Genomic DNA, 115,343 nt, shown 5'->3' on the forward strand with positions numbered 1-115,343 from the left:
ATCGGGCCTGACCCGGAAGACGCGGACCAGAACTCGGCCAATGCAGACGCGGATGGTCCGGAAGAAGACGGGGTCAGTTTCCCGCCGTTGATTCCCGGGTCGGGCGCCACGATCACGGTGACCCTTACCGAAGACGTGGTGGGAGGGAACTATGTGCAGGGCTGGATCGACTGGAACCGGGATAATGATTTTGACGATGCCAGTGAACAGGTGGCCCTGAACGTGCGCGATAATGATGCCCAGGACGCCAACAGCAGTCCGGGGATCATCGAGCTGAACCTGTTTGTGCCGCCGGGTGCCTTCGTTGGTGATACCTATTCCCGGTTCCGGCTGTCCAGCACCGCGGATGTGCCCGCAGGCGGTCAGGTGGTCTTTGATGGTGAAGTCGAGGATTACAAGGTCACCATTTCCTCCGGCAACACCGGTGGCATCCTGTCCGGCTGGGTCTTCGAAGATAACGGCGTGGGGGCTACGGCCCATGATGGGCTGAAAGGCAGCGCCGAGCCTGGCCTGGCCGGGCAGCGGGTGGTGCTCTACCACGATGCCGACAACGACGGTATCTGTTCTGACGCGGACACGATTCTTTCAGAAACCCGCACAGATGGGGACGGGGGCTGGCAGTTGGTACCGGTACTGGCAGACGTGGGCAAGTCCGCCTGCCTGATGGCGCAGACCGCCAACGGCTTTCGCTCAGTGAGCGAAAACCCGGGGGACGGTGGCGCCGGTATCCTCACCAGTGCTGCTGACGATGACATCATGGTCCTCCAGGTTCAGCCCAGTGGTGTGGATTGGGGCAATATCCTGTTCGGGGACGCGGGCTTGCCGGTGCTGGAGCCTGATCGCCAGGGTGTGGTGGATGCCGGTAACAGCCTGCTGTACAGCCACCGTTTTGCGGCGCGTACAGCCGGTACAGTGGACTTCACGCTGGGGGCGGCACAGACCTCGCCGGCTACACCCGCCTGGACTGATACCCTGTATCGCGATGGCGACTGTGACGGCGAATTGTCCGCAGAGGACGAGGCCCTGCCGGTGTCAGGCGTCAGCATTCAGGCGGGGGACAGCCTCTGTCTGCTGATGAAGGTGTTCGCCCCGGCGGATGCGCCGCTGGAGGCGCTGCACAGCCGCCCACTGTTGGCGACTCAGACCTTTGCCGGCACGGCCCTGCAGTCCAGTGTGCAGGTGCTGGACACCACCCGGCTGACCGTGGGCAAGCTGGTCCTGGAGAAAACGGTACGCAACCTGGGGCCGGATGGTTTGCCGGATACCGCAGACGATGTGGACAGTGTGGGCGGGACCGCCAATCAGGCTTCACCCGGCGATGTGCTGCGCTACCGTCTGGCCTTTTCCAATCAGGGGGTGCGGGCGCTCACTGACGTGACGATCAACGACAGCACGCCGGCATTCACCCGTCTCAGCGAGGCGGCGGCCTGCCCGTCACCCTTGCCCGCGGATCTGGGCGGCTGCAACCTGACCACCCCGGATGGTAGCAATGGCAGCGGCTACGAGGGGGCGCTGCAGTGGTTGTTCAGTGGCCAGCTGCTCCCGGGAAACCGGGGAGCGGTGGTCTATCACGTGCGGGTGAGCCCCTGATCCGGCAGCCCGGCAGCAACCTACCTGATGCAGTAAGTCCGTGGTAGAATGCCGCAACCGGGGGCAACGCTCCCGGTTTTTTTGTGGCTGTTGTCTGGCAGGAATGATGGATTTTTCCTTGTTGATCAAGGCTCTGTGCCTGGTGTTGGTCATTGAAGGCATTCCTCTTTTTCTGGCTCCCGAGCGCGCCCGTGCGGCCGCGTTGCAGGTGGCGGGAATGCCCGGACGGACATTGAGAATTGTTGGGCTGGTGCTGATGTTGCTTGGCGCCGGCCTGTTGGCAGGTCTGTAGGATCTGGCCTCACGGCGAAGCGGAAAGACGGGCAACCGTCTTTTCAACACCCGAACATGGTGAACGAATGAATCAGGAAGCACAGTGGCTGCTGCCCGACGGGGTAGAAGAGGTTCTCCCCGGCCGGGCCCGCGCAATCGAACAGCTGCGCCGCCGTACACTGGATCTGTATCAGCAGTGGGGGTATGAACTGGTATTCCCGCCGCTGATCGAGTTTCTCGAGTCCCTGCTCAACGGCGCAGGTCGGGATCTGGAACGGGAAACCTTCAAGATCACCGATCAGCTCACCGGCCGTCTGATGGGAGTGCGTGCTGACATCACTCCCCAGGTGGCGCGTATGGATGCGCACAGCCTTCGCCAGAATGCGCCCACCCGTCTGTGCTATTGCTCCAGCGCGTTGCGTACCCGTCCCGCGGTGGCCGGCGGCACCCGTCTGCCTTATCAGATCGGCGTGGAGCTGTTTGGTCATGCCGGCGTGGACAGCGATCTGGAAGTGATCTCCCTGTTGCTCGAAACCCTCAAGCTTTCCGGTCTCGATCAGGATGTTGTGCTGGATCTGGGCCATGTGGGCCTGTTCCGTGGTCTGGTGGAAGCCTGTGAGTTCAGCGAAGCCGATCAGTACCGGCTGGAAGACATCTACGTACGCAAGGCGCGGGTAGAGTTGGAGACCTTTGTCGGCGAGCGCGATCTGCCCGCCAAGGCCGGCGAGGCCTTGCTGGCATTGCCCTGGCTGGCCGGTGGGGCTGCGGTGCTGGAGCAGGCGCGCACACTGCTGAGCAATTTCCCGGCGGCACTGGACGCGCTCACCGAGTTGAGTGAACTGGTCGACGTGCTCAGCGCAAAAGGCATCAATCTGCATCTGGATCTGGGTGAACTGCGTGGTTATCACTACCACACCGGCAGTGTGTTCGCCGCCTACCTGCCTGGTGAGAGTGAACCGTTGGCCAAGGGCGGGCGTTATGATCACATCGGTGAGGTGTTTGGCCGAGCCCGTCCCGCCACCGGTTTCAGTGCCGATCTGAAGATGCTGGCAGCACAGCTGGTAACCGATGTCGCTGGCGGTATTCTTGCCGAAGGCTCCTTGCGTGATGCCGGTTTTGCCGCCAGTGTGGCGGCTCTGCGTGAGCGTGGGGAGCGGGTGGTGCTGGCCCTGCCTGGCGCAGACAACGACCCGCAAGTACTCGGCTGCCAGCGCAAGCTGGTGCAAGCCGATAACGGCTGGATCATTCAGGACTTATAGAATTCGAAGGGCGGAAATGGGCGCCAGCCCATCTCCGCCGTTGTGATGGTGGCGGAGACGGGTTACGGCCAGTCCTCTGCCTACGGTAAAGCGTGTCGCGTGAAGCGTGATGCGTGCAGCGTTAATTCAACATGGCAGCAAGCAATCATGGGTAAGAACGTAGTTATTCTCGGCACCCAGTGGGGTGATGAAGGCAAGGGCAAGATCGTGGATCTGCTCACTGACCAGGCCTCATTGGTGGCACGCTTTCAGGGCGGCCATAATGCCGGGCATACCCTGGTGATCGACGGCAAGAAGACCGTTCTTCACCTGATTCCCTCCGGTATCCTCCGTGAAGACGTGCAATGTCTGATTGGTAACGGTGTGGTGCTGGCCCTGGATGCGCTGCTGAAAGAAATCGGTGGTCTGGAAGATAATGGCGTGCCGGTGCGTGATCGCCTGCGTCTTTCTGCCTCCTGTCCGCTGATCCTGCCGGTACACGTGGCGCTGGATCAGGCCCGGGAAGCGGCCCGTGGCAACAAGAAAATTGGCACCACCGGTCGCGGCATCGGTCCGGCCTACGAAGACAAGGTGGCCCGTCGCGGTCTGCGTCTGGGGGATATCTATCACCGTGAGCGTTTCGCTGCCAAGCTCGGCGAAGTGATGGATTACCACAACTTCGTGCTGCGCCAGTACTACAACGCCGAGCCGGTGGACTTCCAGAAGACCCTGGACGAGACCCTCAAGCTGGGTGAAGAAGTGCGTGGCATGGTCACGGACGTGACAGCCGTATTGCATCACGCCCGCGAGAACGGCGAGAACATCATGTTCGAAGGGGCCCAGGGCACCCTGCTGGATATCGACCACGGTACCTACCCCTACGTGACCAGCTCCAACACCACCGCCGGCGGTACAGCTACCGGTTCCGGTGTGGGCCCGCTGTACCTGGATTACGTGTTGGGTATCACCAAGGCCTACACCACTCGCGTGGGCAGCGGTCCGTTCCCCACTGAACTGTTCGACGAGAATGGCCGTTACCTGGCCGAGAAAGGGCACGAGTTCGGTTCCACCACTGGCCGTGCCCGTCGTTGTGGCTGGTTCGATGCAGTGGCGCTGAAGCGTTCCATCCAGATCAATTCCATCTCCGGTCTGTGTCTGACCAAGCTGGACGTACTGGACGGCCTGGAAGAAGTGAACATCTGCGTGGGCTACCAGGATGCGGAAGGCAATTCCCTGGCCTGTGCCTGGGATGCGGACAGCTATGAAGAAGTGAAGCCGGTGTATGAAACCCTGCCGGGCTGGAGTGAGTCCACCCTGGGAGTGAAGGCGGTGGACGATCTGCCGGCCAATGCCCAGGCCTACCTCAAGCGGATTGAAGAAGTGACGGGCGCGCCCATCGACATCATCTCCACCGGTCCTGACCGGGTAGAGACCATCATCAAGCGCCACCCGTTCGCTTGAGCTTGAAGCGCCAACAAAACGCCCCGCGATGCGGGGCGTTTTTTTGGCCGCTCTGCGGCCGCAACACGCTTCATGCATCACGCAACACGCAAAGATCAAAAGCGGATTTACCACAGAGGTCACAGAGTTCACTGAGCGCGAATTGCTTAGTGCTGCTGTTCTTGCTGTAGGAGCCCCACTGGAGGGGCGAACAAAACCCAGGATCAAAACCCCCTTCGTTGCCCCATGGCATCAATCTCACTCAGGGCGGAGTAAAACGCTGGAGCAGCAGATTCCCGCAAACCCGCGATGAACCTTTTTTCCGGGGTGGGGCAGCAAGATTGTCGCCTGCGGGCAGGTTCTCTGTTTCAGTGCTGCCCTCCCGGTGTTGCTTTTCGCGTGTTGCAGGTAGCGGATTATTCGCCTTCCGGGTTGTAGATCCACAGCATGTTGTTCACGTGCTTGCTGGAGTCTTCGCCAATGAGTACACGACCATCGTTGAGGACATAAACGTTGTCCGGACGGGAAATGTTGTCATCGGAACACTGGCTGCCCGTGGCAGAACCATCGAACGGGCCGCCGGCCAGCACCGGTTCCATGCGGCTCACGTCGAAGTCCGCTTCCAGCGGCAGGCGGTACATGATGCCGCAGGGATTGCTGGACACCTGGATGTCACCGGCATCGTCAGTCATGGCGCCGGTGATGTCGGTCAGGCCCACGTACATGTACGGGATGCTGCCGTCACCAGCCCCCTGGTAGTTGATGTTGATGCCTTCCATCTTGTTGAATTCGACGGTGGCGCCCAGTGCTTCAGATGCTTTCAGGGTTTCCAGGAAGGCCACCCGGTCATCGGAGAACGGGGAGGTGGCAATGCCGTTCATGCCATCCAGGTCCTGGCCCAGTTTGCTCTCGGCCCAGTCGTTGATCTGTTGGTCAGTGATGTAGCTGTTGGCGTCGGCAACGAAGTCGCTTTCATCGATATCGTCGTATTCATCGATGGCGGCTTCCAGAACCGAATTGGTGCTGGAACCCAGCTCGATCCATTCCAGATCAAAGCCGGCGATGCTGCTATCGGTTTCGTCGTCCTGGGTTGCCTTGGCTGCATACAGGGTGCCGGAAGACAGATCGCCGGCGGTGTCGGCAACGAATTTATAGAAGCCTTTGTTTCCGCCATCGTCGGTCAGGTACACGGTCTTTTCATCAGGCATGATGATCGGGTTTTCATGGGCTACACGGCCCAGTGTGAAGTGCTTTACCGGAACCGGGGAGGCGTCGGCAGGCTGGGTGATTTCAACAATGTAGCCATAGTCGTAGGGATTCGGGAAGGTGCCACCCAGGTAATCCTGGATCTTCTGCACATCGCTATAGCTGGGGTAGCCGCCTGAGTAGTTGCTGTCGTTCCAGTGGGCGGTGTTTTCTGCTTCATAGTTTTCTTCTGATGTGAGTGGCGTGCCCCAGGGAGAGACGCTACCGAAACAGTTGATCATGGTGCCGTTGACGTTGGAGAAGTCGATGTTCATGGCGTTGTTCACGAACCATTCGTCGCCCACCTTGCTCAACTCCATACGGCTCATGCCGCCGGGGCGATCTTCCCAGGCAGTGAACAGGTAGCCGCTGTTGCCGTTGTCACCGGTGGTGATGAAGGCGTTGAAATCCGGGTCATTGGATTGCTTGATGCCGGTGCTGCCGTCGGCGCTGACAATGTTGCCAAGACCGAAGGGCAGGCCGCCGGCGAAATCATCCCCTTCCCGGCCCAGTACCTGGAAGCGGCCGGTGGCAACACGGGTGGTCATGGCCTCTGCGGAGGCCGGGTCCGGCACGCTGACCGGCTCCAGATCAGTGGGCAGGTTCTGGATGTCGATCCCGATCCAGGCGCCCACCGCGGCTTTGTTTTCACCATTAGGCAGGGTGTCAGACGGATGCTGGACATTGAAGAATACTTCGCCATTGGGGCTGACTTCGATGCCGGTCAGTTCCGCGCCTTTCGGGATGGTGGCCAGGCGGGTCACCTTGGCACCGGTGGCGCTGTTGCCGTCGTTGTCGTTATCGTTGCCACCGCAGGCAGCCAGGGTGGCGGTGGCGATGGCCACCGCGAGAGCTTTTTTGTTCAGGATGATATTCATGGCTTCCCACCAGGATTGTGAATTTCGGAGACCTGATTGTGGGAAGCAAGTATGAAAATCAGAGGATAAAAAAATGGCGTTTTTAAGGCGGCAATTGAGATTGCTTCTCAGTCTTTCTTTTGCCAGTCCAGGCGAATATCCCAGCCAAAATACTGATGCTCACGGGGCAGCGGAGGCTCGCCCGCATCCACCTCTTCGAACACGTTGCGGGCGGGCAGCCAGGTGGCATCGCGGCCTTTGATATAGCTCTGGTGCCGTACGATATGGGTATAGGCCTTGTTCAGTTTCAATGCCCGCTCCCGGGAGGGGGAGATGAGCGTGTAGACATCCGCCGCCTGGACCTTGGCCGTATCGAGGCTGCCGTCATCGTGATACCAGCGTTGCAGCATTTCCGGATTTTCACGGAACTCACTGCCTCCGCCCGCACGCTTCAGGTAATTGAGAATTTCGCCCCGGGTTTCACTGATGCTCGGGGCATCCTGCATGCCGCGGGTATCGATATAGCCCCAGCCTTTGGCGCCGGTGATCTTGCGGGCGAAGGCAAAGGTCTGATCGATGGTGGTGCCCACCGCAGCATGACACCCCATGCAATGCATGTTTTCTTCAAACGTCTGTGGTCTCAGATTGCCGTCATAGTCTTCAATGAAACCGCTGACCATCCAGCCCAGTCCGTTCTCCATGCCTTCGTCAAAGTGGTTGATGAACGTGGGTAGCATGCCCAGTCGTTTGTCCTTTCGTTCACGGGCGTAGCGGCTGGCTACATCATAGGGATCCAGCTGGCGGATCTTGCGCATGTAACGCAACTCCTTCATGCGTGGCGGGACAACGATGTTGTCATCCTCATCAATGCCCACGTAGCGAACCGAATGCATGAACTCCGTGCCGGTGGGGTATTGCTGGCGGGCCAGAGCTACATCACTGGCGTCACCCAGATAGTGTTCACGTTTGTGCAGCTGGCGAACTTCTTTGGAGAGGGCGCCGTCACCGTTCAGGTCGGTATTGATTGCGGTCTCATCCATGGGCGCAATGGAGAGCGAGTCCAGTTGCTTGATGGCCATTTCCAGCAGGGAAAGGTTGAGCAGATAAATATCCTGATTGTCCTTGCCGCGCAGTTCCCGGAACGCTTTCGGGAGACGGATGATGACATCGTCGGTGGAGCCATTGGTGGGCCAGAAGGTGCCGGGGAACGGCTTGTAGTTGAAGGCGACCCAGCCGCTGCCGTCACGGGCAAAGCCGTTCTCATCAAAAGCCTGATGCGGTGTGGCGTAGTGGGCCAGGTCCGGGACAAACCCTGTCCACTCCTGTTCTTTCAAGCGAGCGGGCAGCGCCTGGTAATTGTCCTGATTGATCCAGGCAAGAATGGCCTCGTCGCTCACTGACTCAAGCCATTGCTGGCGATCAACGAACAGGTTGGACCAGTGGTTGCTCAGGCCCACATCGGAAAACGCATACCCCCCCTGCAGTGCGCCGTCATCAAGCCGGTTCATTCTTTCTTCGTCAGAAGGATAGCGCTGATGGCAGGTGTAACACGGATTGAAGCGGTCTTCGGTTTTGGTATAGCACTGCGGTGGTATGGGCGCTTCCAGATTGGTGATGGCGTTGTTGGTGACGCTGGTCCGCTCTGCTTCAGGAACCTGGGGAAGCAGGCTGTCGTCGTTGTCATTTGTGCAACCGCTCACGCTGGCAAGGGCAGCAAGCGCAAGGAAAAGGATTGCGGTATGGAGAGGGGTGGCACGCTTCATGATCGGTTCCTGGCGAGAAGGTTTCGCAGGCAGGCTAGAGAGCGGGGATGACACAGAAATGACAATTCATGCAGAGGGTGTGACTGACATAAAACTGTCGGAAAGTTGTGCTCAAATTGTCACTGAGCAGTCAGCCTTGCGGTGTGTTTTCGGCGCGCGGCATACGGGGCGTTTTTGGGGATCCCTAATGAAATCGGAATCAATGTTATGCCTGGTAGCGGCGGTTGCCATGATGGCGGGATGTGCCGAGCCCGGCAGCGATACACAGGCCCGCAGCATCATGACGCTGCCGGATGTGCAGTCAGCGTCTCCCTGGTTTGTGGATGGACAGCAGGCCGTGCAGGCCGGCGATGACCTGTTTGGCGATGCTGCCCGTGGCCGCGCCCGCAATGTCATTCTCTTTGTCGGTGACGGGATGGGGATTTCCACCGTTACCGCTGCCCGTATTCTTGCCGGGCAACGTGCCGGCAATCCGGGTGAAGAGCACCGGTTGAGTTTCGAGTACTTTCCGGTAACCGGCTTGATGAAAACCTACAACACCAATCAACAGACGCCGGATTCCGCGGGCACCATGACGGCCATGGCCACCGGGGTGAAAACCCGGGCGGGGGTGATCGCGGTTGATGAGCATGTCCGGCGCGGGGATTGTGATTCCAGCAAGGGCAAGGGATTGTTGTCCGTGCTGGAGCTGGCGGAAAGTCATGGCAAAGCCACCGGTATGGTGACCACGGCAAGAGTGACACATGCCACACCTGCGGCAACCTATGCCAAGAGCCCCGAGCGGGACTGGGAATCGGATGATGCGCTGCCCGAAACGGCCCGTGAAGCAGGTTGTCGAGACATCGCAGCGCAACTGGTGTCATTCGACAAGGGGGATGGCATTGAGGTGGTGATGGGGGGCGGTCGACGTCACTTCCTGCCCAGGGAGGAAGGCGGCAGACGCAATGATGGCCGGCATCTGATCCGTGAGTGGCAGCAGGCGTATCCGCAAGGACACTATGTGGACAGTGCGACCCAGCTGGAAGGCGTACCGGCACAGGGGCCGCTGTTGGGGTTGTTCGCTTCCAGCCACATGGCCTATGAGGCACAGCGTCAGGACAGTGAGCTGGACCAGCCTTCCCTGAGCGCGATGACGGCCTTGAGCCTGGAGCGGTTATCGGACAACAAGAACGGCTATTTCCTGATGGTAGAAGCCGGGCGTATTGATCATGGGCATCATGCCGGTAGTGCGTTCAATGCCCTGAATGAAACGGTGGAGTTTTCCGAGGCTGTGAGGGTAGCGATGGAAAACACCGATCCCAGGGATACCCTGATCATCGTCACCGCAGACCATAGCCATGTCTTTACCATTGCCGGCTACCCCACCCGGGGGAACCCGATCCTGGGCAAGGTGGTGGGCAACAATGAGCACGGCGAACCGGAAAGCGAGCCGGTGCATGCCGCCGATGACAGGCCGTATACCACTCTGGGATACATGAATGGGCCGGGCTTTGCCCAGCGCGGCGCAGTGGGCAATCCTGATGAGCGCAAACAGATGCCCGTCAATGCAGGTCGTCAGGATCTGTCCGGGGTGAATACCCGTAGCCCCGGCTATCATCAGGAATCGCTGGTGCCGATGACGTCTGAAACCCATGCCGGAGAAGATGTGGGGGTGTGGGCGAGAGGGCCGGGGGCTCTGTTGCTCTCCGGCACCCACGAGCAGAACGTGATTTTTCATGTCATGGCCAGGGCGGCGGGGCTGTTGCCGGACTAGCCGGGAAGGAGGAGAAATGATCAGGCAGATCGTCACCGGGGTGCAGGTGGTTACCCTGTTGTTGTGCATTGGCACTGTGCAAGGGGCTTGTCGTGGGGGGCCTGCGGACGACGGCGCGGTGCTTCACGCCCGCTATGACGTTTATGACCAGACCCGGCGCTACCGGGTGGATTTTTACCGTGGTGTGGATCAGGTGGCCTGGCGTCAGGGTGCGGTCATCAGTGTCTGGAGCGATCACGGCGGCGCCATTTCCCTGTTGCGTGCCTTTCCCCAGTTTCAGCGATCTCTCTGGTACCCGGCGGCAGACCTGGCGGCGCTGGATCAGGCGCGGGAGTGGTCAGCGGTAGCGGGTTGGCCGGCACCGGTCTCGCTGGGGTATTCCGTGTTGGAGCCGGAGGCGGGTATTGTGCAGGGGTGTCCGGTGACGGAATACGGTCGCGGTGACAGTCGGGTGTTGTGGGTGGACGCGGCTGGTGTGCCCGCACGCATTGTCGAGGCGGGCAGGGTCTGGCAGCTGGTGGGGCTTGAGCGGGTGCCGCAAGCGGACACCTTTGTTCGCTGGCAGCGTTGGCCCAGCACCGACTTCGCTGATGTGGGAGATAGTGAGGCGGATCCCTTTCTGCGCCGGATGATTGCCCAGGGGTTTATGGGGCAGGATGCCCGCTAGGCCTCACCGTTTGCGGCGGGTCACCACAATCAGGCCCACAGTGATAACGACAACGGCAGCGGGGAACACCAGCAGATAGCGCTTGCGCTGTGCTTCCTTTTCACGCTGGGCATCCGCTCTGGCAATGTCAGGGTGAATGTCGCTGGAAGCCGTTGAGTCGGTTGCCTCGGCGGCATAGGTTGGCACCGGCGCCAGGAACAGGCCAAGGGCAAAGATGCCGGCGGTAGCAACATTGCGAAGGGAGTTCATGATCATAGCAGCCTCTCTGTGTCGAACCCTGAGGGACGGTAGGCCTGAAACGAAAAAGGGCCCCCGTCTGGGAGCCCTTTCGAAATTGGTGCGAGGAGAGGACTCAAATATGGGGTGCAACTGGTTGATTTCCATGTGAAAACGCCAGTTCGGTTTTTGTTCATACCAACACATGTACCAACAAACAAATTTAAAAAAAATTCTGACGAACGGAGGTGTTGTCATTCACCTAAAAATCTTGTTCCGCTGTTCTCAACTCAGCTTAGGTCCAGCGAAGGGTGTGGATCATACCATTCTTGCCTCCTTGTGCCACCTGCTCGATCCGAGAGGTGAGGGGGAGAGCGTAGAATATGCGACTCAGGGGGTATGTTGGGAGTCAGGCTCTTTGAGGCGGCGGGGGAGCAGGAAGGTATCACCTAGCCGATCAGATGACTACATGTATGACCGTTCTAGCAATCACGTGATATCGGCTTTCCGTTTAGTCGCCCGCTGGCCTTCTTGTGAAGGGAGATGAGCAGACATTTTACTGTGGCTACACGTCCACGAACCCTTGGCAAAAAAAATAATTCTCACAAAAACCGCTGGTTCTGCATAAAACGTACATGGAATTCAGAAAAGTTTTTTTGGATTTGTTCTTGGGGCTTGACGTATTGGTTGGCAATGTATTAATTTTTCTTGGCTTGGCATCGCCACGGACAGCCAAGACCCCCTTCACCAAGTTCCTTCAGTGTAGGTAGAACACTACAGACATTTAATGTCACTTCAACAGCGCAGTCTGAATGGCCGTGGTATCCATCAGCAATAAGTCGCCCCCCCTAGTATCGGTTTCACGCGAGCCGTGAACGTCCGATCAAACACGAAACAATTTTGGTTTGGCGACCTTGTAGGTCGACCTGTGTTTTGTTGCTGCGCTGAGCGTAGACACAATCCCTATGGCATTACTTTGCCTGGGGAATGGTGTTTCTTTGCGTGGCACTGGAGGAGGGTATATGGATACTCGATTGATTGCTGCGCAGCCATCTGTTTGCGCAGGTGAAGCACCAAAGCCGCTAACTGGGCTAACTATGCTGTCAGCCAAAGAGTTGGCTGAGGAATTAGGGATCGGAGTGAGCACGCTGTGGGCGTGGGTTGATTGCAAGGGGAAGCACTTCATTCCCGAATTTCCTCGGCCGATAAGACTGGGCGGAAACTGCACCCGCTGGCGGGCGCAAGACGTGGCAGATTATTTGGCCGGTATTATGGGAGGTGATCATGCTGATTAATCATGCCTCCCCACCGTTTCAGAGACAGACAGCTCGTTCTGCAGAAAAGCTGCTTACCTCAGTAGACATGTGGGACAGCCCGGAGGAGAGCGCTGTTTGCCTAGATGGGCCGAGCGAAATTTTGCGCGCTTACCGTCTCATCAATGGGCTGACAGAGATGATTCATGACGGGCGTGAAATTAAAATCGCGGTAGAGCGTCAATCCGCGAATGGGGGTAAGCGCATCAGACGTGGCCGGGATTACGATTTTGTGATCAAGTGTTTAAAGATCAATCCCTTGATGGCAGAGCGGTATGACCTCCCGCCAGACATGGACGCATGGTTGGAACTTCTGCGGGATCCCAGAATTTCTGCACTGGTAGATACTCTTCAGGGCTGGCATGCCCTTAAAAAAGAAGTCGCCGACATCCTAATTGAATGCGTTGCCCGTTTCCGAAGGATTATCACCAGCAAGGCTCATCGCAAGCGATGCTATAACGAAGTGGGCAATGCCAGGCGGCGGCGGCACTCCATGATCAAGGCGATCAGGCTGTGTTATTGCCTGTACGATGAGGTCGAAATTGCCTTGATCGATCTGTCATGGAAGCCGGAGTGCAGGATGCGGAAGACATTAGCCGATACCGACGCTGCTTATAAAAAGTTTGCAAATGGGATTCGGCATCACTCTGCATCCCGCTGCTTTCTGGTGGCTATCTTTTCTATGGAGTTGAGCGACAACAAGGGATTCCATATCAGTGGGATGCTGTTGCTTAAACCTGGAACCAGGGAGCAGGCGGGTAACCTTGGCCGCTACTGGCGAGATAATGTGACGGATGGGGAAGGTGGCTTCCTGTGCGCAACCGACAAGCCATTTGCGACCATTTTATCGAAGTGGTCAGGGCTGAACCTAGCAGAGGTTGCTTCTCCTGTTGATGTTCAGGGCGATCATGCCCGGCAGCAGCTCCTGGAAGCCGCTGTTACGCGCTTCTCTGACTTCAGTCAGAAACTACGTGCAAACGGTAACGGGAAAAAGCATCGGCAGATCAGGATATTTAAAGGGGAGCAAATTCGGAGCTTGGCTAAGATTGTGCCATACGTTGTCGAGAGTGGGGGTGAGAAATGGTGATTCGGCCCATTCAGGTTCCGCCTATTAATATCGGCATTGATGCTTTGTCCGGTCGTGGGTTGGGATTTTTTCCAGGACTATGTGCCAACGGGCATGCCGAGATCACCGGATCATCTGGCATGGGGAAGTCGACCGTAGCCAAATTTATCGCATCATACCTGTTCTGTTCGAAGGTGCCGGTAGTGATTTTCGATTTTCATGATGACTTGGCTATATCAGGGATCAGGACGCTGCATCTTGGAGATGGAGCTTCCGGTGAATGTTCGATCAGATTTCTGGAGCCAACGCCCTTGGCATTGGAGGTCTTTGGTCTGAGAGGGTGCCTGGAAAACGCGGTCAGAGCCATTGAAGCGACGGGGAGGCGAAAGCTTGGAGATGGTCAAATCAACGTTCTGCGATCAGCGATCATGGAGTTGTGGCGGCGCCTGGGGATTACGGAAAGCGCTTCCGATTCCCCCGCTGCGGCTGCAAAGAGTATTCGGCCTTCTGATTTGAGAGATCTTCTTCTTGAGAAGAAAGACGAGGCCGAAAGCAGCAGGGAAAGGCAGATTTTTGATAGCTTGATCAGCCGCGTTGATGCATTGGCCACATGCGCTATTTTCGAGCATGAATCACGCTTGAGGCTTGATGATATTTTGCAGAATGGTGCGCGTCTGCATATGCAGGGAATCCCCGCTTCAATGAGGGGGGTGGTAGCTCGCACTATAGTAAATATGATGTTCGCTGAAATTGCGGCCATGGGGCCAGTAAAAGAATCTCCGTTTGATGTCGGAGCGTCATTCCGGGTGTATCTCGTCCTTGATGAGGCTGGATCGGTGATACGCCAGAAAGCGGATGACTGCATCATAAAGACCATTGCGAAGGAGAGCCGAAAGTTCGGTGTTGGCCTCCTGCTGGCCGCTCAAACGCTTGATGATCTGAGTGAGGAAGTGGTCGCTAACGCTGACACCCATTTTGCCCTGCCTACCAGAAGTGCCAAGGATGCCAGAAAGGTGGAGCAGAAGCTGGGCCTGAACAAGGGCGCACTAAATTGTGGAACTGGCCGTTGGTCCGGGTTCTATCAGTCTGGATTTAAGGTGTCTAAAGCAAACTTCTACCATCTGTAATAGGGGGGGGACCTTGCTGAAAAGCGGGTGGCGACCTCGGTTAATCCTCAGGAGCCATTGGGGAGGAGTGATCCAGTGGCCAATGTACATTCAGGGCTACGAAATCTCTAATGTTAATGAAAACCCTATAATACTGATGCTGTGTCAATATTATAGGGTTTGCCTGATCGATTTCTTTAAATTTTCTTATTCATTTGGCATGTAGGGCTTGCTTAATAACGTACATGTTTTTCCCATTATATGAGCAGCGATCATCAGTGATCTCGGGGTCCGGGAGTGGTTGACTGGTAAATTATAAAGGGGAACATGTTTATTCTCTGATGTTATTCTCTGATGTTACTAATGTTAAGGTTTTATCCTGCTTGGTTCGTTGCTCATTAAAACCCATCAAAAAAATAAAGCTAGTAACTGGAGAGGTGGCGATGAATCAGCACCACGGCATGATGCCGACAGTAGAGGCTCAAGTGGGACGGCTGGAGCAGTTCCATGAAATGCTGGATCACGGATTGGATGTCTTCAATCCGAGAGATAATCCCAATAACGTCTACATCACTGATCAGTCCGAGACTGCACGTGCGCTTGCGGACGTTACAACGCTTTTAGATGAAATCGTGCCCCAGCGGCGACTGGTCATAAGCCGACGGCAGGAGACTGGCCAGGGATTCATTCGCAGAACCCCCAATAAGAAGACACCAGCAATCGAATCCTGCATCAATCTCACCGAGGATGACTTCCTAGGGTACAAGGTGGACCCGGATGTTCAGGTTGTCCTGGATCTCAATAGAGAAGCGGATGTCCGCGTCTTAACGGGGCTTCCGTTGTATCAGCACGTTGGAGGTAAAACGGTACATGATCACTATCTCGAGTATCTTCACGAACTGAAACGGCGGCTGTCTGCACCTGAGATTCTTCAGTTTCGTAGACAGCAGGTGGTCAGAGAGCAGCGCAGAGTAGACAGCATCACCGGGGCAGTGAATGAAGCGTTGAGCCTTAGTCGAAAAGCTCGCTTGGTGCGTGTTGATGGCAGCTACAAACAGTCTGTGCGTAGGAATAAAACCCCAGAGTGCATATCAAACGACCTAGACCGCTTCATCAGAAACATGCGGCATAACAGGCGCCAATTTTCTTCTTTGGTGTTGGCGGTGTTCAAAATTGAATACGGGGCAAAAAAGGGCTACCACTGGCATGGATACTTTATATATGACGGTAGTAAGGTCCGCATGGATGTTTTGCTCGGCACCTACTTGAAGCGCTATTGGTGTGACGTGGTTACTAAAGGTGAAGGGGCAGGGTTTAATGTGAATGTAGGTGAGATTAAAAGGGTGTTGTCGAAACGATTGCAGGTCCCTGAGCGGCATTTGGCGATTGGAGAATTTCGTAAGGGGGATTCAACCCAGGAAGCAAATATGAAGGCTCTTATCCGTTACTTCGCAAAAAAAGAGCAGTCCCTTCGGCTAACAGGGGAAAAGAGCGTCAATCAATTACGCATTGTGCGAGGGCCTCGCTACAAGGCCCTCAAGCAACGGAGAGATCAAAAAGTCACCAGTGATGGTCTGTAGCCGGGATTAGTGCTTCCCGATTAAGTCTATCTACGATGGAATGCGGCATCTGGCTATCGGTAGTTCTGTCCAGTTGGTGGTGTATTCCGGTGAGCGGAACTGTTGCCTCATGTACCACGGGGCTGAGATCCCTTGGGAGGCGAGGAATACGCTGCCTTTCCCCTGAGAGCGGTTGATGCTGTCGATCACGGTCATGAGTCGGTCAGCCTTCTCTGTCTGGCCGGGGTGCAGCATGTCGAATTGGTGATGCTTGCGATCGCAGATGTTCACGAGGCCAACTCCGGCTTTCAGGAAGGCATGGCCTGGTTGGTACAGCCGAGCGGCTGTCGCCCTGGCCAATTTCACGATCTCTCGAGTATCGTCGGTGGGGTAGGGAAGCTGGACCAGGTCGCTGGCGGAGTGGAAATTCGGCTCAAATGGTGAGGTATGCATGAACACGTGCATGCTCAACGCCAGGTGATGCTGCTTCCTGAGCTTCTCAGCAGCTCGAGAAGCGTAGAGGGAGACCGCCTCCAGCACGGGGCCTGGTGTGGAGGCCTTGTTGCCGAAGGAGCGGGTACAGTAGATCTGCTTCTTTGCGGGAGGCACTTCCTCGAGGGCCAGGCAAGCCCTGCCGTTCAACTCCTCGATGGTCCGCTCTAGGTTGATACTGGTCATCCGTCGAATGACCTTGGGGTGGGCTCTGGCCAGATCGAGAGCGCTGTGAATCCCTTCGGTATTGAGTCTGGCCCCAAGTCGCCGGGCGATCCCCCAAATGGCGGTGACCGGGACACGTTTGAGCACCCATTCCCACTTCAGGGGGGCATCCAGCACGCAGACTCCCTGACATTGCGGGAGCTTCTTGGCCGTCCGGTTGGCCAGCTTGGCCAATGTCTTGGTTGGCGCAATGCCTACCCCCACTGGCATACGAATGTGATCCCACAGCTGAGTTTTGATCTCATGAGCGATGAGCTTCGGATCGCCAGGCATTCCTGCCATGTCGAGAAACATCTCATCGATGCTGTAGACCTCAATCCGGGGGCTGAAGGCCTGGAGCTTGGTCATCACCCGGTTGGAGATGTCGCCATACAGCGGGTAGTTGCTGGAGAAGATGGCTACGTCATGCTTTCTGAGCAGCCCCTCAATCTTGAAGAAGGCTTCGAGGTCAGGAATGCCGAGAGCCTTGGCTTCCTTGCTACGGGCGACCACAAAACCATCATTATTGGATAGCACTACTACCGGCTTGCCTCGTAAGTCAGGGCGGAAGATCTGCTCGCAACTGGCGTAGAACGAGTTGCAATCAACTAGTGCGATGGCGGAAGAAGTGGATGGCATTGATCACAACCCCCTCAATCTGAAAGTCGCTCCCGTCCAGGATGGGGATGGGAGGAAAGTCCTCATGGGCAGAGCAAAGCAGGCGGCGATGAGCATCCAGGATCTTGCAGGTCAGCTCACCATCCAGAAAGGCCAGCACCACATCCTGGTGCCGTGCCTGCTCTTCACGGTCAACAATCAGGAGATCCCGGTCATAGATGCCGACGCCCTCCATGGACTCCCCTTCGGTCCAGCAGTAGAAGGTTGAGGCGGGGTGTTTTATAAGGAACTCATTGAGGTCGAGTTTTTTGTCCATGTAGTCGTCAGCAGGGCTCGGAAACCCGGTCCTGACGCGGGAGAGATAGCAGGGGGCAGCAAACTGCTCCCGTATCTCCAGTGGAGAGAGAGTGGTAATCGGCATAGCTTAGGGTGCTGTTCAAATGTACAGTATTTGATTATGTGTACCAATTACGTGCTAATCAAGAGCGACGGCTCGGCTAAACTGGCGGAATCGTTGGGCGTGGACGCTAACCAACTGATCTACGGCGACTTTCGGCCAGGGGCAAAGATCAGCGTGGTGACGGGCGGTAGTGAGGCCCGATTACTGCGCCAGGCGACTTGGTGGCTCTATCTGCAGCAGACGCCCAAAGGGCTGCGACCCCATCGCGATTACTTCAGCGTGAACACGAATTACCGGAAGCTTCCCCAGAAGCAGGAATTCAAGCACTCACGCTGCATCATTCCCGCAACCGCCTTTGTCGAGAGCCAGGATGGCAAGCGCCCGCATCTGCTGGAGCCAGCCAATGGTGCTGCTATTGCCTTTGGGGCCTGTACAAGGGGTGGACGGACAAGGTGACAGGGGAGGTGGTTACGTCAGCCTCAATCATTACCCTGCCAGGCATCCCCGCCCTGGAGCAGATCCACCGCAAATCCACGCCCTTGTGGTTGCCAGAAGAGGCGTATGACCGTTGGTTGTCGCCGGAGGTGACCGATGTAATGGTGCTGGAAGAGTTGCTGTCCCCGGGGCTTCGCACGGATCTGATGGCAACCCCGATAAACAAGGTCAGCGTTAAGCAGCCGGTAGGGGAGCCTTTTCTCATTCAGAGTTAAATGCCGCATTCGCCTGACTCTAATGCCGCATAAGGGCGACGGGCCGGTCGGCATTCAAGCGGCAGAAGACCTGCTGCAGGTGGTGTGTCAAGCCGTCAGTGAATCTAGGGGAGGGATTCTCATATAGAAGCAGGATGTGTTCCGGAAGTTTGATACTTATGTGTAACCCATCTTTTTGATATGCATGAGAAAATGGCGATGATTGTAAGCTGTCCTGTATCCGGAATTATGTATCGTTTCTCTTAATTCTTTGTAAGAGATTAGCTATAGCATCACAACTGGTTGTTATGGCAGGCTTTTCAGCAGAAAAGTATGGATTTAGGTTCCCGAGATATCTGGAACCGAATTATGCGGAATCTCCTGATTAATACATGGTGAGCCTCTTAAATGAGAACTCAAGCGCACATCGTCGACTCCAGGTCCGTCAAGGCCGTCATAGCTCAGTTGCCGCACCATTGGGTCGTGCGAGAATTGACTGAGCGAGATTATGGCATCGACCTAATGGTGGAAATCTTTACGCAGGGCTCACAAGATGCAAAGGGCAAAGATACTTTCGAGGCAACTGGGTCCGTATTCCATATACAGGTCAAGGGCACTGAGAAGTCGCTTAACCCGGTTCATGAGGGCACTATCAACTACTGCATCAATAAGAAATCGCTTTCCTATGTTGAGAGGTTCAGTATCCCGTTTTTCCTGTTTCGTGTGAGTGTTGCAGATCCCCAGACGATTTACTTCCTTTGGATTCAACGTTACATCAAGGATGTCATGGATCGTGAGACTCCGATGTGGCGTGAGGATAAAGAGGATTCAATAACAATTCGAATTCCTCCTGAAAATATACTCTCGGACGGCATCAATAAAATTGAGAAGATTGCATTTAGCCCTAAGTACTTGGAAGAACTTGCTGAATTTTCCGAGATATACGGAGATATTGGGAGCAGGATTAACGCCATTCGAGCTGGTGAGCACGACGTTAACGAAGATATAGTGACAGACCTAATAAACCGTGCTCGTCGTGCTCGGAGACTCAATGTGCTCCTGAATAAAAATTACTGTTGTATTAATGTGCAGAGTGTGGATGCACTGATCGAATACATCAGTGGTCTCAACACATCAGAAGGTCGCAGTATAGAAATCCCTGAGGAATTTAATTTCGAGATGCTTGCGGAAAGCATGAATGGGATGGACTCAGTGGAAAATTTTTTTTTGGAAAATCATGGGCAGACAGCTTACTAATCAGTACGCAATAAAACTTTTGCAGCGTAAATTAGATTCCCCATACTTTTTCTTTTTCAAAAGCGCCCATCGCCTCAATCGTCAATTAACTCTAGCTTTAGGCCTTTAAATTGAGTCGGGTCTTGGTAGCCTAAGAAGAAATGATAATCTGGAGATGTAAATGATCAATCGCGGTTCTGAATGGCATAGATGGGAGCCGCATATACATGCGCCCGGCACTATCCTCAATAATCAATTCGGTGTATCTGATCCTTGGTCTTCATACCTCTCGACGCTTGAAACCTTGACGCCGAAGATCGAGGCTATCGCAGTCACTGACTACTACGTTACCGACACTTACGAGGAATTGCTTCGGCATAAAGGTGCAGGTCGATTGCCTGATGTGTCGCTAATCTTTCCAAACATTGAATTGCGCCTCGATGTGGCAGCGAAATCGGGCTTTGTGAATGTCCATCTGTTAGTCAGCCCTGAAGACCCTGAGCACCTTTCAGAGATAAAGCGCATCCTGAAGCGCCTTCAATTCCATGCTTTTGGCGATCGATTCGACTGCACACGTGAGGAACTGATAAAGCTGGGAAAACAGGCAGACACGGCCATCACTGACGAAAGCGCTGCGCTCCGATACGGTGCTACACAGTTCAAAGTTAACTTCGATCAATTGCGAAAAGTTATCGCCGAGAGCGAATGGGCAAAAAAGAACATTTTGATAGCGGTTGCTGGTGGTTCCAGTGACGGGACCTCCGGCGTCCGTCAGGCCGCGGACGCAACTGTGCGTCAGGAAATTGAGAAGTTCGCCCACATCATTTTTTCCAGTAGTCCCGCACAGCGTGAATTCTGGATTGGCCAGCGGAGCGTCAGCGTCGAAGAGTTGCGCTCGCGCTACGACGGGTGCAAGCCGTGTCTCCATGGCAGCGACTCCCATGACCCGGAGTCCGTTGGACAGCCAGTCGACAATCGTTTCTCGTGGGTCAAGGGTGCACTGACATTCGATGCCCTACGTCAGGCATGTATAGACCCGGAAGGTCGTGCTCATGTTGGCGAGAAACCGCCAAGGTCGGCCATGCCGTCGCAGGTCATCTCGCATGTTCACATTGAGAACGCAGATTGGGCTGCCACTCCCGAAATTTCGCTCAATCCCGGTCTGGTCGCCATCATTGGCGCGCGTGGATCGGGCAAGACAGCTCTCGCCGATGTGATCGCCGCCGGTTGCGATGCGATAACTCCAGCTGGTTGGGGTGCAGACGAGAATGTCAGCCCTTCGTTTTTGGCTCGTGCGCGCAAACTGATCGGGAACGCCTCCGCGACACTAACTTGGGGCGGCGGCGCGACGGAGATGCGCGCACTTGATGGCCGCGACGCGAACGGACATACGTCGTTCCCTCGCGCGAGATATCTTTCTCAGCAATTCGTTGAGGAGCTGTGCTCGGCCAAGGGCGTCTCCGATGGTCTCGTTGAAGAGATCGAGCGCGTTATCTTCGATTCTCACTCGCAGGATGATCGTGAGTGGGCGCTTGACTTTGCCGAGCTCCGTGAACAACGGACAGCTCGCTTTCAGCAAGCTCGTGAGCGTGAGGCAGAGGCTATTGCGGACATCTCTGAAGGTATCGCTGCCGAGCTCGAGAAAGAGAGCCTCGTGGCTAGCCTGAGCAAACAGGTTGAGCAAAAGAAGATGCTGATCGCTGGCTATACCGCTGATCAGGCCAAGCTGGTGGTTAAAGGCACCGAATCGCAAGTTGCAAGGCACACCCAGCTCAGCGAGGCGGCGCAGAAACTACGGACAAAGATACACGCCTATAACAATCAGCGTCGAACTTTTGTCGCTCTGCAGGACGAGGTTCGCAGTATGCGCGCCACTGGTGCGCCCGAAATGCTCCGTCAGATTCAGGCTCGCCACAATAACAGCGGCTTAAATCCCTCTCAGTGGGATGAGTTCCTGCTGATCTACAAGGGCGATGTCGACAAGAGTCTCATGGCCTATACCTCCTGGGTCGACGGCGAGGTTCTCAAGCTCAAAGGTGTTCCGCCCCCGCCAAGCGACCCCAATGTTGCCCTTATCGCTGATGACGCAGATCTTACAATGCTTCCACTAGCTCCGATCGAAGCAGAGATGGCGCGACTCGAGGCTCTATTTGGCGCGGACAAGCTAGTCCGTGAGCAATATGCAGCACTTACAAAACGGATTGCGCAGGAGAATTCTGCACTTCAGGCCTTGGATTCACGGCTCGCTGACGCCAAGGGAGCGGAATCGCGGAGGAAGGACCTTCAGGCTGAGCGAGATGGCTCCTATGGTCGCGTGTTTGAGGCCATCATAAACGAACAAAACGCCTTGGCCGGTCTGTATGAACCACTTATGGAGCGTCTTTCATCAACATCAGGAACACTCAAGAAACTGAGTTTTTCAGTTCGCAGGATTTCCGATGTCCAGACCTGGGGAGCATTTGCTGAAGAAGAGCTTCTCGACCGGCGCAAGGCGGGCCCTTTTTACGGGCGCGGCTCGTTGATCGCAGCCGCGACAGAAGTGCTCAAACCCGCATGGGAAACGGGCTCTGCTGTTGAAGTTCAGTCTGCCATGACGCAGTTTATGGGAATGTATCTGAAGGATCTCTTATCTCACGCGCCATTTTCATCAGCGCAGCAAACTGAATTCCGTGCATGGTCGAAGCGTTTAGCACACTGGCTTTTTGGAACCGAACACATCACGGTCCAATACGAGATTTCCTACGACGGTGTCGATATTCGTAAGTTGTCGCCAGGCACACGAGGGATTGTCTTGTTGCTGCTCTACCTGGCGCTCGACGATTCCGACGACCGGCCGCTAATTATTGATCAGCCAGAGGAAAATCTCGATCCAAAGTCGGTATTCGACGAGTTGGTGGACCTTTTCATCACGGCGAAAGCGAAACGCCAAGTAATTATGGTCACGCATAATGCCAATCTAGTCATCAATACCGACGCTGATCAAATTATCGTCGCTGAAGCTGGCCCGCATCTCTCCGGAGGCCTGCCTCCGATCAGCTATGTGGCGGGTGGTCTAGAGGACGCCGTGATTCGCAAGGTAGTTTGTAACATCCTTGAAGGTGGCGAAGAAGCGTTCAGGGAACGTGCAAGGCGGCTTCGCGTTCATCTTGATCGATAGGTTGGAATTTTATGGAACATCCGCTGAAAATGCCTCATTCGGAGGCTCATTGGAGATATGCTGGAACAGTCAGCTTATCGTGGTGGCCTGTTCATCGGCTAGACAGCTAATGATTATCTGCCGCTTCACGGCTACAAGCGTGAATGCTAGGGGATAGTGATTAAACGAGGGTTCTAATGGAGAGATGTACAAACAAAGATTGCGGTAAAAACTTCCATGTTGCGCGAGTAGGTGGGGGTGTCCCTGGGGGGAAAGAAATTGAGCCGGTCATATGTCCTTACTGCGATACCGTTGTTCGTACTGAAATGACCTCGGCAGCTTTTTATACGAGTAAAGTTGAAGGGGGGAGAGAATAATGGAAAATGAGCATAAGAAAATGATTGAGTTTCCTGATAGGAATGACTTGTTTAAAAGGAGCTAGGTGAGAAAAGCACAAAGTGAAACCTGCAAATACTGTGCTGTCCGTATTAGAACATAGACGGTGTAGATGATTTTATAAGGTTGGATATAAAAATGCGTCGTCAATTTTAAATGGCTGCACCAGTACGCCAAGCCCGAATGAACCCGACGTATTGGTGATTAGCTATTGTCTTATACCTTCAATGACGACTCCATATTTTGCCACTCTGAGTCTCACGAGCTAGATAACCGGCTCACCCAGATCCTCCTGAATATCCTTGAACTCCTCCGGGTAAGCCTCTTGCAATGAGGAATACTGGAGATAGTCCGCATCCTGCATGACGCTGAGCACGCGACGACCATCTGAAGTCGTCACATCGTAGATGTAGCCTTGCACAGACAGGTTCTTGTTCAGGAAGGCCTCTTGGATCTGTTGGTCCCCGAAGGACGTTGCATAGATGTAACCAGGCTGAAGAGGATCAGTGCTGAGGTCGGCGGTTTTAGTGCCGGCGAAGAGCTCCTCCCCTGTGCTGCGTTGGGTAATGCTGACGTTCAGAACGAATTGCTCAATGGTGAAGTTGGCATTGTTGTTCACCATCACCTTGACAGCTACGACGCCCATATAGTCGCCTCCCATCGGTTCGAGAGTGACAGGCAGCTCATTCATAGACTGCATGATGTTCGCCCGGCTATCCAGGAAAAGCTTGTGCAGCTCGGTGAGCGTTTTTAGATCCTTGTCCCGTTGTAGGGTCTCGAGATACTCCTCATGTTCTGCCACGCGATCGATCACCTGGCCATAGGACAGCCCGTGGAGCGACTCGATATCGTTTTGGGCGATGTCGATGCCTGGGTCATTCGGATCAATTGGCAGCTCATAGGGGGCGGTATAGAGCTGGTACTGTCGAACGAACTGCTCTTTGTCTTCGCCATCCAGGGTTTTGAGGATGCCGTTGTAGGAGGCCCGGATCAGATTGTCCGTCGAGGCGTCGAATTTCTCACCACAACCGGTTAACAAGGCGGTGAGGGCAATGAAGATTAGAAGGTGTCCTTTCATGATCATTTCCTTTGGGTGGTTGGGGCTCGCTATTGGCAGCCAAGCCCGGTTTCGGTTCGTTGGGTGATGTATTCAAAGAGAGCGCTGCTGTCGGAGTAGGCATCTCCTATGGCCTGCTTGAGACGGGCTTCCAGGTAGGGCGCGCGCTGGTGAGTGTCATCCTGGGGTTTGCGCAGCCCGAGTCCTCCCCCGATCAGCACGAAGGTGTTGTCATCGGCTACAGACCACTGGAAGAATTCATAGGCGGATGCCACGTTGAAGGTATTCAGGATCTCGTTGATCTTGGCCAGGTTCGCCTTGGCGGTTTCATCCGCATCGGCTTCCTTCGCCTCTAGGCCCTCTAGCAGTGTCGTGAGCCGTGCTGCTTCCTCCTCTGAAGCTCGAATGGAGCCTTCGAGGTTGGCGTTGTGGGCGCGGATACGGCTGTTCATTTCGTCTTCTTGGTAGCGGTAAGATTTCTCCAGTGAGGCGATAACCGCCGGTTTCACTTCGTCGAAGTCCTTGCGGGCGTAGTAGTTCTGCTGCTTGGCTGTTGAGGAGCTATCGCCACGGTTCTCGGCGATGGTTTCAATGTCTGAGGTGTACGAGCGCACATCGCCGCTCCACACGGGGAAATACAGCTTCTCGATCAAGGGCACCATTTGGTCGATGTTCTTGGCGCGAACCACATCCAAGGTAGTTTTGATCTTGGCCATCTTGGGTTCGTGCTCGGCGCGAGCCTTCTTCTCGTAGCTATCGTCACCCAGCGAGGCTTTCAGCTTTACGATTTTCTCCAGTTCCTTTTCTCTCTGAGCGATGTAGCGCCCCTTGTGTGAGTCTAGGAATGTAGTGCTCAAGGCGGCCTCGCACTGGTCGGCCTGCTTGGCGAGCTTTTCCGTGTAGTAGGCATGAATACCCTTGATCTCGCAGCGGTACTCCACCAGATCCCGTCCTCTGTCATCCTGGATGAGATCCCAAGATGTGGTTTCGCAAAGGGCGCGGTTATCGAAGGTTTCCCCGATCTTGAACTCGGGATAAGCGTCAAAGCGTCCTTCTTTGACGGTTTCAATGTCGTTGCCTTGCAGGCAGCCAGACAAGGAGGAGGCCATAAAAAGGCCAAAGAGTATGCGTTGGCAGTCGTTGCCCATGGTGTTCTCCTTCGTTCTTATGGTTTTGTGTTGAGGCCCCGCAGCTCGCCTTTGATTAGCTCGCAAAGGGCAAAGTCGGGCAGAGGGATTCAAAATGTATCCTATAGAGCGCGCTGTGCGCCTTATAGGGTGTTAAATGACATATGTCAACGATCCAGACTTCTTGCTTAATCAAGAACTGGTGAGCAGGCATTCATGGAGTTACCGGTAGCCTTTGGCAAAGCAGTAAAGATCCGGCGAATTGAACTGAGCATTAGCCAAGAGGACTTGGCTAACAGGGCAAAGCTATCTCGATCCTTTCTATCAGGTGTTGAGTTGGGAAATCGGCAAGCATCAGTTTCAACCGTGGGCCGTCTGGCTGAAGCGCTGCAGTGTCAACCGTCGGACCTTTGGTTAAAGGCAGAGGCTATGTTGAAGGGAGAAGAATAGCGCCTCCCTTTATGCTCCAAATTAACCCTCTCCTTGCGCAGGTGTGGCGGATTGCTTTTGGGCTAATCTCAGGCTGAGTCCTTGGGTAGATTGCGGCGCAGTATTGGAGGCTTTGGGTCGATTCTCCTGTCCGAACTCCTCCACTACCTGCAGCCCCTCATCTTCCGCATATTCGAATTGCGCATTCATCAGCCCCGCCTGAGCAACCTTATCCAGCTCGGCTTGGCTGATTCCCAGAGTCTCACGCCCCTTTGATTCTTCCCGGGCATGGGTGACAGCCTCCTTCATGTCTTGATCCGCTCTCAGGGTCAGATCCACGTAGTAGATCGGTGCCCGATGGCTCTGGGTGGTGCTCTTGCCCCGTAGCTTGAGCTCCAGCGGTAGCGTGGCCAGGTTGTCGCCACTGATGGCATGGAAGTAACGCAGGCGAGCGGCGAGGGTGCGGATGCTGTTGTAGCCAGTAGTCCGGAACACAAAGCAGCCCAGTTCATCATCGTCACCGATCTGGACGTACAGTCGACCATAGGGCTTACACAGCCCGTGGCTGCCGTAGTCGCACAGATCCGGTGACGGGCAGGGGAGCGATTCCAGTCCATTCTCGGTATGCCGCCGGCATGTCTCCCCGTTGCCTGCACACAGCGGCCTGCCACTCTTGCGGTCAAAGAAGGTGTATTCCGCCCGTAGATTCAGGTCCGGATCGTTGAACGGCAAGGTGACGGGAATGCTGCGGAGTTTGTTGCCCTTGGTGTCCTGGCGCAGGGCCTCATCCAGCGGGTGGGGCAGCCAGCCTTCCTTGGTCTGGATCTGGGTGGTGAGGGTGAACTGGTCGTCTTTCTCGGGCAGACGCTTGCCGTTCTTCTCCACCATGCGACCGATGCTGATGCGACCGATCACGGGTGGGGTAATCGCGAGTCCTTTAATCATGGGATTCTCCTGATGGCAACTGACATAGACGCAGCCGGGCATGGCCCGGCTGTTTTGCCGTGAGTCGTAGAGGGTTAGGCATTGGGGCGAACCAGGAAGCGACGACTCCCGGCCTTGTGCTTGGGGTACTGCTTGAGCAGATCAGGTTGATCCTGCAGCAGAGCTTTCGTATCCAGGCTGGTGGAGTCCTTGCTGCGCTTCCAGGTCACAGAGCCCTCTGTGAAGGTGGCCTTGCTGGCCAGCCCCATGGTCTGCTGGATGCGTTGCTTGAGGGTGGATTCCCGCTCGTTTAACCGGCCCAGGGTGTCACGCAGATCCAGCAGCTCATTGAAGTCGCCTTCCATGGCTGGGTTGTCCGTGAGATCCACGGTTTCCCCTTTGTCCTGGGGGTAGAGCGCTTGCAGGGCGTTCCCGGCAGAGTCGGAGCCATCGGGGTCCGGTGGCGTATCCGCTTCCACCAGCTGCCAGAACTCCCGCTCCAGCTCGTACAGGTGAGTGATCAACGCCTCATCACGTTCGATCCGGTGAATCTGCAACTCCTGCCCGCAGATCAACACGGCCACATCGGCTGCCTGTTTGCCGGTGACCGCCAGCTGGTGCTGCACCTGGCACTGGATGTACTCGGGAACCCCATCGGCCCAGAGCTTGGCGCCGTACTGGCCGGTGGTCTTGCACTCGAGGATCTGTACGTCATCGTTACCCGCCACGGCGTAATCCAGATTGGCGAGCATCCAGGGCTTGTCCTCATCCGGGTGCTGCAGCACGGCATTCACACGCCGGACCTTGTTGCCGGTGATCTTGGCGTAAGCCTCGGCCACCTTGGGCTCCAGCAGGGTGCCCCAGTACAAGGGTGACTGGATGTCATCCGGATCGGGAGCCGGGAGCAGACCATCGCGCCCGGTCTTGATCATCCACAGCTCCAGCGGTGACTGGTACGGGCTGATGCCCACAGCGGCAGCCGCATCACTGGCGCCAATGCCTTGCTTGCGGACCTTCAGCCAGTCTTCGCGGCTCATGCGTTTGGTGGACACCAGGCGCAGGGCAGGGCGCTGGGTGGGAATCGTGCTTTTCGGTTGTGCCATGAGTGTTCTCCTGACAAAGAAAAGCCCCGGCACAATGGCCGGGGCTAGACGTAAGGGAAGGGATGGAGAGTGAGTGATGCCTAAATGGCATCATGCGGCGCGACCTGACGACGAGGATGGCTCATCGCCTATCTCGAAGAAGTCATTCACCAACGCTTCGATATAGTGCTCAGCCTGCTTGTCGCTGGGGAGATGGCCGGTAGTGAGCAGTTGCTCACCCAGCCATTCGCCCAGCTCGCTGACCACTTCATACTCGAAGATGCCGGGGCGTCCACGGGGTTCGAACCAGACGTGGGAGACGGTCTGCCACAGTGGGTCCAGGTATTCACAGGAGGCGATGATCAGCTCGATGCAGCCACTGTCCCAGGTCTCCAGGATGCGGCGACTGCGTCCCGGATCGCCGGGATGACACATCAGGCCTTCATGCAGGAACGCGCCCCACACCGCTGCCAATTCAGCAGGCATAGGGCGGCAGTCCCATACCGCCAACAGGCGGTAGAGCCATTTCAGATTCATGGTGTTCTCCAGGTTTTCTTTGAAGCGGGAATAGAGATAGGGGAGAAAGATCAGACCGGTATCAGGCGACCAGTAGGGAGGTTTGTTCCAGAGCGCGTTGCTTGATCTGGGCACCCTTGCCGAACCAGGCTGAGTCCAGCCGGTTGTCGGTGCTGCGGGCTCGCCGCTCATGGTCCACGAACTCGGTGACCGCATTGAGCAGGCCGTAGGCTGTGTTCTTTGCGGATGTCAGATCCGATCCGCGTCCTGCGCCGTCATAGAGTGACATGGCTTTCTTCATGGCCTGTTCGTTGGCCTTCACCGGCATGCCCGGTGGCTGATAGGCGGTATCGGTGAAGATGGTCTGTATGACCTTCTCGGCCGTCTTGCGGGTGATGCGGCGCTCGCTGAGGGCCTTCAGGCGATACATGAAGTCATCCCAGGCAGAGACAGAAATACCCAGCTGTTTCTTCACCGATTGCGGGTCGAAGGTGGTGTTGTGGCGCACTTTCACCGCGTGGGTGTTGCCATTCAGTGCGACGGCGAGAGTGTTGTTACACACCACCCGGATACTGGTGAACTGCGCTGTGGTGGCCAGGGTACCGTCACAGGCGGTAGCTAGCAGCACATAGCCGTTGGTTTGGTCATTGCCTGCCAACGTGCCGGACTGCCCGGTACGCGCCAGAGCCCACAGCTTGCGGCCCCCTTTCAGGACGCCCGCGGTCTCCAGCTCGAAGCCGGATTGCTCGGTAAGATCCCGGTAGAACTCCAGCACCTCACGGGGCTGAACCACCTTAAAGCGGTTGCTCACTACCGACAGGGGCTCTTGATTGTCAGAACGGAACAGCACCTTCTGATCCGGGAACGATGAGATCTGGCCGAGCGCGCCGGCTTCGCTGCTGATAAAGCGCACCGGGGTCTCACGGATCTCCCAATCCATGCCCGCTTCGCGCATCCAGACTTCCAGCGGCTGTTGGCTGGCCAGCTGGTTGCCCAGCCCGTGCCAGGGGGTACGGCCTACATAGGCCATGTTTTCGACAAGATGTGCCATGGTGAATCTCCTGTTAAAGAGGGAATGCCCAAAGGGCAGGGCTAGAGCCAGCCGCGCTCGGCGAGGCTCACGTAGCTGGAACGGGACACCACAAAGTGGTCCAACACCCGCACATCGATCAGTGCGAGGGCGTCCTTGAGGCGTTTGGTGATTTGCCGGTCGGCAGTGGAGGGCTCACTGCAACCGGAAGGGTGGTTATGGGCGAAGATGATGGCTGCGGCATTGCAGTCCAGAGCGCGTTGCACTACCACGCGGGGGTAAACAGCGGAGCTATCAATGGTGCCGTTGAACAAGGTCTCGAAACTGAGCACCTTGTGCTTGTTGTTGAGGAAGATGGCCGAGAAGACTTCGTTTTTCTCCTGTGCCAGAGCCAGTTGCAGGAACTGGGCGACATCGGTAGGCGCGGTCAGGGCCTCCCGGTCGGTAAGCTCATCCAGCAGGATGGTGGCCGCCGTACTGACGATCTCCTCGGGTTTAACGCAGCCCTGTACGTGGTACAGGCCCTGCTCGTTCTTTACGAAAGTGGGAATATCCATTCAGGCCTCCAAAGGGGCATAAAGAAGCCCGCACAAGGCGGGCTTCGGAGTGGTGGGCAAAGGGAAGAGGGGGTTACTCAGAATCGAGGCGGAAGCTGTGTCCGCAGTCCAGGCATTCCAGGTTGTCGAGATAGGTCTCGTCGAGCTTGGCTCCCAGCGCGGCACCGGCTTCACCTCCGGCAACGCCACCAGCTAGACCGCCGAGCACGGCACCTGCGATACCGCCGATGGCGGACCCGGCAGGGCCAAACGCCAAGCCGACAGTAGCGCCAACCCGAGCACCACTGGTCGCCATGGCAAACCCACTGGCAGCGCCGGCAGCCGTGCCAACAGTCCCGCCAACCTTGCGGCCATTTTGCAGGGCGACGATTCGGATGGAGCGGCAGGACGGACATTGAATGATCATGAAACCTCCATGAGATGGGGTCAGGAAGGACATTCCTTCCCGGCTTCATGGAGGTGATATGTGTTTGAAAATAATTAGATTAGAGCTGTTTATGTGAAAGCCAAGGAGATAGAGGCGCTTTGATAGGTTGTCAGAGTTTTATGTCTCTTTGTGCTGCCTGTAGTCCGTAGACTTTTGTAAATCACATGTGTTGAATTGCGATCGTGAAAGACGAGAATATGAATAGCAAAATTCGCTATTCAGTTGGGGGTAATGTTCGCCCAAATGGAAGTGCGCTCTATGTCGCAAGAGAAGTTGTGATAAATGTTGTTTGGATAGATGCATGCACTATCGGCTGGATCATATAATCCAAGAAGAGTGCGAGGGCTCATGCTAAGCTATGTTAGTCTGCGGAGTTTTCAAGAGCCCGCCTAGAACCGCACGCGGAAGAAAAGTGAATAAAGCACAGGTATTGCCACCATGGTAAGCAGAGTGGCGAAGGCAAGCCCCCCCATGATAGTAATCGCCATGCTCGAAAAGAAGGCGTCCCACATCAGAGGTATCATGCCGAGAATGGTGGTGAAGGCCGCGAGGATCACGGGGCGCAGGCGGCTGACGCTGCCATCGACTAGTGCATCTCTCATTAGCTTACCGTCCTTGACCTGTGCGTCGACTTCGTCAATTAACACGATGGCATTTTTCATCAGCATTCCGGAAAGGCTGAGGAAGCCGAGCATTGCCATGAAAGTGAATGGCTGACCAGTTAGTAACAGGCCGATGCTCACGCCACAGATCGACATTGGTACGATCAGCCAGATTATCAGCGGCTGACGGACCTTTCCGAACAATAATACTGAAATTACCAGCATCACAAGGATCCCCAGCGGTACCTGTTTCGCCAGGGACGCTTGCGCTTCGCTGGCTTTCTCATATTCGCCGCCCCATTCCAGAGCATAACCTTTTGGCAGCGGTAGCGTTTCCACCGCGTTATGTAATTGTCGCAATGCTTGGTCGGCAGTCAGGTCGCCAATCGGTTCGGCCTGAACTTTGAGCGCGCGTATACGGTTGCGCCGATGAATAAGGGATTCTTCGGTGGCAATTTCTAGTCCGCTTAGCACCTGGCTAACAGGAACGTAGGTCTGTTCGGCGCTGCTCCACATAACACGGTTGCCGAGTTTGCTGACGCTGCCACGTTCCTCGCTGGGAGGACGTACCACAATTGGTATTTGCGAGTCATATTCGCGGTAGGTGCCGGCTTGGATACCGGTAGTGGCAAATAGTGATGACGTTTTCACTTCTGCACGGCCAACGCCGGCGATACGTGCTCGTTCTTCATCGAAATGCGGTACCACGACAACCTCCCGCGTACGCCAATCGATTCTGATATCTTGCACAACATTACTCTCTTGGAAAATTTGTTGTGCTTGCTCACCAAGTTGACGAAGCACAGCAGGATCGTTGCCCTTAAAGCGTGCCTCAATCTTGGCCCCGCCACCAGGGCCGAACATCATCGTTTGTGGGTACACCTCGAGGGACGGATATTGGTTTGCTAGAACTACTCTTAATTCATCAATCAGGCCGTTAATCAACTGACGATTAGTTACGCGCACGATCAGCTGACCATAGGATGGATTTGGTAGCTCCGGTTCATAAGTCAGCATGAAGCGGCTGGCGCCCTGGCCAACAAAGGTGGTGACTGCTTCTACTTCATCGTGAGCGAGAATCAGACTTTCTATTTCGCTTATCTGCCGCGCGGTTTCTTGTATATCGGCACCCTGACGTAGCCACACATTAAGGTAGAACATTGGCATGTTCGATGGCGGGAAGAAAGCATGTCGAACAAAACCGAAGCCGACTATCGAAATTACGGTAATCATAACTAGTGCGGTAACGGTGATGCCTCGGTTTTTTAGTGCAAGCAGAAGGATCATGCGGTACTTGCCGTAGCTTGCATGCGCGTAGGGATCTTCGCCTTCTTCATACTGGTGGCCATCAAACAAATAGTGGCCCATAAGTGGCGTAACAGTGATCGCCAGCAGCCAACTTAACAACAGTGAAATGGAAATAACTGCGAACAGCGAGAACAGGAATTCGCCGGTCACGTCTTGCGACAGGCCGATCCCGGAAAATGCCATGATGCCGATAACAGTGGCGCCAAGCAGCGGGATTTGGGTGCGACGACAGGCTTCGCTTGCGGCATTCTCGGCACTTTTGCCGCGCTGGATACCGATTAGCATACCTTCGGCAATGACGATGGCATTATCAACTAGCATCCCCATGGCGATAATCAAGGCGCCGAGAGAAATGCGCTCCATTTCGATGGCAAAAATTGCCATAAAAAACACTGTGCCAAGCACGGTAAGTAAAAGGGTGCTGCCGACGGCAACTCCGACGCGCCAGCCCATGGCCAGACAAAGGACACAGATTACAATAGCCACTGACAATGCAAGACTGGCAAGGAAGTCATCAATCGCTTTGTCAACCACAAGGTGCTGCTGGTAAATCGGCTTAATATGCACACCTAACGGAATATGGTAGCGAATTTTATCAAGGTGCTCGTTGACCGCGTGCCCTACCTCGACAATGTTGGCATTTTGCAGGCCGGCGATAGCGAGGGTGAACGCCCTTTCGCCATCATAATTGATAAGTTCCCTGGGGATATCGTCGGTAGCGCGGTATACGGACGCCACATCGCTCAGGCTGAATTGCTCCGTGGAACCGGGTCGACCGATGCGTAACGCCTCAATGGCTGCGACTGAATCAAAACCGGGTTCGCCGCTAATGCGAATGCGGCGTCCATCGATTTTAAAAGAACCGCCGGATTGCATGCGGTTTTCCGATTGTAGAGCGTTGAGCACTACTTCCAGCGGAATGCCGAGGCTGACCAGGCTTTCTTGGGAGATATCCACATAAATGACTTCTGACGGCTCGCCTGCGGTGGTGACTTTCGACACATTTGGCACATTCAATAACTCGCGGCGTAGGAAGCGCGAGAGCTCGCGTACCTCGGAATCAGTTAGGTCTGGTGCGACGACCGCAAAGAAAATTCCGAACACATCGCCATAGTCATCATGGACAGTGGAATTTAAAGCCCCAATTGGCAGGAAGCTTTGTGCGTCACCGACCTTGCGTCGCAGTTCATCCCAAACTTGCGGCATTGTGTCGCCGTCATACTGGTTCTTTATCTCGACCTTGATAATAGACTCACCGGGTCGAGATCGCGAGGTCAGTCGTTTCAGCTGTGGTAATTGCTGGATGGCGGATTCCAGCGGCTCGGTGATTTCCTTTTCTACTTCTACTGCGGTGGCGCCAGGGTAGGGCGTGACCACCAGTGCCATCTTGATGGTGAAGGCAGGGTCTTCGAGGCGGCCAATATTGTTCATTCCCCACAAGCCGCCGAGCAGGCATGCAAGTATAATCAGCCAGGTGTTGACAGGGCGCTTGATGGAGGTGCGTGCGATATCCATGAGGCGCCCTCTCAGAATCCGTTGAATGGGGTTACGTGCATGTTATCGTGCAATAGCCGCACGCCAGCACTAACAACCTGTTCGTTACCTGAGAGACCGGCGACCAGAGCGTGGCCCTGCTTGGTGAAGCCATGTACCTTGACCGTCTGTGCAGTCACCACAGATTTTTTCGGTTGGTAAACCCACACACGGAAATTGCCTTCGGCATCGCTGTCAAGTGCGGACTGAGGAATGTCAATCATGGCATCCGGGCGGTTGCTGGCTTCACTTACACGCACCGTAACGGTCATACCCGGTAAAATTGTCTTTTCGTGCTGGGGCGCCAAGCTGAAGGTGACGCGATAGGATTGTGCTACGGAATTCGGCTCGGTTTCATGTTCGTGATATTTGAGCGGCAACGGATGCTCCGAGTCGTTACCGAAAATTGCGTCGGCCATCAGTCGTTCCGGTGATTCAAGAGTCGCCATCAAGTTTTCCGGGACGTTGATGTGCACACGGAATTCCTCCACGTTTTGCACTCGCACGATTTTTGCGCCAGCGTGTACGTTGGTGAACGGATCGACCAGTCGTCGTGTTACCAGTGCATCGAACGGTGCGAGGATGCGTGTGTAGGCAAGGTTTCTTTGTGCTGTAACAAGAGCAACTTTGCGCAGTTTGTGTGCGGTTTCGGCCTGATCGAATTTTGCTTGCGGCAGTGTGCCGCGTTCGAACAAGGTACGGGTTCTCTCAAGATCGCGCGAGGCCTGTTCGAGTTGCAGTTCAGCTTCGCGCACCGCGAGTTGGTAATCAGATGAATCAAGCGCGGCGATTAGTGTCCCCTTAGCAACAAACTTGCCCTGATGGACCGGCATATCGATGATGCGGCCACTCACCTGAAAAGACAGGTCTACTGTGTTGACTGCCTCGACGCGACCGACGAAGTGGCGAGCTGCTTGAAAGTTTTTATTACTGCTGACTTGGTAGAGTCGGACCGTACGGGGCTCCATTGCAGCTTTATCATTGCCGCCGCAGGCTGACAGCAACAGGGTAGCGTAGACAAAGATAGCAAGAGTAATGCAGCCATTGCGTAGCGGTATTGGTGACACGCTTTTGGCGTGTGCATGCATGCCGGAAAAGGATGCTGGATTTTGTCTCATTTGAGCAGATCCTTGGCCAGTCGTTGCAGTTGTTGGTAAACCAGCCTGCGTTGGTCGCTGGGTACCGGTGAGATATCAAGTAATTCCTGGAACAGCAGGCCGTCGGCGGCTGCCCACAGCAACCATGCCGTGGGAGATTCCCGTTCTTCTTCGAGGATATGTTTGCGGGTTTGCTGAATGTATTGACGCAGCGGGTCGAGCAGGGCCGGCTGCTCAGCGGCGGAGGTCAGTATGGCCATGGTGACCCTGGGGTCGAGCACATCAGGATCCATCCGTGCTGCAAGCATGGCGCGCAGGACGCTCCAGGGCTGGCCCGACAACGTTTGCTCATGCGTCTCGCGAACTGTTCTGGTGCGGGCGATTAGGCGTTCGAGCATTGCCTGGAGTAGAGCTTCTTTAGTGGCAAAGTGGTAGAGAAGTCCGCCTTTGCTGAAGCCGCTTTCACGGGCAACTTTGTCAAGGGTAATGCGCCCGGATCCGTGCTCTACGGCTATGCGCTGAGCAGCATCCAAGATCATGTCACGAGTAGAGGCGGTGTTCATGGCGGTTCCTAGTACGAACTACATGGTCTACTTAATGTACCAACTAGACGGTAAAGTAGCCAGTTATTTGATCTTGGTGTGGATGGCTGTGTTGTAAGGGGTTGGATGATCGCCCGGGTTCGTTCATATGCTGTTGGTGGTTTGAATTATTCCTCTGGCATTGACATTTGGTTGTATGACCAAATAAGATATTCGAAAGTGCCGCTTTTTTTGCGGCTTGACCATCCTGAAGAGCCCTGTCTATTTGGAGGAGCCATGAAATCTATCCCTATTCAGCCGCGCAAAGTCGCCTTTGATGTCTCATCAGTGCCACGGCACTGGAATGGCGGTGACCCCGTGCTGACCCGCTTTTTTGATGCTCTCTCAGTGCATTTCCCGGAGGGAGAGCGCTTCTTTATCCAATCAGTGCGTAACTTCAAGGATCAGGTGACAGATGATCAGCTGAGTGAGGATATTCGCCACTTTATTCGGCAAGAAGGTCAGCATGGGATTGTCCATGATCGCTTTAACGATGTTATGGCAAGCCAGGGTGTAGACGTGGATAAGGTAACGGCGAATCTAAGGACGTTTATTCGCACCACACAAAAGTACCTGCCGAAGAAGTATCAGCTCGCCATGACGGCGGCGTTTGAGCACTTTACGGCAACCTTGGGCGAAACCATGGTCAGCGAGAAGAGCGAGATGTTTAGCGAGGCTGACCCCGTCATGAGAGCGCTATTTCTGTGGCACGGGGTCGAAGAAGTAGAGCACAAGGCCGTGGCCTATGATCTTTATCAGGGCGCAGCAGGTGGAGGCTACTTGACGCGCGCGTCTGCGTTGGTGGTTGCGACCCTGATGGTTCACCTTGTCGTGGCTCCAGTATTTTGGAATATGCTCAAGCTTGATGGCGTAACGCGCCAGCCTGGTGTGATTCTGCGGGGCCTGAACAAGCTTTATGGGCGAAAAGGTATTCTCACAGGCATGCTGCCTGATTTCCTCGCTTGGTTCCGCCCTGGGTTCCACCCTTGGGATACCGGTATGCCAGAGAAGGTTGCCGCGTGGTTGGCGGAGTATGAGACTCATGGAGATCCGATGCGGGCGTCGGAAACCATTTACGGTCCGGCTCCAGTGAGTGAGGCAGCCTGATGCATGGAGGCAAGCAGGATATCCCCAGTACCGTCGATGTTCCTCATACACATCGGCCTGGGCGTCACTGTGGCAGTTCAGCTATCAGAGACCTGCTGGAGTTTCATGGGCTTAATTTGACGGAAGCTTTCTGCTTCGGGCTGGGTGCCGGGCTTGGTATTACTTATGTAGAAATACCAGGCACGGACACCCCGTTTATTGTCCATGTCCGTTCAATGGGATTTGAGGAAACGGTGTTCTCTACACTGGGCGTGCCGTTTCGCTGGGAAACTTGGCAAGATAAATGTGCTGCCGCCGATGCGCTGGATGCCCATCTTGATGCGGGGCGGCCTGCGCTTCTCTTAACTGATATTTTTTACCTTCCTTATTTCAAGAGCAGTACACATTTCCCCGGTCACGCCATCGTCGCCTGGCAGCGAGCCGAGAAGGGCGAGACGATGCTTGTTAGCGATACCGAGCGCCCAGGGCTTTTAGAGGTGCCTCGTGACAAGCTGGTTGAAGCCAGATTCTCCTTGTCGCCACCCTTTATCCATCATGGTTCATTGTTCGCACCCGAAAGTGTTTCGGTTCAGGTGTCTGCCGAGAACGTGCGCAGTGCGATTGTGAGGAATGCAGATAATCTCCTGCAAGGAAGCAGGAATCACGGTATTCAAGCGCTAACAACTTGGATCCAGGAACTTCCTCGCTGGAAGGCAGTGGATAAATGGCAATGGTTGCTCCGTTTTGCCTATCAAGTGATCGAGAAGCGTGGAACGGGGGGCGGCGGTTTTAGAGTGATGTATTCAGAATTTCTCGATGAGGCGAGTGAAATTGTTCCTGAAATACATGAGGCAGGCTTGGTCGAGTTGATGCGCACGAGTGCTGCGGCATGGTCCGCTCTGGCCGACTGCCTGCGAAAGGGATCCGAAAGTGAAACATTCCCTGAAGAAGCAATAACGGACGCCATTGAATCTGTACGTGCTGCAGAAACCCGATATGCGGATGCCGCTTTAACATTGTTATATAAAAGTTCCTAACTATGACAGCTGAAAAATCACTCCCGAGAGAACTGCTTGCTGCAAAGGCTTTTTTTGGTTCTGGACATCCGTTGTTTAATGCTTTTGGTATTGCAATGGATGACATTACTAACGATGGCGCCGTAATGAGTATGCCCTGTGTGGCAGAGGTTTGTGATCAACAGGGTGCGGTTCATCAAGGCGCCATCGCTACCTTGCTTGATACGGCATGTGGTTTGGCGATTTTTGTGCGCCTCGGCGACATGCGCCCAATTGCGACAATTGACTTGCGCGTTGATTTCATCGCTAAACCCGAGGCTGGCGAAGGGGTGGCATGTAATGTCACCTGTTTTGCAGTTGAAGAGAATATTGCCTATGTCCGTGGAGAGGCATTTGGGCGTGATGGCGACAATTTGCTGGCGTCGGTATCAGGCAGTTTTGCGATAGGAACCGCAGGCCCGTCCTTTGATCAATCTGTGAATGCTAGCAATAAGAGAGCCGCCTCCAAGAAAAACACAATCGATGATGAAGGAATCATCAGCTTCGAAACAGAAAGGGTAACCGCTCTCTCTACTGTGGTTGTCGAAGCATCACCATACGAAAAATTTCTTGGTATGACGGCCTCGGACGATAACGGCGAAGCAACCTATAAAATGCCGTTTCGCGAGCAGCACATTGGCAACCCTCTGATCAAGACTTTTCATGGCGGTATTATCGCAAGCTTCGCGGAGCTTGTTGCGGGCGCGCACTTAACAGCAAATCAGACTGAACAAAATAAGCCAGTATGTTCCAGTATGACTCTGGATTATTTGCGTCCGGCCTTTGCGGGTACGTTGGTAGCGAAGCCGAGCATTATTCGTGAAGGAAAGCGCTTCCTTGTGGTTGTTGTGGATGTGTTTCTTGATGGCGCCCAGGTTTCCCGAGGTCGCTTCATTTATAAGAGAGTCCTCACTTCCAGCTAGTCCAATCTATAAACAACCCTCCCCCCTTCCTTTTCTGCCTCAATAGAGGAGTTCTGTTATGTATATTTCACAGACTTTGCGCCGTGCGGTTCAATTAAACGGCCAAGGTACGGCTACCGTTTTTGCTGGCCGGCGGCAAACTTGGCGAGAGTTTGAAGACCGTATCGCATGCCTTGCTAACGGGTTGCTAAGTCTGGGCGTCAATGCGGGTGACAGGGTTGCCATACTGGCGTTAAACAGCGATCGCTACCTGGAGTATTTCTATGCAGTGCCGTGGGCCGGTGCGGCAGTGAATCCCGTCAATATTCGGCTCGCACCACCTGAAATCGCCTATACCTTGAATGACTCAGGTTCTAAAGTGCTTTTCGTTGATGACACCTTTGCAGCATTGCTGCCATCCCTACAGCCACAGCTTGAGTCTATCAAGCATGTTGTCTTCATGGGCGAGGGTGAGTGTCCACAAGGGTGTATTGATTATGAATCCCTTGTCGCCAACGCCGATCGAATCCGTGACGCCAATGCTGGCGGTGACGATCTGGCGGGGCTGTTTTATACCGGTGGTACCACTGGGCGGTCAAAAGGCGTGATGCTGAGTCATGACAACCTGGTATTCAATGCCCTGAACGTGGTTGCCGAGATGGGCTATGACAGTGACACCATATATATGCATGCCGGGCCCATGTTCCACTTGGCTGATATGGCCAGCACGTTCGCCGTGACACTGGCTGCGGGGACACATGGCATTGTTCCTCGCTTTGATGTTGATGAAGTGCTGGCTTTCATTGAGCAGGAGAAAGTCACGAACACCCTGCTGGTGCCGACCATGGTCAATCTTCTAGCCTCATCTGGTCGCATCGCCAATTACGATGTCAGCAGCATAAAACGCATGCTGTATGGCGCCTCGCCAATGCCAGAGGCGGTATTGATTAGTGCTATGGAACAAATGCCGACAGTGTCATTTGCTCAGGGCTATGGTCAGACCGAAGCCTCCCCAATCATTACCTCACTCGGGCCAGAACATCACATTCCCGGCGGAGAAAAATTACGTAGCGCCGGTCGCGCAGCACTGGGTGTGGAGGTGTTGGTGCTTGATGAAAATGATCAGGTGGTATCTCAAGGTACGGTTGGCGAAATATGTGCGCGGGGACCAAACGTCATGTTGGGTTACTGGGGAATGGAATCAACAACCGCTGATACCTTGCGCAATGGTTGGCTACATACCGGCGACCTTGGCTACATGGACGAGGATGGATTTGTCTTCATCGTTGATCGAGCCAAGGACATGGTAATTAGCGGTGGAGAAAATATTTTCTCTGTTGAAGTTGAAGGTGCCATTTATAGCCATCCTGCGGTACAGGAGTGCGCGGTAATCGGTATTCCTGATGAGCGCTGGGGTGAAGCTGTGCATGCAATCGTGGTGCTGCGTGAAGGAGAGCACGCCAGTGAGGCAGAGATTATCGAACATTGCCGTGAACGAATTGCAGGTTACAAAGTGCCTCGTAGCGTTGAGTTTAAGGCCGAGTCGTTGCCGGTGAGTGGGGCAGGCAAGGTGCTGAAAAACGAACTGCGAGCCCCCTTTTGGGAGAACAACGGTAAACAGGTTAATTGAGTAATCGATAACCTTGTATTGCGAAATTTATTGGCTTGGAGGCTTCCATGAATCTGGATTTCAGTAATGAAGAAAAAGAATTTCGTAAGAGTATCCGGCAGTGGATGAAGGAAAATGTGCCTGATGATATTCGGCGCTGTACTGCCCGAGGAGCGATGCCAGACAAGAATATGCAGCAACGATGGGAGCGTTTGCTGGGCAGTCAAGGTTGGCTCACGTCTACTTGGCCAGAACAATTTGGTGGCCCGGGGTGGAGTGCAACCCAGCGGTATATTTTCGATCAGGAACGCGCCTCGGCAGGGGCTCCGCCAACAAGTCCTTTTGGTGTGGCCATGGTTGGGCCGGTGTTATATACCTTTGGTTCTGAAGCACAGAAGGAACGGTGGTTGCCCGGCATTCAGCGTGGCGAAACGCTATGGTGCCAAGGTTATTCTGAGCCCAATGCGGGCTCAGATCTGGCCTCGTTAAAAACGCGAGCCACGCGTAATGGCGACCATTATTTGGTTAATGGTCAAAAAATCTGGACGACACAGGCCCATTGGGCAGACATGATGTTTTGCTTGGTGCGAACGGATAGCACCGTGAAACAGCAGCAGGGTATTTCATTCCTGCTGATCGATATGAAAACCCCCGGGCTTGAAGTACGGCCGATTTATTCAATTGATGGGCATCATCACCTTAACGAAGTCTATTTTACCGACGTGAAAGTGCCTGTGGAAAATTTGGTGGGTCAAGAAGGAATGGGGTGGACCATTGCCAAGTTTCTTCTTACCCACGAACGCACCACCATTGCCGGTGTGGCGGATATTCACTACGAAATCAATCGCCTTAAAAGTGCTATCGATGCGCTACCAACGGAAACAGATAAGCAGTTGGCGGTGCGTCGGTTGGCTGGCTTGGAAGTCGATCTTATGGCACTGGAATACACCAACTTTCGCACCGTTGCTGCCACAGATGAAGGCAAGCCGTTCGGCCCAGAATCGTCAGGACTGAAAATCAAAGGCACGGAACTACAGCAAAGGGTTTCCCAGGCGATGGTGGAAATCGGAGGTTTGATGTCTTTGCCATGGGATAACGAGGAGCCCATTGGGGAGCAAATTTTTAATCAGGCCAGTCGCCGCTATAACTTCCTGCGTGCGTGCACCATCTATGGTGGATCTAACGAGATCCAGAAAAACGTGTTGGCGAAGATGTTGCTCGGATTGTGAGGTGAAAAATGGATTTCAAGTTACCCGAAAATACCACCATGATTGCGGATACCGCGCGCCGTTATCTTAAAGACAACTATTCATTTGACAGCTACATTGCACAGTTGAATGAGAGTAATCACCTTGAAGCGAATCGCTGGCAGGCCATGAATGATTTGGGTTGGTTTGGCCTTCCGTTTGCTGAATCTGTTGGAGGGTATGGCGGCTCATTGCTTGACGTGTGCGCCATTGTTCAGGAGTTAGGAGCCGCGCTTTGTCTTGACCCTTTTGTCGATTTAATTGTTTCCCCCGGCAAGTTATTGGAGTTCGCCAATACGCCAACATCCTTGGCGTTGCTTGATCGCATTATTTCTGGTGAGGCACGTGTGGCTTGCGGTCTTTATGACCGGCATGCCGGTTATCACGTGCTGAACCCTTCCTTGAGGCTAAACGGAGAACGACTTTCCGGGCAGAAGCACGTTGTGTCTGATGGTGGCGTTGCAGACGCCGTGCTCGTCTCCGCTATGTCTGGTGATGAGTTGGCCATTGTCGCGCTACCTTTCGACGCCTGTGACGTTGAAAGATATCGACTGCTCGATGGAAGCCGTGCTGCCAGTTTGACGCTTGATGATGTGCTCATCACAGACGAAATGGTTTTGTGTCGTGGTGATGCGGCAAAGCAAGCGGTTTCTGCCTGGTTCGATTATCTGTGCGCATTGGACTGCGCACGTATGTACGGCGCCTGCCGAGAGGTGTATCAGGCCACTCTGGAATACGCTCGAACGCGTAAACAGTTTGGTACAACGATTGGCAGTTTTCAGGTAATCCAGCACTACCTTGTTGATGCGTTTATTGATCTCCAGCAGCTGGAATCCATGCTCTTGATGGTGTCAGTAAAAGGAGAGAGCGCAAACGTCTGTGAGCGCGGGCGCGCGACAGCGGCGGCAAAGGCTTACTACGCAAACCGGGCCGTTGGTATCACTCAGCAAGGTATCCAGATCCATGGTGGCGTTGGTGTTACGGAAGAGCTGAACATTGGCCATTACTTCCGTCTGGTGACACATGCATCATTGAGTCATGGCGACCGAGAGCACCACATGTCACGGTTTATTCAGGCGGGGGAGAAGCAAAATGAAGTCGTTTGATTTTATCGTCGTAGGGGCGGGCTCTTCGGGCTGTGTTCTTGCCAACCGGTTAAGCGAGTGCGGCAAGTATTCCGTTTGTCTTATTGAGGCCGGCCCCCACGATAATAGCGGTTTTATTAATATTCCGTTTGGACTCATCGGTCTAATTAAACAAGGAAAGCGAAACTGGGGCTACGACACCGCGCCACAGAGTCACCTTAATAAAAGGCGCCTCTACTGGCCGCGAGGAAAAACACTGGGGGGCAGCAGCTCAATCAATGCCATGGTCTACATTCGAGGCCAACAACAAGACTATGATGACTGGGCAGCGCAAGGCGCAACAGGGTGGGCGTGGAAAGATGTGCAGCCGGTATTCAATGCACATGAAAACAATGAACAATACTCCGCTGACAATTGGCATGGTGTGGGTGGGCCACTGAATGTTACCCGAGTCAGGGATGTTAACCCGTTAACCCCGCTGTTTATTAAGTCCGGTGAAGAGCTGGGTTATACCCGAAACGATGATTTTAACGGGCCGGAACAGAAAGGCTTTGGCCGGTTTCAGGTAACACAAAAAGAAGGGCGCAGATGGAGTGCCGCGCGTGCTTTCCTGGATCCTGCACGTGGCCGCGATAACCTGCACATCATGACGGATGTGCAGGTAACCAAGGTGTTACTGGATTGCGGCAGGGCGATTGGCGTCGAAATTTGTGATAGTGATGGTGCTCAATCGGTCATTCGTACGAACAAAGAAGTCATCCTGTCCGGTGGGGCGATCAATAGCCCTCAGTTGCTGATGTTGTCGGGTATTGGAGAGCGAGAGCACCTATCGAAAATCGGCATCACCTGTTTGCAAGACTCGCCGGAAGTTGGGGAGAACCTTCAAGATCACCTTGATATGACCGTCATGATCAAGGACAAAAGCCGTCAATCAATCGGCATGTCACCGTTTTTTATACCTCGGCTGATTAGTGCCTTCTACCAGTATTTTCGTCATCGGCGCGGCTTTCTTGCCAGTAACGCGGCGGAAGCAGGGGCTTTTGTCAGCCTGCTCAGCGAGCCGGATCGTCCGGATGCTCAGCTACACTTTTTACCGGCTTATCTTCGAGATCATGGACGTCAGTTGACGCCTGGGTTTGGTTGTACGATTCATGTGTGCCAACTCAGGCCTAAGAGTCGAGGACAGATTCGATTGGCCAATAGCGATCCATTTGCTGCGCCTTTGATAGACCCAAACTATCTTTCTCATCCTGACGATATTCTTGTGCTCCGTGAAGGCGTGAAACTAGCCAGAAAAGTGTTTCACAGTCATTCTTTCAGCTCTGCTTTTGGCGGTGATGACGAACCGGCTTCCAGCGTGGAGAGTGATGACCAGATTGACGCGGATATTCGCCAGCGCGCTGAAACAATCTACCATCCCGTCGGCACTTGCCGAATGGGTAGTGATGAAAAAGCGGTGGTGGATGTCCGTCTGCGGGTAAACGGTGTGAAGGGGTTGCGTGTCGCCGATGCCTCGATCATGCCACTGTTGATCAGTGGTAATACGAACGCGCCATGTATGATGATTGGCGAGCGAGCGGCACAATTCATTCTAGAGGATGCGCAATAAAGATCGGCTAGAGAAAAGCTATGATAAAAGGTGTAATGCCGGAGTTGCATGGAAGCAATTCCGGCATTTTTTTGTGTGTCTTTTAGCAAACGGTGGTGACAGAGTCGTCAACTATTCAGAGGTTCCCTAAACCCCCTTGAGCATTATTATGCCGCCGGATTGCTATACAGCTCATGCAGTTGGCCACCTTCAGCGAACAACTTCTCACGCCACAGTTTTTCCAGCCCTTTGGTGTCATGTTGATCAGGGTGGAAATCCGGCTGAATGAACTCAGGAAGGCGCGAAAGGATTTGCGATACAAACCCGTTACGACCTAGCAAAATATTCAGACCTTTAACATTATCGCTGATGTTGCCGAGCTGGCCGTCTTTGACAAGCATCCAGCTCCAGGTGATGCCCAGCATCGGCAGCAAGACGACCATCGAGGCGAGGGCTGCAGCCACGCGCTCTGTACGGCTGTTACCAATAAGCTCATATACGTCGTAGGCAACAGATTTGTGTTCCAGCTCTTCGAGAGCATGCCACTGCCATATTTTGATCATCTCAGGGTCTGCCTGGCGTACAAAATTCTCGTCTTCAAGCAGCTGCTCGGCGAGAAGCGCAGTAAAATGCTCCATAAACGTGGTGGCGGCTAGCCGAGTGCTCGGCGGCAACTTCTCTAGTATGGCCAAGCCAATTTTGACAAACCGATCTGGCGACTGCATGTCATAGCCGTACTCGGCGAGAATCTGGTTCAGCCTGTCGTGCTCTCGTCCGTGAATGGCCTCCTGCCCCATGAAGCCCGATATGGCCGCCCGTAGAGATTCGTCCTTAACCTGACCACGAAAGTGTCTAACGGACTCCATGAAATAGCGTTCACCAGGTGGGAAAAAACCGGAGAGCATGGCAAAGAAAGTCGTTGCTGTGGCATTTCCAGCATAAAAATACTTTGGAATGGAATCCGGAAATTGAAAATTGATATGACGCGGTGGAATGCCCACCAGCGCGCCGCTGAGTTTCTTAATGCTTTTTACCGTATTAGACGAGCGCATATCGCCTCCAATCAATAATGTGATAGTTAAAGAGAAAAATGTCAGGCCATGCCCTGATGCGTTTTTTTATTTTTGCTGCTTTGCTGTTTTTTAAACATAATTTCAAGCAAGCGTTGGTAGCCTGTGGGTATCAGTCTCTGTGTGGTGTCCAGCATGACCGCGTCACCGCCTACCAAAACTCTTCGCCGGTTTTTCCGCACGCCTTTCAGGATGGTTCTAGCGGCAGCTTCGGGTGTGGTCATGGCAATTTTTTCGAACATGCTGGCAATCTCTTCTTTGTCGCCCATGTTCATGCTGCCCATGTCTCCCATGCGACTATTACGCGCGATGTTAGTCTTTACTCCACCTGGATGAACGCAAGTCGCGCTGACAAGGCCGCCCGCGATATCCAGCTCTTCACGTAATGATTCTGTAAATCCGCGAACAGCAAATTTTGCGGCGTTGTAGGCTGACTGGGTTGGAACACCGATAATGCCGAAAACGCTGGAGATATTGACGATATGGCCTTCACCTATTTTCTGGAGATGGGGAAGAAATGCCTTTGTACCGTATACGACACCCCAGAAATTGATATTCATCAGCCATTCAAAGTTTTCATAGCTCATGTTCTCGACGGTCTCACCCAGTCCCACACCGGCATTGTTCATGATGAGATTTACTTTTCCGTGTGTTGATACGGTATCTTCCGCGTATTGATAAACCGCATTTTTGTTGCTGACATCAACAACATGAGTGCTGATGTTGACGGCGTAGCCTGCCAGTAATTCGACCGTCTTCTCTAGGCTTTCTTCGCTGATATCAGAGATCGCTAAGTGGCAACCTTCTTTTGCTAGAGCAATCGCCGTGGCTTGCCCGATGCCCGACCCGGCGCCAGTGATCGCCGCGACTTTTCCTGAAAATGATTTCATCGTTGCGCCTCTATATTGATGTGTTGCTCAGAAGTTTTTGGACGAGATTGCGTTTCGTTTTATGTAGGTTTGTCGTTTCGAATTTAAGGTGGCCATCATTCATTTTTCCATAACGAAGCGCCGGCAGGTCGTGAAGATAATCGTTGAGGTTTTGCCAAGGATCTTTGTTGCCTTGGCGTGGCAGGCGGTCATCAGCACGTTGAATGTAGCCAGATCGAAGGTTGAGAAAGTTGACATCAGAGCCACACCCTTCCTCGTCGATAGGGGTCACCTTTTCTGCGCCTGTCTTGCGCATATGCTTGAGAAGCCGACAAACAAATTCGGAGGCAATATCTGCCTTGAGGGTCCAGGACGCGTTGGTATAGCCAAAGACCAGTGCCATATTAGGCACTTTTTCAAGCATTAAGCCTTTGTACATCATGGTGTTTGAGAGATTGACGTGCGTACCATCAACACGTAGCTCTGCGCCGCCCAACATTTGCAAATCCAGACCGGTAGCTGTGACGATAATATCGGCAGGTATCCAATCCCCAGATTCCAGTTTTATACCGGTTTTGGTGACATTTTTTATATGATCCGTCACCACGGAAGCCTTGCCTTCACGAAGCACCTTGAACAGATCCCCCTTGGGAACTGCGCACATTCGTTCCTCCCATGGGTTGTAGTGAGGTTGAAAATGCTTCATGTCGATATCCGGCCCCAGTTGTTTGCGAGCAGCGGCCAGCAGTAATCTGCGGATCGCTTTGGGCTTACGAATCGATAGGTTAAATACGGTTCTCTGCAGCAGGATATTGCGTGTGCGCGCCATGCGGTAAACAAGCATTTCTGGCAGTACTCGGCGCAGGTTTTTCGAGATGAGATCTTGCTCAGGGACGGAGGCAACATAAGTAGGGGAGCGCTGTAACATGGTGACATGCGCAGCGCGGTCGGTCATCGCGGGCACCAGTGTTACGGCGGTGGCGCCGCTGCCGATCACGACAACTCGCTTACCCGTATAGTCGTAGTTATCTGGCCAGTGCTGCGGGTGAATTACGTCGCCGCCAAAGCGATTGATTCCAGGAATTTTCGGTGTGTAGCCGGCGTCATAGTTATAATAACCGGTACAGTTGAGGACAAACCCAGCGGTGAAAACTTCTTCTTCACCGGTTTCCTCGTTCAACGCGGTAACCGTCCAGCGATTGAATTCGCTGCTCCAGTCCTCGGCAGTGACTTTCAGGCCAAAATGAATTTTCTTGTGGACCTGATGATGCTCAGCGGTTTCTTCGATGTAATTGCGAATAGAGGGGCCATCGGCAAGCATCTTGGTGTCTGTCCAAGGCCGAAAGTTATAGCCGAGTGTGAACATATCGGAGTCCGAACGGATGCCGGGATAGCGAAATAAATCCCAGGTGCCACCAACGCGCTTGCGTCGCTCAAGGATGCCATAGCGTAGATCTGGGCACTTGCGGCTTAGGTGACAAGCCGCACCGACGCCGGAAAGGCCCGCGCCAATGATCAGCACGTCGAGGTGTTTATGTTTCATGGTGTAAGTCTCCGATCGGTGGAGCGTATGTGATTTCCTTGCGGGTCAAGGTGCTGAAGAAAGTCCAGCACTGCTCCGGTAAAAATACTGTTGCGGTCACCCGCTACCATATGACCTGCTTGATGGATTACTCGGTACTTGGCATGTGGCACCAGGGCTAATAATTCCTGGGCTCCTGCTTCGCTGAGTACATCACTGTGATGGCCGCGGATGAGTAATATCGGTAATTTGAGTTTGCTTGCTGCAAGATTGAGTCGCGCTCGGCCGAACATGCCTTCATTTGCTTCAGGGATTACCGCATGATCAAGAAACGCAGGATCCCAGTGCCAATGGAGACGGCCATTAGCGTCCTGGCGGAGGTTCTTTCGCAAGCCCTGTGAGCTTGATGGTGCTTTTCGTGTTGGGTTATAGGCAGCCACGGCATCCTGAACCTGATCCAGAGAGTCGAAACCGTCAGGGTGGCGGCGCATGAACTCAATCACCCGGCGAACGCCTTTGGTCTCAAGCCGTGGGGCCACATCCACCAGTACCAGACCTCGACAGGGCAAGGGGGGCTCCTCCCCAAGGGTAAGCATGGCCGTCAGTCCGCCCATTGACGCTCCCACGATATAAGGTGATGTGGGAAGTGATTGGATGATGGCGCGGAGGTCTGATACCAGCGCGGTGCCGCTGTAATCCCCTTCAGGGCACCACTGGCTTTGACCATGACCGCGGGCATCAATGCAGGTAGCGCAGTACCCTGATCTGGCCAGAGCTGTTGCCGTGTGCGCCCAGGCATGACGGGTCTGTCCGCCGCCATGCAGCAAAAGCACCTGCGGTGACTTCGGGTCCCCGAACTGGGTTGCACTAAGAACCAACCCGCCGTTTCCCGGGAACTGTATATCCCTGCCAGATTCCGGTGAGTGCTTTGAATCGCTGTAGGCAAGGCTTGCGAGGCTGTCGTGAGGATGCATCATTATAGGCATTTATTTATTTGGCCAAACAACCAAATATTAGCGTTTCTTCTACACAAAGAAAAGTCCTATTTGACGATATTGATGATCATTCAGCGGTGTGGCATACGGTGAGGACAGAAAAAAGCCCCCATAAAGGGGGCATGAAAGTGCGTTAGCACAAGGGGAATATATTAAAAATCTTTTACCGGCAAAAAGGTAAAGGTCAGATCTACGCCGAGGGGGGGGACTTCCAGCTCAACACCCGCCAAGCCGATTCCCAAGAGATCAATGTTGGCCGGTATGATGAGAGGGTCGGGGTTACGGACTTTGAGAATCAGACGACCATCATCGACAAAGCGCAGGGGGCCTTCGAGGGTGACTCCGGTAATTACTTTGCTGCGGATGTCATGCCCGAGTTCTATAATTAGCCGTGGTTCTAACTCTGGTGCATCCACCATGAGATCAAACGTAGTACTGAACCAGGGGCCATCCGGGGTTTCGGTGATATAGCCCGTAATGGGTTGATTGTTTTCGTATCCCAATCGAAGTACCAGAGGACCGGTGTCCAGCGGTATGTCGAGTAAACCTGGTATAATTGCGCGAGCTTCCAGAAAGACACTGGTCGTTGAGAGAACGGTAGGGAAGACTTTGGCAATGACGGCGCCGGTGACTTCATTTGATGTCATTGGGTCGCTGTCGATGAGGCGTCGGTTGATGGTGACATCCGGCTCATACTGGCTTACCCCGGCTTGCAAGGCGCCTGACCCGACAAAGGCATATTTCTTTTCCGGGCAATCCTCGCCTATACCACAGCCAATGTTGGCACTGGTTACTACTCCCGATCTGCTTTTTAGCCTAAGCTTTAGGAAGTTGGCATCGGCAGTTGCTCCGCCGTTACCGTCGGGAACCGCACCTTGCTCGTTGTCATCGATACTAAGATTAGCGTTAACATCTGCAACCGGCAGAGAGCGTAACGATACACGGGTGATCTGGTCCTCTTCCCCTGTTACAACGAAGTGATTGGTTAGGTCTGGGCCTCCTTCTCTAAGTTCTGGGGCTGTGGAACTGGACTGAGAGATTTGACGTGTTTGTATCGGTGCACCATCGGTTGAACATATGGCATTGGTGCCACAAACAGGGTAGTACCTCTCGGAGTGCAGGGTGTAGCGATAAAGCTCGCCAATCTGCCAGGGGTTGTCCGGAAAAAACTCTACTCTCTGGGCAAGCACCTTGAGACGACCATTGATGGGCTCCCATTCGTTATTGTTGGTATCAAAGTGTTCAACAACAAAAGTCTGATCATTAACCGTGTCGGCGTCGATACTGCGGCTAAAGATGGCTCGAATACTTAAATCACTGAACAGATTCGGTACAGGATAGAGCGGGTCGCTATTTTTACCTCCTACACATCGGCCATTGCGCCAAGTCTCTCTTTCGCCAGTAAGACGGACACCGGTTAATGCACAGGGGTAACCGGGAAAAACAGCCGCGACAAGTGGTGCACGTAACTCATTGGTGCTGCCATTGGGAAGAACGAAGTCCGGCAGACGGATATTGAGTGTCTGGTCCTGGTTGAGCGGGTTCCCCTGCGTATCTCGGAGCAGGCTGGTGAGGGCGAGCTGGACGTCTTTTCCGTGTTGAAGGATATCTCCCCCGATGACAATCGTGGCGCCATCGTGTCGCATTGGGTACTTCGTTACTACACCATCAACAGAAACCTGTACAGCACCGTCAATGAAAACCGAAGCTGGGTCCAATGGTTTGTTGAAGTTCAGGATAACGGGGTCACCAGGTCTTGCATTGGGTTGGAACGTTTCCCCCGGTGCCCAAGACTGGAGCTGCAAGGGCCGTGTATCTGGGCTTGGGGTAGGCGCTTGGCGCTGGTTTTGATAGGCCTCCATGCGAAATGAGAGCAGGCCAGATGCCCTCTCTAAGCCCAGCACTTCAAGTTCAACCACACTGACCGCATCCAGTACCAGCACACCATCTTTTACAATGGCTAAACCCGCCACCTGCACATTTAGCAGATTCTGGCTGAGAGCCGCATTGGGTTCTGTACCCTCAGCTGTCATTGCTGCATCCATATTAAGAAGGGCATAGCGGGGGACCGATGGGGAATCACTGAAAGGATTCGGGATCAGATACCCATTAGCGTCGCTGAGTATCGTGATGGTGACTTCACCGGTTTCTAGCCCGGACGGTACTTCGCCCAGTATATTGACGTCGACGTCGGTGCCTCGCAGTACGGAACCAGCGGGGACTCGCAGAGGAACGGCATCAGGAAAGTTGGGAGCAAAAGCCAGATCTGCTGCTAGATTCCCGCTCAATACGGTAAATGAATCATCTCCCAATACAAAGGATTGTACTGGTACCTGATTGATCGGGTTGCCGGTTAAAATTGACGCTAGTTCAGGTTGCTCAGCTCCAAGGCTGCCAACTTTGAGAATGGATGTAGCACGGGGAAGTGTCGTTTTCGGTACAAAAGTACGATTGTACACCGGTAACTGTTCACCGGTAGTCTGGGCGCGCAGCCCAGCAATCGTCAGTGTGTGTTCAACAGGTTGTAGATCTTGCTCAGGATCTAGTGTCAGGTAACGGCCCCGCAAGAAGAGGGAGGCGGGAACCAGCTTGCCCAGGTTGTCACGAAGTTGAACCGATCCGGTTTCGCCATATGCTGTGCTGACTGGGTCAACCGTCTGGTTAAACGACATCCTGAGGGTGCTCATGTCGTTGGGACGCCTGGCATCATCAATTGACTCTAGCAATGACGGTTGGTCTAAAGGAGTGGCTGAAAGCAGAGTGAAAGAGCCGCTTCCCATGCTTTGCGATGCGCCGTCTTGACTGCCTGCAGTCCGAAAGCCAACGCGGTTCACGGAGTCGTCATCAATGGCTCCTAAGCCACCATCGTTGACAACCAGATGGTACCCTTCAGCCGGAGCCAGCTGCGATTGAGGATACAGGGCCAGGCCTCTGCCATTGTCTACCACTTGATAGTCAACCATGACGGTATTCCCATCAGTATCACTGGCCAGCTGTAGGCGTGAGTCAATGTCATCAATAACCTCTTGCTCAAGTGCAGAGGAAAATCGCAGGATCACTGGCGCGGTAACTGGCACTTCTGTCTGGCCGGGATAAGGGTATGAAAAAATTAGTGTCTCTGGTGTGCTCCAGGGATTGTTTACATCGCCCTTGTCGCCACCGCATCCGGTCAGAAGGGCTGCTATGGCGATCGCCAGAATAGTAAAAAACTGATGGATTGTGCTGGAATTATTATTCATTGCTCTTCTCCTGGTATTAATCGCATGTCTGTTCTTAAAACTTTAGCGACAGAGAGGCAGAAAATACGTTTATCTCACCATCAGCCCTTACCGTTTCATAAGAATCTGGATCGGTGGGAGAGTTGATGGAGGTCAATTCAAAATCAGCTTCATCCAGCATTTGATATTGGTAAGCGAAGGCGAGTTCTAATGGCATTTCAATTATTGGTGCGCTGGACAGACGGTAGCTGGCACCCAGACCGAAAACCTTTTTATCGGTGTCAAGATAGTTAACGTCCTGGGATCGGCTGGATTTTAAAGGTGAGTCCTCCAGGGCTGCGCCTGCAAAGAGTTTCATTGACTCTGACCACTGATAGCTAACGCCAATTCGGGGAATGGTGATGTCGTCAAACGCTAGATTAGCCTGATCGCGAATAGTATCGTCGGCAAACTCGCTTTCAAGCGCAGACCAATTGTGCTGCTCAATGCCTGCCGTCAATTCGAATTTGCCAACGGGAAGCAAAATGGCTGCGCCGAGAACTTCAGGTTGATAGGTATCAATTGTACTAAGCGCTAGGCTCAGGCCTGGTTCAGGGATAACTCCCGGCACAACCACATTGGCATCCACGGATACCTCATAGCTACTTTCCCCCCGCCAGAAAAGAGCCAGCTCCATCTTATCCATTCCAAAAGGCATGCACTCGCTTGTACCGCAGAACATTTCTCCAGAGCGGATATTGATACCTAGTGCCGGTGATAGGGATGGAGAGGCTTCCAGGGAAAGTTTTTCAGAGTCTGTGTTGCCGCCAAGGTCTGAAACTGCTTCCAGGTTGGCTTTGGCCTGGAGGGTAAGACGTGCTGATGCGCCGACGTCAACGCCCCTCAGGACGTTGCTGATAGCGCCACCAAAGGCGAGATAAAGTGGCTGAGACTCATAGCGTAGAAACTGCCCTTCCTCGCTGGTATTGGCCTGATAGGGCAATAGGTTGGACGAGTATTGGTCTACACCCACGTTCAGCCCAAAGTAAATGGGCTTGTCGATGCTGGAAATGCCGGCGATGCGGCTTTTCAAGCCAATTAATAGTAGTTCGGAACTGGTATCAGAGAGGATAACATTCTCTCGCTCCAAAGGGTCTGTTCCTCCCAGTGATTTGGCACGTAATTCCTGGTCGCCATACTGCAGAATGACTCCCAGTTCGCCCTCCGGGGAGCGGGCCATGGCGGCCGGGTTGTAGTACACCGACCAGCTGTTGGATGCAAAAGGACTGAATGCCAAGGCAGTGCCGGCATTCATCGGGCCTAGCCCATAAGTGCTCGCTCCGTCGCCAGCACCGCCAATGGCCAAGCCGGGTGAGAGCAATGCTGTAGTGCACGTGAAGAAAAGGAGAGGTAACCGTTTTGTTTTTTTTGCAGACATTTCAGGCTCCTAAAGGGGGCTGTTCTGGTTATAGATGGTGAGTTGTTCTGATTTTCTGTTTGTTTGGTTAAACAACCAATATTGGTCTCAGGCTTAGCTGTCTGTGTCCATGACTGTAATGACGTTGTGCTCTGGCGCTCCGGTAATGTCACACATTAATGCGTGACGCCCAGTCGTCGTCTATGACGAGATGCCGTGTTCTGTTGCTGACCAGGCATGGGTTATCGAGTGGTGTAACGCCTCCTGGGCAGCGCTAAAGCGCACGGTCAACTGGATCTGGAGAGCTCTGCTGGCGTGACATGTACAAGCAGGCTACACACTTTCTCTGGCACAGTCACTGAGAATTGTTATCTGTTTGTTTTGCCGGAATGCCCTTCTCTGGCAGCTGGGGATGTGGCTCACAGGCTTGTCTCCCGCCGTCGTGTCTGCTGGGAGTGTGCCCGGCCAGTACACTGAACCGGTAGTGATCCATCGGTAAATGCTTGGCTCGCCACAGCATTTCCAGAGAGGTAGAGGGCCGCAGCATTGGCGCGTCACCATGATGGTCGAAGTAATAACTGTTCGACAGCGCGCAGTTGTGGTTAAGGAACACGGTGTTTTGCTGGCGTTTCTGGATATTGCGGAAATACGCGTCATGGACGGACTGACGTATTTCCACTTGGCTGGCTCCACGTCGGTTGGCTTCGCGAATACAGCGAGAGAGGTGGATGGCATTCCCTTCGACCATCTTGAAGTAAGAGGTGCCGATAAGGGCATAGGGACCGAGCATGATGTAAAAGTTCGGGTAGCCCGGAATGGTCAACCCTTCATAGGCCTGGTAACGGTAGTCATGCCAGAAATCGCCCAAATTGATGTTGTTGCTGCCGATGACGTCGAACGAGGGAATATTTCCTTTCTCGAAGGTTTTGTAACCGGTGGCGAGGATCAAGGTATCTATGCGTCGTGAGCGGCCGTCTTCGGTGGTGATGCCACGGGAGGTGATGCGTTTGATCGGCGTCGTCACCAGCTCGACGTTGTCCCGGCCGAAGGTGCGGAAATAGTCGTTGGAGAAGGTTGGTCTTTTACAGCCGAAGCCGTATTTCGGTGTCAGTTTCTCCCACAGGTCTTTGCGGTTGGGCAGTTGTTCGCGCAAGTTGTTTATGCCCGCCTTTTCGCACATGCGGACCAGCCAGGGGGCCTGGCGATAATAAATTGCTGAAAGCACCATCAGGGTTTCACTGGCGGTATCGGTGGCGCCCCGAAGGGTGCGTTGCAGGCCCGGTACGGTTCGGAACAGAGTCTTGATCCAGCCGGGCAGGCTATGATCGGGTTTTTTCAGTACCCAGATGGGGGTGCGCTGGTAGACATCCAATTGGCGGGCCTTGCCGGCAATTTTCGGAATCAGTTGCACTGCAGTGGCGCCAGTGCCTATTACCGCTACTCGCTTGTCACTAAGATCAAGGTCATCTGGCCAGCGTGCAGTGTGAATGACATTGCCCTGGAACGTATCAAGCCCTTCAATATCTGGCATCTTGGGTGATATCAAACCGCCACAGGCCGAGACAATATGGCGTGCACTAAGTCGCCTGCCATCCGTAAGATCGATCAACCAGACATGGCTGTCGAGATCAAAACGGGCGCTAGCGACTTCGACACCAAAGCGAATCAGTGGGTAGATGCCATACTTGCTTGTTACCTGTCTTGTATACTGGTAAAGCTCGTTTCCCGGCGCAAAAACGCGAGACCAATTTGCGTTTTGTTCGAAGGAAAATGAATAGGTAAACGAGGTAATGTCGACAGCGATTCCCGGATAACGGTTGTCGCGCCAGGTTCCTCCCACATCCTTGCTTCGCTCAAGGATCAAGATATCTTTGATGCCATCGGCACGCAGCTGGATTGCCGCACCAATTCCAGAAATTCCCGCGCCGATGATAATGACTTCATGATCAGGAGTAACGCTGGGACGAGGGTTATGGATTGCAACAGCAGCCATATTCATGATGCAACCTCAACTATGGTGCTATCGCTAGCATTGACCGTTTGGGATGGGGCTTTGCCGACGTTATTGCTGGTCAGATACTTTTCCAGAATTCGGACGATGGTAGGGAAGTCCTGCTTTGCCTCTGGTAGCAAAAAGGTGAATACGGGCCACACGTGCGGCATATCATCGCGCTCCAGAACCTGCACGGGCACCCCCGCATCTCGCGCGCATTGTGCTGCTGCATGGGTATCGTCGCGCAGACACTCTTCGCTACTGACAGTGAAAAGTAGAGGGGGCAAGCCGGTGAAATCCGCGGTGATTGGTGAGGCATACGGGTGAGCGGGGTCCGCGCCGGCCAGATAGATATCCGTTGCCACCTCAATCATGCCATGGGAAAGCATGGTATCGCTGTCGCTATTCGCCTGTCTGGACATCAGGGTGCCTCGCGCATCCGATGCCGGCGAAATGGCGAGGGCGCAAGCCGGCATTTTCAGCAGCTGATCACGGGCACGCAGCAATGTGACTAACGTCAGGTTGCCTCCCGCAGAGTCTCCTGCAATGACCACAGGGCGAGGGTCTGCGATCAGTTCACGATACACATTAAAGGCGTCATCCGTTGCTGCCGGGAAGGGGTGCTCAGGGGCTAGTCGGTAATCCGGAAGAAAGACCCGCGCATTCAGGGCGTGAGCCAAACGGCCACAAAAGTGGTGATAGGTATCAAGCCGCCCGCCGATGAAGGCGCCACCATGCAGGTAGAGTATGGTGATTTGTGGGTCTGCGGTGCCTAGCCAGTGGCCAGCTATTCCTGCAACCTTGCCTCGCTTGAGTCGCACTCCGCGTGGCAGCAGAGAGGGGGCCAAAGGCGCGTTCATCACCCTGCGAAGATGTCTTACCAGTTTGTCCGGGTCGCGTATATCACGCTTCATGCCGGCGCGAAAAAGTAGCTTCAAAATTGTTGTAGGAATGGAGGCCATATTGAATTCCTTGCGTGTTCCGTTTCCTCAAATGCGGTTTAATCAGCCAGCATTCTGTAAGCTTCGCCAATCGCGCGGGCGTATAGTCGTGGCGTCAGGCGTTTCAACCGCCAGGCAAGCCGGCCGTCAATTTGTGGCAGCATGTAAAGCTCACCTCGATCAAGGGCACTGAGGGTCTGTCGGGCCACCTGGTCGGCGTTGGTGAGGGCATAGCGGGTCATCGCTGAACGGGCAAAGTCACGGCGACGTTCAGGCAGGCGCCCATTCTCGACGATATTGGTCGGGACCACGGTTGGGCACAGGGCCGTGATTTTTACGCCGGTTCCGGTCAGTTCAGAAGACAGCGTTTCGGACAGGGCCAGTACCCCTGCCTTGGTGACGTTGTAGGCGGCCATTTCCGGGGCGGACCCGAATGCGGCAGCAGAGGCCACATTGATGATGCCTCCATAGCCCAGATCGCGAAGCTGAGGGGCAAAATAATGGCAGCCGTGAATAACTCCCCATAGATTGACGTTCATGCACCAGTGCCAATCTTCAAGTGACACCTCGCCGATTGGGCCACCGAGGCCGACGCCGGCGTTGTTGATTACCAGGGTTACCGGCCTGCCGAGCAAAGGCTCGGCATTTTCCGCCAGGTATGCCATCTGTTTTTCATCGCCGACATCACACCCCAGGGCTACCGCGTGAGTACCGAGTGCTCGCAGGCTGATCGCCACCTGTTCGGCGCGCTCTTCATTGATATCGACACACAGTACCGAACCGCCTCGACGGGCAACTTCGTAAGCAAAGCTACGACCGATGCCGCTACCCGCCCCGGTGATGACAGCTGCCGCCTGAGTTGACGGGTGCAAGGGTTTCTTTTTCATGCCTGCCCCCATGCGGGTTCAGGTTGTGGCGTTTCGAATGTACCGTGTACATTGTTGGCTCGGTGGTCTCTGAGCGCTTGATAGGCCTTATGAGGGTCGCCAGTTCTTTCGTAGGCGCGTTTCCAGATCCGGATTACATCACGGTTATCGTCATCCCACGGGTGGAAAGTGGGGGAGAAATAGGGGGGCACGCCAGCGAGTACCTTGGAAAGAATGCCGGGACGCCAGAACAGGACTTTGGTCATTTTGGCGGCGGACCACAAATTCAGAATTTGACGATCCTTGTAGAGCAGATAGGTCTGGTTGCCGATCATAATGGGGAAGCCCAGGGCAATGGCCAGTAGCATGCCACTGATACGCAGTCGGTAACTGCGGTAGCCACCACCACTGGCATCGACGAAGACGTCATAACTGACGCTCTTGTGCTCGGTTTCTTCGACAAAGTGCCAGTAGAGCATGGCACGCAAATCCGGGTGGGTTTCGTCAAACAGCTCCGGGTGCTCAAGCAGTACCGAGGAAATAATGGCCGTGAAATGTTCAAACGCCGCTGCGATGGAGCTCTGCATATCGTCACTGAGGCGGTGTTGGAGTTGCTTACGGATCAGCTTGAACACGCCTTCAACCTTGTCGATGGGAACCCCGTGTTGCACGCCGATGGCGTTCATTTCATCGTGCTCACGAGCATGAATGCGCTCCTGGCGAATGAATTCTTTAGCTGCGTTCAGCACTTCTGGATCGTCAAGCTTGCCAAGCTGCCGTCTTGCAGAATTCATCACCCAGCGTTCACCGTCGGGGACGGCGGCGAGAATGGCATTCATCCAGTGAGTGGACCACGGGTCGTTGCGAAACCAGTGGCGAGCCACGTTTTCGATGTTCATGGGAAAGTGAATGTCACGGGTTACAACCTCGTCGTAACCAATCTTGCGGTTTGCCAGAGCCATTGGATCGCTCCCAAGTAAAGTGCATTCATTGGACTTTATTTGTATGACCAACCAAATTCAAGATTATAAGGTAGACAGCGTGTTTTTATCTGTATAGATCGAATAGTGCCATCGGCCAGGAAGGCTGGGCCGACTTTAAAAGGAATGCTAGAATCAAAGGCTTACAGCATGGGAGTGCCTTGTGGGAAGAAAGAAAAATCAGGTAACGCCGGTGGCGGAGGCGGATCGAGTGTTTGTGCTCGGTGCTGCAGCTCGTCTATTTCGTCAAAAGGGGTTCGATAAAACTACCGTTAAGGAAATCGCCGAAGCTTGTGACATGTTGCCCGGAAGCCTGCATTATCGTTACCCCTCCAAGGAAAGCATCCTGGTAGACCTGATGAGACTCGCGCTTGAGCAAGCCTCGATGGCGTTGTCCGAAGCTATTCGGGGAGAAGAGGAGCCCCTTGAGCAGTTGCGACAAGGGATCAATGCCCACCTTGAATTGTTGGTTGGTGGGTCGGATATGGTCTATGTTCTCCTGTTTGAATGGCGCTCATTACACGGTTCATCCCGTAAGGAAATGATTGATCTCCGAGATAGATACGAGCTTCTTTGGTCTGCGATGCTGCAATCATTGTCCTCTCAGGACTTGATTCGATCCAATGTCGATCGTGATCTTTTGCGCCTAATCGGACTGGGAGCGTTAAATTGGGTGGCAACATGGTTCAACGAGGGCGGACGATATACCGCTAAGGATATCGGGGACTTTGTTTGGACAGTAATTAAGGATGGTGTGCTCAAACGCTAGACAATTCTACTTTATTTGGTGTTTATATCCCCACGATTGTATTGAAATGTGGGCATAGGTTAAAAGTTCCCTCAAATATTCTGTCTGTACTGGTCAGGCGTTCGGCCGAACCAGCGCTTGAAAGCCCGCCTGAAGCTTGCTGAGTCGTGATAATTCAGCAATGAGGCAATGGCTTCAACAGACAGATTGCTGTCACGCAAATAGCTTGCGGCCTGCCTGGATAGCACCTCGTCGCGAATTTTCCTGAAACTGCTGTTTTCGCTTCTCAGTTTGCGAGCGAGTGTCCGCTTGCTTATGAATAGCGTGGCTGCTGCTTCTTCTTCACTAAGCGTCCCAGGAGGGCGAGACAACATCATTTTCTCAACCTGGGTCCGATAATCCTGCTCACGAGTCTGAAGCCGCGCAAGCATGGATTCGCATTGCTGTAACGCTAGACGGTAACTTTCATGATTGGCTGATGCGTTTGGTTTACGGCACAACGCCATTGCCAGCTTTAGTTTGAATTTGTCACAGTTAAAGTAAGCTCTGCCAGGCAAATAGTCCCTGTACATATCTTTGTAAGCTGGGGCTGGATGGGTGAAGTGAACCTCCGATTCATATAAGGGGCGGCCTACGATGAATTCACCAATTTCAAAAAAAGCTTTGATTACGGCATCGGCCAAGCAGCGTTCCACATCCTTATCCATCGAGACTTGGAATTTTACAACGCATTCCAGAAATTCCTCTTTTTGTTGTAAGTGAACATGAATAAAGCTTGCCCGAGTTGGCAGGAAAGTGTGGACAGCATGCAATGCTGTATAAAGATCTGGGCTGCTGTTTGCAACAAATCCCATTGCCCCGTGGGTTGCAGGGGTGAGGCGTCGGCCTAGCAGTAAGCCGAACTCCGGTTTGCAGGACAAATCTAAAGCATTGCGGAAAACCTGAATCTGCTGGGCCGCAGTGAACAGACTTTCGTCTTTGAGCAACTGCGCAACATCTACACCCGTGTTGCGCAAGAGCTTGGGGAGTTCTCGTGCACTCAGGCCAAGTTCGCGAGCGATAAGGCGTGAGTAATTCGACGGGATATCAGCATCCACTTTTTCAAACCCTGTTTGTGAGACGTTATCGCCATCAGCGATTCCTCGGAATGTGCCTACTGTCTTTTAATGTCCCTGTTATGTCAAGAAAAGTCCTCGTCGGTGTTCCAGCATATAGCCAGTCTTCAGGGTAGATATAACTGGCAGGAGACACACTGTGGGAAAAATTACTTTTATTGAACATGACAGCACCGAGCATGTTACGGAATTTGATGAGGGGGCTACTCTAATGCAAATCGCCGTTGATAATGCCGTTCCTGGTATTGATGGTGATTGTGGTGGGGAGTGCGCTTGTGGAACCTGTCACATGATTGTGTCAGATGAGTGGTTCGAAAAGACCGGTAAGGTTGGTAATGCAGAAGAACAGATGCTGTCAATGACTCCGGAGCGTGCGAGAACTTCACGCCTGGGGTGTCAGGTGCAAACGACTAAAGCAATGGACGGTATGACCGTCCAACTTCCCGAGTTCCAGATGTAAGCAAGGAGAAAGCTATGTCAACAAAAACAAGCTCAACCAATGCTATTCAGACTAAGATGATCAACGCTTCCTCCAAAGTGCTGCCGATGCATTTGCAAATCAAGGCATTGAAGATGTTGATGAAAGCCAAGAAAAAAACGGTTGGGTCTCGGCGACCACAAGTAAATTTCGTTGAAACGCCTGTTCCTGATGTCAATAGCTTGGCAATTGAAGATATTGACACCAGTAACCCCTTTTTGTACCGGCAAGACCAGTGGCGCGCGTATTTTAAGCGATTGCGTGATGAAGCCCCGGTGCACTACCAGAAGAAAAGTCCATTCGGTCCTTTCTGGTCCATAACGCGCTATGAGGACATATTGTTCGTGGATAAAAACCACGAACTTTTCTCTTCCGAGCCACAAATTATTCTTGGTGATCCACCTGAAGGCTTATCGGTTGAAATGTTCATTGCTATGGATCCGCCCAAGCATGATGTGCAACGCCGGGCGGTGCAGGGCGTAGTAGCGCCGAAAAATCTTAAGGAAATGGAGGGGCTGATCCGTTCTCGAGCTGCAGAAGTGCTCGATAGTCTGCCGCTAGATAAACCATTCAACTGGGTTCCTGCAGTATCAAAAGAGCTTACAGGTCGCATGTTGGCAACGCTACTTGATTTTCCTTATGAGGAGCGACACAAGCTTGTTGATTGGTCTGATCGTCTGTCTGGTGCAGCATCTGCCACGGGTGGAGAGTTCACGGATGAGGATGTCATGTTCGATGATGCAGCAGACATGGCTAGAGCTTTCTCAAGATTGTGGCGCGACAAAGAGGCTCGACGTGCGGCTGGTGAAGAGCCGAGTTTTGATTTGATCAGTATGCTACAGGGCAACGACGACACAAAAGACCTGATCAATAGGCCGATGGAGTTTATCGGTAATCTTGCTCTATTGATTGTTGGAGGTAATGACACCACGCGGAACTCCATGAGCGGTGGTGTGTTGGCCTTGAATCAATTCCCCGAGGAGTTCGCCAAGCTGAAGGCGAAACCGGATCTGATTCCGAACATGGTGTCGGAAATCATTCGTTGGCAAACCCCGCTGGCCAACATGCGTAGGGTTGCGACCCAGGACGTTGAGCTTCGTGGCCAGACCATCAAGAAAGGGGACCGGGTTTTAATGTGGTATGCCTCAGGAAATCGGGATGAACGCAAGTTTGAAAACCCCGATCAACTTATTATTGATCGCAAGGATGCACGCAACCATATTTCTTTTGGTTACGGTATTCACCGTTGTATGGGTAACCGCCTGGCCGAATTGCAATTGCGGATTTTGTGGGAAGAACTGCTCAAGCGCTTCGAAAATATCGAAGTGGTCGATGAGCCGGAGCGTGTACAGTCGAACTTCGTGCGCGGTTATTCGAAGTTGATGGTCAAATTGACGGCAAAAAATTAATGAAAGGTTTGACCAGTCTGGCGACTGAACAATTCGATTATATCGTTGTTGGCGCTGGCTCAGCAGGGTGCGCGGTAGCCAATCGTTTGTCTGAGAGTGGCCTCTATACGGTGTTGCTACTCGAAGCTGGGCCCAAGAGTCGCCGCAACCCTTTCGTCAATACGCCTCTTGGATTTTTGCAGTTGATGTTCAGTCGCCGTTTCAACTGGCAGTTCTATACTGAACCACAGCGCCACATGTACGGTCGCTCGTTGTTCCAGCCGCGGGGCAAGATGCTTGGCGGTTCGAGTGGGATTAACGCCCAAGTCTATATCCGTGGTCACGCCAGGGACTACGACGAGTGGGCACGGCAGGGGTGTAACGGTTGGTCATACGCCGAGGTGCTGCCGTATTTTCGTAAGTCAGAACATTACGAGCCTGAGATGGTGCCAGGTACCGCAGGCTTTCATGGTCAGGATGGGCCTCTCAATGTAGCGGAGCGGCGTTATACCAACCCGTTGAGTGCGGCGTTTGTCGAGGCAGCAGTACAGGCGGGGTATCGACGCAATCAGGACTTCAACGGCCCTGATCAGGAAGGCGTCGGCTATTACTACGCCTATCAGAAGGATGGTTCCCGTTGCAGTAATGCGCGTGCTTATCTTGAGCCTGCTGAGGGTCGATCTAACTTGACCATTCGCAGCGATGCACATGTTACCCGCGTGCTGTTTGATGGGGCTCGCGCTATTGGTGTCGAGTATCGCCACGCAAAAAGTTTGGTTAGAGCTCATGCCAAGCGGGAGGTTATCCTATGCGGCGGTGCATTCAACTCGCCACAACTGCTTATGCTGTCAGGTGTCGGCCCCCGCGAGGAGCTTTCTCGACATGGCATTGAGCTGCGTCATTCGCTGGATGGGGTGGGGCGTAATCTTCAAGATCATGTTGACGTTTTTGTACGGGTCAGATCGCGAAGCCGACAGGGAATTTCGATGCATCCGAGCTATTGGTTGAAGTGGGGGCGGGCCTTAATGCAATACCTGAGCGGTCGTCGAGGTGTGCTGTCTAGCAATGGCGCTGAGGCAGGCGGATTCATCTGCTCCCAAGCAGAGCAACCGATACCTGATCTGCAATTGCACTTTGGGCCAATGCTGTACGCTGATCACGGCCGTGACATGAAAATTGCAATGAGTGGCTATGGCTACATTGTAATGATCTATGGGCTCAGGCCCTTGTCCCGGGGCCGCATTGGTTTACACAGTGCTGATCCGCTCGCTGCACCATTGATTGACCCCAATTACATGGCTGACCCTGCCGATGTCGAACAACTCATTCGTGGTGTTCGGCTTGTTCGTAATATTTTGTCCCAGCGTGCACTTTATCTTCATCAGGATGTAGAAATTTCACCAGGGCTGGAAATACAGGATGACGCGAGTCTCACCGAGTGGGTACGCCGTAATGGTGAGTCCGCATACCACCCGGTCGGCACTTGTAAGATGGGGATTGATCATATGGCAGTGGTCGACCCTCGTCTCCGTGTGCGTGGCTTGCAGTCGTTGCGGGTAGTTGATGCTTCTATCATGCCAACCCTGGTTGGCGGGAATACCAATCAGCCGGCGACCATGATTGGAGAGAAAGGGGCAGATATGATACTTGAGGACGCCGCGGTGGCTGGAGTTTAGGCATCATGTGTTTAGCTCGGATGATTTTGCAAGTTATAGTTATTCATGAATTTTTTGTGGGTAACTCGGTTTCAGTACGCATAGAAAGAGACAGGTTATGATTAACAAAAATAAAGAGGTCACCGTCATTATTGGTGGTGGACACGCAGCAGGAACACTTTTGACCGCCTTGCTGCAAAAAAAATACCCTCACAAAGTGGTTATGGTTAGCGAAGAGCGACACCCTCCCTATCAGCGACCGCCCTTGTCCAAGAATTATCTGGCGGGGGAGGTTGATAAGGCGTCTTTATACCTTAAACCGCCTTCAATCTACGAGAAAGCGGGGCAGCAATTACAGCTCGGCGTGCGCGTAGAAAAGATTAACAGAGACGACAAAAGCCTCATTTTGTCAGATCAAAGCACTTTAAAGTACGACCAACTGGTCTTGGCCACTGGCTCACATGTCCGCCGTCTTAACGTGCGGGGTTCAGACTTGAAAGGTATTCATTATTTGCATGGTATCGAGGACACAGATGCCCTGCGTAGTGAGCTAGTACCCGGCAAACGCCTTGTTATCGTGGGGGGCGGGTATATCGGACTTGAAGTGGCTGCCAGTGCGACTAAGCAAGGTGTTAAAGTTACTGTCTTGGAAGCTGCCGAGCGCTTAATGCAGCGTGTTACTGGGCCAGAGATATCTGAATTTCTCTACGCCAAACACACGAGTGCAGGAGTCGATGTTCGTCTGGGGGCGGCCGTAATTGGTTTTGAATCAGATGATCAAGGGTGCGTGAATGGTGTGACCTTGGCCGATGGGGGTAAGGTGTCAGCGGACATCGTTCTTGTTTCGATTGGTGTCATACCAGAAACGGCCTTGGCTGAAAATGCTGGCCTGCTTTGCGATGATGGCGTTGTCGTCGATGAATTTACCCGCACCGATGACCCAGACATTCTGGCGATAGGAGATTGTACCCGCCATCATAATCTGTTCTTCGACAAGAGGCAGCGTCTTGAATCAGTCGCTAACGCTGTTGAGCAAGCTCGTACGGCGGCAGCTACACTTATGAGTGAAGAAAAGCCCTACGATAGCCCTCCCTGGTTCTGGTCGAACCAGTATGATGTTCGTTTGCAGATGGTAGGATTGTCCCAAAATCATGACCAGCGTGTACTGCGTGGCAGTATCCTTGACAAGGAATTCGCCGTTTTCTATCTATGTCTTGGTCATGTTATTGCTGTTGATGCAGTCAATTTTCCAGTTGCATTCATGGTGGGTAAACAGTTGGTTAAACTGCGCAAGAGTGTCAGCGCTGAAGTATTGTCTAATCCGAATATCGAACTGAAGTCTTTAATCTGAAGCACTGCAAGAATTGCTATCTCCAATAGTCTCGATGACGACTTGTGTCAACGGAAACCGTATCTGGTACCGAAGTGAGCAATCAAGTGGCGTGGACATGGTCGATATACAGCTTTATTCGTTGGGTGTTTACGACAACGTAGCTATGTGTAGAGATGTCGCAAGCCCAAGTGGGGCGGTCAAGCATCGCTCAGCGGTAGTTCCCACTTGGGCGGGTAAGGCGGTGGGTCGTTTACATCTGCACGGGCTCGCAGATGAAGGGCGAGCATGTTGCACCAGACTTTGAGATAGCGGTCAAAGAGCGTTTTGTCGGCAACGATGTGCAAATCCTGCGCCATGCCGCGCAACAGCCATTGCGTCAACATCATCATCGAGCGCACATCGGTGTCTTCACTAATGGCCTCCAGATAATGGTCTGCCGCGTTACCGACGATGAAGTAATTGGAAGTCCAGACACGTTGCAAAATGGATGCAAGCTCAGGGTCATGTTGGCTGGCTGTCAATAGTTGCATCAACGGGATAAATTCCGGCTGATCGAAAACATTCTTCCATGCACCAAAGATAAGAGCTTCTAGTCGATCTTCAGATCCATGGAGTTTGGCGATGGCTTTACCCAGCTGAATATAGTGCTGGCGAATTAAATGCTCAGCTGCCGCAGCGATCATGTCTGCTTTACTAGAGAAATGGTGTAGTGGGGCGCCCCTAGATACGCCAGCGATGTTGATAATGCGACTGACGGTGGTGCCAGCGAATCCATCCTTCTCTAGACAGGTGAGCACTGCCTGAATGATGCGTTCCCGCATGGCGTCGCTACGTTGTTCCTGGGTGCGTCGTTGAGCATTCATTGCGTTCTCTGTCTATTACTGAGCATGGTCACTGGGGTGCAGAGGTCTGATTCTAAATGATAAATGGATTGTAGCGTAGCTCGCCAATAAACAAGTTGAACGTACGTATTGTAAGTTATAAAGTCTTGCCATTGTTCCTGAATCAACGTTGGAAGCCTGTAATGAGTGATGTGCATGTACCGGCGGCTGTATCGCCGATGATCCCCCGTACTCTCTTCAATGAAGACCATGAGGCGTTCCGCGCCACAGCAAGGCGTTTCTTCGAGACTGAAATCTCCCCTTACCACGAGAAGTGGGAGGAGCAGCAACATATTGATCGTGAACTGTGGAACAAGGCGGGGGAGCTGGGGCTGCTGTGTCCAACGATGCCTGAAGAGTACGGCGGCTGCGGCGTTGACCGTCTCTATTCGATGATACTGATGGAGGAGCAGGCGAGGGTGGGGGATTCGGCCAGCGGCTTTGCCCTGCACTCGGACATTGTTGCCAACTACATCAACAACTTTGGTTCCCATGAACAGAAAAGCCAGTGGCTGCCCAAAATGGCCACCGGTGAAGCGGTCACTGCCGTGGCCATGACCGAGCCGGGTACCGGTTCCGATCTTCAACGTATCAAGACCACGGCCACCCTTGAGGGCGATCACTACGTGGTAAATGGCTCGAAAATCTTTATCACCAACGGTTACCTCTGTGACATGGCGGTGGTGGCGGTGCGTACCGGGCCGGCTGAGCTGGGTGCACAAAGTGTGTCCCTGATGATTATTGAGGCGGATCGCGAGGGCTTCTCCAAGGGCAAGCCGCTGAAGAAAGTCGGCATGCGCGGGCAGGACACCTGCGAGTTGTTCTTCGACAACGTCAAGGTGCCCAAGGAAAACCTGCTGGGTGCCGAGGGCATGGGTTTCATTGCCTTGATGAAGGAGCTGGCCTGGGAGCGGATGATGATCGCCATCATCTGTTCGTCGGCTGCCGAGCATGCGCTGGCAACCACCGTGGAATATGTGAAACAGCGCCAGGCGTTTGGCAAGCCGGTGGCGGCATTCCAGAACACCCGCTTTGAATTGGCCGAGATGCGTTCTGAAATCCAGATTGCACGGGTCTATGTTGATCGCTGTATGGAGCTGGTGGTGAAGAATTCCCTGTCGCCCGAGGCTGCCTGTGCGGCCAAGTACTGGGTATCCGATTTGCTCAGCAAGGTGGTTGACCGCTGTGTGCAACTGCATGGTGGCTATGGCTACATGCTCGAGTATCCGATCGCCCGAGCCTACATCGACACCCGTGCCAACCGCATCTACGGCGGCACCAACGAAATCATGAAAGAACTTATTTCACGCTCTATCTGAGGATTCTCGACCCTGCACGGCATGTGTGCCCTGTATTGAAAAGAGGAAAGTATCATGGCAGAACTTCGTTTTGATGATCGTGTAGCCATTGTCACCGGTGCCGGGGGCGGGCTGGGCCGGCAGCATGCCCTGACCCTGGCCGCGCGTGGCTGCAAGGTGGTGGTTAACGACCTGGGTGGCAGCGCCCACGGTGATGGCAAGTCGTCGTCTGCCGCAGACAAGGTGGTGGATGAGATCCGGGCCATGGGAGGGGAGGCGGTTGCCAACTATGACTCGGTGGAAAACGGCGAGTCGATAGTACAAACCGCGTTGGATAGCTTCGGCACTGTGGACATCGTGGTCAACAATGCCGGCATCCTGCGTGACGTCAGTTTTGCCAAGATGTCGAAGCAGGACTGGGACTTGGTGTTGAAAGTCCATCTGGAAGGTTCCATGAGCGTCACCCATGCGGCTTGGCCGATCATGCGTGAGAAGGGCTATGGCCGCATCATCATGACGACCTCGGCAGCCGGCCTCTACGGTAACTTTGGTCAGGCCAACTACTGTGCTGCCAAGTTGGGTCTGGCCGGGCTGGCCAACTGTCTGGCGGAGGAAGGTCGCAGCAAAAACATTCATGTGAATACCATTGCGCCGATTGCGGCCTCTCGGCTGACTGAAACCATCATGCCGCCGAATTTGCTGGAAAACCTCAAGCCAGAAGCGGTCAGTCCGCTGGTGGCCTGGTTGTGCCATGAAAAGTGCGAAGAAACCAAGGGTATCTTCGAAGTGGGTGCCGGCTTCATCAGCAAGTTGCGCTGGGAACGTAGCCAGGGCAATAGCTTCCCCCTTGGCAAGGCCTTCAGTGTTGATGATGTAGCGCGTCGTTGGGGCAAGATCACCGACTTTACCGATGCGGAGCATCCATCCAATGTCAACGAATCCTTCTCGCCGATTCTCGACAACATCAACAACCCGTCACTGGGCGGCAACGAATTCATCGATCTGGATGTGGCCAGCAAGGAAAGCCTCGAGCTGGAATCGTCCTATGATGAAAATGACCTGTCGTTGTATGCCCTAAGTGTCGGCGCCGCACGTGATCCGCTCGACAAGGATGAACTGAAGTTCGTCTACGAGCTGGGTGGCAATTTCCAGGCGTTGCCCACCTATGGCGTCATGCCACAGATCGGCGCGATGCTAAAGGCAGCAAAAGAAGGCGCGCTGGCTCTGCCAGGGATGAACTTTGGCTTCGACCGGTTGCTGCATGGCGAGCAATACACCGAAATCAAACGGCCGCTGCCGCCGCACGCCAAGCTGAAGCACACCTTCAAATTCAAGAAGGCATTGGACAAGGATCCGAATGCGGTAGTTACCTTTGCTATTACCTCCACCGACGAAAACGGTAACGAGGTGGCCTATAACGAGATGACCTCGTTCGTGAAAGACGCCGGCGGCTGGGGCGGTGAGCGGGGCGATTCCGGCGAGATCAATGTGCCGCCCGCACGTGAACCGGATGCGGTGATCGAAGAGAAAACCGACGCCAACCAGACGCTGCTGTATCGCCTGTGCGGTGACTGGAATCCGCTGCACGCCGACCCGGCGTTTGCCAGGGCGTTCGGTTATGACAAGCCGATCCTGCATGGGCTGTGTACCTTCGGTTATGCCGGACGCCATGTCATCAAGGCGTTCAGCAATAACGATGGCCGTTATTTCAAGAGCATCAAGGTGCGCTTTGCCAAGACGGTATTTCCGGGTGAAACCCTGGAAACGCGCATGTGGAAGGAATCCGATAACCGCATCATCTTCGAAACCTGGGTGAAAGAGCGTAACGAGGTGGTGCTGAAGAATGCCGCCATCGAGTTGTTCTCGGAGATTCCGGCAGAAGCGCCGGTGCCGGAACAGGTGTCCGCCGAGGAAGTGTCTGCGCCGCAGGTGGAGCAGGCGGTGACGCCTGACGATGTGTTCGCGGCGGTGGCGACCTACATCAAGCAGAAACCGGAACTGGTTGATCAGACCGGTACCAGCTTCCAGTTCGAGTTCAGCAATCCGGATCAGCAGTTCTTTATTGATCTGAAAAATGCACCAGGCGCGGCAGGGCCTGGCACGATCGACAAACCGGACGTGACTCTGGCGCTGGACAGCGAGCATCTGGCGACCGTGTTTGGTGGCGATCTTGCGGCGGTGCAGAAACTGTTCTTCGGTGGCGAGCTGAAAATTTCCGGCAACGTGATGGCATCCAACAAGTTGACCGTGTTGCAGGACATGGACCCGAAACTGGCCGAGCAGGCGCGTGACAAGCGCGTGGCTGACGGTGGTGGTTCACAAGCTGTCGCAGTACCGGTCGAATCGCAGGAGCCGACCATGGCGGATGTGTTCAGTGCCATCGGCCACTTCATCGCTGACAACCCGGATCTGATCGAGAAGGCCGCTACCAGCTTCCAGTTTGCGTTCAGCAACCCGGATCAGGATTTCTATATTGATCTGAAAAACGCACCGGGTACCGCCGGGGCGGGCCAGCTGGACAAGGCGGATGTGACGCTGGAGTTGGACAGCAAACATGCCCCGACCCTGTTTGGCGGTGATCTGGCTGCGGTACAGAAACTGTTTTTTGGTGGCGATCTGAAGATCGGAGGTAACGTGATGGCCTCCAACAAGCTCACCGTGTTGCAGGACATGGACCCTAAGCTGGTGGAGCAGGCACGCGACAAGCGATTGGCCTCCGGCCAGCCGGATACCGCTACCGCACAACCGAAAAAGCAGAAAGCACCGCAGGCGGAGAAAGTGCTGCCGGAGCTGGCGGAAAAACTGTCGGCCATTGGTGGACAGGGTGGTGTGTTGCAGATCAAGGTGCGGAGCCCAGACAGTGCCTGGTTTATCGATCTATCCGCCTCGTCGCCCGGCATCGTCAGCGGCGAGAAGGACGCGGCGGCGGTGATCACGCTGGACGACAGCAAGCTTGCCGACCTGATTGCCGGCAAGGTGGCCTTGAGCACCTTGTACCAGAAGGGCGACATGCGCGTCGACGGTGACCTGGCGCTGGTGCGCAAACTTGAACAAATCCTGTAACGCCATAATTCGGAGAACAGAGAATGAAACGTAGAGTGAATGTGATCGGTGTCGGGATGACCAAGTTTGCCAAGCCCGGTGCCAGCGATGATTACCATGTGATGGCAAAAGCGGCTGGCCTCGCCGCAATGAAGGATGCCGGCATCCAGTACAGCGATGTTGAGCAGGCGTTCTGTGGTTATGTCTACGGCGATTCCACCTGTGGTCAGCGTGCCGTGTATGAACTGGGCTTGACCGGCATTCCCGTGGTCAATGTGAACAACAATTGTTCCACCGGTTCGTCGGCCCTGTTCCTGGCGCGCCAGGCCATCGAAGGCGGTTTGGCTGAATGTGTCATCGCCCTGGGTTTTGAAAAAATGGAGCGCGGCGCGCTTGGTGCTAAGTTCAATGATCGCGAGAACCCCATGAGCCAGCATGCGCAGGTGATGATGGATACGCAGGGCTTCAATCAGGCGCCGCCGGCGGCACAGATGTTCGGTGGCGCAGGGCGTGAATACCGCTGGAAGTACGGCACCAAACGGGAAACCTTCGGCAAGATTGCCGAGAAGGCGCGTCAGCATGCCGCCAACAATCCTTACGCACTGTTCAATCAGGTGCTGTCGCTGGAAGAGATCATGGCGTCAGACGAGGTGTTTGATCCGCTCACCCGTTTCCAATGCTGCCCGCCCACCTGTGGTGCCGGCGCCGCGATTCTGTGTTCGGACGAGTTCGCCAAGAAGCATGGCATTGCTAACCCGGTGTATATCGCCGCCCAGGCGATGACCACGGATTTCGCCAGCAGCTTTGATGAAAAATCCATGATCAAGATGGTCGGTTACGACATGACCCGTTCCGCCGCCGACAGCGTGTACGAGCAGGCCGGTATCGGCCCGCAAGACATCAATGTGGTCGAGTTGCACGACTGCTTTACCGCCAATGAGCTGCTCACCTATGAAGGTCTGGGTCTGTGCCGGGAAGGCGGCGCGGAGAAATTTATCTGGGATGGCGACAACACTTATGGAGGCAAGTTCGTGACCAATCCGTCCGGTGGCTTGCTGTCCAAGGGGCACCCGCTGGGGGCTACAGGTCTGGCGCAATGTGCCGAACTGGTGTGGCAGTTGCGTGGCCAAGCAGAAAAGCGACAGGTCGAGGGAGCTCGGGTAGCCTTGCAGCACAACCTTGGTCTGGGGGGGGCCTGTGTAGTGACCCTGTACCGCAACGATTGAGCCGTTACATGCAAGGGATGGGCTGGCTGCGCTTCTGATCGGGATGTTGACCAAATAGGGCGGTATCTTAGACGGGCTAGGACGCTTTTGGATGCCTGGGGACTATGCTCAATGACTTGCTTTGCAGGCCTGCGTTATGCTGCCGCCCACGAAGGGTTAGGGTTCCATTTTTTTGCGATTTTTCGGCTGAAAGTCTGTGTTGTTACTTGCACCCGGTGATTTCGAGCTACGAGTGTTTGGTAAAGATCGGAGTGGCGACTAATCAGATGTGGGTTTTTCCTGGGATGCATAATTGCTAAATAAAGCTGTAAAGCTTTTCTTGCCATCCTTCTTTAGATTGCCATTCTCTTTTTCAGTCGATTCGCAGCTAAGGCTGTATTGAGTTTCTGGGGTTGTTCCCGCCCGTTCAAATTGTTTCCCATCTCGAAGGGCGTCTAGGTAGTTGGCCCACTCCTGCATCATTTTGGTGCGCTGACTCAGGAAGCTGGTTCTATTATAGGCGGTACCATTGGGGTCTTTGACGGCATGAGCCAGTTGGTGCTCGATCCACTCAATCCTATAGCCCAGTACTTCGTCCAAGATTGTCCGGGCTGTTGCTCGGAAGCCATGGGGGGTTACGTCATCGTTGCCGTAGCCCATATCCCGAAGGGCCACTCGGACGCCATTCTCGGATAGACAGCGGCTTGCCCCTCGTTGCGACGGAAAAACGTATTTGCCGCGTCCGGTAAACAGGTGGATATCCTGTAGTAACGCCATGGCTTGCTGCGGTAGTGGTACTATGTGGGGATGGCGCATTTTCATCTTGTCGGCAGGGATCTCCCAGCGCTGCTCTTCCCAGTTGATCTCGGACCATTCCATTTGCCGGATTTCGCCTGGGCGCTGGAATAAGATGGGGGTCAGAAGCAGGGCGGTTTTCACCACTGGGCCTGCTGTGGACGCTTGCATGTCCCGTAGCAGCTTTCCCAACCGGGAAGGGTCGGTGATGGCGGCGCGGTGTTTTACCTTGGGTGACTTGAGCGCTCCTCGCAAGCTTGCCGTGGGATCGATTTCGGCTTTTCCCTCAATGATTGCATGGCGGAAGACCTGGCCGCACTTTGTCTTCAGGCGTTGAGCTGTTTCCAGCTTGCCGGTTGACTCGACTCGGCGGAGGACATCCAGCAGTTCTCGGGGGGATATGTCGGCAATAGGCCTGTGTCCTATATAAGGAAAGGCGAAGGTTTCCATGAGCCAGCGATTTTTCTTGTCTGTTTCGGGGGCTACCTGCTGGCGCACCAGCCATTCCTGGGCAACAGCCTCGAAACTGTTGGCCTGGGCTTCGGTGCGAGCCAGTTTCTCCTGGCGGCGAGCTTCGCTAGGGTCAATGTTGTCGGCAAGTTTGAGCCGCGCGTCTTTGTGAGCTTTTCGGGCGGCCTTGAGGGAGATTTCGGGATACACCCCAAGTGCCAAGGATTTCTGCTTACCTAGGAAGCGGTACTGATAGCGCCAGTACATTCCTCCATCAGGAGAGATCTGTAAGTAGAGCCCGCCACCGTCAGCAAGCTTGTAGGTTTTGTCTTTCGGTTTGGCCTTTTTGATCTCAAGGGCCGACAGCTTTTCCATCGCATTCTTGCTCATTTCCTGTTCCTTGGGCGTTGTTGGTATCTGAAAGAGGCCAGCAGGGCAGTGCCAACATAAGTACCAACAGAAATGCTGGTATCTGGTTGGATTCCATCGGATGGGATTAGAGCGAGTATAAACGAAAAAAGCCCTGAACCAGACGGTTGCAGGGCTTTGTCGGACTCCGTAAGAGTCATGTTTGGTGCCGAGGAGAGGACTTGAACCTCCACGGGGTTGCCCCCACTAGCACCTGAAGCTAGCGTGTCTACCAATTTCACCACCTCGGCAATTTCGTGCTGAACTTTTTATCCGTGAGGTAAAGTTTTTACCGTTTCACGTAAGGTTCATCGCGAAAGCGCGTGCATTCTAGTATATGATGACCGGATGTCAAACCCCTTTTCGAAAAAATCTTCAATGCCCTCAAAAAAACGTTATCGCGACCCTCATGCCGACCGAGAGGCGGAAAAGTACGAAAATCCGGTACCCAGCCGTGAGCTGATTCTGGACGTACTCAACGATCAGGGTAAGCCCCTGTCCTTCGACGAGCTGGCCGCGCTACTGGAGGTGGGCGAGGACGGCGAAGTCGGTCTCGACCGCCGTGTGCGTGCCATGCTGCGTGATGCGCAGCTGGTTCAGAACCGTAATGGCAAGGTGGGTGTCGTCTCCCGCATGGATCTGATCCCCGGGAAAATCCAGGGTCACAAGGATGGCTTCGGCTTTCTGATTCCGGATGACAAGACCCAGAGCGACTTGTTTCTTGGCCCTCGCCAGATGGAAAAGGTCATGGATGGTGACCGGGTACTGGTTTCCGATGCCGGCGTGAACCGCTTTGGCAAGAAAGAGGCCCGGATCGTCGAGATCACCGAGCGTGCCACCACGGAAGTGGTGGGCCGCTACTACCGTGAAGCCGGCATCAGTTTTGTGGAGCCGGAAAACCGCCGCATTACCAAAGAGGTACTGGTCGAGGACAAGAATGGCATCAAGCCAAATCCCGGCGATCATGTGCGAGCCACCATTACCCAGTACCCCAGCCGCGACCACCATGTATTGGTGCGCCTGGAAGAAGTGATTGCGACCCCTGATCAGGCCGGTATGGAAATCGAAGTGGCCCTGCGCCGTTTCGAAATTCCCCACGTCTGGCCTGACGGCGTGGAAGAGCAGGCCAACAAGTTTGGTGATAGTGTGCCCCACAAGGCCAAGGCCAACCGGGTGGACCTGCGTGATCTGCCGCTGCTGACCATTGATGGCGAAGACGCCCGCGACTTTGATGATGCGGTATATGTGGAACGCCGTCCCCGCGGTGGCTGGCGCCTGATCGTGGCCATTGCCGATGTGAGCCACTATGTGTACCCCGGTTCGGCGCTGGACCGTGAGGCGGCCAAGCGTGGCAACTCGGTGTATTTCCCCAACCGGGTTATTCCCATGTTGCCCGAAGCCCTTTCCAACGGGCTGTGTTCCCTCAACCCCCATGTGGACAGGCTCTGTCTGTACTGCGACATGACCATTTCAGCCAATGGTCGTCTGTCCGGCTTTGTGTTCCGCGAAGGGGTCATGCGTTCCCGTCATCGCCTCACCTATACCAAGGTGGGCGCCATGATCGAGGAGCCGGAATCCGAGCTGGCCCGCCAGACCGTGGCCAGCCTGGATGACGAATCCCTGGACATGCTGTGGGCCTACCATGAGATGTTCCTGGCCCTGCGCAAGCGCCGGGTGGAGCGGGGCGCTATCGACTTCGACAGCGAAGAAACCCGCATCATCTATGACGAGAACCACAAGATTGAAGGCATGGTGCCGGTGGTTCGCAATGTGGCGCATATCATGATTGAGGAGGCCATGCTGGCTGCCAACATCTGTGCTGCCAAATTGCTGGAAAAAGCGAAAATTCCGGCGCTGTACCGCAACCACGAGCCGCCCAAGGAAGAGCGCCTGAGCAAGCTTCAGCAGTTCCTTGGGGGGCTGGGGCTGAGTATTGCCTGGTCCGAGGGGGCGCCGAAGCCGGCGGTGTTCCAGCAGCTGCGTGAGCAGATCCTGGACCGCCCGGATCGCAACGTGATCCAGACCATGATGCTGCGCTCCATGACACAGGCCAAGTACGAGGCGGAGAACAAGGGGCACTTCGGGCTGGCTTACAAGGCCTACACCCACTTCACCTCGCCGATCCGTCGTTACCCGGATCTGCTGGTGCATCGCGCCATCCGCTACCTGATCCGTAGTGAGGCCCTGCCTGCCCACGTGGATAATCCAGGCCAGCTCCCGGCGATTCCGCAGGAAAAGATCGTTCCTTATAACCAGGCGGATATGGTGGTGATCGGCGAGCAGTGCTCCATGACCGAGCGCCGGGCTGATGATGCCACGCGTGACGTGGTTTCCTGGCTCAAATGCCAGTTCATGGAATCACGGATTGGCGAAGTCTTCGAAGGGGTGATCAGCGGCGTGGCCAATTTCGGCCTGTTTGTCCAGCTCAACGACCTGCACATTGATGGTCTGGTGCATGTGGCCAATCTGGATAGCGACTACTATCACTTTGATGAGGTGAACCTGAGCCTCAAGGGTGAGAGCAGTGGCTGTACCTTCAGTCTCGGTGATTCCGTGACTGTGCGGGTGGCGGCAGTACACACCGAAGATCGGAAGATTGATCTGCAGCTGGAGTCTTCGACCCCGTCTCGCAAGGGGCGTCCCAAGTCGGGCAGCAAGCAGGGCGGCAAGGGGCGTGCTGGCCAGAAGAAGGGTGATGGGCAGTCTGCTGCGGCCAAAAAAGGTCCGTCCGAGCGGGAAAAGCTGGCCAAGGGCGATATCCCCAAGCCCAAGGCCAAGCGCAAGGGCCCGCCCCGCGGTAAAAAGGCGGCCCGGCGCACGAAGAAGAGCTAGGCTTTTCTTCATGCTGTAGGAGCTTGCCTGCAAGCGATTCGCACCGTTAGTGCGAATCGCTTTCAGGCAAGCTCCCACCTCTTTCTTTTCTCCACCGCGTGTTGCGTGGTGCATGTAGCGTGCAGGCGTCTCAATGAGTAAAGCCCAGAAACCCCTGATGTATTCCGGCTTCCATGCGGTGGAGGCGCTGTTGCGGCATCGTCCCGAGGCCGTGCTGGAATTGTTTGTGCAGGACACCCGTGCCGAGCGCGAAGAGCCGCGTCTTGAGGCAATGATCCGGGCAGCAAAGGATTTCGGTATTGCCGTGCAGCGCGCTCGCCGAGAGGTGCTGGAGAAGCATGCCGGCCCCCAGCATCAGGGCATCGTGGCCCGGGCCCGTCCCCGCCGTGCAGCCGACGAAAATGCGCTGCTGAAATGGCTGGATGGCAAGCCCGACAACCCGTTTCTGCTGATTCTGGAGAATGTCACTGACCCCCATAATCTGGGCGCCTGCCTGCGCAGCGCCGATGCGGCTGGTGTGCAGGCGGTGATCGTGCCCCGCCGCGGGGCCGCCGGCCTGACCCCGGTGGCTTGCCGGACCGCCGTGGGCGCGGCGGAAAGCCTGGCCTATTACGAGGTGGGCAATCTGGCGACCCTGCTCGACCAGATCAAGGAGCGGGGCGTGCAGGTAGTGGGCACCGCCCTGGAAGAGCGCAGCACATCCCTGTTCGGTTTTCAGGCGCCGCAAGCGCTGGCCGTGGTGATGGGCGCCGAAGGCGCCGGCCTCAAGCGGCTCACCAAAGACAAGTGCGACCAGCTGCTGGAGATCCCCATGGCCGGCGAGGTGCAGAGCCTCAATGTGTCTGTGGCGACCGGGGTGGTGTTGTTTGCTGTTCGGGCGCAGAAGAGCAGTTAACAGTTAACAGTGAATAGTGAACAGTTGCGCGAGCAACGCTTGCTGTTTTCCAAAGCAAAGAGGCCGCGCCCAACTCCCGGGCGCGGCCTCTTTGCTTTCAGGCATCGAAAACCAGGATCGCGACGCTGTTAACTATTCACTGTTAACTGTTCACTGCTCCCGAACCTGGCTCACGAAGCGCTGCGCTTCCGGTTTGGGCTGCTGGTTGTCGTCTTTGAACGGTGGCCGGATCGGTTCCAGTCGTTCCTTTGAGAGTTGCTGCTTGCCCAGAGGGGGCAGGGGGAAGCTCAGGTGGGTGGTGCGGTCGTAACGACGTGCTTCCTTGTAGTTGGGCTGTTGGTAGCCTTTGGCATTCTGCAGGGCGGTATCCAGGTCTTCCGGGCCGGTGACGTTGTGCCAGTTTGAGGGGGGCTCGGGTTCGGGGGGCAGGATGCGCTCGCCTTCCAGCAGTTTTTCTGTCAGCGCCTTGCGGCGGGCCTTCCAGGCCAGCAAATCGGTGACGAACTGGTCCTGCTGATCATAGTTGCGAATCTCCGGGCGCGGGCCCAGTGCCTGCTCCAGCATGTGCTGCTGCTCGTCGGACAGGTCCGGGCGGGCCAGGCTGGCCGCCGGTATCAGCAGTGCGCAAAGCAAGGTCAGGTGTACGATGACGTTGCCCCGGATCATGATGCTACATCTCCCCGTATGCGATCCCCTCGATGCGAACCATGTCGCCCTCCGGGTCATAGTAGAAGGTCAGATTGCCGGCAAAATAGATGCTGGTGATCAGTGGCACATTTTCTGCCTTGAATGCGGCGACGGCGGCCTCGGATTCACGGGCCCCCAGGGTGCCGTAGACCATGTCGGATTCCTGATGCTGGGCGTCGCCGCCGTCATTGAGTCCGTCCAGCTGCATGCCGACGATGGTCATGGGCAGCACCAGGGGCTCGTCACTCTTCGCATTGCCCAGCAGGGTGCGGATATGCTCGCCAGAAAGCCGTGGAGCGGCCAGTGGGCGGAGTTCAAAGCTGCGCGAGGTCGAGCGGTCGTACCAGGTGGGGTTGGCCTGGTAATCAATGGGTTGAATACGCGCGGATCTGGCCAGGGCGCTGTCCAGCGTTTCGGGTTCCAGGATCACGGTGGGATCGTTGCTGGCAACTGCGGGCGGTTGATAATCCGTCGGACAGGCGGCCTGGTGGGCACTCTGCTGCTGGCTGGCCTGCTTGTATTTCATGATCTGGAGAAGGAAATCGGAGTAATCCGGGTAGTCTTCCAGGTTGGGCTTGTCCGGTACGGAGACCGGACTGCCGCACGGTGGCAGACCTTCCGCTGCATGAAGCGGGGTCAGCAAGCAAAAACTGCACAGGCCGGTGGCCAGGGCTCTGAGGTGCATGGTCGTATCCCAGTTGTTGTTGTTTTCCCCTTTTTTATCAGGGGCTTAGGGTAGACGACGCTTTCTGTAAGCGTTTGTAGCGTTTTGTTTCGAGTCAGCATACGACGGCATGGCGCAATTGGCAATGGATATGCCTTGAGTCGGGCAGGGGGTATGGGATAGAATGGCGCGCTTCCTGCGTCTCCCCCGTGTTTTCACGGGGTGGGGCCGGGTCTCCTTGCTTCACCGGGATGTCGCCAGACGAACGGGAAGCTGATCTGACACCGTGAGGTGTCTCAACCGTAAGGAGCTACCATGCGTCATTACGAAGTTGTGTTCCTGGTCCACCCGGACCAGAGCGAGCAGGTGCCGGCCATGATCGAGCGTTACAGCGCGATCGTGACTGATGGCAAGGGCACCATCCACCGTCTTGAAGACTGGGGTCGTCGCCAGCTGGCCTACTCCATCAACAAGATCCACAAAGCCCACTATGTGATGTTGAACATCGAATGTGACGGCGAAACCCTGGCCGAGCTGGAAAACACTTTCCGCTTTAACGATGCCGTAATCCGTCACCTCGTGATTCGTCGCGACAACGCTGTTACCGAGCCGTCGCCCCTGGCGAAGAACGAAGAGAAGGAGGGGGCAGCCAGCTAATTTTGGAAAGCAATCGCTGCGAACTCACCGGTGTAATCGCCACCTTGGAAAAGGTCGCACTGACGCCGGCAGGGGTACCCCGCCAACGGCTGTGGCTCGAGCATCGCTCCCGCCAGCTGGAAGACGGCCACCCCCGTGAAGTCCAGGCCCGCATCGCCGTGATACTGGCAGGCGGGATGACCCGACAGGCCCAGGGCCTGCAAGAGGGTCAGCGAATCAGGGTAACTGGCTGCCTTAGCCGCGCCGGTTACAAGGGAGACGCCCGGGACCGTTTGCAACTGATTGCCCAGACGCTGGAACCCCTCAATCAGGATTAAACAGGAGATATCCAATGGCCCGTTTTTATCGCCGCCGCAAGTTCTGCCGCTTCACCGCGGAAGGTGTTGAGTACATCGATTACAAAGATCTCGACACCCTGAAAGCCTACATCACCGAAACTGGCAAGATCGTGCCCAGCCGTATCACCGGCACCAAGGCACGCTATCAGCGTCAGCTGGCTTCTGCTATCAAGCAGGCCCGCTACCTGGCGCTGCTGCCGTACACTGACAGCCACGACAGCTAAGCCGAGGGGACTACTATCATGCAAGTGATCCTGCTGGAAACTATCAAGAACCTGGGCGACCTGGGTGCTGTGGTTGACGTACGTTCCGGCTACGGCCGTAACTTCCTGATCCCTCAGGGCAAGGCGCTGCCGGCCACCAAGACCAACCTGGCCGAAGTAGAAGCCCGTCGTGCCGAGCTGGAAAAAGCCGCTGCCGAGCAGCTGGGCGCCGCTCAGGAACGTGCCGAGAAGCTGAACGAAGCCACCGTAACCATCGCCGCCAAGGCCGGTGACGAAGGCAAGCTGTTCGGTTCTGTGGGTACCCGCGACATCGCTGAAGCCATTTCTTCCTCCACTGGCGTGGAAGTAGAGAAAGCGGAAGTGAAGCTGCCCCACGGCGCTCTGCGCGTGACCGGTGAGTTCGAAATCGACGTGGTTCTGCACGCCGACGTGACCGTGACCATCAAGCTGGCTGTGGTTCCTGCCGAGTAATCGACAGTAACTGACAACCGGTTTGCCCCTCGCGGGGCACGGTGACAGAATCAGGGCATTGTCCGCGAGGGCAGTGCCCTTTTTCGTTGAAGAGCAGTTGAAAGTTGAAAGTTTAAAGTTCAAAAGAGCAGGTCAGCCTTGAGTTGGTCTGGAGGGCTGGGTGCCGTTTGTCGCGATCCTCCCGCTTTCACGTTTGCTGCGTGCCTTGGTCGCGTTTCAACTTTAAACTTTGAACTTTCAACTCATAGCCCCCTGAGTGCTGGTATCCCCAATGAACGAACCCGTATCACTGGATAAACATCTTCCCGAAAACCTGAAGATACCGCCCAATTCCGTGGAAGCGGAGCAGGCGATTCTGGGGGGGCTGTTGCTGAACAACAGTGCCTGGGATGATGTGGCCGAACGGGTGGGGGCGCGGGATTTTTACCGCAAGGCCCACCGTCAGATCTTCGAGGTGATTGCCCAGCTGGTGGAGGAAGAGAATCCCTGTGATCTGGTGACCGTATCCCAGGCGCTGGGTCAGCTGGGTCAGCTGGAAGACATCGGCGGCATGACCTACCTGTCTGAACTGGCCCGAAATACCCCCAGTGCGGCCAACATCACCGCCTACGCGGAGATTGTCCGCGAGCGCAGTATCCTGCGGCAGCTGATTAATGTGTCCCACGATGTGGCGGACAGCGCCTTCAACCCGGAAGGCCGCAAGTCGCTGGAGATTCTCGACAAGGCAGAATCCGCCATTTTCGAGATTGCCGAGCAGCAGAAGAAAGGCTCCGGGCCCCAGGATATCAAGACGGTGCTCAAGAAGACCGTGGACCGGATTGATGAGCTCTACAAGAACAAGAGCGCTATCACCGGTGTGACCACCGGCTTCGATGAACTGGACAAGATGACTGGTGGTCTGCAGCCCTCGGATATGGTGGTTATTGCCGGTCGTCCTTCCATGGGTAAGACCACCTTTGCCATGAACCTGTGTGAGAACGTGGCCATCAAGGCCGGCAAGCCGGTGCTGGTGTTTTCCATGGAAATGCCCGCGGACTCCATCGTCATGCGGATGCTCGCCTCCCTGGGGCGTATCAACCAGACCTCGGTGCGTTCCGGTAACCTGGAAAAGGATGACTGGCCGCGCATTACCTCCGCCATTCACATGCTTAGTGAGCAGAAGTTCTATATTGATGACACTCCGGCCCTGAGCCCGCTGGAAATGCGTGCCCGTGCCCGCCGGGTGGCCCGGGAGTGTGGTGGCGAAATTGGCTGCATCATGGTGGATTACCTGCAGCTGATGCAGGTGCCCGGGGTGGATAACCGGGTGAACGAAATCTCGGAAATTTCCCGCTCCCTGAAAGGGATTGCCAAGGAGCTGAACTGCCCGGTGCTGGCCCTGTCCCAGCTTAACCGCTCGCTGGAACAGCGCCCCAACAAGCGCCCGGTGATGTCGGATCTTCGTGAATCCGGGGCGATCGAACAGGACGCCGACTTGATCACCTTCCTGTACCGGGACGAGGTGTACAACAAGGACACCAACGAAAAAGGTGTGGCCGAGGTGATCATCGGCAAGCAGCGTAACGGCCCCATCGGTACCGTCCGCCTGGCCTTCCAGGGTCAGTTCTCGCGTTTCGATGATCTGGCGCCGGAATACTATGCCCAGCTGGCAGCAATGGATGAATAAGGCGCTGGACGCCGGATGCCTGACGCCTGACGCGAAAACAGTGAGCAGCGTCGGGCGTCAGGCATCTGGCTTCAGGCGGCATTAATTATGCGTGGCACTCGGGTCGAAATTCGAAATGCGGCTCTCGCTCACAATGCTGGGCGGGCGAAGCAGTTGGCGGGTGATACTGAGGTCTTTGCCATGGTCAAGGCCAACGGTTATGGCCATGGCCTGCTCAATGCGGCCAACGCCATGCAGGCGCAGGTGGATGGCCTCGGCGTGGCATTGCTGGAAGAGGCTCGTCAGTTACGTGAGGCGGGTATCGGTGCGCCAATTCTGGTCGCGGAAGGCTGCTTCGACCGGGAGGAGTTACTGGAGGCGCGCCAGCTATCCCTGGATCTGGTAGTGCACTCCCCCTGGCAAGTGGCCATGCTGCTGGACAATCCTGGTGCCGACCGCCTTTGGCTAAAACTGAATACCGGCATGAACCGGCTCGGACTGCGTCCTGCCATCGCTCTTCAGGCCGCCGAGCAGTTGGCGGCGGCGGGCATGAAGCCGGTGGGCGTGATGACGCACTTCGCCTGTGCCGATGACGAGCAGGATGCACGCACTTCACGCCAGCTGATGCTGGCCCGGGAGGTGGCGGATACGTTGGGTCTGCCGTTATCGGCGGCCAACTCTGCTGCTCTGATTCGCTACCCGGAATCACACGCTCAGCGGGTTCGCCCGGGCATCATGCTCTATGGCTCCTCGCCATTTACCTGGCAGCGTGCCGCCGAAATCGGTCTGCAAGCGAGTCATCGCTTCAGTGCACGTCTGATCGCCATCAACGATATCCAGCCCGGTGAGTCAGTGGGCTACGGTGCCACCTGGACCGCCGCTGAGGCGGGACGTGTGGGTGTGGTGGCGGTGGGCTATGGCGATGGCTATCCCCGGCATGCCCCCAGCGGTACCCCGGTGGCCATCAATGGCGAACCCACGGTACTGGTTGGGCGAGTCTCCATGGATATGCTCACCATCGACCTCAACGGCATTGAGGCCCATGTGGGCGATGAAGTGGAGTTGTGGGGCGATGTGGTGGATGTGGACGCGGTAGCGAAAGCCTGCGGCACCATCAGCTATGAATTGTTCTGCCAGATCACCAGCCGTCCGGAACGCGTTATTGTTTGATCCGAAGGTTGCTGTGGGCGATGTCGGTGGGGCGATCGGAAGTGGGTTGAGTTGAAAGTTCAAAGTTTAAAGTTGAAAGGCGCGAAGATCAGTTGGCTGCCACACGATGGATGCAAGCGCCGCGCCGCGATCTCCCGAGTAAAAAAACGGCGCTTTACTTTGAATCCTTTGTTCAACTCCAATCATGAATCGTGGGCATGGCCTGTCAGTTCGGCACGGCTTTTCCCACGTTTCAACTTTAAACTTTGAACTTTCAACTGGGTTCCCATGGCCAAGAAAAAAATCGCTTTTGTCTGCACCGATTGCGGTGCCGATACCCCGAAATGGCAGGGGCAGTGTCCCTCATGTGGTGCCTGGAATACCCTGCAGGAATTCGTCCATGATCCGGCGACGCCGTCGTCGAAAGGGGCGGGCAGTCGTGGCGGCTTTAGTGGCCAGCTTTCCGAAGTCCAGAATTTGAATGACATCGTTTTGGAGGAAACCCCGCGCATTGGCTCGGGCATGGGTGAGCTGGACCGGGTGTTGGGCGGCGGCCTGGTGCCAGGCTCTGCCATTCTGATTGGTGGTCATCCGGGGGCGGGAAAGTCGACCCTGCTTCTGCAGATGCTCTGCAAACTGGCAGGCAGCCAGAAATCCCTCTATATCACCGGTGAGGAATCTCTCTCCCAGGTGGCCATGCGTGCCGATCGTCTCAAGCTGCCCAAGGATAAGCTGCGACTGGCAGCAGAAACCGATGTGGAGCAGATTCTGGAGCTGGCCCGAAAGGAGCAGCCGCGTATTCTGGTGGTGGACTCCATCCAGGTCATGTTCCTGACGGCGTTGCAGTCCGCGCCGGGCAGTGTGGCCCAGGTGCGCGAATGTGCGGCGGCCCTCACCCGCTTTGCCAAGCAAACCGGTACCGTGCTGTTGCTGGTGGGCCACGTTACCAAGGATGGCACCCTGGCCGGCCCCAAGGTGCTGGAGCATATGATCGACTGCTCGCTGATGCTGGAAGGGTCCACCGATTCCCGTTTTCGTACCCTGCGCGGCTTGAAGAACCGTTTTGGGGCGGTGAATGAGCTGGGAGTCTTCGCCATGACCGGTGAGGGCCTCAAGGAAGTGAAGAATCCTTCAGCAATCTTCCTTAATCGTGCCGACGAAATTGCGTCCGGCTCACTGGTGACCGTGGTCTGGGAAGGCACCCGTCCCTTGCTGGTGGAGCTGCAGGCGCTGGTGGATGCCTCCCATTTCGGTAACCCTCGTCGGGTGTGTGTGGGCCTGGAGGGCAACCGGCTGGCCATGCTGCTGGCGGTGCTGCACCGTCATGGCGGTATTCAGGTAGGTGATCAGGATGTGTTCATGAATGTGGTGGGTGGCGTCAAAGTCACTGAAACCGCCGCCGACCTGGCCCAGGTGCTGGCGATAGTGTCCAGCTTTCGCGATCGCGCTCTGGAGCGTGAGCTGGTGGTGTTTGGTGAAGTGGGGTTGTCCGGAGAAATTCGTCCGGTACCCCAGGGCCAGGAACGACTCTACGAAGCGGTGAAGCACGGCTTCAAGAAAGCCATCGTGCCGAAAGCCAATCTGCCACGGAATCTGCCCGATGGGGTAGAGGTGATCGGCGTAAGCAATGTGGCGCAGGCGCTCGAGTACCTTTAACGGCAATTAATAGTTAACAGTTAATAGTGAATAGTTAACAGCGAAACCTGAAACGTTTGGCAATTGCATTACTATCGTAGCCGGGGTCTGTAGGAACTCAACTTGTTGAGCGAAGGGGCCGGAAAGCTTGCTCCTCAATTTTTTCGTTAGCGGTTTTTTTGAGGGCTTTGTGAAATGGGCGGAAATGGGCTTGCGCCCATTTCCGCCCTACGGTTTTATCATTGGCGTCCAGCGTCCAGCGTCCAGCGTCCAGCGTCCAGCGTCCAGCGTCCAGCGTCCAGCGTACTTACTGTTTGTTCAGTGCCCAGTCGTAGTCCAGGTGGCGGATGGTCATGTCGTCATCTTTCATCTGTTTGCGTTTGTTCTGAGGAACACCGAGTTCCTCGGCGTAGGGCAGCAGATACGCCGCCAAGCTGCCGGCAGCGTCTTCGAAATCGTCTTCGTACCAGTCAAAAATCTTTGAGATTTCCAGCGCCCCGCGTTCGCTGTTGTAGCGATTGCGTTGCTTGTCGCTGAGAAACTTTCGAGTGCTGTCTTCCAGCTGTGCATCCAGTTTATCCGCAGTGTAGGCTTCCGGGCGAAGCGCCGGGCAACCGATGGAGGCACAGTTCACCGCGAAGTGGATACGAGGATCCATCAGTTCCGGGTTGCCGCGAATCATCTCATGCTCGATCTCGTCCAGGGTGCGTGCCTTGCCGAGGAGGACGATGAATTCCTTGTCCCAGGGGCCGGAAAGAAAGTTGCCAATGTCGCGAATGGAATCCGGAATGTCCTCAAGCAGTATCAGTTTGATGGTGTAGGCATTGTAGGCATTGATCAGGAATGCCAGCTTTTCATCCCGGCTGAAATCCTTGAAACCCTGTATGGATACATCAGAAAGGCTCTCCAGATAGGCATCAAGGCGTTCCTGATCCCGGCCAATGGCAGCATAGTCTACGGCGGTGGCCACGCCACCGCGAAGGGGGGTGACATGCTCATCGAGAAGCGTATCCCAGCGACTGTGGTCGAAGGCATGAGCGACGCTGCAGATTAACAGCAGCGGGATCAACAAGTATTTCATGGAGCCTCCCGAGGGTGTGTTCTTTGATATCCAAATTCTCTGTTCTTGATCACGTGATGGTACGGGGTTGTCGCTGGCTCTGCCCTGTTCCAAACGCTGTCGTCAGTGGCGGATTATGTCAGCGTATCACGAAGGAGGTATCCGGGGGGCGATAGTGAGAGCAGACCGGATGAGCGCTGTTTTGTATCAGGAGTGAGGCTTGCGCCGTTGGTCTGCTTTGCGCTTTAACTGACGCTTGGTCCACCAAAGGTAGCTGCCAGTGATAAAGAACAGCATTGGAGCAAGGCCGCTTAACAGGACGATCAGTCTACCGCCAAGACCCAAAGCGTCCCCGTTGTGCAGGGGAAATTGCCAAGTCATGAACTGGCTGCCGGCGGGCAGCTGGCTGACTTGCCAGAGGGCAAGTTGATCGCCGCTGTATTGATCCAGCCACAGGTTGTTGGCGCCATACTCCTGCCAGGCATCCCCGGGCAGGGTGAAGGCAACACGATAACTGCCGGGGCGGTCTTGCGGCAGATAGAGCCGGCGCAGGGTGGCGTCGGGAAACTGCTTCAGGGTCAGCGCGATGGCGTCGTCGGCTGAAAGTGGCGCTCCTTCAACGGGGCGGGAAGAAGGGGAGGGCCGTTCCTGTATGGTCAGGGCGGTGCCGACGATGGCACTGACCTGTTTGCCAAACACCAGGCTGACCCCGGAGAACGCAATGACCAGCAGCACCGGAAAGAGGTAGATGCCGGTGACCTGGTGCAGGTCAAAATGCAGGCGATAGCGCCCAGCGCCGCGTTTCACGGTCAGATTGCGCTTCCACTTTCCCTTGCGCTTTCCTGCTGGCCACCACAGCACCACCCCGGTCACACAGAACCCGATCAGGCACAGCCCAAGAATGCCGACGACGATCTTACCGTTATTGCCGGCCAGCAGGGTGTAGTGCAGCCGGTACAGCCAGGTCATGGGGTAGTGCCCCCAGTCACGCACGGCGAGGACTTCGCCGGAATGGGGGGAGACGCTCACCTGCAACGGACCGGCGGCGTCAGGGTTTTTGGCAAAGCGCAGGGTGTGAGGGCTGCCGGGCTGGCGCGACAGATCGATACGCTGGGCCGTTTTACCGGTGGCGGCCTCGGCGTTGGCGATCACCACGCTGAGTGGCGCCAGGCTGTTGCCTTCGGTGATCAGGGCAGGGGTGAGTTGCTCATCCAGCGCATCGTGAAACACCAGCAGACTACCGGTAAGGCCGCTGATAACCAGCAGTATGCCCACGGTCAGGCCGGTGTATTTGTGCAGGGTGAACAGCAGTGAGCGCATGATAACTGTGTGACCTGGAAAGCCTGCAGGCAGCCGGTGGCCGCCTGCAGCGCAATGCTGGCTTAGAAATCCAGGTTGTATCCCAGGGTAAAGGTGCGGCCACGACCCTTGAAGTTACGATCATCACGGGTGGTGGCGGCCTGCGCGTAGTAGGTGAAATAGTTCTCGTTGAAAAGGTTTTCCACGCCTGCGGTCAGTTCCCCCTTGGGCAGGTCATAGCCAAGGCTCAGGTCAACCAGCTGATAGGCCGAGAAGTCATTGGTGTCACCCTCGAAATCCTTGTTGAAGTAATGGGTGCCCTGCAGCTGGCTGTCCAGTTTGCTGGTCCACTGGGCGATCCAGCGCAGCTGGAAGCTGTCCGGGGCAATGTTGTTGCCGTCGAGGCGGGTGTCGACCTTGCCGTCCTCGTCATCGTCGTACTTGCCAGAAGTATGGGCATAGGTGGCATTCACTGCGTGCGCCGCATTGATCTGCCAGCCGGCATCCGCTTCGATGCCCTGAATTTCGGTGCGTTCACGTTTGACTTCAAATACCCCGCCGTTGTTTTCCAGACGCTGGCCCAGATCCGAGTCGGAGCTGAAGTGGCTGATCTGGAAGTGGGTGCGTTCGCCATTCAGGCGAATACCAATCTCGGTGTTGTCGGTAAGGATAGGCTGCAGATCGAGGAAGTCTTCCACGTTCTGGTTGGGGATATTGATGCTACGAAGCACCCGGCCCACATCCGGCATACCAAAGCCTTCGGAATAGTTGGCGAACAGCTGGGTGTTATCGGTGGCCTGAAACACCAGCCCGTAGTTGAACAGGGTCTCATCAAAATCGGGATTGCCGCCTTCCACCTGATGGCTGCCATAGGAGGCCAGGGTGTTGAAATCGTCTACCTTCAGTTCCGCGTATTCATAGCGAACACCCGCTTGCAGAATCAGCTGGTCCATCGGGTTGACCTCGGCCTGCAGGAAGGGAGCCAGATTACGGAACTGGGTTTCCGGTACCCATTCACGGCCGGTTTGGGCCAGGATTTGGGTGGTCTCGTCCTGCAATACATCCAGGCCGGTGGTCAGCTTCAGGTGGTTGTCCAGCAGGCCATCGCGAGTCAGGGTCAGCTTGCCACCGATCTTGTCGGATTCGTTCTGGGACTGGTCGTAGAGGTCCGGGCCGTAGGCCGGATCCTGGAAGGTGCTGAAGGTGCCGCCGCCGTAGCGGCCCTTGAAAGTCTGACTGTAGAGCTGCGCAGTGAAGTGGTTTCCACCCAGGTTGCTGTGGGTGTAGGTGAGGCCCGCAGTTGTCACCTCGTTCATGGGGGCGTCGCCTTCAGGGGAGCCTTTTTCTGAGGTGGTGGGAATGCAGTTGGCCCAGTCTCCATCCACGGACACATAGTCGTGGTTGCCTTCCAGCTCGAAGCGATTCACGGACAGCTCGATATTCTGCTCGTCAGTGAGCCAGTAGCCCAGCTTGATGAATACGTCGCCGTTCTGCGAATCCATGATGTCACCCTGGGTGCCATCCACGCCAATGTAGTCACCTTCCGCATCGTAGAACATGCCGCGGTCCACATAGCTGACGCCCAGCAGGTAATCCAGGTTGCCGGCCATGCCATCAACGCGATAGTCCACCTTGTAGCTGAGGCTGTCGGATTTAATGTCGTTGGTGGGGGCGGTGGCTTGCACTCCAATGTGCTGGTTCACGGTGCCGGATTCAGGGCGGCGGGTGACGAAATTGATGATCCCGCCGGTGGCACCCAGGCCATGTTCGGCGCTGGCACCGTGGATCACCTCGATACGCTCCACCATGGACAGGTCGATGGTGTAGCCATCCCGTGAGCCATCTCGCAGTGGGTTGGATTGGGGAATGCCGTCAATCAGGAACAGCGGGGCCCGGCCACGGAAGGTTTCGCCGGAGTTGGTCAGTTTCTGCCGACTCGGGGTGTAGGAGGGGATCAGGTTGCTGAGTACCCGGGACTGGTCCGACGTCATGCGCAGCTGCTGCTCGATCTCTTGCTTGCTGATCACGGTGATCTTTTGCGGCGTTTTGCCTACTTCACTGTTGGAGCGAGTGGCGGAAACGGTCACCGCTTCCAGCTGATTGCTTTCAGCGAAAGTCAGCGGCGAGGCGGCAAGGGTCAGCAGGGATACAGGCAAGCCAAGATGGCGCAAACGGGGCACGGCAACTCTCCCGGGTTGTTCGTAAGGAATGTAAGATGCCGTGCACGGTAGTGCCAGTGATAATGATTGTCAATATGATCCAGGTTCGACTCTCCGTTGCTAGCGCCGCCAGGCATGAAGCTTTTCCACCCAGCGCAGCAACCCTTCCGGCTTGCGGGCTTTTTTCCACTCGCCGGCGGCGAACTTGTTGGCTTCTGCCATGGTGGGGTAGATGTGGATGGTGCCGAGGATCTTGTTGAGGCCAATGCCGTGTTTCATGGCGAGGACATACTCGGCAATCAGGTCGCCGGCATGCTGGCCGACGATGGTGACGCCGAGAATCCGGTCGCTGCCTTTGGCGGTGATCACTTTCACGTAGCCCTCGGCGGCGCTGTCGGCAATGGCCCGGTCCAGATCGTCGATACCGTAGCGGGTCACCTCGTGCTCGATGCCTTGCTCGATGGCTTCCTGTTCATTGATGCCCACGCGGGCGACTTCCGGGTCGGTGAAGGTGCACCAGGGGATTACCCGGTAGTCCACCTTGAATGTTTTGAGGAAACCAAACAGGGCGTTCACGGCGGCATACCAGGCCTGATGGGCAGCGGTGTGGGTGAACTGGTAGGGACCGGCCACATCGCCACAGGCGTAGATATTGGGGTAACGGCTTTGCAGCAGGTCGTTGGTCTGGATGGTGCCGTTGGGTGCGGTGGGCAGGTTGAGGGCGTCCAGGCCCAGCCCGTCAGTGTTCGCCTTGCGGCCCACGGCCACCAGCACCTGATCGAAGGGCAGGGCAATCTCCTTGCCGTCATGCTCGGCGTACAGCACCTTCTCATCATTCTCCTGGACGAAGCGTACCGCCTTGTGACCGGTGAGCACCTGCACGCCGCTGTCTTCCAGTGAACGGGTGACGATGGCGCTGGCTTCCTCATCTTCGCGGATCATGATGCGCGGCAGCATTTCCACCTGGGTGACCTGGCTACCCAGCCGGGCAAAGGTCTGGGCCAGCTCACAGCCGATGGGGCCGCCTCCCAGTACCAGCAATCGTTTGGGCTGTTCCTCTATTTGCCAGAGGTTGTCGGAGGTGAGGATGTCCATGTCTTCGATGCCGGGGATTGGCGGCACGAAGGGGCGAGCACCAGAGGCGATAATGATGCTACGGGTGGTCAGGGTTTCCACCTGGTCACCGTTGCGAATTTCCACTTCCCAGGGCGAGACGATACGCGCTTCGCCCTGACGGCATTCCACGCCCAGCCCGGTGTAGCGTTCCACCGAATCGTGGGGTTCGATATCCGCGATCACCTGCTGGACCCGGCTCATCAGTTTGCTGAAGCGAAAATCCGTCTTGATGCTGTCGAAACCGTACTTGTCCGCCTGCTTTTCCTGGTAGGCCAGGTGGGCACTCTTGATCAGGGCTTTGGACGGCACGCAGCCGGTATTGAGGCAGTCGCCGCCCATCCTGTGCTTTTCGATCAGGGTGACTTTGGCTTTCACCGTGGCGGCGATATAGGAACTGACCAGCCCTGCTGCACCGGCGCCGATCACGACCATGTTGCGGTCAAACTGTTTCGGTTTCTTCCAGCCCTGATAGACCTTGCGGGCCTGAAGTCTGGCCATGATGTCCTTGGCGATCCACGGGAAAATGCCCAGTAGCACGAAAGCGCCCAACAGTTGCGGGGAGAGCAGACCGCTGAGGCTGTCCAGCTGGCCCAGCTGGGTGCCAGCGTTCACATACACGGCGGTGCCGGCGAGCATGCCCACCTGGCTGACCCAGTAGAAGGTGCGGGTCTTGATGGGGGTGAGGCCCATGACCAGATTGATGACAAAGAAGGGAAAGGCGGGCACCAGACGCAGGGTGAAAAGATAGAAAGCGCCTTCCTTTTCAATGCCCTGATTGATTTTTTTCAGCCGTTCGCCGAAGCGTTCCTGCACCGTGTCGTGGAACAGAAAGCGGGATGCGAGAAAGGCCAGGGTGGCACCGATACTGGAGGCAAACGACACCAGCAGTAGTGCTATCCAGAAACCGAACAGGGCACCTGCGGCCAGGGTCATGATGGCGGCGCCGGGCAGGCTCAGGGCGGTAACCGCCACATACACGGCAAAGAAAGCACCCAGTACCAAGGCCGGTTTGTCGGCGTACAGCGCATCAAAGGCGCCCTGCTGCTCCTTCAGATAAGCGAGGCTGAAGAACTGACCCAGATCGAAAATAAAGTAGCTGGCGATCAGCGCGGCGATGATGATAAACAACAGCGCTTTTTTGATGTTCATTGGGCTTCCTTGGCTATCGATGTGGGTGAGTGAGTTGAAAGTTCAAAGTTTAAAGTTGAAACGCGGGCATGGGCGTACTGAGCTGACCGGTCATGCCCGCGATCAAGGCACTGAGTTGAGTAATGCCTTCAAAGTGCAATTGCGCAAGGTTTTTGCCTGTAAGGTTCCGGCGCGGCTCAGGCGCTTGTCAGATGGCACCTTTACGCCAGTCGCGCTTTTAAACTTTAAACTTTGAACTTTCAACTCATCCCTCCAGGCGTGGTTACCTACGTAGAGAATGTTTCAGCAGCAGCTGGCCGCGCCGCCTTCCTCGTTGTCTTTAAACGGCACATTCAAGCCGCAGCCTTCGAAGATCCCGTAGTGGGTTTTGAAGTTACCGATAAATTCAAAGTGCTCGGCGAAGCGGCTTTTTTCCAGCATCAGCCAGGTATTACCGCAGACCGGGAACACCTTGCCGGTTTCGATGATGTGGTGATCGTCGAGCAGGAAGGCATGGGGGCAGTTTTCCATAGTGCCCTTGTAGATCACCGCCTGACCATAATCCTCACAGGCGGGCTCCAACCCCTCGATGTTGAATAGCCGGTAGGTGGCAGAGTAAAAGCGGATGTTGCCGAGCTTTTTCTCGATGGCCGGGTTCTCGATAGTGAGCCGGCGGGATTCCACCAGGCGCGGATCGGCAAAGCCGCTGCGCTTGCCCAGATTGAGAAAATCATTCCAGTACAGGGCGCCGGACAGGCATTCACCATAAAGTACCGGATCGTTAACCAGGGCAGCGGGTACACGACGGTCCGCATAGACATCGGAGAAATAGAACTCGCCACCGGGTTTGAGCAGCCGTTTCACGTCTTGCAGCACCTTGGCCTTGTCGGTGCTCAGGTTGATCACGCAGTTGGAGATGATGATGTCGAAGTAGCCATCCTTCAGGTCCAGCTGATCCAGCTCTTCGATATAACCCTTGAGAAAACGGACATTGCTGGTGGCGTAGCCGAACTGCTCCCGGTGATAGTCCTGGTGACGGCGGGCTACCTCCAGCTGCTCGTCGGTCATGTCCACGCCAACCACTTCACCCGCTTCGCCTACCAGGGCGGAAAGCAGGTAGACATCACGGCCGGAGCCGCTGCCCAGATCGAGGATGCGCATGCCGTCGAGCTGCTCGGGGGCAACCAGGCCGCAGCCATAGTAGCGGGTGATCACTTCGTCGTGCAGTTGGGCCAACAGGGGCTTGAGATGTTCAGGGGGCTCCTGGTCGCAGCAGGCATTGGTCTGCAGGTCCTCACTGGATTGCAGGTGCTTGCCATAATAATCCTGTACATCGTTTCGCATAGGGTGTCTCCCGAAGGTCCGGCATTGTGGCGGTGGGTTGAGGGCATGCTCGTCGTGACCTTGGTGCCAAGGCTGTCATGGTAGAGGTTCAGGGCGGGGACGAGGATGATAAAAATTGCATTGCTTGCTGGTAATAGTGGTCAGCAGATGTGAAGAACGCGTGAGTCAGGGGTTGCTGTCCAGCTTGTCCATCACGCGCTCTACGGCTTCATCACTGGCCGCGTTGGGCGGCGACCGGTGCAAGGAAATCACCAGCGCCCGTAGCTGGCGCAGATACCGACGGCAGTGATGACACATGAGCAGATGCAGGCGCAGAGCGAAACGCTCACGCCAGCTCAGTGGCGCGCCATCTACCAGGGCATTGGCCTTCTCCACTGCCTCTTTGCATTTCAGCACTCGCCTGTCTCCTGAAAATGATCCACCAGCTCGAATAATCGGGCTCTGGCGCGATGAAGTAACACACGTACATTGGATGCGCTGATATCCAGCATGTTACAGATGGCATCGAAATCCAGCCCCTGCATATCGCGCAGTTCCAGTACCAGGCGCTGGTTCTCCGGCATGCTGTCCAGGCACTTGGTCATACAATGGCGCAATTCGTCCCGGGTGAGCAGGGAGTCCGGCCCGTCCAGGTCCCACTGCCGAGGACCCTGTTCCCAGTGGCCGCCTTCACGAAAGCGGTGGGCGAGGGGGTCATTGTCGTCACCGGGATCAAACTGGATTTCACGGCCCTGCTTGCGGAGCATCATGCGGGCCTGGTTGATGACAATGCGGGTTAACCAGGTGCGAAGTTGGCTGCGCCCTTCAAACTTGCCGATGGCGCGGTGTGCGGAGATCCATGCATCCTGAACGGCTTCTTCAGCATCGGCGGGGGAGAGCAGGGAGCGGGCGGTGGCAAGGAGGTAATGGTGATGTTGTTTGACCAGAAGGCTGAAAGCATTGCGGTCACCCTCTTTCAGCCGTGCGATGAATTCAGGTGCATCAGGGCTCAAAGGATCAGTGCTCCGGGCTTAGCAGGCTGGCAGGATTGTCATCGCCCTCATCCCCCTCGTTGAGCATCACCAGACGGCGTAGATGCTGCATGTCGTCGACAGAGGGTTTCTCGAACATGATTCCGATATCCCGGCCTTCCTGGCGTTTGACTCTGCCGGGGAGGGTGAGAGAAATATCGGAGTCTTCGAGGAGTATTGTCAGTGAAACGGGAGAGGCATCGGGCAGAGCCAGAGCGGACTCGCTGTGAATCCGGGCGCCCATGACCGATAAATCCTGCAATTCCACCGGGAAACGGTCCTGCTGGAAAAGCAGCGTCGCCTCACCATCAAAGTCGATGCGGTTGACCCTGCGCCGTTCTGTCATGAGCATTTCCTTCTGCTGCTGGCTCATGGCCTGCCCCGCAGCGCTGGCTGAGGGCAGGCCAACGGATCAGACGTCGATCCGTTTATACTTCATGCGCTTGGGCTGAAGGGCTTCGTCACCCAGCTGCTTACGCTTGAATTCCTCATACTCGGTGTAGGAGCCTTCAAACCACTCTACTTTAGCATCCCCTTCGAAAGAAAGAATGTGCGTCGCGACCCGGTCCAGGAACCAGCGATCGTGAGAAATGACGATGGCGCAGCCCGGGAAGGCCAGCAGGGCCTCTTCCAGAGCGCGGAGGGTTTCCACGTCCAGGTCGTTGGTGGGCTCATCGAGTAGCAGCACGTTGGCGCCCTGCTTGAGCAGCTTGGCCAGGTGCAGGCGGTTGCGCTCCCCACCGGACAGGTCGCCCACCCGCTTCTGCTGGTCGCCACCCTTGAAGTTGAAGCGGCCCAGATAGGCGCGGCTGGGCACCTCGTAGTTGCCGATCTTGAGAATGTCATTACCGTCAGATACTTCTTCCCACACGGTCTTGTTACCGTCCAGGTCTTCGCGGCTCTGGTCCACATAGGCCATCTGGACGGTTTCACCGGTGATGATCTCGCCGCTATCCGGCGTTTCCTGGCCTGCCAACATACGGAACAGGGTGGTTTTACCGGCACCGTTGGGGCCGATGATGCCGACAATGGCGCCTCGCGGCACCTGGAAACTCAGGTCTTCGTAAAGCAGCTTGTGGTCGAATTCCTTGGCAACGCCGTTCAGCTCGAACACCTGCTCACCAAGACGCTCGCCCGGCGGGATGTAGAGTTCCTGGGTTTCGTTGCGCTTCTGGAATTCCTGGCTGGCCAGTTCTTCGAATGCGGCCACCCGGGCCTTGTTCTTGGCGCGGCGGCCTTTCGGGTTCTGGCGTACCCACTCCAGTTCCTTTTCCACCGTTTTGCGGTGGGCGGATTCGCTTTTGGCTTCCTGCTCCAGACGCTGCTCTTTCTGTTCCAGCCAGGAAGAATAGTTGCCTTTCCAGGGGATGCCTTCACCGCGATCCAGTTCCAGAATCCACTCACAGGAGTTGTCGAGGAAGTAGCGGTCATGGGTGACCGCTACCACGGTGCCGGGGAATTCGTGCAGGAAGCGCTCCAGCCAGGCCACGGATTCCGCATCCAGATGGTTGGTGGGTTCGTCCAGCAACAGCATGTCCGGGGCGCTCATGATCAGCCGGCACAGGGCGACACGGCGGCGTTCACCCCCGGAGAGGTTCTTCACGCTGGCGTCCCAGGGCGGCAGGCGCAGGGCGTCGGCGGCAATTTCCAGCTTGCGCTCCAGGTTGTGGGCGTCACTGGTTTCAATGATGGCTTCCAGCCTGGCCTGCTCGGCGGCCAGCTTGTCGAAGTCCGCATCTTCCTCGGCGTAGGCCGCATACACCTCTTCCAGACGCTTCTGGGCGTCGAGGATTTCGGACAGGGCCTCTTCCACGATCTCGCGGACATTCTTTTCCGGGTCCAGCTCCGGCTCCTGTGGCAGGTAGCCGATATTGGTGCCTGGCTGCGGCCGCGCTTCACCCAGGAAATCCTTGTCCACCCCGGCCATGATCTTCAGCAGGGTGGATTTACCCGCGCCGTTCAGACCCAGTACGCCGATCTTGGCGCCGGGGAAGAAGGACAGGGAGATGTCTTTCAGGATGTGCTTCTTGGGCGGGACAACCTTGCCCACCTTGTCCATGGTGAAAATGTACTGGCTCATAAACTCCGACCGCAGTGTCGTTAAGTGTGCGGGGCGCTCGGACCCCGGCGGAATGGCGCCTAAGCTAACGGAAAGGGGGGAAAGATGAAAGACTCACAGGAAGCAAGCGGGTAGGTATACGTGTGCATGGTCATTGTTACCGGTTAGCTCAAAGTTTGATCGTCAGTGTAGGAGATATCATTCACTTGGTGTAGGACATTTGCCATACCTGCTTCTGCAGGCTAGGCGAGAACTGTTTCACATTTAATACTTGTGGATCATTCGATCGGGGCGTAGGCAAGGGGCCTGCGGTACTTTCCAAGGAGAAGGCATGTTTAAGAAAACAGCATTGAGTCTTGCCGTTCTGGCCCTGGCGGCCTGCGGAGGCGGGGGCAGCAGCAGTGGTGGTGGCAGTGGCGGAAATGGAGGTCCGGCAGCGCCGGCGGCCAAGGCTGGCGGTACGGCGGCAAAAGGCATTATCGCTGGGGCACTTGTGGAAGCCAAAAAAGCGGATGGTTCCGTGATCGGTACGGCTACCACCGCAGAAGACGGCTCGTACAGCATTGAACTGAATGGCTATTCGGGCACGGTCTTTCTGACCCTGAAAGCACCGGAAGCAGGCGATGCGCTGGTAACGTGCGATGTCGCCAGCTGTGGCGTGGCCGCAGATGGGGATATTGATGCTGATGAAAGCGGCACTATCGAGTTTGGTGAGCAGTATGCGCTGGATTACGAGCTGCGCTCGGTGATCCATGCTGACTCCAGCGCCTCCAACGTGAGTGCACATATCACCCCTCTCACCACGCTGGTGGCCGACAAGGCTGGCGCGGGGGCTGACCAGGTAGCGGTTGCGGCAGCGAACAGCTTTGTGAAAAACATGCTGGGGCTGGATGCCAACCCCAGTGAGGTGAAGCCGGTGGACCTGACGCAAGGTAGCGGAGGTTCGGTTCAGGAGCTGACCTTTGCGTTGCTGAATGCAGCAATTGAGGAGCAGGCCCAAAGCGGTGCAACGGATATTGCCTCTGTTCTGGGCGGATTGTCCGGAAACTTTGAGACGAACCAGGTCGACAAAAGCGCGCTTGAGGCGCTGGTGGCGGGTGTTGCCAGTGTTGAAGCGGCGGTAAAAGCGGGTAATGAAGAGATCGATGTAGTTGCGGCCTCCAGTGCAGCGCAGTCCGGGGCGCAAAATGCTTGCGACCTTGAAGGTGGCGAGCAGCAGCAACCTAAAGTCGCCCTTAGTGAAGACGCTCCGTCAGAATATTGCTCTCCAGAAATTGAGTTTGAAGGGGCGTTGGGGTCCAATCTGGATAAAGCCAAAGCCCTGGTGGCCACCGCACGTAAAGTGTCCATTGAGGCAATTGAAGCCATTGAAGCCGAACTTGACGAAGAGAGTGAGGCCTATAATTCCGAAAACCTGATCGTCAAGATTGGCAATGTAGCTGATGATGTGGATACCGATACCCGCAAGGTGGTTCAGACCTTTGGTGAGGTAGCTGGTGTATTGGTGGATCAGATTGTCCGCGGGGTTATCGATGGGGAAGATCTGACGACGGATCTTGGTGAAGCTGCATCGCTATACTACGACGCATCCTTCGAAAATGACTGCCAGTATTATTACCCGCAAGAAGCTGTTGATCAGTGTGAACTGGATTATGAGGCTGATAAAAGTGCCTTCGTGTCCCACTTCGTGGGAGGGACCATTGAAAACAGTGGTGATGAGTGGTCTGTAACATCAGCCACCTTCGATCTGGATGGAAATGAGGCGACCGCTGATGATCAGTTGATGGTTCACATGAACGTTGTGCTACCTACGGTTATTGGTGATGGTGAATCCGGCATCGGGCTCAATGCGGGCGTAAATACGCTTTCCATTCACGGTTCGGCAGCGCTTCCAGATGTTGCCAGCTTTACGGTAAGCGAAGGGTCGGGCCTGGTTGTTGAGCTGAATAATAATTTTGTCGACGATGGCGAAAGTGAGCCAGAAGATGCTATTAAAAGAATAGCACTGGATGTAAGTGCGGAGCTGTCCAACAACGAAATGACCTTTAATGGTGGGGTGGAAGTTGTTGTTCGTGAGTCCAGCAAGCACCAGTCACTGAATGCCCCCGTACCGGAAGTCCTGTTGCCAGTACCTGAAAAGCTCGCGTTGAATGGTGTGTTCGAAGAGGTAGGCACCGGAAACAGTCTGGATGCCAATGTGTTGCTGACGGTTTCCAATGTCAGCCAGTTCGGTTTCTACCAGGAAGGGTTTGAGCGGAACCTCGTTAGCTATAGTTTTGATCAAGAGACAGAGGTTCTTACGGTCACCATCAGTGAAGGTGAGAGTCAGGCGACGGTAGCATTTTCTCTTGAGGAAAATGACTACGGTGGTGGCTGGACAGAATTTGAGATTGTCTCTGAATGTGTTTCGACGTCCGGTGATGCCTATTGCCCACGTGCTACCCGTTATTGGGTGTCGGGTTATAATATTGTCGTGGAGGGGATTAATAGCCAGGAAGATTGTGCGGACCCAGAGCAGGCGGGTTCAATCTATACCCGATGGGAGGATGATAGTCTCGAGTGTATCGCCTGGATCAGTTCCGGAGATGAGGGCTTCGAGAGCGATATTCGTAACTTCTTCACCGCAGACGCGGATTGGTATCTGGATGGTATGCGTGCCTATGTGTCGGGTGAAGGCTGGTATCAGGTGGGCCCGGATGATTTCTACGATGACTATTCCGGAACATCCCTGTTCCCCGCTGATAGTGGCACAGCTGTCGCGCACCTCGATGAGTCAGATATGGACTTCGATGCCGAAGGCCGTTATCTGAAAGGCACTCTCCTGGTTGAAACTCGTGGGAAGCTGTCAGCCAATCTGCCCGAAATGGATGTCAAGCTGGTGGCTGCGCGTAGTGGCTACGCACTGGGTGAGGCGACACTGGATCTTTCCTGGGACGGTGATTCACTGAAAGTGATTTATCCTTATTCCGGTGACGGTAGCAATAGCGCGACGCTGGAAGACGGTGAAGGCACGATAATGACAGTGGTTTTCGATGATAGTGCTGAAACCGTTACAGGTGATATTCGCAAGGATGGCACCGTTTACGGGACCTTCCGTGAGGAAAATGGGCAGTACATCATCAGCTGGATCGATAATACCATCGAGTCCTTGTACTAAACGTCAATGCTAGAGTCTGGGGCCGCCTGCGGGCGGCCTTTTTTTGTTATGCGGTATCTCTTTTTTCTGTTGTTTTTTGTGGTCATGCCCCTTGGTGCGGAAGAGCTGGACTTTTCGGTATCAAGCCGTTCGGTGAGTGAACCAATGGCCATCAAGGGTTTTGCCGATCAGTGGAGCAATACGCTACATCGTGGCGATATTGCCTGGACGAGAAACCGTCTTGAGGCCGGGGTGCGAAAGGGCGCTTTCAGAGTCGGCTACATTCAGCGCTATGACTATGCGTTGACGTTCAATGATGAGACTGCGGATTTGTACTATCGCTCGGAAAATGATCTTCCTGAGCCAGAAGGGGATGTGCCTGTTCGGTTGAATGCCTGGCATATGCGAACACAGGGGGCGAAATTTTCCTGGCGTTGGACTGCAGGAGCGTTTCACGTAGAGCCGGCCTTGTCGCTGCTGTCTGGCTGGCAATTTCAGGACGGAAGCCTGGATGGATTTCTGAGAAATGAGAGCGGCGAACTGAGCGGTCAGGCCGAGCTGGACTACCGCTATTCTCAGGATTTGTTGCTCGATCATCAATTCGAGAGGCCTGCTGGTACGGGGCTGGCCTTGGACCTGACGTTGCGTTGGATAGGTGAAGGGCAGGGTGTCATCCTCGACATTCAGGATGCCTATGGCCGTATGTGGTGGCGAGATGCACCTTATACAAAAGGGACGTTCAATACGGTGGATCGCGATACTCCAGGAGAAGTGAAACTGGATCCGGCGTTTACTGGCAAGAGAAATACTGAGGATTATCAGCAAACATTGTCTTCCTATACCCGCGGAAGCTATTGGCTGGAGCAGTCAGGTTGGCGCTGGTCGGTAGAGGGCGAGTATTTTCTGGAGCGTCTATGGGTTCGCCCAGGAGTGAGCTGGACGCGCCTTTCTGGAAACCCCTATATGGGATATGAGCTGAGAGATGGGCAGTGGCTGCTGGGGCTGAGAAGTGATGATGATCGCTGGTCTTTCGAGCTGGGTTCCGACACGTTCAAGCTCGAGAATTCTCGTTCGCTAACGGTAAATGCGGGTTATTCATTGCTTTGGTAACGGTCCCTCAGAGGTTGGCTGATTGCAAGCATTACGGTTTTTGCCTGATGTCCTTCGTTGGTAGCTGGGGGCCGATGATGCCGACAATGGCGCCTCGCGGTACTTGGAAACTCAGGTCTTCGTAAAGCAGCTTGTGGTCGAATTCCTTGGCAACGCCGTTCAGCTCGAACACCTGCTCATCAAGACGCTCGCCCGGCGGGGTGTAGAGTTCCTGGGTTTCGTTGCGCTTCTGGAATTCCTGGCTGGCCAGTTCCTCGAATGCGGCCATCCGGGCCATGATCTTCAGCAGGGTGGATTTACCCGCGCCGTTCAGACCCAGTACGCCGATCTTGGCGCCGGGGAAGAAGGACAGGGAGACGTCTTTCAGGATGTGCTTCTTGGGCGGGACAACCTTGCCCTCCTTGTCCATGGTGAAAATGTACTGACTTATAAACTCCGACCGCAGTGTCGTTAAGTGTGCGGGGCTGGACAGAAGGCAAGTCCCGAGGCCCCGGCGGAATGGCGCCTAAGCTAACGGAATAGTGCTGAATTTGGAAGGTTTGCAGCGTTGGCGGGCTATCCCGCAGAGGGCGAAAAGTATGGGGAAATGCGCAATACAGAGTCAGGGTGGAAACCGGGGATGCCGGGTTCCACCCTGTGCCCGTTAGAAAGGCATGGCGTTGGCGGTGAAGGTCAGCGTCAGATCAAAGTCCTTGCTTTGACCCAGCGCTTCCACGTTGCCGGCCAGGCTGGCCGTAATCACGGTGCCGTCATCGCCGAGTCGGGTGCCGTTCAATGCCTTTATGCTCAGGGAACCAACCCTTGCGCTGCCGGCTTCGTCGGCTACCAGTGTCACGATCTGGTCCTTGAGTTGCTGGACGGTGATGGGCTGGCTCATCGGGTAAGGCTCGCTGCCCGTTGCCGCCTGCCCGTCAATGGTGCCGTCGTAGTCCAGTGTCCAGGTGACGAAATAGCCGGCAAACAGGCTGCCAAGGCTGTCTTCAACATCGTTGAGGCCGGTGCTGATACCGATATTGCCATTATGGGCCAGTTCATCCAGTCCGTCCTGGACGGCTGTGGGCAGGCTGTCTGACGGGATCAGGCTGTTGAAAAAATTGAACCCGTCCAGGGTGCCGGCAATCTCCGTCAGGTTCTCGGCAAAACTCTGGTTGCAGTAATTGTTCTGCGGGGCCAGCTCCCAGTTGTCCCAGTTGTCGAACAGGTCCGCACTGATGGCCGTCGTCTGATCCATGGTGTAGTGGGTCAGTGCATTGGCGTTGACCCGGTTGCCGGAGGCATAGACGGTGTTGCACAAGACAGAGTAATACTCGGTATTCTCGGCACCGTTGACGGTGGCGCGGATCAGCACCGGGGCCTTCAGGCCGAAGAAGGGATCGGTCGCATCGGTGTCCCCTTCCTCGAATTCGTCATTCCAGACGAAGCGGCCGGCACTGTCAGTGGTCAGCCGTTTGGCGTCGCCATGGGCGTCCTTGATGTCCACGGTCGCCCCCACAGCAGGGCTTCCGCTGCTTTCGGTGACCGTGCCTTGCAGCAGCGTGGCCGCGGTCATGTCATCGTCGTCACTGTCGCTGTCGGTCAGGTCCGTCAGTTTGCAGCCGCTCAGCGTGATTCCCGCCAGTGCGGCAACCATGGCCAAACGGTGATTCTTTAATTCCATCATGATGATTTCCCCCTTAAATCTTGAAGCCCAGTTGCAGCGCAACGCCGAGCGTGTCTCCGTCGCCGGTAGCGGCACTCAGATCCAGGTTGAAGCGGTCAAAGGGCGTGATGCCAATGCCCGCGGTCAACAGGTCGGACACATTGCTCTTGATGTCAGTGCGGTAACCGGCACGGAAGTGAAAGTGCCTCCCTGCCGAGAATTCGGCACCGGCACGCAGGAACTGGGTGTCTTCCAGCAATGCATAGCCATTGCGCTTGGTCAGATCCAGGTTGGCCTCCAGTTTCAGCCAGTCGTTATGCTGGAAGCCCACGGCGGTGGTGATCACCGGCGCCATCTTGTACTCGCTGTCGCTGGGTCCGGAAAAGGTTTTCGGAATCAGGTTCTCGACCGTGGCCGCCACGGTGTACTGCTGCTTGTCGCCCAGCCGGGTCAGCGCCCCCAGGTCCAGGTTGAGGTGGGTGTGGGATTCCGTGTTGTCGGAGTCGGTCATGTCGTCCGCTTCAAAGGCGGACGCGGTTTCCGAGTAGTGAATCAGTTCCACCGTTTGCAGTTTCAGCGTGGCGCCAGCGTCAATGGCCTGCCCCTGGATGTCGAACTGATGGCCGCCCATAAGGCCGTATTCATGCAGCCAGACCAGGGAGGCGTCCGCGGTGGAATCCAGATCGTCTTCTGTAGCCAGGCCGTCAGCAATGTCCTCCAGCACCTGGCGGTCAGTGTCCACATAGGTGATCCCCACCCCTGCTGACGCCTTGGCCCGGGCAACGAAGGCGGCCGGCAGCTTGTGATTAGGCAGGCCGACCATGATTGCGCCGCCTGCGTCCAGCTGAACCTGACTTTTGCTCAGTGCTTGCAGCTCCTGCTCCGCGCTGTCCACGGCCTGGTCTCGCTGCGGACCGGCGGGTGGCGCATTGTCTTCCAGGTCCTCGACCTGATCGCCAAAGTCGTCCAGGCCTTCGACCATGCTGTCCTTGTCCGAAGCCAGTACCCCCACATTCAGGCCAAGGCTGAAATCGTCGTTTTCATCGAATCGATTGATCAGTGCCGGGTTGTAGATGGCCTGGTTGTATTCTCCCATGGTCATGCCTGTGCCCCCGCGAGCCATAGCCCGGGCATCGTAGATGTCCGCGCCTGCCAGGGCTGGCATCAGGGAGGTGGTCGAAATGGCGACCGCCAACATCCTGAGTTTCATTCTTTTTGATCCCTTCAGTTTCATATTTATGTCAAGCGGGAATCAGTCTAAATGATGGGTATGGGGGGGGGCATACCTCATTTGGGGGATGAATGATGCTCTGTATAGGAGGAAGGGGCTGGCGTGTCCACAGAATCGGGGGTGAGCAGGGCTGCGGTTTGGCATGAGGCGTCTTCATGTGTCTTTAGCGTCGGTTTTGGTTAGAATACGCGCCCTCGAATCCACCAAACTTAGTGCAGGGTTAGCCCATGTTCCCGAAATCCATGTCCATTGCCGAGTTCGATCCGGAAATCCAGGCGGCCATCGAGGCCGAGGAAGTCCGTCAGGAAGAGCATATCGAACTGATCGCTTCTGAAAACTATGCCTCCCCGCGGGTCATGGAAGCCCAGGGCTCCGTACTGACCAACAAGTACGCGGAAGGCTACCCCGGCAAGCGCTACTACGGTGGCTGTGAAAACGTGGATGTGGTGGAACAGCTGGCCATCGACCGTGCCTGTGAGCTGTTTGGGGCCGACTGGGCCAACGTTCAGCCGCACTCCGGTTCCCAGGCCAACGCCGCCGTCTACATGGCGGTGCTGAAGGCCGGGGACACCGTGCTGGGCATGAGCCTGGACGCGGGCGGTCACCTGACCCACGGCGCCAAGCCGAACTTCTCCGGCAAGACCTACAACGCCATCCAGTACGGGCTGGACAACGAGACCGGCCTGATCGACTACGAGCAGGTAGAAACCCTGGCCCGTGAGCACAAGCCGAAGATGATCGTAGCGGGCTTCTCTGCCTACTCCCAGGTCGTGGACTGGCAGCGTTTCCGCGATATCGCCGACGAAGTGGGCGCCATTCTGCTGGTGGACATGGCCCACGTGGCTGGTCTGGTTGCGGCGGGCGTGTACCCGAGCCCGGTGGGCATTGCCGACATCACCACCACCACCACCCACAAGACCCTGGGCGGCCCCCGTGGTGGTCTGATCATGGGCAAGGCCAACGAAGAGATTCAGAAGAAGATCAACTCAGCCGTCTTCCCCGGTGGCCAGGGTGGTCCGCTGGAGCACGTGATTGCCGCCAAGGCGATCTGCTTCAAGGAAGCCATGCAGGCTGACTTCAAGGGCTACCAGGAATTGGTAGTGAAGAACGCCCAGGCCATGGCCAGCGTGTTCATCGAGCGCGGTTTCGACGTGGTCTCCAACGGCACCGAGAACCACCTGTTCCTGCTCAGCCTGATCAAGCAGGACATCACCGGTAAAGATGCTGACGCCGCCCTGGGCCGCGCCAACATCACCGTGAACAAGAACGCCGTGCCCAACGATCCGCGTTCCCCGTTCGTCACCTCCGGCCTGCGCATCGGCTCCCCGTCCATCACCCGCCGTGGCTTCAATGAAGAAGACGCCAAAGCACTGGCTGGCTGGATCTGCGACATTCTCGACAACATGGGCGATGAGTCTGTGATTGAGAGTGTGAAAGGGAAGGTGAAAGAGATTTGTGCGCGTTTGCCGGTGTATGAGCGCTGAATTAATAGTTAATAATGAATAATTAATAGCTGGAGGCCACGGATGGCTGAAGGTAATGCGGCGCGGGAGAAATCCCGCGCTTTTGCTTTGCGGGTGGTGAATAGCTATCGCTTTCTGCAAAGTGAAAGAAAAGAATATGTGCTTAGTAAGCAGTTGCTGCGTAGTGGTACAGCAATTGGCGCGATGGTTCGTGAAGCTGAATATGCGGAAAGTCGTGCTGATTTCGTGCACAAGCTGCATATCGCATTAAAGGAAGCCAGTGAGACGGATTACTGGATAGACTTGTTATGCGATTCTGGTTATTTCAACCCTGAAGCTGGTGCTTCATTACAGGCGGATGCCGAAGAACTGATCAAGCTGTTGACCGCCATTATCAAAACCACGAAGACTCGCAGTTAATGGTTTTTAGCTATTAACTATTAATTATTAACTATTAATTGAGGAACCCATGCACTGTCCTTTCTGCGCTGCCCAAGACACAAAGGTGATCGACTCCCGGCTGGTGGCTGATGGTGGGCAGGTGCGACGTCGGCGTGAGTGCCTCAGTTGTAATGAACGTTTCACCACTTTCGAAACTGCTGAGCTGGTGATGCCCCGGTTGGTGAAGTCCGATGGCACGCGTCAGCCATTTGATGAGGCCAAGCTGCGGGCCGGCATGCTGCGCGCGCTGGAGAAGCGGCCGGTGAGCATGGAAGATCTGGAAGCGGCGATCAGTCGGGTTTGCCACCGCCTTCGTGCCACCGGTGAGCGTGAATTACCTGCCCGGGAGCTGGGCGAGTTCGTGATGGAAGAGCTGCAGCAGCTTGATGATGTGGCTTATGTGCGCTTCGCCTCGGTGTATCGCAGTTTTCAGGATATCTCGGAGTTCTCTGCGGAAGTGGATCGTCTGCGCAGCAAGGGCGGCAGCAAGGATGACGATCTGGACAGGTAGCAAGTCGCGGGCTCTTGAGGGGCGATCGACGATGTCGCTCACCCCAGCGGTTCTTGTTATTTGTCTTCTCCTGTGACGGCAGCCCTGGTGGCTGCCGTCTCTCTTATGTCTCTCTTGTTTTGGCACGGTGACGGGGTCGTCACGGGGTAACTCCACTGCCCTGAAGCCACTGTGCCAGGAGCAGGTAAAGGGGGATGCCTGCCAGCACATTGAAGGGAAAAGAGATGCCCAGAGAGGCTGCCATGGAGAGGGTGGGGTTGGCCTGGGGCAGTGCCACCCGCATGGCGGCAGGGACGGCGATGTAGGAGGCGCTGGCGCCCAGCACCGCCAGCAACGTCACCCCGCCCACGGATAAACCCAGCCCATGGCCCAGCAGAGCGCCCAGAGCGCCGGACAGCAATGGCATAAAGATCCCGAAGGCCGCCAGGAAGGGGCCGTCCTGTTTCAGCGCACTGAGTTGCTCGGTGGTGATCAGCCCCATCTTGAGCAGGAACAGCGCCAGTACACCCTGAAACAGTTCCATAAAGAAGGGCGAGATCTTGCCCAGGCTGTCACCGGAAAAGGCACCGATAAGCAGGCCGCCCACCATCAGCACAATGCCGGGGCTGAGCAGTGTCTCATGGGCCAGTTCCCGGCTGGCCAGCCCCGCAGACAGCCCTCGCGCCAGTATCAGTCCGACAATGATGGCCGGGATCTCCAGCAGCACCACGAACAGGGGGAGGTAAGCCTCATAGGTGACTCCGGCGGCATCCAGAACCGCCACGGCAACCGCATAGGTGGCCACACTGACGCTGCCGTAGTGGGCGGCAATGGCGGCGGCATTGATTTTGTCCATGCCGCCAATCTGACGCAGCAGGGGGAAGGCCAGCAGCGGCAAAGCGGCACCAAAGCCAATCACCAGCAGCGACTGCCAGATGATGCGTGCGCTGGCATGTTCCGCCAGGGCGGCGCCCCCCTTCAGGCCGATGGCCAGCAACAGAAACAGTGTCAGGCTCTGATACAGCCCGGTGGGGAACGGCAATCGTACCTTCAGCACCCCGGCGACCAGACCCAGCACAAAGAACAACACCACCGCATCAAGCTGCATGGGCATCCCCTTCGCCAGCTGACGCGGCCGCTGTGTCGGGCCGGCGACCGGCCAACCAGGCCAGTGGCAACAACGCGCCGCCAATCACGCCCAAAGGGGCGCCGGCATGGCCGTTCAGGGACAGGGTGGCGGCTAAAGCCAGATTGAGCAGTGCTACCAGGCAGATAAACAAACGTTGACGGGTAATCAGTGACATAGGGCCTCCCTTATGAAAACGGGGGCATTATCCAGAGAAGCAATATTAGATAAAAATAGATACTATCTAGTATTTATATAGATAAAGATCTAATTATGAGTCGATTGCATGCCCGGGTGGGCACCTTGAGACAACTGGAGATCCTGCTCGCGGTTCACGATACCGGTACGGTCACGGCTGCCGCCGAGGCGCTGCACCTGACGCAGCCGACGGTGTCCATGCAGTTGCATAAGCTGGCGGATGCCATGGGGATTGCCCTGTATGCGCAGCATGGTCGGAAGCTGCGTTTTACCGACGCGGGCCTGGCGGCGGTTGCCTCGGCCCGCCGGGTAATGGAGGAGTTCGAACATCTGGATATGACCCTGGCGGATCTGCGTGGGCTGAAAGCCGGTACCTTGCGGTTGTCAGTGGTGACTACCGCCAAATACTTCGTGCCGCATCTTTTGGGGCCGTTCTGCGAGCGTTATCCCGGGATTGAGGTGTCATTCCATGTGGGCAACCGGGAGCAGATCATCGAGCGGCTGGAGGCGGGGCTGGATGACTTCTATGTGTTCAGTCATGTTCCGGGCGGGTTGTCGTTGGAGTCCAGTGCGTTCCTGGATAATCCGCTGGTGGCCATTGCTGCCGAGGGGCATGCGCTATCACGGCAGCCAGCGCTGAGCCTGGAGGATATTGCCAGAGAGCCATTTTTGATGCGCGAGTCGGGTTCCGGCACCCGGCATGCCATTGAGCAGTATCTTCAGCAGCAGGGGCAGACGCTGAACGTGAAAATGACCGTAGAAAGCAATGAGGCTATCCGCCATTCGGTGATGGCAGGGCTTGGCATTTCGATCCTTTCCGCCCATACCCTGAATCTGGGGGGCTGGGTCGGCCTGTCGCCGTTGCGCGTGGAAGGGTTGCCAATCGTGACCCAATGGCATCTGGTCAGACCCTCGCGCAAGCGTCTCTCGGTGGTGGCTGGCGCGTTCCAGCAGTTCATGGAAGAGCAGGGGAGGGCCGTGCTGGCAGATTTTGTTGAGGATGCGGGTCGCTTTGTTGCGGCATCCGGGGCCGGCATCAAGTAGAATGCGCCCATGTTCACCGACTTTGACCGCCAGATGATGGCGCGGGCTCTGCAGTTGGCCCGTCGCGCTCTTTATACCACCGACCCTAATCCACGGGTGGGGTGCGTACTGGTGCGTGATGGCGAGATTGTTGGTGAGGGTTTTCATGCCCGTGCGGGCGAGCCCCACGCCGAGCGCCATGCCCTGGCTGTGGCCGGTGACAAAGCCTGCGGTGCCACCGCCTACGTCACCCTGGAACCCTGTTCCCATACTGGCCGAACCGGTCCCTGTGCGGATGCGCTGCTAGAGGCCGGAGTGACCCGTGTCGTCGCTGCCATGCGAGATCCCAATCCGCAGGTCGCGGGGCAGGGGCTCAAACGGCTGGCGGATGCCGGTATCGATACGGCCTCCGGCCTGCTCGAAGACGAAGCCCGTGCACTCAATCCCGGCTTTATTTCCCGGATGACCCGCCAGCGCCCCTTTATCCGCATTAAGATTGCGGCCAGTGTCGACGGTCGTACCGCCATGGCCAGTGGCGAGTCCCAGTGGATTACCGGTCCTGCTGCCCGTGAAGACGTCCAGCGGCTGCGGGCACGCAGCTCTGCAGTGATCACCGGCGTGGGGACAGTGCTGGCGGACCGGCCCTCCTACACGGTGCGTCCGGATCAGTGGGCGCTCACTTCATACAGCAGTGAGTGGGTGCGCCAGCCGCTGCGGGTGATTCTGGATCGCACCCTGCGCACACCGCCGGATGTGCCGGTGGTGAGTGCGCCGGGCCACTGCCTGCTGGTGGCCGGGGAGCGCCATGATGGCCGCCAGAATGCGCTGGAATCGGCCGGGGCGGAGGTGATCCATCTGCCCGCCTCAGGATCCGGCATTGACCTGGTGCAATTACTCAAGGAATTGAACCGGCGCGAATGCAATGAAGTGCTGGTAGAATGTGGCGCCACGCTGGCCGGGGCCTTTGTCCGTGAGGGGCTGTTCGATGAACTGGTCGTCTATATGGCGCCGGCCCTGCTGGGATCGTCGGCGCGCCCGCTGCTGGGCCTGCCACAGCTGGCCAGCATGAGCGAGAAGGTCTCGCTGCAATGGCAGGATGTGCGGATGGTGGGGAATGACCTGCGCCTGACGCTCGTTCCAGCGTAATGAGTTTAAAGTTCAAAGTTGAAAGTTAAAACGCGGATGAGGGCGGTGCGAGGTTGAGTGGTTGGCGCCGCGATTAGCGGTAAACGCGGACACGGCATGGCCAACAGGCAGGTCCTGGTCTGCGCTTTTCAACTTTGAACTTTAAACTTTCAACTCAATCCCGGGCGCGTCTGGTCCGTAAGCCCGGCGCAGGAGAGTTTGCATGTTTACCGGCATTATTGAAGCCATGGGCACCGTGGCCGCGATGACTCCGAAAGGCGGGGATGTGACCCTGCTGGTGAAGAGTGATGATCTGGATTTTGGCGATGTGCAGCAGGGTGATTCCATTGCGGTCAATGGGGTCTGCCTGACGGCCACTGCCTTGCCGGGCGGCGGCTTTGAGGCGGATGTGTCCGGGGAGACCCTGTCGTTGACCTCGTTGAAACAGATCACCGTGGGCAGCCAGGTCAACCTGGAAAAGGCACTGACCCCGACCACCCGGCTGGGCGGTCACCTTGTCAGTGGCCATGTGGATGGCCTGGGCAAGATTGTCGAGATGAAGCAGGATGCGCGCTCGGTGCGTATCGATATCGAGGCGCCGTCCGAGCTGGCCAGATACATCGCCCACAAAGGGTCGATCACCGTGGATGGCATCAGCTTGACGGTGAACAGCGTGTCCGGTGCGGTGTTCTCCCTGAATATCATCCCGCACACCCAGGAAATCACCACCATCGGCCAGTGGAAGGTGGGGACGCCAGTGAACCTGGAAGTTGATATAATCGCCCGCTACCTGGAGCGCCTGCTGCTGGGAGAGAAGGCCGCCGAGCCCACTTCCCAGGGGATTTCTATGGCGTTTCTGGCGGAAAACGGGTTTTTGAAGTAACGCAACAGGCTTCACGCATCACGCAACAACGCGGGATGGGCTGTTGCCAGAGATTGATCGTTTTCGACGCGATTGTCGCGTAGTGAATGAAAGGTTTGCGCTGGTTTTCCTTGTAGCTTGAAGCTTGTCGCTTGCAGCTCAGTACCGGTGAAAAATGCAGAGGAGACGTTGTCAGTCTCCACGCTTGAAAGGTCGAGTACCATTATGCAGCTCAACAGTATTGAAGAACTGATCGAAGATATCCGTCAGGGCAAGATGGTGATCCTGATGGACGACGAGGATCGGGAAAACGAGGGCGATCTGGTGATGGCGGCGGAGCATGTGGATGCCGCTGCCATCAACTTCATGGCCAAGTACGGCCGTGGCCTGATCTGTATGCCTATGTCCCGCGAGCGCTGTGAGTTGCTGGAACTGCCGCTGATGGTACAGAGCAACGGCAGTGGTTTTGGTACCAAGTTCACCGTGTCCATCGAGGCCCGCGAAGGGGTGACCACCGGTATTTCTGCGGCAGATCGTGCCCGTACCGTACAGGCTGCGGTGGCCCGTAACGCCAAGGCCTACGATATTGTCCAGCCGGGTCATATTTTCCCGCTGATGGCTGAGCCCGGCGGTGTACTGCGTCGTGCCGGACACACCGAAGCCTCCTGCGACCTTGCCCAGCTGGCGGGTTGCGAGCCGGCGGGGGTAATCTGTGAAGTCATGAATGAAGATGGCTCCATGGCCCGCCGCGAAGATCTGGAAGTGTTTGCCAAGGAGCACGATCTCAAGATTGGCACGATTGCCGATCTGATCCAGTACCGGGCGCTCAATGAAAAGACCATCGAGCAAGTGTCCGATAATGTGCTGGATACCTGGTATGGCGATTTCCGTCTGGTGGCCTTTCGTGACACCGTGGATGGTCTCACCCATGTGGCGCTGGTGAAAGGCGAGATCAGCGAAGAGAAAGAAGTGACCGTGCGGGTGCACCAGGTGGATCCGCTGCGCGACCTGATGAGTGCCAAGATGAATGGCCGCACTGGCTGGAACATGCACCGGGTGCTGGAAGCCGTGTCCGGTGCCGATGCCGGCGTGGTGATCATCCTCGGTCAGGATTACGACTCCCAGGACATGGTAGAGCGTCTGGACAGTTTCTTTGGTGGCGAGCCCCGCAAACCGAAGGGGGAATCCCGTGCTTACCGTAACATCGGCACCGGCTCCCAGATTCTCAAGGCGCTGGGCGTGCGCAAGATGCGACTGCTCAGCTCACCGATCCGCTTCAACGCACTCAGTGGCTTCGATCTGGAGATCACCGAGTACGTGGACGCAGGAAGTTAATAGAGCGCTGGATGCCAGACGCCCGAGGCCTGATGCTAAAAACCAAAAGCGTCCGGCATCAGGCATCAGGCGTCTGGCGGCGAATCAAAACCACTGGAAGCACCTGGGTTGCCAGGCGTGACCAGCGATCAGGACAAGACACATGCACAACATCAACACTCTCGAAGGTTCCCTGAACAACGTTGGCGGCCGTTACGGTATCGTCGTGGCCCGTTTCAACAGCTTTGTTGTTGAAGCCTTGCTGGATGGCGCCGTGGATGCGCTGGTACGCCACGGTGTGAGCCGCGATGACATCGAAATCATTCGTGTGCCGGGCGCCTGGGAACTGCCGGTGGCGGTGAAGAAAGTGATCGAGAAGCGTGATTATGATGCAGTGATCACTCTGGGTGCCGTCATTCGTGGTGGCACGGCACACTTCGAATACGTGGCCGGCGAAGCCGCCAAGGGTCTGGCGGGCGTGCAGAATGCCACCGGTGTTCCCGTGATCTTCGGTGTACTCACCGTGGATACCATCGAGCAGGCCATCGAACGTTCCGGCACCAAGGCCGGCAACAAGGGCGCCGAAGCCGCCATGTGCGCGCTGGAAATGGTTTCCCTGTTTAAAGCGCTGTAATAAAGCCGGACGCCGGATGCACGATGTGGCCTCTTCCTGACAGGGAGAGGCCTTGCTAATTGCGGTAAACGCACCAAGAGATTGTTATGAGCCAAGCCACACCTGCTGCCCGTCGCAAGGCACGCCGTTTCACCCTTCAGGCGCTGTATCAGTGGCAGCTGGCCGGTGCCAGTGTCACCGATATTGAAGCCCAGTTCCTGGCGAATAATGATTTTGCCAAGACCGATCGGGAGTACTTTCACGATCTGCTCCACGGGGTGCCCGGCCAGGTGAAGGAACTGGACGAGCTGCTGACACCGTTTCTGGACCGTCGTGTGGAAGAGCTTTCCCAGGTGGAGAAAGCCATTCTGCGCATGGGCGCCTTCGAACTGAAGGAGCGTCTGGATGTGCCTTACCGGGTGGTGATCAATGAAGGGATCGAGTTGGCCAAGGTATTTGGTGCAGAGGAATCCTTCAAGTATGTGAATGGTGTGCTCGACAAGCTGGCGCGCAAGCTGCGTTATGAAGAGGCGTCGGAGCGTCCTTCCCGCGACGAGTGAGCGGTGCGGACGGCATAATGGTCAGACGTCTGACGTCCGAAGTCTGACGCTAAAAGCCTTGTGTGGTCCCCTGGCTTTTAGTCTCTTGCGTCCGACGTCCGACGTCCGACGTCCGACGTCCGACGTCCGACGTCCGACCTCAGACTCTCGACTCTGGCCATTGCCGGGCCGCCCACACTAGACTGATACCATGACCTCCTCCCCAGACAAACCGCTGGATGAGTTCTCCCTGATCCGGCGGTATTTTCATCATGATGCGCAGCTTGCCGGGCAAGACGATTCTGTCGTGATGGGCCCCGGTGACGATGCGGCCATTCTGACGCCTCCTGCTGGTCATCAACTGGTGATGACTCAGGATACCAGCCTGGAAGGGCGGCACTTTCCCGCCGACATGGCGGCGTCGGATGTGGGCTACCGCTGTCTGGCGGTCAACCTGTCCGACCTGGCGGCCATGGGGGCTGAACCGCTGTGGTTCCTGTTGTCCCTTACCCTGCCAGAGGTCAATGAAGACTGGCTGGCCGGTTTCTCCAGGGGCATGTTCGAACTCGCCGATGCTGCCGGCATTGCGCTGGTGGGGGGAGACATTACCCGCGGGCCGCTGGCCGTGTCGATCCAGGCGACCGGTGCAGTGCCTGCCGGGCTGGCGTTGCGCCGCAGTGGCGCGAAGAGCGGCGAGAGGATCTGTCTGGGTGGCGTGACTGGCGCCGGGTTGCATGGCTTGCACCTTTGGCAACAAGGGTGCCGTCATGGTCCGGCCATCGACCACTTCCGGCGCCCGCAGCCGCAACTCTCCCTGGGCTTGTCGCTTCGTGGTCTGGCCTCAGCCTGTATCGACATTTCCGATGGTGTGCTGGCGGATCTGAATCATGTACTGGAAGCCTCCGGTGGGCTTGGTGCCACGCTGGATGAGGCGGCTTTGCCGTTGGATGCTGCTATCCTGTGCGATTGTGATCATGAAGAGCAGCGGCGTTTGCAACTGCAGGGTGGCGACGATTATGTGCTGTTGTTCACCCTGCGAGACGGCGCGGCGGTGCCGGCGGGCTGTCATGTGATTGGCCGTGTCGATGCACAGCCGGGAGTCCGTTTGTACTCCCTGGCCGGAGAGTGTCGGCCGTTGTCCGCGACGGGCTGGCGGCACTTTGGTTAGAGCTGCTTGCACGCGACATGCAGCACCCAACAAGAGAAGCAACATGCAACACGCTTCATGCTTCACGCCAAAACCTAAAATCTAAACAAAAAACCAGACAGAGGACGCGCATGGAACTGAAACGGCCGCAGATGAAGAACCCGGTGCATTTTCTGGCCTTTGGTTTTGGTTCCGGGTTGGCGCCTGTGGCGCCGGGGACGTTCGGGACAGTGGCGGCCATGCCGATCTGGTGGCTGTGCGCCCAGCTGCCCATGTGGGGGTACCTGCTGGCGACGGCGCTGGTGATCCTGGTTGGTCCTTATCTGTGCGGCAAGACTTCCCACGACATGAATGTGCATGATCACCCTGGCATTGTCTGGGACGAAATTGCCGGCCTGCTGGTGACCATGATTGCGGTTCCCGTGACCCCCTGGGGGGCACTGGCCGGTTTTTTGGCATTCCGCTTCTTCGACATCATCAAGCCCTGGCCCATTGGTTGGCTGGACCGCCGGGTCGACGGCGGGCTGGGCATCATGGTGGATGATCTGCTGGCCGGGGTGTACGCAGCAGTAGTCATGCAGCTGTTGATTATTTACCTTCCTGCACAGTTTGCCGCTGCCTGAGGGCGTGTCAGGCTCCCGGGGCCTTTGCGCGGCCCGGTGCGAGTTCGTCTGCCGATGCAGACTCCGTCACTGTGAAAAACACTGCATTTTGTCATGATATCGTTCTGTCACTACCGTTCGGAGATCGGTATTGGCATGCCATTGAGGGACAAACTAGCCTGAACTGATGACGAATGTTCGGGCTGTGCAAGGGAATTGCCATGGCGGAGACTGATCCCCGCTCCAGGCGGGTTGTGGCACCGGGGGTGCGCTGGTTGCGTTTCCCGCGGCGCCTGGAGTCGGAATATCGTGAGTATCAGTGCCTGGAGGCCGTCGCCAGCTTCCGGGTGAACGCCTTTTATATTCTTGTTCTCTACATGATTCTGGTCAGCGGTATCTACGCGCTGGCGCCGGAAGCCGTCCGCGGCCTGTGGTTGGGCACCTATATCTGGGTGGGTATCATTGTCATGATAGCGGGGATCCTCGCCCAGTTCCGGTCCCTGGACCATTACTTTCCTGTCTATGCCGGTATCGGCAGTTTCCTTGCGGTCATGCTGTCCATGGCCATTCCCGGTTTCCTGGATGAGCCAGGTTCCGTGCAGTTGGCCAATGTCTCGGTGATTTACGCGCTGGTCATTGTCTATGCCATGGTGGGGCTGCGTTTCCCGGTAGCTACCCTGGCCTGCTGGGCCGGTGGGCTGCTGGGGTGGCTGATCGCGGAGCAGTTTGGCCGGGGGATCGACTGGCAAATCGCCCACCGCACCTATACCGGTATCAGTCTGTTGGGCATGTTTCTCTGTTATACCGAGGAAGTGCGTGGCCGTTTGCTGTTTTTCAACCAGCGGCAATTGCTGCGCCAGCAGCTGCGCACCCAGTCCCTGGCAGACCGTTTACACCGCCTGAGCCGGGAGGACAGCCTTACCGGGCTGGCCAACCGCCGCTATTTTGATGAGGCGCTGGACCGGGAGTGGCGCCGCTGCCAGCGTAGCCAGCAACCCCTCACCGTGATGCTGGTGGATGTGGACCGTTTCAAGGCCTACAACGATCACTATGGACATTTGCAGGGTGATGCCTGCTTGCGGTCACTGGCCGATGAACTGGGGCGCTACAGTCGCCGTGGTGGCGACCTGGTTGCCCGCTTTGGCGGTGAAGAATTCGTGCTGCTCTACCCCGGGGTGGATGAGACGGAGGCCGTTCGGCTGGCGTCACGTCTGTGCCGCTCCGTCCGGGCGCTGGGTATTCCCCATGCCCATAACCCGGCATCGGAAGAAGTGACTATCAGTGTGGGGGTGGCGGTGAAAGGACCCGGCGACAAGCTCAGTGCGCTCCAGCTGCTGGATGCGGCGGACCGGGCGCTCTATCAGGCCAAGCAGGGCGGCCGGGATAACTGGCGTCTGTATGAGCCGCCGCCGACGGTGCGGTTGGTCAGCGACAACGGACCGCGCAAGAAAGAGGATTAGGGAGCCCACTGCTGTCCCACAGTTTCATGAAGGCCCTGAGGAAGCGGAGGTGCTTCCTCTTGTGGGAGCTCTCTGTGCTCGTCAGGGTATGCTTGCAAGCGCATTGCCCTTGCCAGACCTACATTCTCCTGCAAGCAGTCTCCCACGAGACAGGCATCTGCGAGCGTCAAAATGCGGCGGTTAAATCCTGTTCACCTAAATAGAGAAACCCGCCGCCTTGCCAGCCTGGCGCCGTGAGGCGCCGCCGACGGATCATGATACGGGCAGAAAGGGTTGTCGCTTCAGTGTTCGCTGGCGTGGGCGAGCGGCTGTCGGCTGAGGCGCTCGCGGATGCGTCGCTCGATACTGTGTGCATCCAGCCCGGCTTCTGCCAGCAAGGTGTCACGCTTGCCGTGATGAATGAACTGATCCGGCAGGGCCAGGTTCATCACATCCATGACGATCCCTTCCTCGTTCAGTAGTTCGTTCACTGCGGAACCCGCGCCCCCCATCAATTGATGGTCTTCAAGTGTGGCGATCAGGCTGTGGCTGGCGGCGGCGTTGAGAATCGCGTCGCGGTCCAGCGGTTTCACCCAGCGCATGTCGATCACCGTGGCATTGAGAGCCTTGCCGGCCTCAAGAGCGGCGCCTGTGAGTGCGCCGAAGGCGAGAATGGCCACCTGTTTGCCTTCCAGCAGGGTGCGTGACTGGCCAATGGCCAGGGGTTC

99 protein-coding genes, 1 tRNA gene and 1 pseudogene (2 of these 101 running past the window's edge) are annotated in these 115,343 nt (G+C 55.7%); 53 read left to right on the forward strand and 48 right to left on the reverse strand.

Features of this window, described 5'->3' with window-relative positions:
- The 4 genes from HF945_RS01810 to HF945_RS01825 all read left to right on the forward strand — a co-directional run.
- On the forward strand, positions 1 to 1,590 hold the end of the coding sequence (locus tag HF945_RS01810; protein ID WP_290524085.1) for a CshA/CshB family fibrillar adhesin-related protein. Its footprint begins 3,213 nt before the window's first position; the window shows 1,590 of its 4,803 coding nt (coding positions 3,214–4,803); its start codon lies off the left edge, out of view; it ends in the stop codon at positions 1,588 to 1,590.
- A gap of 118 nt (positions 1,591 to 1,708) precedes the next feature.
- The gene (locus HF945_RS01815; RefSeq protein WP_290524086.1) at positions 1,709 to 1,882 is read left to right on the forward strand and encodes a DUF2065 domain-containing protein; all 174 of its coding nucleotides are present in this window, start codon (positions 1,709 to 1,711) and stop codon (positions 1,880 to 1,882) included.
- A gap of 67 nt (positions 1,883 to 1,949) precedes the next feature.
- Complete coding sequence (locus tag HF945_RS01820; protein ID WP_290524087.1) at positions 1,950 to 3,122, forward strand: ATP phosphoribosyltransferase regulatory subunit; 1,173 nt, start codon at positions 1,950 to 1,952, stop codon at positions 3,120 to 3,122.
- A 147-nt stretch (positions 3,123 to 3,269) separates the two neighbouring features.
- The gene (locus HF945_RS01825; protein ID WP_290524088.1) at positions 3,270 to 4,562 is read left to right on the forward strand and encodes an adenylosuccinate synthase; all 1,293 of its coding nucleotides are present in this window, start codon (positions 3,270 to 3,272) and stop codon (positions 4,560 to 4,562) included.
- A gap of 395 nt (positions 4,563 to 4,957) precedes the next feature.
- Here the strand turns inward: HF945_RS01825 and HF945_RS01830 are convergent, their stop codons facing one another.
- Positions 4,958 to 6,664, reverse strand: a complete 1,707-nt coding sequence (locus HF945_RS01830; RefSeq protein WP_290524089.1) for an alkaline phosphatase PhoX — start codon at positions 6,662 to 6,664, stop codon at positions 4,958 to 4,960.
- A gap of 107 nt (positions 6,665 to 6,771) precedes the next feature.
- Positions 6,772 to 8,406, reverse strand: a complete 1,635-nt coding sequence (locus tag HF945_RS01835; protein ID WP_290524090.1) for a hypothetical protein — start codon at positions 8,404 to 8,406, stop codon at positions 6,772 to 6,774.
- A 187-nt stretch (positions 8,407 to 8,593) separates the two neighbouring features.
- On the opposite strand from HF945_RS01835, the gene HF945_RS01840 reads away from it, so the two are divergent.
- Both HF945_RS01840 and HF945_RS01845 read left to right on the forward strand, forming a co-directional pair.
- On the forward strand, positions 8,594 to 10,159 hold the full coding sequence (locus tag HF945_RS01840) for an alkaline phosphatase (RefSeq protein ID WP_290524091.1): 1,566 nt from the start codon (positions 8,594 to 8,596) through the stop codon (positions 10,157 to 10,159).
- A 16-nt stretch (positions 10,160 to 10,175) separates the two neighbouring features.
- Positions 10,176 to 10,826, forward strand: a complete 651-nt coding sequence (locus HF945_RS01845; protein WP_290524092.1) for a hypothetical protein — start codon at positions 10,176 to 10,178, stop codon at positions 10,824 to 10,826.
- 3 nt (positions 10,827 to 10,829) lie between these two features.
- Here the strand turns inward: HF945_RS01845 and HF945_RS01850 are convergent, their stop codons facing one another.
- On the reverse strand, positions 10,830 to 11,081 hold the full coding sequence (locus HF945_RS01850; RefSeq protein WP_290524093.1) for a hypothetical protein: 252 nt from the start codon (positions 11,079 to 11,081) through the stop codon (positions 10,830 to 10,832).
- A 983-nt stretch (positions 11,082 to 12,064) separates the two neighbouring features.
- Here HF945_RS01850 and HF945_RS01855 point away from each other — a divergent pair.
- The 4 genes from HF945_RS01855 to HF945_RS01870 all read left to right on the forward strand — a co-directional run bounded on the left by HF945_RS01855 (position 12,065) and on the right by HF945_RS01870 (position 16,107).
- On the forward strand, positions 12,065 to 12,337 hold the full coding sequence (locus HF945_RS01855; RefSeq protein ID WP_194285753.1) for an AlpA family phage regulatory protein: 273 nt from the start codon (positions 12,065 to 12,067) through the stop codon (positions 12,335 to 12,337).
- A complete protein-coding gene (locus tag HF945_RS01860; RefSeq protein WP_153499799.1) occupies positions 12,327 to 13,442 on the forward strand; it encodes a hypothetical protein in 1,116 nt (371 codons plus the stop codon). The genes HF945_RS01855 and HF945_RS01860 overlap by 11 nt, the downstream gene beginning before the upstream one ends.
- The gene (locus HF945_RS01865) at positions 13,436 to 14,548 is read left to right on the forward strand and encodes a DUF87 domain-containing protein (RefSeq protein ID WP_290524094.1); all 1,113 of its coding nucleotides are present in this window, start codon (positions 13,436 to 13,438) and stop codon (positions 14,546 to 14,548) included. The genes HF945_RS01860 and HF945_RS01865 overlap by 7 nt, the downstream gene beginning before the upstream one ends.
- Positions 14,549 to 14,970: 422 nt before the next feature.
- The gene (locus tag HF945_RS01870; protein ID WP_290524095.1) at positions 14,971 to 16,107 is read left to right on the forward strand and encodes an inovirus-type Gp2 protein; all 1,137 of its coding nucleotides are present in this window, start codon (positions 14,971 to 14,973) and stop codon (positions 16,105 to 16,107) included.
- Between the two features lie 30 nt (positions 16,108 to 16,137).
- Here HF945_RS01870 and HF945_RS01875 read toward each other — a convergent pair whose 3' ends face one another.
- Positions 16,138 to 17,421, reverse strand: coding sequence for a Y-family DNA polymerase (locus HF945_RS01875; protein WP_290524096.1), 1,284 nt, complete (start codon positions 17,419 to 17,421; stop codon positions 16,138 to 16,140).
- Positions 17,387 to 17,821: a translesion error-prone DNA polymerase V autoproteolytic subunit gene (umuD, locus tag HF945_RS01880; protein WP_290524097.1), complete on the reverse strand. Its 435-nt coding sequence runs from the start codon at positions 17,819 to 17,821 to the stop codon at positions 17,387 to 17,389. Before umuD ends, HF945_RS01875 begins: the two co-directional genes overlap by 35 nt.
- Positions 17,822 to 17,857: 36 nt before the next feature.
- Between umuD and HF945_RS01885 the strand changes: the two genes are divergently transcribed.
- The 4 genes from HF945_RS01885 (at position 17,858) to HF945_RS01900 (ending at position 22,882) form a co-directional block, all read left to right on the forward strand.
- Positions 17,858 to 18,256 (forward strand): hypothetical protein, encoded by a 399-nt coding sequence (locus HF945_RS01885; protein ID WP_290524098.1) that lies wholly within the window; start codon positions 17,858 to 17,860, stop codon positions 18,254 to 18,256.
- A gap of 8 nt (positions 18,257 to 18,264) precedes the next feature.
- Entirely contained in the window at positions 18,265 to 18,510 is a 246-nt protein-coding gene (locus HF945_RS01890; RefSeq protein ID WP_290524099.1) for an SOS response-associated peptidase family protein, read from the forward strand.
- 387 nt (positions 18,511 to 18,897) lie between these two features.
- Entirely contained in the window at positions 18,898 to 19,746 is an 849-nt protein-coding gene (locus HF945_RS01895; protein ID WP_290524100.1) for a DUF4365 domain-containing protein, read from the forward strand.
- A gap of 160 nt (positions 19,747 to 19,906) precedes the next feature.
- Positions 19,907 to 22,882, forward strand: coding sequence for a TrlF family AAA-like ATPase (locus HF945_RS01900; RefSeq protein WP_290524101.1), 2,976 nt, complete (start codon positions 19,907 to 19,909; stop codon positions 22,880 to 22,882).
- Between the two features lie 640 nt (positions 22,883 to 23,522).
- Here HF945_RS01900 and HF945_RS01905 read toward each other — a convergent pair.
- Both HF945_RS01905 and HF945_RS01910 read right to left on the reverse strand, forming a co-directional pair.
- Entirely contained in the window at positions 23,523 to 24,335 is an 813-nt protein-coding gene (locus tag HF945_RS01905) for a DUF6694 family lipoprotein (RefSeq protein WP_290524102.1), read from the reverse strand.
- A 29-nt stretch (positions 24,336 to 24,364) separates the two neighbouring features.
- A complete protein-coding gene (locus HF945_RS01910; protein ID WP_290524103.1) occupies positions 24,365 to 25,462 on the reverse strand; it encodes a hypothetical protein in 1,098 nt (365 codons plus the stop codon).
- Between the two features lie 195 nt (positions 25,463 to 25,657).
- Between HF945_RS01910 and HF945_RS01915 the strand changes: the two genes are divergently transcribed.
- The gene (locus HF945_RS01915; protein WP_290524104.1) at positions 25,658 to 25,891 is read left to right on the forward strand and encodes a helix-turn-helix transcriptional regulator; all 234 of its coding nucleotides are present in this window, start codon (positions 25,658 to 25,660) and stop codon (positions 25,889 to 25,891) included.
- 21 nt (positions 25,892 to 25,912) lie between these two features.
- On the opposite strand, the gene HF945_RS01920 is transcribed toward HF945_RS01915, so the two are convergent.
- The 9 genes from HF945_RS01920 to HF945_RS01960 all read right to left on the reverse strand — a co-directional run bounded on the left by HF945_RS01920 (position 25,913) and on the right by HF945_RS01960 (position 35,509).
- On the reverse strand, positions 25,913 to 26,815 hold the full coding sequence (locus tag HF945_RS01920) for a hydrolase or metal-binding protein (RefSeq protein ID WP_290524105.1): 903 nt from the start codon (positions 26,813 to 26,815) through the stop codon (positions 25,913 to 25,915).
- Between the two features lie 74 nt (positions 26,816 to 26,889).
- Positions 26,890 to 27,897, reverse strand: a complete 1,008-nt coding sequence (locus tag HF945_RS01925) for a lambda-exonuclease family protein (protein WP_290524106.1) — start codon at positions 27,895 to 27,897, stop codon at positions 26,890 to 26,892.
- A gap of 90 nt (positions 27,898 to 27,987) precedes the next feature.
- Positions 27,988 to 28,413: a hypothetical protein gene (locus tag HF945_RS01930; RefSeq protein WP_290524107.1), complete on the reverse strand. Its 426-nt coding sequence runs from the start codon at positions 28,411 to 28,413 to the stop codon at positions 27,988 to 27,990.
- Positions 28,414 to 28,474: 61 nt separating this feature from the next.
- On the reverse strand, positions 28,475 to 29,443 hold the full coding sequence (locus HF945_RS01935) for a DUF932 domain-containing protein (RefSeq protein ID WP_290524108.1): 969 nt from the start codon (positions 29,441 to 29,443) through the stop codon (positions 28,475 to 28,477).
- A gap of 41 nt (positions 29,444 to 29,484) precedes the next feature.
- A complete protein-coding gene (radC, locus tag HF945_RS01940; RefSeq protein WP_035233489.1) occupies positions 29,485 to 29,979 on the reverse strand; it encodes a DNA repair protein RadC in 495 nt (164 codons plus the stop codon).
- Positions 29,980 to 30,052: 73 nt separating this feature from the next.
- Positions 30,053 to 30,385, reverse strand: coding sequence for a hypothetical protein (locus HF945_RS01945; RefSeq protein WP_035233488.1), 333 nt, complete (start codon positions 30,383 to 30,385; stop codon positions 30,053 to 30,055).
- Positions 30,386 to 30,795: 410 nt separating this feature from the next.
- Complete coding sequence (locus tag HF945_RS01950; protein WP_290524109.1) at positions 30,796 to 33,831, reverse strand: efflux RND transporter permease subunit; 3,036 nt, start codon at positions 33,829 to 33,831, stop codon at positions 30,796 to 30,798.
- Between the two features lie 11 nt (positions 33,832 to 33,842).
- Positions 33,843 to 34,967, reverse strand: coding sequence for an efflux RND transporter periplasmic adaptor subunit (locus tag HF945_RS01955; RefSeq protein ID WP_290524110.1), 1,125 nt, complete (start codon positions 34,965 to 34,967; stop codon positions 33,843 to 33,845).
- Positions 34,964 to 35,509, reverse strand: coding sequence for a TetR/AcrR family transcriptional regulator (locus HF945_RS01960; RefSeq protein WP_290524111.1), 546 nt, complete (start codon positions 35,507 to 35,509; stop codon positions 34,964 to 34,966). The genes HF945_RS01955 and HF945_RS01960 overlap by 4 nt, the downstream gene beginning before the upstream one ends.
- A 255-nt stretch (positions 35,510 to 35,764) precedes the next feature.
- Between HF945_RS01960 and HF945_RS01965 the strand changes: the two genes are divergently transcribed.
- From HF945_RS01965 to HF945_RS01995, 7 genes are read left to right on the forward strand one after another with little or no spacing between them, the layout of a single operon-like run.
- Positions 35,765 to 36,634, forward strand: a complete 870-nt coding sequence (locus HF945_RS01965) for a metal-dependent hydrolase (protein ID WP_153501857.1) — start codon at positions 35,765 to 35,767, stop codon at positions 36,632 to 36,634.
- Entirely contained in the window at positions 36,634 to 37,650 is a 1,017-nt protein-coding gene (locus HF945_RS01970; RefSeq protein WP_290524112.1) for a BtrH N-terminal domain-containing protein, read from the forward strand. The genes HF945_RS01965 and HF945_RS01970 overlap by 1 nt, the downstream gene beginning before the upstream one ends.
- Before the next feature lie 2 nt (positions 37,651 to 37,652).
- Complete coding sequence (locus tag HF945_RS01975) at positions 37,653 to 38,591, forward strand: PaaI family thioesterase (protein ID WP_290524113.1); 939 nt, start codon at positions 37,653 to 37,655, stop codon at positions 38,589 to 38,591.
- Positions 38,592 to 38,649: 58 nt separating this feature from the next.
- On the forward strand, positions 38,650 to 40,200 hold the full coding sequence (locus HF945_RS01980) for a long-chain-fatty-acid--CoA ligase (RefSeq protein ID WP_290524114.1): 1,551 nt from the start codon (positions 38,650 to 38,652) through the stop codon (positions 40,198 to 40,200).
- A gap of 47 nt (positions 40,201 to 40,247) precedes the next feature.
- The gene (locus HF945_RS01985) at positions 40,248 to 41,408 is read left to right on the forward strand and encodes an acyl-CoA dehydrogenase family protein (protein WP_290524115.1); all 1,161 of its coding nucleotides are present in this window, start codon (positions 40,248 to 40,250) and stop codon (positions 41,406 to 41,408) included.
- 8 nt (positions 41,409 to 41,416) lie between these two features.
- Complete coding sequence (locus HF945_RS01990) at positions 41,417 to 42,532, forward strand: acyl-CoA dehydrogenase family protein (protein WP_008930247.1); 1,116 nt, start codon at positions 41,417 to 41,419, stop codon at positions 42,530 to 42,532.
- The gene (locus tag HF945_RS01995) at positions 42,519 to 44,120 is read left to right on the forward strand and encodes a GMC family oxidoreductase N-terminal domain-containing protein (RefSeq protein WP_007150726.1); all 1,602 of its coding nucleotides are present in this window, start codon (positions 42,519 to 42,521) and stop codon (positions 44,118 to 44,120) included. Before HF945_RS01990 ends, HF945_RS01995 begins: the two co-directional genes overlap by 14 nt.
- A gap of 146 nt (positions 44,121 to 44,266) precedes the next feature.
- Here HF945_RS01995 and HF945_RS02000 read toward each other — a convergent pair whose 3' ends face one another.
- The 10 genes from HF945_RS02000 to HF945_RS02045 all read right to left on the reverse strand — a co-directional run bounded on the left by HF945_RS02000 (position 44,267) and on the right by HF945_RS02045 (position 57,931).
- A complete protein-coding gene (locus HF945_RS02000; protein ID WP_008930245.1) occupies positions 44,267 to 45,151 on the reverse strand; it encodes a metal-dependent hydrolase in 885 nt (294 codons plus the stop codon).
- 41 nt (positions 45,152 to 45,192) lie between these two features.
- Complete coding sequence (locus tag HF945_RS02005) at positions 45,193 to 46,059, reverse strand: SDR family oxidoreductase (protein ID WP_007150445.1); 867 nt, start codon at positions 46,057 to 46,059, stop codon at positions 45,193 to 45,195.
- A 10-nt stretch (positions 46,060 to 46,069) separates the two neighbouring features.
- The gene (locus tag HF945_RS02010) at positions 46,070 to 47,581 is read right to left on the reverse strand and encodes an NAD(P)/FAD-dependent oxidoreductase (RefSeq protein ID WP_008930244.1); all 1,512 of its coding nucleotides are present in this window, start codon (positions 47,579 to 47,581) and stop codon (positions 46,070 to 46,072) included.
- Positions 47,578 to 48,546: an alpha/beta hydrolase gene (locus HF945_RS02015; protein WP_363969278.1), complete on the reverse strand. Its 969-nt coding sequence runs from the start codon at positions 48,544 to 48,546 to the stop codon at positions 47,578 to 47,580. Before HF945_RS02015 ends, HF945_RS02010 begins: the two co-directional genes overlap by 4 nt.
- 161 nt (positions 48,547 to 48,707) lie before the next feature.
- Positions 48,708 to 51,794 carry an Ig-like domain-containing protein gene (locus HF945_RS02020; RefSeq protein ID WP_290524116.1) on the reverse strand — a complete coding sequence of 1,029 codons (3,087 nt, stop codon included), beginning with the start codon at positions 51,792 to 51,794 and terminating at the stop codon, positions 48,708 to 48,710.
- Positions 51,795 to 51,828: 34 nt separating this feature from the next.
- Positions 51,829 to 53,190 (reverse strand): outer membrane protein transport protein, encoded by a 1,362-nt coding sequence (locus HF945_RS02025; RefSeq protein ID WP_290524117.1) that lies wholly within the window; start codon positions 53,188 to 53,190, stop codon positions 51,829 to 51,831.
- 334 nt (positions 53,191 to 53,524) lie between these two features.
- Entirely contained in the window at positions 53,525 to 55,168 is a 1,644-nt protein-coding gene (locus HF945_RS02030; protein ID WP_290524118.1) for an NAD(P)/FAD-dependent oxidoreductase, read from the reverse strand.
- Positions 55,165 to 56,124 (reverse strand): alpha/beta hydrolase, encoded by a 960-nt coding sequence (locus HF945_RS02035; protein ID WP_290524119.1) that lies wholly within the window; start codon positions 56,122 to 56,124, stop codon positions 55,165 to 55,167. Before HF945_RS02035 ends, HF945_RS02030 begins: the two co-directional genes overlap by 4 nt.
- Positions 56,125 to 56,162: 38 nt before the next feature.
- Entirely contained in the window at positions 56,163 to 57,002 is an 840-nt protein-coding gene (locus HF945_RS02040) for an SDR family NAD(P)-dependent oxidoreductase (protein WP_022983810.1), read from the reverse strand.
- Positions 56,987 to 57,931 carry a metal-dependent hydrolase gene (locus HF945_RS02045; protein ID WP_008930237.1) on the reverse strand — a complete coding sequence of 315 codons (945 nt, stop codon included), beginning with the start codon at positions 57,929 to 57,931 and terminating at the stop codon, positions 56,987 to 56,989. The genes HF945_RS02040 and HF945_RS02045 overlap by 16 nt, the downstream gene beginning before the upstream one ends.
- Positions 57,932 to 58,112: 181 nt before the next feature.
- Between HF945_RS02045 and HF945_RS02050 the strand changes: the two genes are divergently transcribed.
- Entirely contained in the window at positions 58,113 to 58,718 is a 606-nt protein-coding gene (locus tag HF945_RS02050; protein ID WP_290524120.1) for a TetR/AcrR family transcriptional regulator, read from the forward strand.
- A gap of 71 nt (positions 58,719 to 58,789) precedes the next feature.
- Here the strand turns inward: HF945_RS02050 and HF945_RS02055 are convergent, their stop codons facing one another.
- Entirely contained in the window at positions 58,790 to 59,794 is a 1,005-nt protein-coding gene (locus HF945_RS02055) for an AraC family transcriptional regulator (protein ID WP_290524121.1), read from the reverse strand.
- A 157-nt stretch (positions 59,795 to 59,951) separates the two neighbouring features.
- Between HF945_RS02055 and HF945_RS02060 the strand changes: the two genes are divergently transcribed.
- The 4 genes from HF945_RS02060 to HF945_RS02075 all read left to right on the forward strand — a co-directional run bounded on the left by HF945_RS02060 (position 59,952) and on the right by HF945_RS02075 (position 64,684).
- Positions 59,952 to 60,272 (forward strand): 2Fe-2S iron-sulfur cluster-binding protein, encoded by a 321-nt coding sequence (locus HF945_RS02060; protein WP_289132783.1) that lies wholly within the window; start codon positions 59,952 to 59,954, stop codon positions 60,270 to 60,272.
- A 14-nt stretch (positions 60,273 to 60,286) separates the two neighbouring features.
- Positions 60,287 to 61,699 carry a cytochrome P450 gene (locus HF945_RS02065; RefSeq protein WP_290524122.1) on the forward strand — a complete coding sequence of 471 codons (1,413 nt, stop codon included), beginning with the start codon at positions 60,287 to 60,289 and terminating at the stop codon, positions 61,697 to 61,699.
- Positions 61,699 to 63,354 (forward strand): choline dehydrogenase, encoded by a 1,656-nt coding sequence (locus tag HF945_RS02070; protein ID WP_290524123.1) that lies wholly within the window; start codon positions 61,699 to 61,701, stop codon positions 63,352 to 63,354. Before HF945_RS02065 ends, HF945_RS02070 begins: the two co-directional genes overlap by 1 nt.
- A 97-nt stretch (positions 63,355 to 63,451) precedes the next feature.
- Complete coding sequence (locus HF945_RS02075; protein ID WP_290524124.1) at positions 63,452 to 64,684, forward strand: FAD-dependent oxidoreductase; 1,233 nt, start codon at positions 63,452 to 63,454, stop codon at positions 64,682 to 64,684.
- Positions 64,685 to 64,863: 179 nt separating this feature from the next.
- Here the strand turns inward: HF945_RS02075 and HF945_RS02080 are convergent, their stop codons facing one another.
- Entirely contained in the window at positions 64,864 to 65,529 is a 666-nt protein-coding gene (locus HF945_RS02080; protein ID WP_290524125.1) for a TetR/AcrR family transcriptional regulator, read from the reverse strand.
- A gap of 197 nt (positions 65,530 to 65,726) precedes the next feature.
- Between HF945_RS02080 and HF945_RS02085 the strand changes: the two genes are divergently transcribed.
- From HF945_RS02085 to HF945_RS02095, 3 genes are read left to right on the forward strand one after another with little or no spacing between them, the layout of a single operon-like run.
- Positions 65,727 to 66,866: an acyl-CoA dehydrogenase family protein gene (locus HF945_RS02085; RefSeq protein WP_197055146.1), complete on the forward strand. Its 1,140-nt coding sequence runs from the start codon at positions 65,727 to 65,729 to the stop codon at positions 66,864 to 66,866.
- 54 nt (positions 66,867 to 66,920) lie between these two features.
- Positions 66,921 to 69,908, forward strand: a complete 2,988-nt coding sequence (locus HF945_RS02090; protein WP_022983801.1) for a peroxisomal multifunctional enzyme type 2 — start codon at positions 66,921 to 66,923, stop codon at positions 69,906 to 69,908.
- A 23-nt stretch (positions 69,909 to 69,931) separates the two neighbouring features.
- Positions 69,932 to 71,113, forward strand: coding sequence for a lipid-transfer protein (locus HF945_RS02095; protein WP_031225738.1), 1,182 nt, complete (start codon positions 69,932 to 69,934; stop codon positions 71,111 to 71,113).
- Between the two features lie 258 nt (positions 71,114 to 71,371).
- On the opposite strand, the gene HF945_RS02100 is transcribed toward HF945_RS02095, so the two are convergent.
- Both HF945_RS02100 and HF945_RS02105 read right to left on the reverse strand, forming a co-directional pair.
- Entirely contained in the window at positions 71,372 to 72,727 is a 1,356-nt protein-coding gene (locus HF945_RS02100; RefSeq protein WP_022983799.1) for an integrase arm-type DNA-binding domain-containing protein, read from the reverse strand.
- Positions 72,728 to 72,909: 182 nt separating this feature from the next.
- Positions 72,910 to 72,996: transfer RNA gene (locus HF945_RS02105), tRNA-Leu, on the reverse strand.
- 127 nt (positions 72,997 to 73,123) lie between these two features.
- Between HF945_RS02105 and rnr the strand changes: the two genes are divergently transcribed.
- Positions 73,124 to 75,577: a ribonuclease R gene (gene rnr / locus HF945_RS02110; RefSeq protein ID WP_290524126.1), complete on the forward strand. Its 2,454-nt coding sequence runs from the start codon at positions 73,124 to 73,126 to the stop codon at positions 75,575 to 75,577.
- Between the two features lie 133 nt (positions 75,578 to 75,710).
- Positions 75,711 to 76,472 carry a 23S rRNA (guanosine(2251)-2'-O)-methyltransferase RlmB gene (gene rlmB, locus HF945_RS02115; RefSeq protein WP_290524127.1) on the forward strand — a complete coding sequence of 254 codons (762 nt, stop codon included), beginning with the start codon at positions 75,711 to 75,713 and terminating at the stop codon, positions 76,470 to 76,472.
- A gap of 150 nt (positions 76,473 to 76,622) precedes the next feature.
- Here rlmB and HF945_RS02120 read toward each other — a convergent pair whose 3' ends face one another.
- Together HF945_RS02120 and HF945_RS02125 are read right to left on the reverse strand one after the other, a co-directional pair.
- Positions 76,623 to 77,138 (reverse strand): hypothetical protein, encoded by a 516-nt coding sequence (locus HF945_RS02120; protein WP_290524128.1) that lies wholly within the window; start codon positions 77,136 to 77,138, stop codon positions 76,623 to 76,625.
- Between the two features lie 4 nt (positions 77,139 to 77,142).
- Positions 77,143 to 77,844 carry a hypothetical protein gene (locus tag HF945_RS02125; protein ID WP_290524129.1) on the reverse strand — a complete coding sequence of 234 codons (702 nt, stop codon included), beginning with the start codon at positions 77,842 to 77,844 and terminating at the stop codon, positions 77,143 to 77,145.
- A gap of 294 nt (positions 77,845 to 78,138) precedes the next feature.
- On the opposite strand from HF945_RS02125, the gene rpsF reads away from it, so the two are divergent.
- The 7 genes from rpsF to radA all read left to right on the forward strand — a co-directional run bounded on the left by rpsF (position 78,139) and on the right by radA (position 83,963).
- Positions 78,139 to 78,480, forward strand: a complete 342-nt coding sequence (gene rpsF, locus HF945_RS02130; RefSeq protein WP_035233465.1) for a 30S ribosomal protein S6 — start codon at positions 78,139 to 78,141, stop codon at positions 78,478 to 78,480.
- A gap of 2 nt (positions 78,481 to 78,482) precedes the next feature.
- Positions 78,483 to 78,797: a primosomal replication protein N gene (gene priB, locus HF945_RS02135; protein ID WP_290524130.1), complete on the forward strand. Its 315-nt coding sequence runs from the start codon at positions 78,483 to 78,485 to the stop codon at positions 78,795 to 78,797.
- Positions 78,798 to 78,811: 14 nt separating this feature from the next.
- Entirely contained in the window at positions 78,812 to 79,042 is a 231-nt protein-coding gene (gene rpsR, locus HF945_RS02140) for a 30S ribosomal protein S18 (protein ID WP_022983792.1), read from the forward strand.
- 18 nt (positions 79,043 to 79,060) lie between these two features.
- Positions 79,061 to 79,513: a 50S ribosomal protein L9 gene (gene rplI, locus HF945_RS02145; protein ID WP_246970110.1), complete on the forward strand. Its 453-nt coding sequence runs from the start codon at positions 79,061 to 79,063 to the stop codon at positions 79,511 to 79,513.
- A gap of 271 nt (positions 79,514 to 79,784) precedes the next feature.
- Positions 79,785 to 81,179, forward strand: coding sequence for a replicative DNA helicase (gene dnaB, locus HF945_RS02150; RefSeq protein WP_246970107.1), 1,395 nt, complete (start codon positions 79,785 to 79,787; stop codon positions 81,177 to 81,179).
- An 87-nt stretch (positions 81,180 to 81,266) separates the two neighbouring features.
- Entirely contained in the window at positions 81,267 to 82,328 is a 1,062-nt protein-coding gene (gene alr, locus HF945_RS02155) for an alanine racemase (RefSeq protein WP_290524131.1), read from the forward strand.
- A gap of 267 nt (positions 82,329 to 82,595) precedes the next feature.
- The gene (gene radA, locus HF945_RS02160) at positions 82,596 to 83,963 is read left to right on the forward strand and encodes a DNA repair protein RadA (RefSeq protein ID WP_290524132.1); all 1,368 of its coding nucleotides are present in this window, start codon (positions 82,596 to 82,598) and stop codon (positions 83,961 to 83,963) included.
- A 286-nt stretch (positions 83,964 to 84,249) separates the two neighbouring features.
- On the opposite strand, the gene HF945_RS02165 is transcribed toward radA, so the two are convergent.
- From HF945_RS02165 to ettA, 9 genes are all read right to left on the reverse strand, one after another.
- Positions 84,250 to 85,023 (reverse strand): DUF547 domain-containing protein, encoded by a 774-nt coding sequence (locus HF945_RS02165; protein ID WP_290524133.1) that lies wholly within the window; start codon positions 85,021 to 85,023, stop codon positions 84,250 to 84,252.
- 186 nt (positions 85,024 to 85,209) lie between these two features.
- A complete protein-coding gene (locus HF945_RS02170) occupies positions 85,210 to 86,322 on the reverse strand; it encodes a PepSY-associated TM helix domain-containing protein (protein WP_290524134.1) in 1,113 nt (370 codons plus the stop codon).
- 62 nt (positions 86,323 to 86,384) lie between these two features.
- Positions 86,385 to 88,481: a TonB-dependent receptor gene (locus HF945_RS02175; protein WP_290524135.1), complete on the reverse strand. Its 2,097-nt coding sequence runs from the start codon at positions 88,479 to 88,481 to the stop codon at positions 86,385 to 86,387.
- 99 nt (positions 88,482 to 88,580) lie between these two features.
- The gene (locus tag HF945_RS02180) at positions 88,581 to 90,725 is read right to left on the reverse strand and encodes a bifunctional TVP38/TMEM64 family protein/FAD-dependent oxidoreductase (protein ID WP_290524136.1); all 2,145 of its coding nucleotides are present in this window, start codon (positions 90,723 to 90,725) and stop codon (positions 88,581 to 88,583) included.
- Between the two features lie 282 nt (positions 90,726 to 91,007).
- Positions 91,008 to 92,048 (reverse strand): methyltransferase domain-containing protein, encoded by a 1,041-nt coding sequence (locus HF945_RS02185; protein WP_290524137.1) that lies wholly within the window; start codon positions 92,046 to 92,048, stop codon positions 91,008 to 91,010.
- Between the two features lie 165 nt (positions 92,049 to 92,213).
- Entirely contained in the window at positions 92,214 to 92,444 is a 231-nt protein-coding gene (locus tag HF945_RS02190; RefSeq protein ID WP_290524138.1) for a zf-HC2 domain-containing protein, read from the reverse strand.
- Positions 92,438 to 93,040: a sigma-70 family RNA polymerase sigma factor gene (locus HF945_RS02195; RefSeq protein ID WP_290524139.1), complete on the reverse strand. Its 603-nt coding sequence runs from the start codon at positions 93,038 to 93,040 to the stop codon at positions 92,438 to 92,440. The genes HF945_RS02190 and HF945_RS02195 overlap by 7 nt, the downstream gene beginning before the upstream one ends.
- A gap of 4 nt (positions 93,041 to 93,044) precedes the next feature.
- Positions 93,045 to 93,404: a PilZ domain-containing protein gene (locus HF945_RS02200; RefSeq protein ID WP_290524140.1), complete on the reverse strand. Its 360-nt coding sequence runs from the start codon at positions 93,402 to 93,404 to the stop codon at positions 93,045 to 93,047.
- Positions 93,405 to 93,470: 66 nt separating this feature from the next.
- The gene (gene ettA, locus HF945_RS02205) at positions 93,471 to 95,138 is read right to left on the reverse strand and encodes an energy-dependent translational throttle protein EttA (RefSeq protein ID WP_290524141.1); all 1,668 of its coding nucleotides are present in this window, start codon (positions 95,136 to 95,138) and stop codon (positions 93,471 to 93,473) included.
- Between the two features lie 310 nt (positions 95,139 to 95,448).
- Here ettA and HF945_RS02210 point away from each other — a divergent pair, with 310 nt between their 5' ends.
- Positions 95,449 to 98,274: a hypothetical protein gene (locus tag HF945_RS02210; RefSeq protein WP_290524142.1), complete on the forward strand. Its 2,826-nt coding sequence runs from the start codon at positions 95,449 to 95,451 to the stop codon at positions 98,272 to 98,274.
- Between the two features lie 48 nt (positions 98,275 to 98,322).
- Complete coding sequence (locus tag HF945_RS02215) at positions 98,323 to 99,363, forward strand: hypothetical protein (RefSeq protein WP_290524143.1); 1,041 nt, start codon at positions 98,323 to 98,325, stop codon at positions 99,361 to 99,363.
- A 271-nt stretch (positions 99,364 to 99,634) separates the two neighbouring features.
- Here the strand turns inward: HF945_RS02215 and HF945_RS02220 are convergent.
- From HF945_RS02220 to traF, 3 genes and pseudogenes are all read right to left on the reverse strand, one after another.
- A pseudogene (locus HF945_RS02220) lies at positions 99,635 to 99,793 on the reverse strand (ATP-binding cassette domain-containing protein); the annotation flags it as partial.
- A 213-nt stretch (positions 99,794 to 100,006) separates the two neighbouring features.
- On the reverse strand, positions 100,007 to 101,023 hold the full coding sequence (locus HF945_RS02225) for a carboxypeptidase-like regulatory domain-containing protein (protein ID WP_290524144.1): 1,017 nt from the start codon (positions 101,021 to 101,023) through the stop codon (positions 100,007 to 100,009).
- A 13-nt stretch (positions 101,024 to 101,036) separates the two neighbouring features.
- Positions 101,037 to 102,212: a conjugal transfer protein TraF gene (traF, locus tag HF945_RS02230; protein ID WP_290524145.1), complete on the reverse strand. Its 1,176-nt coding sequence runs from the start codon at positions 102,210 to 102,212 to the stop codon at positions 101,037 to 101,039.
- A gap of 248 nt (positions 102,213 to 102,460) precedes the next feature.
- Between traF and glyA the strand changes: the two genes are divergently transcribed.
- The 3 genes from glyA to nrdR are packed head-to-tail and all read left to right on the forward strand — an operon-like array spanning position 102,461 to position 104,648.
- Positions 102,461 to 103,717, forward strand: coding sequence for a serine hydroxymethyltransferase (glyA, locus tag HF945_RS02235; RefSeq protein WP_290524146.1), 1,257 nt, complete (start codon positions 102,461 to 102,463; stop codon positions 103,715 to 103,717).
- A gap of 42 nt (positions 103,718 to 103,759) precedes the next feature.
- Complete coding sequence (locus HF945_RS02240; RefSeq protein ID WP_290524147.1) at positions 103,760 to 104,116, forward strand: four helix bundle protein; 357 nt, start codon at positions 103,760 to 103,762, stop codon at positions 104,114 to 104,116.
- A 49-nt stretch (positions 104,117 to 104,165) separates the two neighbouring features.
- Positions 104,166 to 104,648 carry a transcriptional regulator NrdR gene (gene nrdR / locus HF945_RS02245; RefSeq protein ID WP_290524148.1) on the forward strand — a complete coding sequence of 161 codons (483 nt, stop codon included), beginning with the start codon at positions 104,166 to 104,168 and terminating at the stop codon, positions 104,646 to 104,648.
- 139 nt (positions 104,649 to 104,787) lie between these two features.
- Here the strand turns inward: nrdR and HF945_RS02250 are convergent, their stop codons facing one another.
- Together HF945_RS02250 and HF945_RS02255 are read right to left on the reverse strand one after the other, a co-directional pair.
- Positions 104,788 to 105,735 carry a sodium-dependent bicarbonate transport family permease gene (locus HF945_RS02250; RefSeq protein WP_290524149.1) on the reverse strand — a complete coding sequence of 316 codons (948 nt, stop codon included), beginning with the start codon at positions 105,733 to 105,735 and terminating at the stop codon, positions 104,788 to 104,790.
- On the reverse strand, positions 105,725 to 105,931 hold the full coding sequence (locus HF945_RS02255; RefSeq protein ID WP_290524150.1) for a hypothetical protein: 207 nt from the start codon (positions 105,929 to 105,931) through the stop codon (positions 105,725 to 105,727). The genes HF945_RS02250 and HF945_RS02255 overlap by 11 nt, the downstream gene beginning before the upstream one ends.
- Before the next feature lie 95 nt (positions 105,932 to 106,026).
- On the opposite strand from HF945_RS02255, the gene HF945_RS02260 reads away from it, so the two are divergent.
- From HF945_RS02260 to HF945_RS02270, 3 genes are all read left to right on the forward strand, one after another.
- Positions 106,027 to 106,995, forward strand: a complete 969-nt coding sequence (locus tag HF945_RS02260; protein WP_290524151.1) for a LysR family transcriptional regulator — start codon at positions 106,027 to 106,029, stop codon at positions 106,993 to 106,995.
- A 9-nt stretch (positions 106,996 to 107,004) separates the two neighbouring features.
- Positions 107,005 to 108,120: a bifunctional diaminohydroxyphosphoribosylaminopyrimidine deaminase/5-amino-6-(5-phosphoribosylamino)uracil reductase RibD gene (ribD, locus tag HF945_RS02265; protein WP_290524152.1), complete on the forward strand. Its 1,116-nt coding sequence runs from the start codon at positions 107,005 to 107,007 to the stop codon at positions 108,118 to 108,120.
- 202 nt (positions 108,121 to 108,322) lie between these two features.
- Positions 108,323 to 108,982 carry a riboflavin synthase gene (locus HF945_RS02270; protein ID WP_290524153.1) on the forward strand — a complete coding sequence of 220 codons (660 nt, stop codon included), beginning with the start codon at positions 108,323 to 108,325 and terminating at the stop codon, positions 108,980 to 108,982.
- An 11-nt stretch (positions 108,983 to 108,993) separates the two neighbouring features.
- Here the strand turns inward: HF945_RS02270 and HF945_RS02275 are convergent, their stop codons facing one another.
- A complete protein-coding gene (locus HF945_RS02275) occupies positions 108,994 to 109,185 on the reverse strand; it encodes a hypothetical protein (RefSeq protein WP_290524154.1) in 192 nt (63 codons plus the stop codon).
- Between the two features lies 1 nt (position 109,186).
- Here HF945_RS02275 and ribBA point away from each other — a divergent pair, with 1 nt between their 5' ends.
- The 6 genes from ribBA to HF945_RS02305 all read left to right on the forward strand — a co-directional run bounded on the left by ribBA (position 109,187) and on the right by HF945_RS02305 (position 114,636).
- Positions 109,187 to 110,296 (forward strand): bifunctional 3,4-dihydroxy-2-butanone-4-phosphate synthase/GTP cyclohydrolase II, encoded by a 1,110-nt coding sequence (gene ribBA, locus HF945_RS02280; RefSeq protein ID WP_290524155.1) that lies wholly within the window; start codon positions 109,187 to 109,189, stop codon positions 110,294 to 110,296.
- A 142-nt stretch (positions 110,297 to 110,438) separates the two neighbouring features.
- Positions 110,439 to 110,909: a 6,7-dimethyl-8-ribityllumazine synthase gene (gene ribE / locus HF945_RS02285; RefSeq protein ID WP_290524156.1), complete on the forward strand. Its 471-nt coding sequence runs from the start codon at positions 110,439 to 110,441 to the stop codon at positions 110,907 to 110,909.
- Positions 110,910 to 110,995: 86 nt separating this feature from the next.
- Positions 110,996 to 111,448, forward strand: coding sequence for a transcription antitermination factor NusB (gene nusB, locus HF945_RS02290; protein WP_290524157.1), 453 nt, complete (start codon positions 110,996 to 110,998; stop codon positions 111,446 to 111,448).
- Between the two features lie 190 nt (positions 111,449 to 111,638).
- A complete protein-coding gene (gene thiL / locus HF945_RS02295) occupies positions 111,639 to 112,595 on the forward strand; it encodes a thiamine-phosphate kinase (RefSeq protein WP_290524158.1) in 957 nt (318 codons plus the stop codon).
- 110 nt (positions 112,596 to 112,705) lie between these two features.
- A complete protein-coding gene (locus tag HF945_RS02300) occupies positions 112,706 to 113,197 on the forward strand; it encodes a phosphatidylglycerophosphatase A (RefSeq protein ID WP_290524159.1) in 492 nt (163 codons plus the stop codon).
- Between the two features lie 200 nt (positions 113,198 to 113,397).
- Positions 113,398 to 114,636 (forward strand): diguanylate cyclase, encoded by a 1,239-nt coding sequence (locus tag HF945_RS02305; protein ID WP_290524160.1) that lies wholly within the window; start codon positions 113,398 to 113,400, stop codon positions 114,634 to 114,636.
- 281 nt (positions 114,637 to 114,917) lie between these two features.
- On the opposite strand, the gene dxs is transcribed toward HF945_RS02305, so the two are convergent.
- Positions 114,918 to 115,343 carry the 3' portion of a 1-deoxy-D-xylulose-5-phosphate synthase gene (gene dxs, locus HF945_RS02310; protein ID WP_290524161.1) on the reverse strand. The gene runs 1,494 nt beyond the window's last position, so the window shows 426 of its 1,920 coding nt (coding positions 1,495–1,920); the start codon falls outside the window, past its right edge; its stop codon occupies positions 114,918 to 114,920.

This window comes from Alcanivorax sp., assembly GCF_017794965.1.
GTDB lineage: Bacteria > Pseudomonadota > Gammaproteobacteria > Pseudomonadales > Alcanivoracaceae > Alcanivorax.

Excerpts from the sequence above, each read along its gene's own strand:
- HF945_RS01820 (WP_290524087.1), top strand. The coding sequence starts at position 1,950 with ATGAATCAGGAAGCACAGTGGCTGCTGCCCGACGGGGTAGAAGAGGTT.
- HF945_RS01825 (WP_290524088.1), top strand. The coding sequence starts at position 3,270 with ATGGGTAAGAACGTAGTTATTCTCGGCACCCAGTGGGGTGATGAAGGC.
- HF945_RS01830 (WP_290524089.1), bottom strand. The coding sequence starts at position 6,664 with ATGAATATCATCCTGAACAAAAAAGCTCTCGCGGTGGCCATCGCCACC.
- HF945_RS01835 (WP_290524090.1), bottom strand. The coding sequence starts at position 8,406 with ATGAAGCGTGCCACCCCTCTCCATACCGCAATCCTTTTCCTTGCGCTT.
- HF945_RS01840 (WP_290524091.1), top strand. The coding sequence starts at position 8,594 with ATGAAATCGGAATCAATGTTATGCCTGGTAGCGGCGGTTGCCATGATG.
- HF945_RS01845 (WP_290524092.1), top strand. The coding sequence starts at position 10,176 with ATGATCAGGCAGATCGTCACCGGGGTGCAGGTGGTTACCCTGTTGTTG.
- HF945_RS01850 (WP_290524093.1), bottom strand. The coding sequence starts at position 11,081 with ATGATCATGAACTCCCTTCGCAATGTTGCTACCGCCGGCATCTTTGCC.
- HF945_RS01855 (WP_194285753.1), top strand. The coding sequence starts at position 12,065 with ATGGATACTCGATTGATTGCTGCGCAGCCATCTGTTTGCGCAGGTGAA.
- HF945_RS01860 (WP_153499799.1), top strand. The coding sequence starts at position 12,327 with ATGCTGATTAATCATGCCTCCCCACCGTTTCAGAGACAGACAGCTCGT.
- HF945_RS01865 (WP_290524094.1), top strand. The coding sequence starts at position 13,436 with ATGGTGATTCGGCCCATTCAGGTTCCGCCTATTAATATCGGCATTGAT.
- HF945_RS01870 (WP_290524095.1), top strand. The coding sequence starts at position 14,971 with ATGAATCAGCACCACGGCATGATGCCGACAGTAGAGGCTCAAGTGGGA.
- HF945_RS01875 (WP_290524096.1), bottom strand. The coding sequence starts at position 17,421 with ATGCCATCCACTTCTTCCGCCATCGCACTAGTTGATTGCAACTCGTTC.
- umuD (WP_290524097.1), bottom strand. The coding sequence starts at position 17,821 with ATGCCGATTACCACTCTCTCTCCACTGGAGATACGGGAGCAGTTTGCT.
- HF945_RS01885 (WP_290524098.1), top strand. The coding sequence starts at position 17,858 with ATGTGTACCAATTACGTGCTAATCAAGAGCGACGGCTCGGCTAAACTG.
- HF945_RS01895 (WP_290524100.1), top strand. The coding sequence starts at position 18,898 with ATGAGAACTCAAGCGCACATCGTCGACTCCAGGTCCGTCAAGGCCGTC.
- HF945_RS01900 (WP_290524101.1), top strand. The coding sequence starts at position 19,907 with ATGATCAATCGCGGTTCTGAATGGCATAGATGGGAGCCGCATATACAT.
- HF945_RS01905 (WP_290524102.1), bottom strand. The coding sequence starts at position 24,335 with ATGAAAGGACACCTTCTAATCTTCATTGCCCTCACCGCCTTGTTAACC.
- HF945_RS01910 (WP_290524103.1), bottom strand. The coding sequence starts at position 25,462 with ATGGGCAACGACTGCCAACGCATACTCTTTGGCCTTTTTATGGCCTCC.
- HF945_RS01915 (WP_290524104.1), top strand. The coding sequence starts at position 25,658 with ATGGAGTTACCGGTAGCCTTTGGCAAAGCAGTAAAGATCCGGCGAATT.
- HF945_RS01920 (WP_290524105.1), bottom strand. The coding sequence starts at position 26,815 with ATGATTAAAGGACTCGCGATTACCCCACCCGTGATCGGTCGCATCAGC.
- HF945_RS01925 (WP_290524106.1), bottom strand. The coding sequence starts at position 27,897 with ATGGCACAACCGAAAAGCACGATTCCCACCCAGCGCCCTGCCCTGCGC.
- HF945_RS01930 (WP_290524107.1), bottom strand. The coding sequence starts at position 28,413 with ATGAATCTGAAATGGCTCTACCGCCTGTTGGCGGTATGGGACTGCCGC.
- HF945_RS01935 (WP_290524108.1), bottom strand. The coding sequence starts at position 29,443 with ATGGCACATCTTGTCGAAAACATGGCCTATGTAGGCCGTACCCCCTGG.
- radC (WP_035233489.1), bottom strand. The coding sequence starts at position 29,979 with ATGGATATTCCCACTTTCGTAAAGAACGAGCAGGGCCTGTACCACGTA.
- HF945_RS01945 (WP_035233488.1), bottom strand. The coding sequence starts at position 30,385 with ATGATCATTCAATGTCCGTCCTGCCGCTCCATCCGAATCGTCGCCCTG.
- HF945_RS01950 (WP_290524109.1), bottom strand. The coding sequence starts at position 33,831 with ATGGATATCGCACGCACCTCCATCAAGCGCCCTGTCAACACCTGGCTG.
- HF945_RS01955 (WP_290524110.1), bottom strand. The coding sequence starts at position 34,967 with ATGAGACAAAATCCAGCATCCTTTTCCGGCATGCATGCACACGCCAAA.
- HF945_RS01960 (WP_290524111.1), bottom strand. The coding sequence starts at position 35,509 with ATGAACACCGCCTCTACTCGTGACATGATCTTGGATGCTGCTCAGCGC.
- HF945_RS01965 (WP_153501857.1), top strand. The coding sequence starts at position 35,765 with ATGAAATCTATCCCTATTCAGCCGCGCAAAGTCGCCTTTGATGTCTCA.
- HF945_RS01970 (WP_290524112.1), top strand. The coding sequence starts at position 36,634 with ATGCATGGAGGCAAGCAGGATATCCCCAGTACCGTCGATGTTCCTCAT.
- HF945_RS01975 (WP_290524113.1), top strand. The coding sequence starts at position 37,653 with ATGACAGCTGAAAAATCACTCCCGAGAGAACTGCTTGCTGCAAAGGCT.
- HF945_RS01980 (WP_290524114.1), top strand. The coding sequence starts at position 38,650 with ATGTATATTTCACAGACTTTGCGCCGTGCGGTTCAATTAAACGGCCAA.
- HF945_RS01985 (WP_290524115.1), top strand. The coding sequence starts at position 40,248 with ATGAATCTGGATTTCAGTAATGAAGAAAAAGAATTTCGTAAGAGTATC.
- HF945_RS01990 (WP_008930247.1), top strand. The coding sequence starts at position 41,417 with ATGGATTTCAAGTTACCCGAAAATACCACCATGATTGCGGATACCGCG.
- HF945_RS01995 (WP_007150726.1), top strand. The coding sequence starts at position 42,519 with ATGAAGTCGTTTGATTTTATCGTCGTAGGGGCGGGCTCTTCGGGCTGT.
- HF945_RS02000 (WP_008930245.1), bottom strand. The coding sequence starts at position 45,151 with ATGCGCTCGTCTAATACGGTAAAAAGCATTAAGAAACTCAGCGGCGCG.
- HF945_RS02005 (WP_007150445.1), bottom strand. The coding sequence starts at position 46,059 with ATGAAATCATTTTCAGGAAAAGTCGCGGCGATCACTGGCGCCGGGTCG.
- HF945_RS02010 (WP_008930244.1), bottom strand. The coding sequence starts at position 47,581 with ATGAAACATAAACACCTCGACGTGCTGATCATTGGCGCGGGCCTTTCC.
- HF945_RS02015 (WP_363969278.1), bottom strand. The coding sequence starts at position 48,546 with ATGCCTATAATGATGCATCCTCACGACAGCCTCGCAAGCCTTGCCTAC.
- HF945_RS02020 (WP_290524116.1), bottom strand. The coding sequence starts at position 51,794 with ATGAATAATAATTCCAGCACAATCCATCAGTTTTTTACTATTCTGGCG.
- HF945_RS02025 (WP_290524117.1), bottom strand. The coding sequence starts at position 53,190 with ATGTCTGCAAAAAAAACAAAACGGTTACCTCTCCTTTTCTTCACGTGC.
- HF945_RS02030 (WP_290524118.1), bottom strand. The coding sequence starts at position 55,168 with ATGAATATGGCTGCTGTTGCAATCCATAACCCTCGTCCCAGCGTTACT.
- HF945_RS02035 (WP_290524119.1), bottom strand. The coding sequence starts at position 56,124 with ATGGCCTCCATTCCTACAACAATTTTGAAGCTACTTTTTCGCGCCGGC.
- HF945_RS02040 (WP_022983810.1), bottom strand. The coding sequence starts at position 57,002 with ATGGGGGCAGGCATGAAAAAGAAACCCTTGCACCCGTCAACTCAGGCG.
- HF945_RS02045 (WP_008930237.1), bottom strand. The coding sequence starts at position 57,931 with ATGGCTCTGGCAAACCGCAAGATTGGTTACGACGAGGTTGTAACCCGT.
- HF945_RS02065 (WP_290524122.1), top strand. The coding sequence starts at position 60,287 with ATGTCAACAAAAACAAGCTCAACCAATGCTATTCAGACTAAGATGATC.
- HF945_RS02070 (WP_290524123.1), top strand. The coding sequence starts at position 61,699 with ATGAAAGGTTTGACCAGTCTGGCGACTGAACAATTCGATTATATCGTT.
- HF945_RS02075 (WP_290524124.1), top strand. The coding sequence starts at position 63,452 with ATGATTAACAAAAATAAAGAGGTCACCGTCATTATTGGTGGTGGACAC.
- HF945_RS02080 (WP_290524125.1), bottom strand. The coding sequence starts at position 65,529 with ATGAATGCTCAACGACGCACCCAGGAACAACGTAGCGACGCCATGCGG.
- HF945_RS02085 (WP_197055146.1), top strand. The coding sequence starts at position 65,727 with ATGATCCCCCGTACTCTCTTCAATGAAGACCATGAGGCGTTCCGCGCC.
- HF945_RS02090 (WP_022983801.1), top strand. The coding sequence starts at position 66,921 with ATGGCAGAACTTCGTTTTGATGATCGTGTAGCCATTGTCACCGGTGCC.
- HF945_RS02095 (WP_031225738.1), top strand. The coding sequence starts at position 69,932 with ATGAAACGTAGAGTGAATGTGATCGGTGTCGGGATGACCAAGTTTGCC.
- HF945_RS02100 (WP_022983799.1), bottom strand. The coding sequence starts at position 72,727 with ATGAGCAAGAATGCGATGGAAAAGCTGTCGGCCCTTGAGATCAAAAAG.
- rnr (WP_290524126.1), top strand. The coding sequence starts at position 73,124 with ATGCCCTCAAAAAAACGTTATCGCGACCCTCATGCCGACCGAGAGGCG.
- rlmB (WP_290524127.1), top strand. The coding sequence starts at position 75,711 with ATGAGTAAAGCCCAGAAACCCCTGATGTATTCCGGCTTCCATGCGGTG.
- HF945_RS02120 (WP_290524128.1), bottom strand. The coding sequence starts at position 77,138 with ATGATCCGGGGCAACGTCATCGTACACCTGACCTTGCTTTGCGCACTG.
- HF945_RS02125 (WP_290524129.1), bottom strand. The coding sequence starts at position 77,844 with ATGCACCTCAGAGCCCTGGCCACCGGCCTGTGCAGTTTTTGCTTGCTG.
- rpsF (WP_035233465.1), top strand. The coding sequence starts at position 78,139 with ATGCGTCATTACGAAGTTGTGTTCCTGGTCCACCCGGACCAGAGCGAG.
- rpsR (WP_022983792.1), top strand. The coding sequence starts at position 78,812 with ATGGCCCGTTTTTATCGCCGCCGCAAGTTCTGCCGCTTCACCGCGGAA.
- rplI (WP_246970110.1), top strand. The coding sequence starts at position 79,061 with ATGCAAGTGATCCTGCTGGAAACTATCAAGAACCTGGGCGACCTGGGT.
- dnaB (WP_246970107.1), top strand. The coding sequence starts at position 79,785 with ATGAACGAACCCGTATCACTGGATAAACATCTTCCCGAAAACCTGAAG.
- alr (WP_290524131.1), top strand. The coding sequence starts at position 81,267 with ATGCGTGGCACTCGGGTCGAAATTCGAAATGCGGCTCTCGCTCACAAT.
- radA (WP_290524132.1), top strand. The coding sequence starts at position 82,596 with ATGGCCAAGAAAAAAATCGCTTTTGTCTGCACCGATTGCGGTGCCGAT.
- HF945_RS02165 (WP_290524133.1), bottom strand. The coding sequence starts at position 85,023 with ATGAAATACTTGTTGATCCCGCTGCTGTTAATCTGCAGCGTCGCTCAT.
- HF945_RS02170 (WP_290524134.1), bottom strand. The coding sequence starts at position 86,322 with ATGCGCTCACTGCTGTTCACCCTGCACAAATACACCGGCCTGACCGTG.
- HF945_RS02180 (WP_290524136.1), bottom strand. The coding sequence starts at position 90,725 with ATGAACATCAAAAAAGCGCTGTTGTTTATCATCATCGCCGCGCTGATC.
- HF945_RS02185 (WP_290524137.1), bottom strand. The coding sequence starts at position 92,048 with ATGCGAAACGATGTACAGGATTATTATGGCAAGCACCTGCAATCCAGT.
- HF945_RS02200 (WP_290524140.1), bottom strand. The coding sequence starts at position 93,404 with ATGACAGAACGGCGCAGGGTCAACCGCATCGACTTTGATGGTGAGGCG.
- ettA (WP_290524141.1), bottom strand. The coding sequence starts at position 95,138 with ATGAGCCAGTACATTTTCACCATGGACAAGGTGGGCAAGGTTGTCCCG.
- HF945_RS02210 (WP_290524142.1), top strand. The coding sequence starts at position 95,449 with ATGTTTAAGAAAACAGCATTGAGTCTTGCCGTTCTGGCCCTGGCGGCC.
- HF945_RS02215 (WP_290524143.1), top strand. The coding sequence starts at position 98,323 with ATGCGGTATCTCTTTTTTCTGTTGTTTTTTGTGGTCATGCCCCTTGGT.
- HF945_RS02225 (WP_290524144.1), bottom strand. The coding sequence starts at position 101,023 with ATGATGGAATTAAAGAATCACCGTTTGGCCATGGTTGCCGCACTGGCG.
- traF (WP_290524145.1), bottom strand. The coding sequence starts at position 102,212 with ATGAAACTCAGGATGTTGGCGGTCGCCATTTCGACCACCTCCCTGATG.
- glyA (WP_290524146.1), top strand. The coding sequence starts at position 102,461 with ATGTTCCCGAAATCCATGTCCATTGCCGAGTTCGATCCGGAAATCCAG.
- HF945_RS02240 (WP_290524147.1), top strand. The coding sequence starts at position 103,760 with ATGGCTGAAGGTAATGCGGCGCGGGAGAAATCCCGCGCTTTTGCTTTG.
- nrdR (WP_290524148.1), top strand. The coding sequence starts at position 104,166 with ATGCACTGTCCTTTCTGCGCTGCCCAAGACACAAAGGTGATCGACTCC.
- HF945_RS02250 (WP_290524149.1), bottom strand. The coding sequence starts at position 105,735 with ATGCAGCTTGATGCGGTGGTGTTGTTCTTTGTGCTGGGTCTGGTCGCC.
- HF945_RS02255 (WP_290524150.1), bottom strand. The coding sequence starts at position 105,931 with ATGTCACTGATTACCCGTCAACGTTTGTTTATCTGCCTGGTAGCACTG.
- HF945_RS02260 (WP_290524151.1), top strand. The coding sequence starts at position 106,027 with ATGAGTCGATTGCATGCCCGGGTGGGCACCTTGAGACAACTGGAGATC.
- ribD (WP_290524152.1), top strand. The coding sequence starts at position 107,005 with ATGTTCACCGACTTTGACCGCCAGATGATGGCGCGGGCTCTGCAGTTG.
- HF945_RS02270 (WP_290524153.1), top strand. The coding sequence starts at position 108,323 with ATGTTTACCGGCATTATTGAAGCCATGGGCACCGTGGCCGCGATGACT.
- HF945_RS02275 (WP_290524154.1), bottom strand. The coding sequence starts at position 109,185 with ATGGTACTCGACCTTTCAAGCGTGGAGACTGACAACGTCTCCTCTGCA.
- ribBA (WP_290524155.1), top strand. The coding sequence starts at position 109,187 with ATGCAGCTCAACAGTATTGAAGAACTGATCGAAGATATCCGTCAGGGC.
- ribE (WP_290524156.1), top strand. The coding sequence starts at position 110,439 with ATGCACAACATCAACACTCTCGAAGGTTCCCTGAACAACGTTGGCGGC.
- nusB (WP_290524157.1), top strand. The coding sequence starts at position 110,996 with ATGAGCCAAGCCACACCTGCTGCCCGTCGCAAGGCACGCCGTTTCACC.
- thiL (WP_290524158.1), top strand. The coding sequence starts at position 111,639 with ATGACCTCCTCCCCAGACAAACCGCTGGATGAGTTCTCCCTGATCCGG.
- HF945_RS02300 (WP_290524159.1), top strand. The coding sequence starts at position 112,706 with ATGGAACTGAAACGGCCGCAGATGAAGAACCCGGTGCATTTTCTGGCC.
- HF945_RS02305 (WP_290524160.1), top strand. The coding sequence starts at position 113,398 with ATGGCGGAGACTGATCCCCGCTCCAGGCGGGTTGTGGCACCGGGGGTG.